Raw genomic sequence first — 112068 nt, forward strand, 5'->3', positions numbered from 1 at the left:
TCTTGCCCTTCCTGGGCGTTTCCTCCCTATAGACTTTTAATGCCGCACCCTCGGGTGCGGCTTTTTTTTGATCTGATCAGCGATCAGTCAGGCCGACCACGCATCTGCGCACAAGGTGGCGATCACGCGGGACAGCGCCTTTTGCGTCCTGGCGTAGGTCGCGTTGGGGGCCAGCGTCGTCTCGTCCAGATAGAGTTTGCGGCTCAGCTCGATCTGGATGGCCTCGTAGCCCTCGTCCGGCCGTCCCCAGCGCTGGGTCGACCAGCCGCCGGCGTAGGGATGGTTCTGCGCCACGCGCCAGCCCAAGCCCTCGAACAACTCGCGCAGCCGTCGGCTGAGCTGCGCACTGCAGGCCGAGCCGTATCGATCGCCCAGCACGACCTCGGCCCCGACGGCGCGCGCCGGCATCGAATGCCAGTCGATCAGCACGGCTCGTCCGTGCGTCGCGCGCGTCGTCTGCATCTGTTCGCCCAAGGCTTGGTGATAGGGGGCGTGGACCCTGGCGATGCGGTGCGTGGCCTCCGCCAGCGTCAGCCGGCGCGCATAGAGCGGCGTGCCGTCGCCGGCCAATCGGGGAATCACGCCATAACCGGCGGCCGTCTTGGCCCCCACCGGCCCCTCCAGATCCGCGATCAGGGCCGGGTCCAGCTCGGACGGATCGCGGTTCAGATCGACATAGGCCCGGCCGATCCGGCCTTCGATCAGCGCGGCCCCCCTGCGCGGTCCCTCTGCGACCAAACTCCCGACCAAAGCGTCCTCGGCGCTCTTCAGGCTGGCGCGCGACAGGCCCGGCGCGGCGCCCATGTCGTCGGGATACAGGTCGCCGGAGTGGGGCGAGGCGAACACCAACGCCGTCGCGGGCGCGTCCGCCGCCGGGGCGGTGATCGAAAAGCTGTCGCCGCCGTCGGTCATGCTCCCGCTTAGCGCGTTTCGCTGTGGAAGGAAGTCGGCTGATCGGCGAATTTCATCGGCGGTTTACCGTTCCGGCTCTAGGTTTGCGGTCTGTTTCAAGGGTGTTTCTCGAATGGCGCGTATTCTCCTGGCCGAAGACGACGGTTCGTTGCGCGGATTTCTGACGCGCGCGCTGGAGCGGGCAGGCCACCAGGTCATCGACTGCGAGAACGGCGACGACGCGATCGACGCGTTGGAACACGGTCCCTACGACCTGCTGCTGACCGACATCGTCATGCCGGGCGCCGACGGGATCGAGGTCGCCCGCGTCGCCGCCGCTCGCCAACCCGGTCTGCGCATCATGTTTATCACCGGCTTCGCCGCCGTGGCCCTGACCGCCGCCCAGGCCACGCCGGACGCCAAGGTGTTGTCCAAGCCCGTCCACCTGCGCGATCTGGTCAATGAGGTCGAGCGGATGGTCGCCGCCTGAACACTAACGACGGCTGGGCCGAGCAGCGTTTGGCGAGAAATCGCATTCTTGCCGCTAAATCGGCTTGATGCCGACCGGCCTCGCCGCTATACGACCGCTCTTCCCGCTCCGAAGACGTTTTTCGGAGCCCTACGGCGGATGCGTAGCTCAGCGGGAGAGCACCTCGTTGACATCGAGGGGGTCACAGGTTCAATCCCTGTCGCGTCCACCATTTCCTTTTCTTTTCAGATCAGTCGCCATCAGTCCTGGCTGGTGTTCGCGCGCTAGAGCAGCCGTGCCTGATCCGACGTCCGGACGGCCGTGTCCGTCATCAGGCCGCGGCGGCGAAGCTCGGTCGCGGCGGTGAAGGCGATGTCAATGTCGCGTCCCGACGCCAGGATTTGAAGCCGATCGGCATCCACCGCGCTCCACGGCTTGCCGCGTTCAGGCCCGGCGGGCACGCGGGGCAGCAGCCCCGGTTCGCGGCTCCACGTCAGTAGCTGCTCGACGGTCGTCTGGTTCAGCATGTCGCGCAGATGATGGGCGGTGACATAGGCGTCTGGCAGGGCGCGATGCGCCGGCAGGCCCAACTCATGCACCAATCCCTCGGGCCGGCGCAGATAGCGCAGCATCTGGTTGGAGAAGCGCGGCAGGTCGGGCCACAGCCGCAGGGCGCATTTCCAGGTGCAGATCCACCTTGCGCCGCCTGACAGGGCAGGGGTGCAGTACCGCTGCTCGAAGCTGGCCCGGTGAGCCGCCAAGGCGATCACGCCCGCCTCGGGACGAAGGATGAGCGGGGCGACGGCCTTCCAATAGCCGGCGTCTTGAACCCACTCGTCCAGAATGTGGTGGATCGCCATGGTGTCGGGCGAAATCGGCCGACCGGGATTTACGAAACGGGCGCCACGCGTCGCATCCAGACGCCATGGGCCGGCCCCGTCACGCACCACGTCCTGCCAGCCGATCTCGCAGACGTCCTGAGGGCCGGATCCGGCCGTCTCCAGATCGATGACGCGGATGCGTTGGGGGGATGGCGTGAAGTCGGTCAGGGCGTCCTCGGCGTGGCTTTCACACCTGACAACGCCTGGGGCGCCGGATTCGGTCCGGCGCCTGGAAAGACCGCCGACGGCGCGTCGTCAGTTCGGCAAGTGCACCGACCCGTGCGGCATGACGGTCATCACGGCCCACAGACCGACCAGCACCACGGGCGAGGCGATCAGCGCCCGCCGACAGCGATGCGCCAGATAAAGAGCCTCGCCGATCACGATCGACACCAGCATTCGCGTTTCCCCCGAAACGATAAGCGACACTTCTATGACGTCGCCGACAGACGTGTCCCTCAATGAGACGAAATCCATTTCGTCGTAGCCGCTTCGCCGGCCGCGTGGTCGCTGGACGTGCGACCAGGAATGCGCAATCTCGCGGCATGGGATCTGTCGCGCGCCTGTTCCGTCTGCATTTGTCGCTATGGCTCGGGCTGCTGGTCATGGCGGCCGTCGCGGCGCTGGCGCCGGCCAGCGTCGGATGGCCGATGCGACTGGCGGCCGGCTGGGACGCGGGCGTGGCGACCTTTCTCGTTGCCACCTTTGTGCGGATCTTCCGCGCGCGTTCTCAGGAGGCGATGCGGCGTCGCGCGGCGGAACTGGATCAGCCGGGCGTTATGGTCCTGCCGCTCAGCATGGCGGCGGCCGTGGCCAGCGTCGTGGTCCTCGTCCTCGCCATGGTGGCCAGCGACGGCAAGCCGACCGTCGGGCAGGCGGTCTTTTCAGTGTGCACCGTCGGCCTGTCGTGGCTGTACGTGCACATCATCTTCGCCCTGCATTACGCCCACGGCTTCTACGCCCCAAGTGACGACGGCAAGGGCGATCAGGGCGGGCTGATCTTTCCGGGTGAGGATGACGCGGACTACTGGGATTTTCTACACTTCGCCCTGATCATCGGCGTGGCGAACCAGACGGCCGACGTGCAGATCTCTAGCCGCAAGCTGCGCGGTCTGGCGACGTTTCACAGCCTGATCGCCTGGTTCTTCAACGCCGTTATCCTGGCGCTGACGGTCAATCTGGCCGCCACGCTGCTTTAGGCACGCGGAGCCGTTCGGTCAGAGATCGACCGGGCGACCGGATTCTTCTTCTTCAAGCGTGACGGCGACATCGGCGTTGGCCGACAGGCGCACCTTGTCGCCCTCGACGCCGGCGACGAAACCGTTCTCGATATAGTGGTGGTGATCGGCGTGGGCGCCGGTGTTCTCGCGGCGCGTCAGCTTGATCCGGTCGCTCTCCACCCGGTCCACGACGCCGACGTGCACGCCGTCGGCTCCGATGACTTCCATGCCTTCCTTGATCTCGCTCATCGCTGTTTTTCCTCGCTGAACATCGTCTCGATAGCGGAGCGCCGCCGACCGACATTTCGTTCCCGAGGCGCTGGGACGGCGAGCATGCTTGTTCGCGGCCCCGCCGACTGGCAAGGCTTTGGGACAGTGTTCAGCACAAGCCGGCTGAGGAGCGCGAGCGACAGGGATGCCGTTGACTTGATCGAACAGTATGGATGGTCCGAGGTCTGGGCGACGGCATTTGCGCCGCATGCCCATGCCGGTCACACGCCGGGCCGCGTCATCCTCCAGCATCGCAACGGCTATCTGGTCGTCACGGATGCGGGCGAGCTTCAGGCCAAGGCGTCCGGCCGACTGCGGCACGAAGCCCAGGAGACTGGGCCCCCTGCGGTGGGCGACTGGGTGGCTCTGTCGCCGAACCCTCAGGACGGCGCCGCCACCATCCACGCCGTCCTGCCTCGCCGCACGGCCTTCGTGCGGCGGGCGGCCGACAGCGTGCGTCGAACCCAGATCCTGGCGGCCAATATCGACGTGGCCTTTGTCGTCACCTCGATGAATGCGGATCTGAATCCGCGCCGGATACAGCGTTTCCTGGCTGCCGCGATGGACAGCGGAGCGCGGCCTGTTCTCGTTCTGACGAAGTCGGATCTCAGCGCCGACCCCCAAGCCGAGCTCGCTCAGGTGGCGGCGCTGGAGGCGCAGACACTGGTCTTGACCGTCTCGGCGCGCGAAGGCGTTGGCCTGGAGGCGCTGCGTCTTCAGGTGAAGCCGGGCGAGACCTGTGTCCTGATCGGCTCGTCGGGTGTCGGCAAGTCCACCCTGGTCAACGCCTTCCTGAACGAGGATCGGATGGCGACCCAGGCGATCCGCGCATCCGACGACCAGGGACGGCATACAACCAGCCATCGCCAGGTGATCCCGCTGCCCGGCGGCGGTCTCATCATCGACACGCCCGGCATCCGCGAAGTGGGCCTGATCGACGCCGAAGAGGGTGTGGAAGCGGTCTTCGACGATATCGAACACCTGATGCAGGAGTGCCGCTTCACCAACTGCGGCCATGTGAGCGAGCCGGGATGCGCTGTCCAGGCGGCCCTGGCGGACGGCACGCTGGAGGGACCGCGCTGGGCGCATTTCCAGAAGCTGAAGTCGGAACTGGCGGCCGCAGGGGACAAGGCGGAACGGATCGCCAAGGCTGCGGAACGCCGGCGGCTGGGCGGCTTGCAGAAGGTCTATCGCGCGACGAAGCGCAACGATCGGGGCGGGGCCGATCGATAGCGTCGATGGCGCAACCGAATTTCGACGTGTTGCGGGGCCAAACGGGCTAGGTGAAGTCCTTAGACTTAAGAAAGATCACCATGTCCGCATTCACCATCGTCACCACCAGCGCCGTTCAGGGCAGCGAGGCCGCAGAGGTCAACACGCTGACCGACGACTTTTCCGACGCCAGCGAGGCGGTGGGCTATGCACGGCGCATGGCCGACGAGATGATCGACATGGCCGATCAGCTGCTGCTGGATTTCGATTACAGCAACGTCGGCGTCTATGAGGGCGACCTGCTGGACGAAGACGTCACCCCGGATCACCCCGCCCTGATCGGCGTCTGGGTGCTGGATGAAGAAGGCTCGGCCTTCGTGCCGGCCGAAGAGTTCCGCCAAGGATCGACCGAAGTCGAGAACTGATCGGCGGCTATCGCGGCGGGAGGTTCGGATCGAGCCGCCTGCCGCATCGGTCATCGGACGAGAGACGGGCACCGACTGGCGACTTCTGCGGATCGAAATGTGGGGGAGGATGGCCGTCCCTCCGAACACCTTGCGGTGCTCGGAGGCGACGATGGTGGAGCTTAGCGGAGTCGAACCGCTGACCTCTTGCATGCCATGCAAGCGCTCTACCAACTGAGCTAAAGCCCCGGACCTGTCGGTCTGGATCGCCCGGTTCATCTTTCGATGGCCCCCGGCGAGGCGGCGGAAACTAGGTCAGGCTTTTTCTGCGATCAAGCCCGTTTCGAGATTTATTTTCACCGCGTTCCCAAGGGTGAAAATACGCAGGTTTTTCAAACCGAAAGATGTGAAAGGCCTGCTGTCCCGCCGCGTCTCCCTAACGGGAAATGCGGCGGGTGCAACAAGAATCTGAGCCAGATCGCGAGAAGCCCACAGCAAGTCGGGCCTCAAGTCGCGCGAAGCGCGATAGACCCAAGAAATTAGTCGTCGTCGCGCGACGGCTTGGCGATCTCGTCGTCGATCGAGTCGTCGTCTTCGTCTTCGATGAACGGCACGGAGTCGTCATCGTCGTCGGCCAGCAGATCGTCGTCGCCGTCGGTCGAGCCCATGCCGGCTTCTTCCGAGGCGTCAGCCGGGGAGTCCTCGTCCTCGTCGTCCGGCGTGAGGATCGGCTCGTGGCCTTCCTCGTCGATTTCCGGCGTCTTGACGTCGTCTTCCTCGTCCTCGTCGCCGTCGACCTTCTTGTCCTTGACCTGATCTTCCGTGTCCTCATCGTCGGACGGATAGCCGGGACGGGCGCGGCGGCTGCGCAGCTTCATCGCCTCTTCGGGATCGAAGTCGGTTCCGCATTTGGGGCAGTGTGCGGGGCGACGGTTCAGGTCGTAAAACTTCGCCTGGCAGTTGGGGCAGACCTGTTTGGCGCCCAGTTCGGGATTGGCCACGTTTGGATGCTTTCAACGGGTTGAATTCGGGGCGGTCCCTTGCCACCCCTTTGACCCGCTGTCAAAAGCTGTCTTTCGCGCCGCCCGCGCGGCCCTTCGCACAATACAGCCTGAAGCGGGTGATCATGCCGTCCCAACTGACTTCGCGCCGCGCATCCGCCCTGACCGGAAAGGTCCGCGCGCCGGGCGACAAGTCGATGTCTCACCGATCAATGATCCTGGGCGGAATGGCGTCGGGCGTGACCGAGGTCGAAGGTCTCCTGGAAGGCGACGACGTCCTGGCCACCGCCCGCGCGGTCGAAGCCTTCGGCGCCAAGGTCGAGCGGACCGGCGACGGCAGATGGCGGGTCGAGGGGGCGGGGGGCTTTAAGACGCCGGCTTCGGTGATCGACTGCGGCAACGCCGGAACCGGGGTGCGCCTGCTGATGGGCGCGGCGGCCGGCTATCCGCTGACGGCGACCTTCGATGGCGACGGCTCGCTGAGAAAGCGGCCGATGAAGCGGGTCACGGGACCCTTGGCGGACATGGGTGCGGCATTCGACTGGCAGGCGGCCGAGGATCGGCTCCCGGTGGCCCTGACTGGCGGCGCGCTGAAGGCCATCGACTATGTGCAGACGGTGGCCTCGGCCCAGGTGAAGTCGGCCATCCTACTGGCGGGTCTGAACGCCGAGGGCGTCACCTCGGTGGTCGAGCCGGAAAAGAGCCGCGACCATACCGAGCGCATGCTGCGGGCCTTTGGCGCCGAGGTGGGCGTCGAGGAGAGGGGCGAGGGCTGGAAGGTGACTCTGAAGGGCGGTCAGGCCCTGACCGGGACCTTCGTCGCCGTGCCGGGCGATCCGTCCTCTGCCGCCTTCCCCCTGGCGGCCGGTCTGATCGTTCCGGGGTCGGAGGTCACGGTCGAGGGCGTGATGCTGAACCCGCTTCGCACCGGCCTGTTCGACACCTGGATCGAGATGGGCGCCGACCTGACCATCACCAACCGGCGTGAGGCCGGGGGCGAAGAGGTCGGCGACATCACCGCCCGTCACTCGTCCCTGAAGGGCGTGGTCGTGCCCGAGGATCGCGCCGCCTCGATGATCGACGAATATCCGATCCTGGCGGCGACGGCGGCCTTTGCGGACGGCGTCACCGTCATGCGCGGTGTGGGTGAAATGCGGGTCAAGGAAAGCGACCGGATTTCGCTGATGGTCGAGGGCCTGCGCGCCTGCGGCGTTCAGGTCGAGGAGGAGCCGGAAGGCTTCATCGTCACCGGCGCCGGCCAGGGCAGGTCGGTGCGTGGCGGTGGCCTGGTCCACACCGCCCACGACCACCGCATCGCCATGAGCCATCTGGTCCTGGGCCTGGCCGCCGAACAGCCGGTCTCGGTCGACGAGCCTGGGATGATCGCCACCAGCTTCCCCGGCTTCGTCGAGATGATGAACGGCCTGGGCGGGCGTATCGCGTGAAGCCCGTGCGCGACGTTGTCGGTCGAGGCATCGCGGTCCTCGGTTTTCTGACCTGTCTGGGCGGAGCCGGCTGGACGGCTTGGATCGTCTGGCAAGGGGTGACGACAGGCCGGGTCTCGGGCAAGCATGGCGCCGTGCATCTCAGGGCCGAGGGCGACGCCTTCTTCTATTCGACCGTGGCGCTGAGCGGCGTCGCCTGTTTGGTTTGGCTGGGTTTGGCGGCCTTCGCGGTCGTGGTTCTGGCGCGTTGGAAGGCATGGTCGTGAACCGGCCGGGGCCGTCGGGCTGGATCAAGCCGATCCTGACGCTGGCGATCGCGATTCTGATCGGCTGGTTCTGCGTGATCGGAGCCCGAGAGATCGTCCAAAGCCTGGATGCCGGGGTGCTGAACAACCGAAAGGGGCCAGACGTTCTGTTGGCGGACCGACCCCTGCTGTTTTGGAGTGTGGTCTGCTTCTATGTGGCGTCGGTTGCGGCCGGGGCGGGCCTGGCGGTCCTGCTGGCCGGCCTTGCAATTCGTGATTTGGTCGGACGCCGAGACTGAGGCCTGCGGCTGGATTGGTCGGGCGATCCTCGCTATCAGGTTCGGCCTCCCGTGCGTTTGGGATCGAGATTGAAATGCGCCACGCGCTGCGGAGACCTGCTTGACCCTGATCATCGCCGTCGACGGACCGGCCGCCTCTGGCAAGGGGACCATCGCCGCGCGTCTGGCCCAGACCTATGGTCTGCCGCATCTGGATACGGGGCTGCTGTACCGGGCCGTGGGCGCAAAGGTTCTGGCGGACGGCGGATCGCTGGATGACGAAGCCGCAGCGACGCAGGCGGCGCGGGGCCTCGACGCGGCGGGTCTGTCGGACGATCCGCGCCTGACGACAGGTGAGGCGGGCGAGGCCGCCAGCCGTGTCGCCAGCTTCGCCGGCGTGCGAGCGGCTCTGCTGGAACTGCAGCAGGCGTTCGCGGCCCAGGCGGGCGGCGCGGTTCTCGACGGACGCGACATCGGCACGGTGATTGCGCCGAACGCTCAGGCCAAATTGTTCGTCACCGCGACGCCCGAGGTGCGGGCCACGCGCCGCTGGAAGCAGCTGACGGCGCGCGGTTCGGACATCGCCTTTGACGCCATGCTGGCCGACATCCAGCGCCGCGACGAGCGCGACGCCGGGCGCGGGGCGGCCCCGATGGTCCAGGCCGACGACGCGGTCTTGCTGGATACGACCGATCTGGGTATAGAGGCCGCCTTCGATGCGGCCCGCCGTATCGTCGAGGCGGCGCGCGCGAAACACGGTCTCTGACCCATTTCGCAAATCCAACGCTCCCACCCTCGGCCTCCGCGGGCGTTTTGATCGTTCTGAACGTTCTCGCATCCCGACGACCTGATTCCACCTTTTCCCATCGCCCCGCGCGCCGCCTTTCGCTGCGTCAGGGGTCCACCTCGCGCGGGATCGTCCTTCGGTTACGCGCCACAGCCCCACTGGAAACACCAGAGCTTCATGTCTGATACTCTCAACCCCACGCGCGACGACTTCTCGGCGCTGCTCGACGAACAACTGTCGGGTCGCGACTTTGGCGAAGGCCAAGTCGTCCACGGCCGCGTCGTCGGCATCGAAAAAGACATCGTCATCATCGACGTTGGTCTGAAGACCGAAGGCCGCATCGCCATGCGCGAATTCGGCCAAGGCGACGACGGCGCCCTGCCCAAGGTCGGCGACAACGTCGAGGTTTACCTGGAGCGCGTCGAGAACGCCCTGGGCGAAGCCGTCATCAGCCGCGACAAGGCCCGTCGCGAAGAAGCCTGGACCCGTCTGGAAGTCGTGTTCGCCGAAGGCCAGCCGGTCAACGGCGCCATCGTCGGTCGCGTCAAGGGCGGCTTCACCGTCGACCTGGGCGGCGCCTCGGCCTTCCTGCCCGGTTCGCAAGTCGACATTCGTCCGGTCCGCGACGTCGGCCCGCTGATGGGCAAGGAACAGCCCTTCGCCATCCTGAAGATGGACCGTCCGCGCGGCAACATCGTCGTGTCGCGTCGCGCCATCCTGGAAGAAGCCCGCGCCGAACAGCGCACGGAACTGGTCGGTCAGCTGGCCGAGGGTGAAGTCCGCGAAGGCGTCGTCAAGAACATCACCGACTACGGCGCGTTCGTCGACCTGGGCGGCATCGACGGCCTGCTGCACGTCACCGACATGTCGTGGAAGCGCGTTTCGCACCCGAGCCAGGTTCTGGCCGTCGGCGACACCGTCAAGGTCCAGATCGTCAAGATCAACCCGGACACCCAGCGTATCTCGCTGGGCATGAAGCAACTGCAGTCGGACCCCTGGGACGGCGTGGAAGCCAAGTATCCGGTCGGCGCCAAGTACACGGGCCGCATCACCAACATCACCGACTACGGCGCCTTCGTGGAGCTGGAAGCCGGTGTCGAGGGCCTGGTGCACGTCTCGGAAATGTCCTGGACCAAGAAGAACGTCCACCCCGGCAAGATCGTCTCGACCTCGCAGGAAGTCGACGTCGTGGTTCTGGATGTCGACGCCTCCAAGCGCCGCATCTCGCTGGGCCTGAAGCAGGCTCAGGACAATCCGTGGGACGCCTTCGTCGCCAACAACCCGATCGGTTCGACCGTCGAGGGCGAAGTCAAGAACGCCACCGAGTTCGGCCTGTTCATCGGCCTGGACAACGACATCGACGGCATGGTGCACCTGTCCGACCTCGACTGGTCGGTGTCGGGTGAAGAGGCCATCCAGCGCTACCGCAAGGGCGAGATGGTCAAGGCCAAGGTCCTGGACGTCGACGTCGAGAAGGAACGCGTCTCGCTGGGCATCAAGCAGCTGGGCGGCGATCCTATCGGCGAGGGCGACACCTATCGCCGCGGCCAGCAGATCACCGTCACCGTGACGGCGATCGAGTCGGGCGGCATCGAGGTCAAGTTCGGTGAAGACGACGCGCCGGTCACGGCCTTCGTTCGCAAGTCGGACCTGTCGCGCGACCGCAACGAGCAACGTCCGGAACGCTTCGCCGTCGGCGACCGCGTCGACGCCATGATCACCGCCGTGGACAAGGCCTCGCGCCGCGTCTCCGTGTCGATCAAGGCGCTGGAAATGAAGGACGAGCAGGAAGCCATCGAACAGTTCGGATCGTCCGATTCGGGCGCTTCGCTGGGCGACATCCTGGGCGCCGCGCTGAAGAACGCCGGCACCAAGGAGTAAGGCTCAAGCCGAAGGGCGCATCGCGTCCTTCGGTCGCCTCGCTCAATCAGCAGAGCGCCGCGCGCTCTGCGATAGCGAAAAGAATGAGGGCGGCGGGAGCAATCCCGTCGCCCTTTTCTCTGTCTGGCACACTGCTGTGTGCACTTCCGGACATTTTTCTTGAGAATGGCGCGCATCATTGTCGGATAAGGGCTTTTTACAGAGCCTGTCGAAGGTTAGGGTGTGGGCTCTGGATCGACGGCGGGCGAAACAGCCCGTCATTCCGAGCTCGCGGGGGCGCAGATGATCAAGTCCGAACTGATCGAGAAGCTTGCAGCGGAAAATACCCACCTGACCCACGCCGAGGTCGAGCGGCTGGTCAATGTGATCCTCAACACCATGACCTCGGCCCTGTCCGAAGGCGGCCGGGTCGAGTTGCGCGGTTTCGGCGCCCTGTCTGTGCGGTCGCGCCCGGCGCGCGCGGGTCGCAATCCGCGTACTGGCGAAACCGTCGAAGTGCCTGCCAAGGCTGTCCCCTTCTTCAAGAGCGGCAAGGAGCTGCGCGAGCGGCTGAACGCCTCGGGCGACGCCTGATCTAACTTTCTCAAGGAAATCTCATGAGCCTGCTGTCGGAGTTTCGCGAGTTCGCGGTCAAGGGCAATGTCGTGGACCTGGCGGTCGGCGTGATCATCGGCGCCGCCTTCAACGGCATCGTCAAAAGCCTGGTCGATCAGGTGGTGATGCCGCCCATCGGCCTGATCACCGGCGGCATCGATTTCTCGGAATTGGAATGGGTGCTGAGGGCTGAGAACCCGGCGACCGAGGCCGTCGAGAAGGTGGCGATCCAATACGGCGCCTTCCTGAACACCGTGATCCAGTTCCTGATCGTCGCCTGGGTCGTCTTCCTTGTGGTCAAGGGCATCAACGCCCTGCGTCGTCAGGAAGCCGCCAAGCCCGATCCGGCGCCCGCCGCGCCGACGGCGACCGAAGCGCTGCTGGCCGAGATCCGCGACGAGCTGAAGGCCCGCCCCAACGCCTGATCAGGCCTTGGACACGCGCCCGCCCAAGGTGGGGCGCGTGACTGCGGCGTCAGCCAAGGGTTTGGGCATCGGCGGCGTGCGCGAACAGATGCCGTAGTCGCCGTCGAACGGTGTCGGCGCCCAGGCGGCCGCCAGCGCAGGATCGTCGATGATGGCGTGGCAGTGTCCCCAGCCGCCTTCGCGCCGCGCCGTCTTCGCCAGATCGCCCAACTGCGCCAGCAAGCGCGGCGTCACCACCTGCAGCCGCACCTTGGTGGCCCCCAGCGCGCGGGCGTTGTCGATTAGCGCCTGGGTCAGAAGCCCAATCGCCTCGGGCGCCGTCTCCAGCGCAATCAGATCGAGAATATCCAGATAGGGCGGCTCGATCAGGCTGGTCTTGGTCATCTGCGCCATGGCCATCCCGACGATGCGGCTGTCTTTGACGCAGGTTAGCATGACCGGCGGCAGGGTCAGGTCGGGGTCCGCCAACCGCCAGCGGAGGATTTCCGGGCTGCGATCCGCCAGCAGACGCTCTTCTTGCGACAGCCGACGCCAGAAGTCCGCATAGGGCGAGGCGTCCGACAAATCGCGCAGCACCGTCACTCCAGCCGGCAGCACCAGCGGCGTCTGGCCAAACACGCGCCCGTTCATCAGCCGCTCGCCCAGATGCGCGGCGGTCTCGGCGGAGGTGCGGCCCAGCAGCAGGCGCAAAACACGACCCTGGGCGCAGGCCAGACGATCGGTGATCCACGACAGCTTCAACCCGTGTGTTTGGGCCGGCCAGGGCTTCATGTCGAATAGGCCGTAAAGCGGCGCCGAGCGTGCATTGGCGTTGAAGGTGTAGCGGGCGAACAGGCCTGGCTGTTTCAAAAAGGTGCGGATCAGCGGCCGGCTGGCGCCCTTCTGGCTGGGCGGCACGATGATCGAAAAGCCGGTGGCGCCGAAGTGGTCCTGGGCGCCGTAGCGAAACCGCTGGATGAAGTTGCCCAGCATGGCGACGGCGTTGTCGTTCTCGTCGGCGACCACCCAGCCGGCCGGCGCGCCCAGCGCCAAACGCGCCGGATTGGCCTCGAGCCAGCGCCATCCGGCCGGCGACCGCTCGGGCCAGCCAACCTGACGATGCAGCCGGTTCAGCGCCTCATGGTCTGGAGCGGCGATCGGTCTGACAGACATCTGGCGCGCCTTCTCATTATGAAACCGTGTGCGTTCCTGCCGGAGCAGAGTAGCAGGAAGGGCGCCATCGGGCGTCACCCAGGGTTGTTTTTCGCTTTCCTCGCGCGTCGCTCGGGCGCCCCGCGACAGCCTTAACACTTGTTCGGATTCGCCCGCTGTGCTGGGTATGCGCCTTTCGCGCGCCCGATAAGCGGCGCGGCAGTTGGGAGTGAGCCGTTGAGGACGGATTTGGGGAAGGCGCGACTTACACGACGCGTGAAGACGATTAGGGGGACGCGCGCATGAACATCGTCGTCGCCCTTGGACTGATCATCACCTTCGCCACGGGCGTGCCGGTGCTGATGCAGATCCTCAAAAACCACCCGCGCGGACTGATCATCCTGTTCTTCGCAGAGATGTGGGAGCGTTTCTCCTACTACGGCATGCGCGGCATCCTGATCTTCTTCCTGACGCAACATTTCCTGTTCGACGACGCCATGGCGGGGTCGACCTACGGCTCCTACACCTCGCTGGTCTATCTGCTGCCCCTGCTGGGCGGCATCATGGCCGACCGCTTCATCGGCACGCGCAAGGCCGTCGCCTTCGGCGCCCTGCTCCTGGTCGCCGGTCACGGCATGATGGCTTTCGAGGGCCGTCCCGCGACCGAAACCCTGACCTACGCCGGTCAGACCTATCAGATCGACGCCGAAGGCCGCGGCGCGGCGCGTGAAGTGTCGATCGTCGTCAACGGCCAGAAATACGCCTTTGAGGCGGCCGAGAACGGCCTGGCGATCGAGAACCTGCCCGCCGCCTCGCCGCTGCCGGCCGTGCTGCCGACCGGCGAATACAAGATCGACGCGACCCGCGACATGGCGGGCGTGAACGTCTTCTATCTGGCGGTGTCCTTCATCATCATGGGCGTCGGCTTCCTGAAGCCCAACATCTCGACCATCGTCGGACAGCTCTATCCGCAAGGTGACCCGCGGCGGGATTCCGGCTTCACCCTCTACTACTACGGCATCAACCTCGGCGCCTTCTGGGCGGCGGTGCTATGCGGCCTTTTGGGTCAGACCGTCGGCTGGTGGGCAGGCTTTGGCCTGGCCGGCGTCGGCATGGCGCTGGGCTGGGTGGTCTTCGTGCTGGGCAAACCCCTGCTGCAAGGCAAGGGCGAGCCTCCGGCCGAAGCCAATCTGAGCAAGCCCATGCTGGGTCCGATCAACCGCGAATGGTCGATCTATCTGCTCAGCATCCTGGGCGTCGGCGTCGTCTGGTTCATGGTTCAGCGAAACGCCCTGGTGGGTTGGGTCCTGGGCGCCGCCACCGTCGCGTCGCTGCTGTTCATCCTCTACGTCATCGTCAAGGTTTGCGAGAACAAGGCGCAGCGTGAGCGGATGATGCTGGCCCTGGTGCTGATCTTCGGGTCGGTCGTCTTCTTCACCCTGTTCGAACAGGCAGGCACCTCGCTGAACCTGTTCGCCGACCGTAACGTCGATCTCAGCATCACCCCGCAGGCGTTCCAGCTTCTGGGCGTCACCGTCGGCACCCCGGCCCAGATCGCCGCCGCCGGTCTCAGCACGTCGGGTCCCTGGATCGACGCCACCATCACGGCGGCCCAGACCCAGTCGTTCAATGCGGGCTTCATCCTGATCTTCGCACCGATCATGGCCGCGCTCTGGTCCTTCCTGGGCAAGCGCAACCTGGACCCCAACCCCACGCTGAAGTTCGGCCTCGGTCTGCTTCAGGTCGGACTGGGCTTCATGATCGTGGTGTGGGGCGCCGGCATGGCCAACTCGGCTTTCCAGATGCCGCTGCTCCTGCTGGGTCTGCTCTATCTGTTCCACACGACCGGCGAGCTGTTCCTGTCGCCGGTGGGCCTGTCGGAAATCACAAAACTGTCCGTCGCCAAGGTGGTCAGCTTCATGATGGCCGTCTGGTTCCTGGCCAGCTCCATCGCCCAATATGTCGGCGGTTGGATCGCCGGCCTGGCGGGTACGGAGACGGTCGGCGGCCAGGTGCTGAACCCGGGCCTTGCGCTGCAGACCTCGCTTGAAGTGTTCAAGCTGCTGGGCCTGTGGGGCATGGGTATCGGCGTGGCCTTCATTGTCATCAGCCACTTCATCAAGGGCTGGTCGCACGGCGCCAATGACGGGGACAACCACCCTGGCCCTGCCCTGAACGATCGCGGTCAGGAAGACGGCAACGTCGCCCGTCCTGCGGCCTCGACGCCTAGCCACTGATCGACGCCTGATCATGGAAAAGCCCCGGCGGAGCGATCCGCCGGGGCTTTTTGCTGCGTGAAGCGCGACCTCAGAAGGTCTTGCGGACCCGCAACGAGACGAAGGTGCGCGGGTCGATAGAGCGCTCCTCGACGAAGGCCACGGTGCGCGGATTGCGGGTGGCGTAGACCGTGCGCTGCTGGGTGAAGTCGTCCCACAGGTTCAGCTGGGCGCGCAGCGACAGGGTCGGGCTGGGCTTGTATTCGACGAAGGCCTCCAGATAGTCCGCGCCGCGCCAGGCGAAGGTCTGGTCCGGATCATAGGTCGCCTGGCCCAGACGCGGCAGCCAGTTGATCCCCCACTGGGTCTTCCACGAGGTGATGTCCTGCTGGAAGCCGACATTGGCCTGGCTGGGACGCACGCCCGAGATGCGGCGGTCCTCGCCCGTGGTCGGGTCGATGACGTTGCTCTTGTTCCAGTCGTTCCGGAAGGTGAAGCGGGCGCCCGAAATCCCGACCTTGTCCAGCGGCACCACGACATTCAGCGACAGCTGATCCAGCGTCCCGTCGCCGATGTTGCCGGTCGCCGAAAGGCCGCCGGGCAGGGGCAGGCGGTCGATCACGTCGATGATGCGGTCGTGGCGATAGCCGATCGAGACCACGCCCTCGCCCCAGAAGCGGCGCTCATAGGACAGCTCGGAAATCCAGCGCTGCTCCGGCTCCAGATCGACGTTGCCGCCGAACACCGTGCCATCGCTCAGCTCAGCCGAGGCGGCGAAGTCGCCGAAGTCCAGTTGACCCAGTTCGCGCTCGAAGCGGAAACGCAGCTGATTGTCGGCCATCGGCGTCCAGGTCGCGAGCAGGCGCGGCTTGGCGAAGAAGAAGCTCTTTTCCTGGTCCGCATCGCCCGACTGGCTGATGGTGGAGGCCTCAAGGCGCACGCCGCCTTCCAGCGTCAGCTTCGGATTGATCCGCCAGGTCGCCTTGCTGAAAGCCTCGCCGCGCGTTTCCTCGACCTTGACCGAGGCGCTGGGCAGGGGAACGCCGACGCCGCCGATGGTGAAGGCCTGGTTCACATCCAGCATATTGTAGGCGATCTCGGCGCCGGCCTCGATTGTCAGGGCGGGCGAGCGTTCGTGACGTACCAGGGCGCGCAGGATGGATTCCGACGAGTCGCCGTTGGATTTGAACTGCTGCTCTGGCGCCGCCGTCCCGTTCAGCGTCTCGTTGCTGCCCGAGACGCTGTCAAAGCTCGAGAACTCGTGGATCAGACGAGTCTCTAGTGTCCAGCGCGGGTTCAGGGTGCGGGTCCAGGTCAGGCCCAACTCACCGGAATCGCCGTCTTCGGCATAGTCGCTGCGGCGCAGGGAGGTTGGCGACGAAAGCTCGGTCCAGTTCTGATAGTCGTTCAGACCATAGCGGGCGGTGCCTTCCAGCTTTCCGCCGAACAACGGGCCGGTGTAGTTGCCGCGAATACCTTGGCCGCCGCCCCAGCCGTCGTTCTCGTACCGCTCGTCGCGGATGACATCGCCGGCGGCGTTGCGACGGACCGACCGGCCGACGCCGTTGGAATCGCTGGATCCCATTCCGTCCGACAGGGTCACGCCCCAGCTGCGATCGCCCTTGTTCTGCGTGAACTGATAGGAGCCGCCATAGATGTCATGGCCGCCTTCGAACAGCATGGCGTTCCAGGTCAGGATCGACTGGCGGCTGTCGGACGTCTTCAGGATGACGTTCACGACGACGGAATAGCCCTGCATGTCGATGCCCGGCGCACCGCCCCGGATCAGTTCGATGCGCTCGACCTGATTGGCCAGGGTCCGACCCAAGACGTTCGAACCCGAATCGTTCTTTGAGGCGGGGCGGTTGTTGTTGATCAGCACATTGCCGACCGCCCCTTCGAAACCGCGCGCGCCCGATCCATTGTCGATGGAGAAGCCGGGGACCCGGTTGACCATGTCGAGCGCCGTATTGGGGCGCTGGGCGGCGAAGAAGTCCGGCGTGAAGACCAGCACGCCGCGCTGGCTGGCGTCGGCCAGGGGCGCCTGGTTGGTCGGGCCGGTCGGCACGGGGGCCTCGGCGACTTGGGGCTTGTCGCCGGCGAATGCGGCGCCGGCGGTGAAAAGCAGGGCGGTGCTGGCCAGCAGCAGGGTCTTTGTCATCGGTCTTCCCCTCGGGTGTTGGCGAGAGGTGTGCCGATCCGGCGCATTCATCTCCAGTTACAAGGCCGCAAGGTGGATTAAATCGACGACATCATTACAGCGATTTCATTACACCAATGACAGTAATGAAGTTTACAGCGGTGTAATGATCAGGCGCTCATCTTTTCTAGTGCTTTTACTTGCCGCGATGGCGCTTACGACCGCGCCTGCTCTCGCGCAAGACGCGCCCTCGGACGCCGTCGAGGATATCGTCGTCACCGCCCGCCGGATCGAGGCGCCGATGTGGGAGGTGCGGCGCGGCGACAGCGTCCTGATCCTGGTCGGATCGATCGACGGTTTGCCCAGAAAGATGGAGTGGCGCACCGACGCTCTCATCTCGGCGGTTGATCGTGCGGACCGCGTTCTGTTTCCCGTCGAGGGGCGGGCCTCGCTGGCCGATGTGGGCCGGCTGATATGGCGATTTCGGACGCTGACCCGTTTGCCGAACGGGCGCACCAGCGCCGACTATCTGTCCCCGGACCTTGAGACCCGGGTCGAAAACCTGAGAGGCGAAGGCCCGACCCGCGACAGCATGCTGATCCTGTCGGGCGATCTGATGGAACTGGGCGGTTACAGTAGCGGAGGGCGTCCGGTGTCCGGCCTGGTTCGTCAGGCGACGCGCGCCAATCGCACGCCCGCTGAACCCGTCGGCATCTTCAGGGGTGACGAGCTGATCGAAAAGGTTCTGACGACGCCGCCGGAACGCTACCTCGACTGCATCGACGCTGCGGCGACGGCGGCGGAGGCCGGGGTCGAGGCGGGCGCGCAACGTGCGGAGAACTGGCGTCTTCGCCGGATTCCGGCGGTATTAGACTCGCCCCTGGAAAAGGCGGCCACGGCCTGTTCCTACTGGTCGGTGATGGCCCAAGCGGACGATCTGCGTCGGATATGGAATAGGGCGGTGGACAAGGCGCTGGCCGAGGCCGGGGTCACCGTCGCTATCGCGCCCTTGCGGCTATTGGCCGAGCCGAACGGCGTATTGGATCGGTTGGAGGCGGAGGGGCTGGAACCGATCGGTCCCGAATGGCGCCCCTCCGCCCCCGCTCAATCGGCGCGCTAGAGCTTACTTGCGTTCCGGAACGGCGTCGCGGGCGGCTTCGCCGATGTTGTCGGCGGCGTTGCCGACGCTCTCGGCCGCGCCGGCGATGGCGTTGTCCTTCACCGCGTCGCTGCGGTTCATGTTCATCAGGAAGTAGCCGATCACCAGCACGGCCAGCAGGCCGACGATCAGGGCGACGATGGCGCCCATGCCGCTGCCGCGACGCTCGACGACCGTGGTGGGCGCCGCGCTGGTTTCAGTGATGCGTTCAACCCGGCCATCGGGATGTTGGACTTCGCGTTCGGTAGGCATGGTGTTTCCTCTCCAGTGTGGCGGGGAAACACGCTTCGTGACGATACGGTTCCGCTCGCTTAGACGGCGGTGCCGCCGACCGTCAGGCCGCCGATCTTGAGGCTGGGTTGGCCGATGCCGACGGGCACGCCTTGTCCGGCCTTGCCGCAGACGCCGACGCCCGGATCGAAGGCGAAGTCGTCGCCGACCATCTGGATCTTGGTCAGGGCCGTCGCCCCGTCGCCGATCAGGGTCGCGCCGCGGACGGGTGCGGTGATCACCCCGTCCTCGATCAGATAGGCCTCATTGCACTGGAACACGAACTTGCCGTTGGTGATATCCACCTGGCCGCCCGAGAAGTTGGCGGCGTAGAGGCCGCGCTTCGTATTGGCGATCATGTCGGCCTTGGAATCCTTGCCGCCCTCCATGAAGGTGTTGGTCATGCGCGGCATCGGCATATGGGCAAAGGACTGGCGCCGGCCGTTGCCGGTCGCGGCCACGCCCAGCTGCCGCGCTGACAGCCGGTCGTGCATCAGCCCGACCATGATCCCGTCCTCGATCAGCACGGTGCGCGAGGTGGGCGTGCCCTCGTCGTCAACCGACAGGGAGCCGCGCCGTCCGGCGATCGAGCCATCGTCCACCACGGTGACGCCGGGGGCGGCGACGCGCTGGCCCATCATGCCGTTGAAGACAGACGAGCCCTTACGGTGGAAGTCGCCCTCGAAGCCGTGGCCGATGGCCTCGTGCAGCAGGACGCCGGGCCAGCCGGCGCCCAGGACCACGTCCATCTCGCCCGCCGGACAGTCGACGGCGTCCAGATTGACGAGGGCCTGACGCAGGGCCTCGTCCACCTGGGCCTGCCAGCGTTCGGGCGCGATCCAGGCCTCGAAGCCTGCCCGGCCGCCGGCGCCGGACGAGGCGCTCTCGCGCTTGCCGTTCTGTTCGACGGTGACGGAGACGTTCAGCCGGACGAGGGGGCGAACATCGCGCACTGCTCGTTCGTCGGCGCGCAGGATTTCGATGGCGCGACGTTCGCCGATCAGGGAGGCGGACACCTGAACTACGCGCGGATCACGGGCGCGCGCCCAGGCGTCGATCTCGGCCAGCAAGGCGATCTTGTCGGAGAAGGCGGGCGAGGCGAGGGGATCGACCTCGCCATACAGTTTCTGATTGGTGGCGCGGGGCCCTTCGGCGACCCGGGCCTCATGCCCTTGTTTGGCCAGAGCCGCGCTGTCGGCGGCGCGACGCAGGGCGGCGGCCGAGATCTCGTTGGCGTGGGCGTAACCGGCCGTCTCGCCTGCTACGACCCGCAGGCCGAAGCCCTCGGTCGCGTCATAGGCGGCGGACTTCAGCCGACCGTCGTCGAACACCAGGCTCTCGCTCTCGGACCGCTCCAGGAACAGTTCGCCGTCGTCGGCGCCGGCCAGGGCCGTTTTCAGGATTGACAGGGCTTCATCAGTATCGACGCCGGCGGCGTCGAGGATGGGCGGCGGGGAGGCGTGAACGGTCATGGCCTGTAGGTAGGGGCTGAAGGCCGTTTCGTCACCTGCCCCGGCGCGCGAAACCGCCGATCAGTCCAGCGGTTGGGGCCGCGTCACCACCGGACCGTCGGGATCGCTGCTCGACGGACGTGCAGCGGTCGGGGCGGGCGTCGGGGCCGTCGGCACGATCACCAGCGGCTCGGTCGTGACGGTCGGAGCCGGCGTGGACGGCGCCGGGGTGGCCGTCGTCGGCGCACGCGTCGTCGGTTGAGTCGTTGCGGCCGGCGCCTGGGGCTGGGCCGGAGTCTGCGTGCGGGGCGTGGCCGTCGTCGCGCGCGGCGTCGTCGTTGCCGGCGTGGAAGCGGCAGGCGTGGGGGGCGTCGTTGTGGTCGTCGCGGCGGGCGCGGGCTGTTGGGTCGCGACGACGGGTGCGGCGTCGGCAGGAATCGTATCGGCCGGCGGGGCGGTCAGAGGCGCACCGGCGGTGACGGCAGGCGTGGACGTCGCCGGCGTCGAGGCGGGACGCATCGCGAACCACAAGCCCCCTCCGGCGACCAGCAGGGCGACCACCCCGACCCCGACATAGAGCGGCAGGCGGGAGGTCTTGGCGGGGGCACGGGCGAAGCTGGGCGTGATCGGCGCAGCGGCCGGCGCGATGGCGGGTCTGGCCGCGACCGCTGGGGCGGCGGCGACGGGTTCGGCCGCGACCGGCTTCGGCGTAGGGGCCGGCGTCGTCTCGAGCGCGGGCAGGGGCCGCACGGTCAGATCGGGTTGAGCGGCCGGCGCCGGCTGCGGCTTGGGCTGCGGCGGCGTTGGAGCCTGAGGTTGAGGCTGGGCCTGGGCCGGGCGCGCCGTCGGGATCAGCGAACCGCCCAGAATGCTTGCCCCCTGCGGACGGGGCGCGGTACGCGGCGCCGGATTGGCGGGCGTTGTCTGACCCTTGGCCGGCGCGACGCCGGAGGCCAGGCTCTGGGTGTGGATCGAGGCCTGCTGCTGTTGCGGCGTGGGCTTGCGCGGCGGCGGATTGGGAATCCGGTCCAGCGGATTGGGCGCGACCGGCACCGGCCCGACGTGGAAAGTCGTCGCGGGCATGCGCCCCCAGGTCACCGGCTTGCGGGCGAAGGGCTGGGGCGGGGTCTTCTGGTCGTCGGACATGGTCTTCTCAATCGCTGGCGATCTGGCCCGTTTCGTGACGGATCAGTTCTTGAGCCGGTAGCCGGTCTTGAACATCCACATGACGATGCCCAGGCAGACGGCAAAGAAGCCCAGGGTGGCGGCGACGCTGACGCCGATGGCCACATCGCCTTGACCATAAAAGGCCCAGCGGAAGCCCGAGATCAGATAGACCACAGGGTTGAACAGCGTCACCGTGCGCCAGCCGTCCGGCAGCATGTCGATGGAATAGAAGGCGCCGCCTAGGAAGGTCAGGGGCGTCACGACCAGCATCGGGATCATCTGAAGCTGCTCGAACCCATTGGCCCAGACCCCGATGATGAAGCCGAACAGGCTGAAGGTCACCGAAATCAGGATCAGGAAGGCCATCATCCAGACTGGATGCAGGATCTGCAGCGGCACGAAGAAGGCCGCCGTCGCCAGAATGATCAGGCCCAGCACCGCCGACTTGGTCGCCGCCGCGCCGACATAGGCCAGCACGATCTCCAGCGACGACACCGGCGCCGACAGGATCTCGTAGATCGTCCCCGTGAACTTGGGGAAGTAGATGCCGAACGAGGCGTTGAAGATCGATTGGGTGAACAGGCTGAGCATGATCAGGCCCGGCACGATGAAGGCGCCGTAGGGCACGCCGTCCACCTGCTGCATCCGGCTGCCGATCGCGCCGCCGAAGACGACGAAATACAGGGCCGTGGTGATCACCGGCGTGACCACGCTCTGCCATAGGGTGCGCAGCGCACGCGCCATTTCGAAGCGATAGATGGCCCAGACGCCGTATCCGTTGAAGGTCATGCCGCGGCTCCGTTCTGGTGGACCAGGCTGACGAAGATGTCTTCCAGCGAGCTCTGGCGGGTGTTCAAGTCCTTGAAGCCGATGTTCAGCGCCTCAAGCCGGCGGATCAGCGACGGCACGCCCGTATCGTCGGCGTTGGCGTCGAAACTGTATTCCAGCTCGCCGCCCTCGTTCTTCAGCGTCAGGTCCCAGTCGGACAGGTCGGCGGGCAGGGCGCCCAACGGCTCGATCAGGTTCAGCGTCAGGGTCTTCTTGCCCAGCTTCTTCATCAGGGCCGACTTCTCCTCGACCAGGATCAGCTCACCCTTCAGGATCACGCCCACCCGGTCGGCCATCTCCTCTGCCTCTTCGATGTAGTGCGTGGTCAGGATGATGGTCACGCCGCGCTCGCGCAGCTTCCTGACCATCGCCCACATGTCGCGGCGCAGCTCGACGTCGACCCCGGCGGTCGGCTCGTCCAGGAACAGGATGTCCGGCTCGTGGCTCAGGGCCTTGGCGATCATCACCCGCCGCTTCATTCCGCCCGACAGGGTCATGATCTTGGCGTCGCGCTTGTCCCACAGCGACAGGTCCTTCAGCACGCTCTCGATGAAGGCGGGGTTCGGCGCCTTGCCGAACAGGCCCCGACTGAAGGTGACGGTGGCCAGCACGGTCTCGAAGGCGTCGGTGGTCAGCTCCTGCGGCACCAGACCGATCTTGGTGCGGGCGGCGCGGAAATCGGACTGGATGTCATGGCCGTCGGCGACCACGGTCCCGGTCGTGGGGGTGACGATGCCGCAGACGATGGAAATCAGCGTGGTCTTGCCTGCGCCGTTTGGACCCAGCAGGGCGAAAATCTCGCCCTTGTCGATCGTCAGGTCGATGCGCTTCAGCGCCTGATGCCCCGACTTGTAGGTCTTGGTCAGGCCGTCGATCTCGATTACGGGCATGGGCTTTCCTTTCCGGCGCGCGCGGCGGCGCGGGCCGGGTGTGGCGGCAATATGGCGTGCCTTACGCCTGACTCAAGTGGCGGCGCCGCTCAATAGACGCCAAGTCGTTGTTAACCCGATTGTCGCACGGTGCCGGCCTGAGTTGAGTTTTGGCAGGAGCTTTCGTGCCGTCCCTGTCCGCCGCCCACCACGCCGCTCTGACGGCGATCGTCGAGGCCTGTCCCGACGCATCGCTGGGGATGCTGGGCGCAGCTGTGGCGGCGCTGAAGGGCGACAAGGCGGCCGAACTGGCGAACATCGTCGCCGCAGAGGCGCGCGATCGCGCCCGTCGCGGCACGGCCTTCGCTCCACTGCTGCCGCTGTTTCAGCCGCGCGCCGACGGCGTGCCGGCCTTGACCTTTCCGCCTCCGGTTCTGAAACGGGTCTGGCGCGAGGCGGTGCGGGGCGAGGAGGATTTCCTGCCCCTGCTTGACGGCGCCGTGGCCGTGGACGGGGAATGGACCCTGGCCGCCGATCGGCTGTGCGCAAAGGCGGCCGCCGTGCTGCGCGACCGGCCGCGCGACGTCTGGCCTGAGTTTCAGCGTCCCGCCGACGACCAGCCGCCATCCACTCCGGTCGAACTGGCCGGCTGTTTCGACCTGACGCCTCTGGCCCGCAGCGCCCTGCCGCGCCTGCCCGTCTGGCTGGAACGCCCCGACGACAACCAGCTGGCGGGGCTGAGGCTGCTGATCCAGGACTGTCTGGCGATGTCGCCGGACGGCGGGCGGCGCATGATCGACATCCTGTTCGCCCATGTGGCGGACGCCGAGCGGATGCTGCGAGTCGTGACGCGGACCAGCCGCCTCGCCGACCGTGAAATCACCCTCAGCCATTCCGATATGGGCGTCTTCGTCGAGCGGCTGCTGACTTCCGTTCAGGCGCGGGTGCAGAAGATCGCCGCCGTGGTCCGATCGTCGCTGGGCGAGACCGCGATGCTGGGCGTGGTGGACGACGTCAACTGGTGCGCCGGCGTGTTGGCCGAGATGGACCTCAGCCTGCAGGTGCGGCCCGGCTCAAGCTGGGGCAAGGCGGCGCGGATGGCGCGGGTCCAGGTGTCGGGCCAGCTTTCGGGTCTGATGAAGTCCGCCTCCAGCGCCGTCCACGCCGCCCTGCCGATGAAGCGTCAGGTCATCACCGGCCGCATGACGCGTATGTCGCCCTGGCTGGAGGCGCCGGCCGATGGCGAACCGATCGAGGCGGCGGCGGCCTTGCTGGCGGCGGTGACGGCCCTGCGCGGCGCGGCCGTCACCTTCGGCTGTGAAGCCGATCGCTCGGGATTGAAGGCCGACCTGACCGACTACCTCTCCACCTGGTCCGACGAGGCGCTGAACAGTCTGTCGGACGGCGACGCCGAAAATCCCGACCATGTGCTGCGTCTGATCGGGGTCGCGGCGCGGTTCCTGACCGTGATCGAGGCGCTGGAGGCGGCGCGCGCGGTCAGGCGACGCGCGGCCTCGGCGGAAATGGCGCGGCTGGGTTGAAACGACGCCTCGCCCGACGTTCGCGGATGGGTTAGACGGCGAGGATGATCGTCTTCTGGACAATGATGGGACTGGCGGCGGCCCTGGCCGCCCTGCTGGTGCTGACCGGCGCGCGACGCGGCGCCGATCCGGCGGCCGGGGCCGAAACCCAGGCCGGCTCGCGCGAGATCGAGGAACTGGATCGGTTGAAGGCGCGCGGCCTGCTGGACGAGGCGGCCTATGCGGGGGCGCGCGCCGAGGCGGGGCGGCGGCTTCTGGCCGTTTCGGCGACCACGACCCCGGTGGCTGGCGCCCGCGATCGGTTCTGGGTGCTGGGCGGGATCGGCGTGACCGTCGCGGCTGCTCTTGGCCTCTATGTTTTCACCGGCTCGCCCGGCCTGCCGGATCAGGCCTATGAACGGCGGGTGGATGACTGGGCGGCCAATCTGGATCGGCTGGAGCCGGCTCAGTTGGCGGCGGTGACCGCGCGGGTCGTTCAGGAGCGGCCCAAGGATCGGCAGGCGCTGGCCATGCTGGGCGCGGCCCGCTTCGCCGCCGGCGATCCGCTGGGCGCCGCCTCCGCCTTTCGCCGTCTGATCGCCCTGGACCCTCGTGACGCCCAGGCCTGGGCGCGGCTGGGCGAAAGCCTGGTCGTCGCCAATGACAACCAGATCGGCGGCGACGCCGAGGCCGCCTTCCGCGAGGCCTTGAAACTGGACCCCGATCAACTCGGCGCGCGGTTCTTCCTGGGTGAGGCGGCGCTGCGGCGCGGCGACGCCGCCGGGGCGCGCACCCTGTGGACGCCTCTGATCGCCGCGCTCGACCCGGCCGATCCGCGCCGTCTGGATCTGGAACGCCGACTGCCGAAGGGCGGCGCGCAATGACGCGTTGGTCCTGCGCGACGACGGCGGTATATGCCGCCGGTCCGTCCCTGGAATCCGGAATGTCCGTCGCATGAGCTGGCTGCCCAAATCGCCGAAGGCGCGTCGCCGCCTGTGGGTCGTCGCCGCCGTGGCGCCGATCCTGGCGCTGGCGGTCGGCCTGTCGCTGTGGGCGATGCAGGACAGCGTGACCTTCTTCTATTCGCCGTCCGAGGCCACCGCCGACAAGGCGCCGGAGGGCCGCAACATCCGCCTGGGCGGTCTGGTCGAAGCCGGAAGCGTGCGAAAGACCGGCGACGGCGTGGTCGCCTTCGTCGTCACCGACAACGCCGCCACGACCCGCGTCGTCTATCACGGCGACCTGCCCGACCTGTTCCGCGAAGGGCAGGGGATCGTGGCGCAAGGGGCCTTCGGCGCCGACCGCACCTTCCACGCCAGCCAGGTTCTGGCCAAGCACGACGAGAATTATATGCCGCGCGAGGTCGCCGACCGTCTGAAGGAAAAGGGCGAGTGGCGGCCTGAGACGGCGCCGGCCGCGACCAAGTCCGTCCCCCTATGATCGCCGAGCTTGGGGCCTTCGCCTTGGCGCTGGCGCTGGCGCTGTCGATTCTGCAGACGGGGCTTTCGGCGGCCGGACGCGCGCGGCGCAGCCCGGTCCTGGCCGGGGCCGCCCAGGGCGCGGCTCTGGCGGCTGCGGCGGCGGTCGCGCTCAGTTTCGCAGCCCTGATCTACGCCTTCGTCGTCTCCGACTTTTCGGTCTCCAACGTCGCGGCCAACAGCCACACCGACAAGCCGATGCTCTACAAGGTCGCCGGCGCCTGGGGCAGCCACGAGGGGTCGCTTCTGCTTTGGTGCCTGGTGCTGACGGTGTTCGGCGGGGCGCTGGCGCGGGCACGCGGCCTGCCGTTCGGGCTGAAGGCCTCGGCCGTGGCGGTGCAGGGCGCGCTGGGGTCGCTGTTCCTGGCCTTCGCCGTCTTCACCTCCAGCCCCTTCACCCGCCTGGACCCCGCGCCGTTACAGGGCGCGTCGCTGAACCCGCTGCTGCAGGACCCGGCCCTGGCCGTGCATCCGCCGCTGCTCTACGCCGGCTACGTCGGATTTTCGGTCTGCTTTTCCCTGGCCGTCGCGGCGTTGGTCGAGGGACGGGCGCAGACCGCCTTCTGGCCCGCCTGGGGGCGCTGGGTCCGACCTTGGGCGCTGGCCAGCTGGGCCTTCCTGACCGTCGGCATCACCCTGGGTTCTTTCTGGGCCTATTATGAGCTGGGCTGGGGCGGCTGGTGGTTCTGGGACCCGGTCGAGAACGCCTCCTTCATGCCCTGGCTTGCGGGCGCGGCCCTGTTGCATAGCGCGGTCGTGACCGAGCGACGCGGCGCGCTGGCCGGCTGGACCGTGTTTCTGGCCCTGCTGGCCTTCACCTTCTCCACGCTGGGCGCCTTTTTGGTGCGCTCGGGCGTGCTGACATCCGTCCATGCCTTCGCCGTCGATCCCCAGCGCGGGCTGATGCTGCTGGCCATTCTCGGGATCACAGCCGGCGCCGCCTTCGCCCTGTTCGCCTGGCGCGCGCCCCAGCTGAAGGGCGGCGGTCTGTTCGCGCCGGTCAGCCGCGAGGGGGCGCTGGTCCTGAACAATCTGTTCCTGACGGCGGCGGCCGCGACCGTCTTGCTGGGCACCCTCTATCCGCTGATCCTGGAAGCGGCGTCCGGCGCGACCATCTCGGTCGGCCCGCCCTATTTCGCCGCCACCTTCACCCCGCTGATGATGGTCGCCTTCCTGATCCTGCCAACCGGGCCGCTGCTGGCCTGGAAGCGGGGAGACCTGCCCGGCGCGATGCAGCGTCTGGCGGTCGCGGGGGGTCTGGCGATCGTCGGCGCGCTTGCGGCCTACGCCCTATGGGAGCCGAAGAAGGCCTTCGCCGCCGCCGGCATCGGCCTGGGCGCCTGGCTGATCCTGGGATCGCTGTCCGAGGTCGCGGAGCGCACGCGCCTGTTCCGCGCCTCGATGGCCGAGACGCTGCGCCGACTGAAAGGGCTGCCGCTGGGCGCCTGGGGCATGACCCTGGCGCATCTGGGTCTGGGCGTCTTCATCCTTGGGGCGGTGGTCGAGACGGGCTTCAAGGCCGAGGCCGCCCGCGCCGTCTCGTTGGGCCAGAGCGTGTCCGCCGGACCCTGGACCGTCACCCTGGACGACGTGCGCGTCGTCGAGGGACCAAACTATCTGGCCGAGCAGGGCCGACTGACCGTGCGCGCCACGAACGATCAGGGCCGCGCCAGCACCGTGACCGCCGAGCGCCGCTTCTTCCCCGCGGGTGGCCAGACCACGACCGAGGTCGGGCTCGATTTCCGGGGCCTAGACGACGTCTATGTCGTGATCGGCGAACGCGCGGGCAGTCCCGAACAGCCGGCCTGGGTCGTGCGTCTGTACTGGAACCCTTGGGCGCGACTGATCTTCCTGGGACCGATGATCATGGCGCTGGGCGGGGTGTTGTCGTTGCTGGATCGTCGACTCAGGCTCGGGATCGGCGCGCGCCGACGCAAGACCGCATGAAGCGCCTGGCGATCCTGCTGGCCGCGCCGCTCGTGGCGCTGATGCTGACGGCGGCCGAGCCGCCCGCCGCACCCGACCGTCCCCTGGCCGATGCGACCCAGGAGGCCCGCGCCCAGGCCCTGTTCAAGGATGTGCGCTGCGTCGTCTGCCAGCACGAGGCCATCGCCGACAGCCCGGCGGGCGTCGCCGGCGACATGCGCCGCCTGATCCGCGAGGAGATTGCGGCCGGCGCCTCGGATCAGGCCGTGCGCGACGATCTGGTGCGGCGCTTCGGCGACTATGTGCTGTTCACCCCGCCGGTCAGGGCGGGGACCTGGCTGCTGTGGTTCGGCCCGTTCGCCCTGTTGCTGCTGGCCGCCGCCGTTCTGGCCCTGCGCGCACGCCGTCGTCCGGTTGAGACCGTCCCCCTGACGCCCGAAGAAGAACGCCGACTGGACGAAGTTCTACGAAATGAGAAGCTTCGCCGCGATCCTGACGCAACCTCGCCTCACGACGGGCGCTAGTCGAGATCAACGATCGGCGGTCGGGATTGGCGCAAAGCCGGTTCGGCCTATATCAATCGCGAAACCGGCGCCCGTCTGGCGCTGGACAAGAGGATCGCAAGGACCACGATGCTGAAGCGCAAGGAGTTCATTCTCGGGGCCGCGGCCGGCCTGACCCTGGCGGCGGCGGCGACCGCCGGCGGCGTCATCAACTGGCCCGGCGCGCACGCGGAACCGCAGGCTGTCAACCGGATCACCCCGGTCCCGGCCAACGGCGACGCCTTCACGCCTCCGCCGGGCGCGCCGAGCAGCTTCGCGACCATCTTCGACCAGGTCTCGCCCGCCGTCGTTCAGATCGACGTTACGGTCAAGGTGGACCAGCCCCAGGGCGGCGCCTTCCAGATCCCCGGGCTGCCGTTCCAGTTCGTGCCGCCGCAAGGCCGTGGCGGTCAGGGCAATGACGAGCCGCAGACGACTCAAGGCGCCGGTTCGGGCTTCTTCATCTCGCAGGACGGCTTCATCGTCACCAATAACCACGTCGTCGCCGACGCGACCGAGATCAAGGTCAAGATGTCGGACGGTCGCGAGCTGCCGGCCCGCCTGATCGGTCGCGATCCCGGCACCGACCTGGCGGTGATCAAGGTCGAGGGCAACGACTTCAAATACGTCAGCTTCGAAGAGACGGCAGAGCCGCGCGTAGGCGACTGGGTCATCGCCATCGGCAACCCCTTCGGCCTGGGCGGCACCGCCACGGCGGGCATTGTCTCGGCCAAGGCCCGCGACATCGATCCGTCGGGCTACAACGACTACATCCAGATCGACGCCGCCATCAACCGGGGCAACTCGGGCGGCCCGACGTTCGACATCCACGGCCGCGTCATCGGTGTGAACTCGGCCATCTATTCGCCCACGGGCGGCTCGGTCGGCATCGGCTTCGCCATTCCGGCGGACACCGCCAAGACGATCACCGAACGCCTGATGCGCGGTCAGTCGATCGAGCGCGGCTATGTGGGCCTGGGTCTTCGCACCCTCAGCCCCGACGGTTGGGAAGCACTGGGCCAGCCCAAGGACTTCAAGGGCGCTCTGATCGAAAGCGTGACCGAGGAGGGCCCGGCCTCGCGCGCCGGCGTCCAGGTCGGAGACCTTCTGGTCGGCGTGAACGGCCAGGCGGTGGCGAACAGCCAAGAAGCCACCCGTCGGGTCGGCGCGGCCAAGCCGGGCGACACCATTCGCCTGGAAGTGATTCGTGACGGTCGTCGCCAGACCCTGAACGTGCGCTCAGGCACCCGTCCTTCGGAAGAGGAGCTCGCTGCGTCGGAAGAGGGCGGAAGCGCCAATCCGGGGCAGAGCCAGCCTGGTCAGGGCGACACGATCGAAGGGCTCGCCGTCACCGCGATCACGCCGGCCGCGCGTTCGCGCTTCAGCCTGCCGGCCAGCGTCAACGGCGTCGTGATCACCAACGTCGAACAGGGTTCGGCTGCGGCGCGCCTCGGCTTCCAGCCGGGCTTCGTCATCACCCGCGCCAATGATCGCAACATCACGTCCGCCGCCGATCTGCGCGCAGCGGTGGCGGCGGCCAAACAGGCGGGTCGTCCCAGCATCCTCCTGTTCGTGCGTACGCCGCAGGGCACCAGCCCGGTGCCGTTGAAGTTCGCCGCCGGCGAATGATCGGCATTCTGACCAAGCCTTAACTCGTCAATCGCCGCCGATGCGCTACCATCGGCGGCGATTTTGATTCCGGGAGGGGTTTCGATGCGGATTCTGGTGGTCGAGGATGACGCCGAGGCGGCGACCGCCATGGTGCGGGGCCTGTCCGAAGCCGGACATGAGGTCACCCACGCCGTGGACGGCGCCTTTGGCCTGCTGGAGTCGCAAAAGGGCGGCTACGACGTCTATGTGGTGGACCGGATGATGCCGCGTCTGGACGGCGTCGGCATGGTCGAGACGGTGCGCAAGGGCGGCGATCAGACGCCGGTCCTGTTCTTATCGGCCCTGGGCGAGGTTGAGGACCGCGTCACGGGCCTGAAGGCCGGCGCCGACGACTATCTGGTCAAGCCCTACGCCTTCGCCGAACTGATCGCGCGGGTCGAGGCGTTGGCGCGTCGTCGCGAGACCGGCGGCGTCCAGACTGTTCTCAAAGTCGGCGACCTGGAAATGAACCTGATCGGCCGCACCGTGCATCGCGGCACGACCGAGATCGATCTTCAGCCGCGCGAGTTCCAATTGCTCGAGTTCCTGATGCGCCACGCCGGCCAGTCGGTGACCCGCACCATGCTGCTGGAAAAGGTCTGGGAATACCATTTCGACCCCCAGACCAACGTCATCGACGTCCACATCAGCCGCCTGCGCTCCAAGATCGATAAGGGCTTCGACCGCGCCATGCTGCAGACCGTGCGCGGGGCGGGGTATCGGTTGGAGGCGTGACTTGAGATCCTCCCCCGCAATGCGGGGGAGGGGGACCGCCGGCACGGCGGTGGAGGGGGCGACCCCAGACACCGGCGCTGAAGCCGCCCCCTCCACCACTTCGTGGTCCCCCTCCCCCGTGAACGGGGGAGGATTTTAGGGTGCGCCTTCCCTCCCTCCTTCGCCGCACGCCCTTCCGGTTGACGCTGCTGTTCCTGGCGCTGTTCGTGGCGGCGGCGGGGGCGATCCTGGCCTATGTCTATTTCGCCTCGGCGTCGGAGGCTCAAGGCCGGGCCAAGGCGGATGTGGAGATCGAGCTGGGCGCCCTGACGGCGATCCACCGCACGCGCGGCATCGACGCCCTGAACCAGGCCTTGGTCGAACGCTCCATCCGGGGCGGGCCGTATCTGTATCTGCTGACCGACAAGGCCGGCAAGACGATCACCGGCAACATCACCGAATCCCCGATCGACATCGACCTCAGCCTGCCGGCCGGCGCCAGCGACTGGGAGACCTTCCGCCTGACCGACACGGACGCCCAGGGCAAGGTCCAGCGGCGTCGCTCCATCGGGGTGATCACCACCCTGGCCGGCGGCGAACATCTGTTCGTCGGTCAGGACATCGGCGACATCGAAGCCTATCTGGCGCGTCTGACCCAGGCCCTGTGGGGCGCCATGGCTCTGGTCATGCTGCTGGGCCTGGCGGGCGGTCTCTACATCAGCCGGCGGGTCGAAAACGCCATGGCCGGGCTGAACCGGGTCGTTCAGTCGGTGCAGGAAGGCGATCTGAAGGTCCGTGCGCCCGTGCGACACACCGGCGATGAACTGGACGAGCTGGGCCAGGGGCTGAACACCATGCTGGATCGGCTGGAGGCGTCCATGGCCTCGATCCGCCACGCCGGCGACGCCATCGCCCACGACCTGCGCTCGCCCCTGACGCGGATGCGGGCCAAGCTGGAGGTGGCCCTGATCGACGCCGAAGCCGGCAAGATCGACGGGGTCGACGCCTTGGGCATCGCCCTGGACGAGGCGGACCATCTGCTGAAGACGTTCAACACCGTCCTGGCCATCGCGCGGCTGCAGGCGGGCGGGGCGCCGGATCCCAAGGTCATGGACGCCGCCGACCTCGCCGCCGACATGTCCGAGCTTTACGAACCGGCGGCCGAGGACAAGGACATCGACTTCTCGTCCGAGGTCGAAAAGGGACTGATGATCGAGGGCAACCAGCCCTTTTTGGCCCAGGCCCTGGCCAACCTCATCGACAACGCCATCAAATACACCCCCGCCGGAGGGGCGGTTAAGCTGCGCGCGCGCCGCCGCTCGTCGGGCGAGATCGAATATTCCGTCACCGACACCGGACCGGGCGTACCAGAAGAGGACCGCGAGCGGGTGGTCCAGCGGTTCGTGCGCCTGGACAACAGCCGCACCGAACCCGGATCGGGCCTGGGGCTTTCGTTGGTCACCGCCGTCGCCGAGGCGCACGGCGGTCGGGTAGTGCTGGACGAAGGTCCAGGCGCCTACGGCGACTTCGGACCGGGGTTGCGGGTGGCGCTGGTGCTGCCGCCGGCCTCGACCGGGATGAGCGGATGATGTGATGGCCCATCCACAATCCTCGATCCCGTTGGCTGACAGCCTCACGCCTGCCGGTCCGGTCACGAACATCGCCGCCGCCGACCGCCTGCACGAAACCCTGATTCAAGCCGCCGACGCCGACGGCTGGCGCGATGCTCTGGACGCCGCCTGGCCCGCCCTGGCGCCCGTCGCCGGCGCCTCGGCCTATCTCGCCGGTCTGATGCGCCGTCGCCCCGCCCATCTGCGAAGCCTGCTGGAAGCCGATCCGGTCGAGGCGCTGGAGCGGATCATTCGCGATACGGACGCGTTGGACGCCGAACCGGATGCGGTGCGCGCCCCGCTGCGCGTGCTGAAGGCCGACCTGCACCTGCTGACCGCCTTGGCCGATCTGGGCGGGGTGTGGGATCTGGACCAGGTCACCGACGCCCTGTCCCGGTTCGCCGACGCCTCTTGCCGCGCCGCCCTGCGCGCCGTCGCCGCCGAACAGAGGACGCGCGGCCGGCTGATCTCGCCGCCCGGCGATCCGCGCGGCCCCATTCCCGGCCTGTTCGGCCTGGCCATGGGCAAACATGGCGCCAACGAACTGAACTATTCGTCCGACATCGACATCTCCCTCTTCTTCGAGCCGCGCCTGATGGTCCTGGCCCTGCGCGACGGCGAGGAAATGCAGGACTTCGCCAATCGCGTCGGCAAGGGGATCGCCACCCTGCTGACCGAGCGGACGGGCGACGGCTATGTTTTCCGCGTCGATCTGCGGCTGCGGCCGGACCCGTCCTCGACCCCGCCGGTCGTCGCCGGGCCGATGGCCTTGGCCTACTATGAGAGCGTGGGCCAGAACTGGGAGCGGGCGGCCTTCATCAAGGCGCGGCCGGTGCTGGGCGACATGCGCGCGGCGGGCCGGTTCCTGAAGGCCATGATCCCTTTCATCTGGCGGCGCAGCCTGGATTACGCGGCCGTCCTCGACATCCAGTCGATCAAGAAACAGATCCACGTCCACAAGACGGGCGAGGGACTGCAGGCCGCCGGGGCCAATCTGAAGCTGGGTCGCGGCGGCATCCGCGAGATCGAATTCTACGCCCAGACCCAGCAGCTGATCCTGGGCGGCCGCGATCCGGCTTTGCGCAAGCCCCGCACGCTGGAGGCGCTGAAGGCCCTGGCCGACGCGCGTCATGTGCCCCTGGCGGTCTGCGAGGAATTGTCGGCCGCCTATGTCGCGCTGCGCGGGCTGGAGCACCGCGTGCAGATGCTCGACGACGAGCAGACCCACCGCCTGCCCGAGGACGCCGAGCGCCGCGCCGCCGTCGCCGCCCTGGCCGGTTCGAACGACCTGGCCGCCTTCGACGGCCAGGTCGAGGCCCTGCTGGCGCGGGTCAACGCCCGCTATGGTGAACTGTTCGAGGGCGGCGAAGATCTGGACTCCAGCTACGGCAGCCTGGTCTTCACCGGGGTCGAGAACGATCCCGAGACGCTGGAGACCCTGCGTCGCATGGGCTTTTCCGAGGCGTCGTCGGTCGCTGACACAATCCGCAGCTGGCACCACGGCCGCATCCCGGCGACGCGCACGGCGCGGGGGCGCGAACTGTTCACCCGCCTGGCTCCGCGCCTGCTGGAGGCCCTGGCCCGATCCGGTGCGCCGGACGAGGCGTTCCGGCGTTTCGCCGTCTTCTTCTCCGGCCTGGCGGCGGGCGTGCAGGTCCAGGCCCTGTTCCTGAACCAGCCCAAACTGTTCGAGATGGTGTTGGGCGTCATGGCCTTCGCACCGCGTCTCGCCCGGACGCTTGGCCGGCAACCGGCGGCGCTGGACGGCGTGCTGGACGCCCGCTTCCTGGTCGATCTGTCCGAAGACACCGGCTTGACCGAACAGATGCTGCGCGAGGCGGGCGAGACCGAAGATTTCGAAGGGGCCATGAACGCCGTGCGCCGCCTGCACCGCGAGCAGATGTTTCGTATAGGCATCCACGCCTTGACCGGCCGGGCTGGGGCCGAGGCGGCGGGCCGCGCCTACGCCGCCCTTGCCGACGCCGCCATGCGCACCCTGTCGCCGGCGGCGCTGGCCGAGGCCGAACGGCTGGGCGGCGCCTTTCCCGGCGCGGTGGCCGTGGTCGCCCTGGGCAAGGCCGGCTCGCGCGAGATGACCGCCGGATCGGATCTCGATCTGATGACCCTGTACGAGGCGCCGGCCGAGGCGATGTCCGAGATCAAGGGTTGGACCGCCGACGTCTTCTACGCCCGCTTCACCCAGCGGCTGATTGCGGCCCTGTCGGCGCATACGGCGGAGGGCGGACTTTATGAGGTGGACATGCGCCTGCGCCCCACCGGCTCCAAGGGCCCGGTTTCGGTGCGGCTGAAGGCGTTTGACGCCTATTACGCCAAGGAGGCCGAGACCTGGGAGTTCATGGTTCTGACCCGCGCCCGCGTGGTCTGGGCCAGCGATCCCAAGTTCGGCGCCCAGGTTTCGGCCGCCATCGAGGCGGCCCTGCGTCGCCCGCGTCCCGGCGTCGATGTCGCCGCAGATGTCCGAAAGATGCGTAGCCTGATGGATCGCGAGCGTCGCCCGCACGGCTTCTGGGACTTGAAGCTCTCGCCGGGCGGGCAGGTGGACGCCGAGTTCGCCGCCCAATTTCGCCAGCTTCAGGCCGCCGCCATCGGCGAGCCCTTGACCCTGTCGACGCTTGAGGCCCTGCACGACGACCCGGTCCTGGCCGAGGCCTGGCGCGTGCAGCAGCGGCTGGCCCATCTTCTGGCCGCCGCCTTCGAGGGGCGGGTCGATCCGGAGGGCGAGCCCAGCGTCTTCCAGCTGCGCCTGGCCGAGGCCGCCGGCGCGCCGGACTTCGCCACGCTGAAGACCGAGCTGACCGACTTGCGCGCGCGAGCGCGAAAGGCCTTCGAGCGGGCGGTTCCAGCAGGCCGCGACGGAGAATCCGCAACGCCGCGTTCAATCTCCTGACAGGGCAATGTCAAAGGGCGCCAAACGCGCCCGTGGAGATGATCGAGATGAAAAAGACCTTTCTGACCGGCTTGGGCGTCATCGCTCTGGCCGCCGCCGCCGGCGCCGCGACTGCACAGGTTCCCCCGGCCCCCGCCGCCGCGCCCGCGCCGCATCATTCGCGCGGGGATCCGAACCGCCAGATCACCCGCGCCGAGTTCGTTGATGCGCGCATCGCGCGCCTGACCGCGCTCGATACGAACCGCGACGGCGTGGTCAGCCCCGAAGAGCGCGCCGCCGCCATGCAGGCCCGTCGCGCCGAACGCGCGGGCGACCGGTTCGCCAAGCTGGACGCGAACGGCGACGGTTCCATCAGCCGGGCCGAGTTCGACGCTGGCCATGCCGCCCGCCCGGATCGCGGTCCGCGCGCAGAGCGCGCCGGTCATCGTGAGGGCCGTCGCGGCGGCGCGCATCACGCCATGCGCGGACAAGGACGCGAACGCGGGCCAGTGGTGATCGCCGAAGCCTCCGCCAAGCTGGGCGAGCGGTTCGACAAGATGGACGCCAACCGCGACGGCGTGATCTCCGCCGACGAGCGCCGGGCGGCCATGTCCGCTCAACGCGCGGATCGCCAGGAACGCCGCGCGGCCCGCCAGGCGCAACAACCCGCTTCCCCCGTTCCGGCTTCGGAGTAAGACGGTGTCGGGGTCGGCCGTCGTGAACGCACCGGTCCCTTTCGTCAGTAGCGGAAGAGGCAGGTTTGGTCGCGATCGTCGACCCCGACGAGGATCTGGTGCGACGCGTTGGGCAGGGCGACCCGGCGGCGGCGCAGACGCTCGTCTCGCGCAAGCTGCCGCGCATCCTGTCGCTGGCCCAGCGCATGTTGGGCGACGCCGTCGAGGCCGAGGACGTGGCCCAGGAGACGATGCTCAAGGCCTGGCGTCAGGCGCCCAAATGGATGCCCGGCAAGGCCCGGTTCGACACCTGGCTGCACCGGGTCGCGCTGAACCTCTGTTACGATCGGCTGAGGCGTCGGCGCGAAATCCCGACCGACACGCCGCCGGATCGTCCCGACGAAGGCCCGGCGCCGGATCGCGGTCTGCTGGCGGCCGAGACGGGCGCACGGGTCACGGCGGCCCTGAAACGGCTGCCGGACCGACAGCGCGAGGCCATCGTCCTGTGCCATTATCAGGAGCTGTCGAATATCGATGCGGCGGCCCTGATGGAGATCAGCGTCGAGGCGCTGGAGAGTTTGTTGTCGCGCGGTCGTCGCGCATTGCGTCTGGCCCTTTCGGACATCGGTCCGGGGTCGATTAAAGGAGACGGACGATGAAGGCGGAACGGTTGCACGAACTGGCGGACGCCTATGGCGCCGACCTGCGTCGGTGGCCCGCGTCCGAGCGCGCCTTCGCCGAAAGCCTGATCGCCGCCGATCCGTCGCTGAAGGCGGTGCTGGATCAGGCGGCCGCGCTGGACGCGCTGCTCGACGCCGCGCCCGAACCTATCCCGTCCGCCGCCCTGACCGCGCGCATCCTTGCGGCTGCGCCCCGGGCGAAAGGCCGTCTGGGCAAGGCGATCTGGTATCTGGGCGCCGGTTGGGCCGCCGCGGCCTGTGCGGGCGTGGTCGCCGGCGTCGGCCTGACCACCCATCTGACCGCCGACGCGCGCGCCGATGCGGTGCTTTATCAATCCTCGCTGACGGGCGTGGATGACACGGAACTGTTGGGATGACGTCCAAGAGCCTGAAGATCGCCTTGGCCGTCTCGGTGGCCCTGAACCTTTTCGCCGTGGCGGGCGGTGTCACCTATGTCGTCAATCGCGACCGGATCGAACGCCGGATCGAGGACCAACGCCGTCCGGGGCGCGAGGGACCGCTGGCCGAGGTGCTGGCCGATCTGGATCCGGCCGTACGCCAGCGCGTGCGCACCTCGCTGCGAGAATCGGCCCTGGCGGCGCGTCCTGATTTCGAGGCGGCCCGCGCCGCCCGGCGCGAGGCCATCGACATCGCCGGTCAGCCGACCCTGGACGCGGCCCGGGTCGAAAGCCTGCTGGAACAGTCCAGAGCCGCCGAGATGCGGGGCCGCACGCGTCTGGAAAACGGCGCGGTCGCCGTGCTGGCGACGCTGACGCCCGAGGAGCGCAAGGCCTTGGCCCCGATCCTTCAGCGTAAGGGCGCCGCCCGTCGCGCCGTCGCGCACGGGCCGGATCACCGTCAGCCGGACGACCGCGCGCCCCGCTGACGGCGCTTCAGCGCTTAGCCTTTTCTGGACGCGCGGAAGGCGGCGACGGCGTTCACCGCCGAGCGCACCGACGCCTCGATGGCGGCCCAGTCGCTCGACTTCACGGCGTCATCGGTCACCAGTTTGGAGCCCATACCCGCCGCGACGATGCCCGCGCCGAACCATTTGGCGATCGACGCCTCGTCCGGATCGACGCCGCCCGTCGGCATGATCTTGACCCAGGGCATCGGGCCCTTGACCGCCTTGACGAAGTCCGGGCCGCCGACCGACGAGCCGGGGAACAGTTTGACGATGTCGCAGCCCAGCTCGTGCGCCTCGCCGATGTCGGTCACCGACCCGCAGCCGGGGAAATAGGCGACCATGCGCCGATTGCAGACCTTGGCCACGTCGGGGATCAGGCATGGGCTGACCACGAACCGCGCGCCCCGGTTCAGATAAAGCGAGGCTGTCCCCGCATCGACGATCGAGCCGATGCCCAAGACCACGTTCGGATCCGTCTTGATCAGTTCGCGATTGATCTCACCGAACAGGTCACAGGCGAAGTCGCCGCGATTGGTGAACTCGACCACCGGCGCCCCGCCGCGCGCGCAGGCGCGGATGACGTTCAGGCTGACCTCGGCGTCGGGATGATAGAAGACCGGGCACACGCCCTGGGTCTGAAGCGCCTGAAGCACGCTGACGCGATCATGGGCCATGGACGGGTTCCTCTGCGATAGGTTCGCGTTCGACCTCCGCTGTCGCGAACGCAAGGTCAAGTCAAACCGCGTTAGCGCGGGCGTTCTCTTGACGGCGTGTGGCGAAAGGCGGACCGTCGTTCGCTCATTCCCCTCTTGGAGCAGCAGGATGTTCGCCGCCCTCGCCGTCGTCGTCCTTCTGACCGTTCAGGACCCGCCGCCCGCCGCCGACATGGACGGCGCCTGGTCCGTCGATCTGGCGACCGATCCGGCCCAGCCCTACCGCCAGCCCATGAACCTCACGCTCCAGCCCGACGGCGTCGTGACGGGCGACTTCTACAACAGCCGGATCGAGGCGGGCCGATGGAAGCGCCAGCACGGCCGGCTGTGCGTCTCGTTCCGAACGACCGACGGCGCAGGCCCCTATCACACGGCGGCCTGTCTTGCGGGCGATCATGTCGAGGGTCAGACCTGGGCCGAACACCGCAACTTCGTCTTCATCTGGCGCGCCGACCGCCCCTCTTGAAGCCTCGCCGCTCAAGCCCATCTGTCAGGGGGGGAGCGGGGGATTTCATACGAATTAGACAATTAGACTCACTTTTTCGACGCTGGGTCTGATTGCTGCTCAGCGTCGATGGGCCAGGTCGGCCAGCCGCCTGACCAAGGCGCTCTCGGCATTGAAAAGCGGATCCAGAACCGTGAAATGGTTCAGGTCGGGCAGGGGCTCGAACCGTGTCTTCGCCCCGGCGTAGCCCCAACGCGTGGCCATGTCGCGGCTTTGATCCACGAAGGCCTCGCTTTCCGCACCGCCGAAAACGCAGTCCAGAACCGCGCCGGCCGGCGCCGGCCAGCGGATCGGCGACAGGGCCTGGGCCTCGGCCCTATTCAGGTCCAGGGCGATGTTGAGCGAGGTGGGGATCAGCGGCTCCAGATCGAACACGCCCGAGATGGCGACCGCCGCCGAGGCCCGCCCGTCAGCCAGCAGGCAGGCCGCCATATGGCCGCCTGCCGAATGGCCGCTGACGACCGGCGCATCGCCGGTCCGGTCGCGGATCAGGTCGACCGCCGCCCGCGCCTGATCGACGATCCGGCCCAGCCGCACGCTGGGCGCCAGGTCATAGGTCGGGATGGCGACGCTGACTCCGTGGGCCAGCAGGGGTGGAGCCACGAAGCTGAACCAGCCCGCATCCAGCGCCTGCCAGTAGCCGCCGTGCAGGAAGACCAAGACCGGCGCGCCGTCCCCGGCGTCGAACCAGTCGATCCGCTCGCGCTCGCCTGGGCCGTATTTCAGGACCTGGGGCGGATGGGCGGCGCGGGCGGTCTCCGATCCCGTCTTCCAGCACGCCATCACGGCGGGATGGTCGGGGACCAGGGCGCGGTTGTTGTATTGCGCCTCCAGCACGGCGTCTGTGTCTTGCGGCTTACCCGTCACGTCTTCGTCCGCTAGAAGCGCCCTCGAACCAAAGGACTGATCCGCCATGATGACCGCCATCTTCGTCTTCATCAAATGCGAGCTGGGCTACGCCAACGACGTGGCGGCCGATATCGTGGACAATGTCGAGAACGTCTCGGAGGTCTATTCCACCTCGGGTCAGCACGACCTGCTGGCCAAGTTCAACCTGCCGCGCGACGCCGACATCGGCACCTTCGTGACGAAACAGGTCCAGACGCGGCCGCACGTGCGCGACACCTTCACCGTCATCACCTTCTCGCCCTTCCTGCCGAGCAAAGGCTAGGGCGCGGCCTTTCGCCTGACCTTGTCCTTGCGATCCTCGGCCTCGTCGTCGTCGCCGACCTTTTCCTCGACCGTGGCCGACAGGCGCTGGAAGACGCCCAGGCCCACCAGCACCAGCACCGAGGCGATCAGCAGGGCGGTGGGATAAAGCAACTGCGCCACGTCCTCGCGCGCCGTCTTGAACACCACGACCAGCGCTTCGAGGAACAGGGCGATGACGATGGTCGACAGGAACTTGGTCAGGCTGCGCCGGGCCTCGGCGGCGCTGCGCTTTTCGTTGCCGCGCCGCACCTCGTCCTCGAAGATGTATTTGGCCACGTCGAAGACGGCGATGGCGACGATGACATAGCCCAGCACGTCCAGAACCGCGTCGGCGCCGGACTTGTCGGGCGAGCCGATGCCGTGCAGCGCATCCTTCACCCCGAACCCGATCAGGGCCATGGCCGCCAGCAACAGCAGCAGGCTGGCGAAGGCGAACACCGCCCGGGTCAGATAGGTCATGGAAATCCCTCCGCGAGGCCACAGCAACGCGCCAACCGCCAAGCTGTTGCCTGACGGGCAAAGGGTGACGCTGGCGCCGGGGACGGCTAAACGAGGGGCATAGGGAGACACGACATGACGCGATCCAACGCGCCCGCCTACATGACCGGTTTCGGCAATCATTTCGCGACCGAGGCCGCGCCCGGCGCCCTGCCGGTGGGCCGAAACTCGCCGCAGAAGACGCCGATGGGCCTGTATGCCGAACAGCTGTCCGGCACCGCCTTCACCGCGCCGCGCGCCGAGAACCGGCGCAGCTGGCTCTATCGTCTGCGTCCGTCGGCCCAGCATGGGCCGTACACCCCCTTCGATCAGGGGCGGGTCCGCTCCGGTCCGTTCGACGAGACGCCGCCCAATCCCAACCGGATGCGATGGGACCCGCTGCCGATGCCGCAGGCTGCGACCGACTGGGTCGAGGGGCTGACGACCTATGGCGGCAACGGCGAGCCGGACGGCGGGGCCGGGGCGGGTATTCACCTGTATGTCGCCAACCGATCGATGACCGACCGGGTCTTCTATGACGCCGACGGCGAACTGCTGATCGTGCCTCAAGAAGGCGACCATCGCTTCGTCACCGAGTTCGGCGTCATCGAGGCCCAGCCGGGTCACATCGTCCTGATCCCGCGTGGCGTGCGGTTCCGTGTCGAGGTGGACGGGCCGGTGCGCGGCTATGTCTGCGAGAACTACGGCAGTCCGTTCCGCCTGCCGGATCTCGGACCTATCGGCTCGAACGGCCTGGCCAATCCGCGCGACTTCGAGACGCCGGTTGCGGCCTATGAGGACGTGGATCGCCCGACCGAGTGCGTCCAGAAATACGGCGGCCGCCTGTGGGCCACGACCTTCGATCACAGCCCGCTGGACGTCGTCGCCTGGCACGGCAATCTGGCGCCCTGCCGCTATGACACGGCGCGGTTCAACACGATCAACACCGTCAGCTACGACCACCCCGATCCATCGATCTTCACCGTCCTGACCAGTCCGTCCGACACGCCCGGCACGGCCAATATCGACTTCGTCATCTTCCCGCCGCGCTGGATGGTGGCCGAGGACACCTTCCGCCCGCCGTGGTTCCATCGCAACGTGATGAGCGAGTTCATGGGTCTGGTGACCGGCGCCTATGACGCCAAGGCGGGCGGATTCGCGCCAGGCGGCGCATCGCTGCACAACCGCATGAGCGGCCACGGCCCCGATCAGGCCAGCTATGACGGCGCGATCAAGGCTGAACTCAAGCCCCACAAGATCGAAAACACCCTGGCCTTCATGTTCGAGACGCGCATGCCGATCCGCGTCACGAAATGGGCGTCGGAATCACCGCAGATGCAGCTCGACTACGACGACGTCTGGTCAGGCTTCACCAAAGGACAGATCTCATGATCCGCATTTCCCTCATCGCCGCCGTCGCGCTTCTGGCCGCCGCCTGCTCGCCCCAGACCACGGGCGCGGCGTCGGATGCGCCGATGCAGAGCGCCGACGCCGCGTCCTGCGCCACGCGCGGCGGCACGATGAAACAGGTCGGGCGGATGCAATCCTGGCAGTGCGTCATCAGCTATGCCGACGCCGGCAAGCGCTGCACCGACGGCGATCAGTGCCAGGGCGACTGCCGCATCGAGGGCAACAGCGGCGTGACGCCGGGGACGGCGGCGACCGGTGTCTGCCAGGCGACCAGCGACCGTTTCGGCTGCAATACGACGGTCAAGGACGGCAAGGCCGGCCCGACCCTGTGCATCGACTGAGGTCGCAGGCACGAAAAAGCCCCCGTCGCGAACGACGGGGGCTGATCCATCCGTAAACGGATTTAGTCGGTCGCCAGACCTTAGTGGGTCGAAGGCGTGTTGGCCGTCGTCGCGCCGCCATCAGCGTTGCCGGCTTGCTGCTCGACCATGTCGGCCTTGCGGTCGGCGTTCTTCTCGACCTGATCGGCCTGGGCGTTCAGGGCGTCGGCCTGAGCGGCGGTCGGAGCGGTCGCGGCTTGCGATTCCAGTTGGTCGGCGCGGGCTTCGCCCGTCGCTTCGATGGCGTCGGCTTGCTTTTCAGCGGCCTTGTCGGCGGCGCTTTCACCGCAGGCGGCGACGCCGGCCAGCATGAAGACCGAAGCGGCGGCGATGGCGAACTTTTTCATTTGAGGTTCCTCTCCTAGGTGGAAACTCTCAAACGCTACGGTGACGGTTCGGTTCACGCCGCCGTGAGATTTTCGTGATCGTCGTCGCGTCAGCCCTCCGACTGGGCGAAGGCGACCCGCGCAGCGCCCAGCAGGGCGGCGTGTTTATGCATGATCACCTTGGTCGGAATGTCCTGCATATACTCCTTGAACCGGCCCTTTCGCTCGAACCGCTGACGGAAGGGACTGGCCTTGATGAAGGGCAGGATGCGCGGAACGATGCCGCCGGCGATATAGACGCCGCCGCGCGCGCCGGTGGTCAGGGCGATGTCGCCGGCGACCGCGCCCAAGATGGCGCAAAAGCGGGCCAGGGTCGCGCCGCACGGGCTGTTCGGATCGGCCAGGGCCGTTGCAGTGATCTGAGCCGGATCGTCGATGTGGGTCTCGCGTCCGTCGATCTCGGCCAGGGCCCGGTGCATGTTCAGCAGGCCCGGCCCACAGATCAGGCGCTCGATCGACACCCGGTCATAGCGGCGACGCAGGATGCGCAGGATTTCGTCCTCGACCGGATCGCCGGGGGGGAAGCAGGCGTGCCCGCCCTCGGACGGCATGGCCATTTCCTTGCCGGCCGCATCCCGCACCAGGGCCGAGACCCCGAAGCCGGTGCCAGGGCCGAGCACCGCGACGGTGCAGTGCGGATCGCCGTCGACCGGGCCGCCCAGGCTTTCCAACTGATCTTCCGGCACGATGGGCGCGCCCCAGGCCAGGGCCTCGAAGTCGTTGATCAGCTTGACGGGCTTCAGGCCCAGGGTCTGAAGCTCCGCCTCCGACACCTGCCAGGGCGAGTTGGTCAGGTCGATGGCGCCGTCCGTGACCGGGCCGGCGACGGCGATCACGCCGCCCGTCGGCTTGACCTCGCAGCCGTCGATGAAGGCGGCGACGCCTTCGAGGAAGGTCGGATAGGTCTCGGCCGGGAAGCTCTCGTGGTGGTCTAGCACGGGCTTGCCGTCCACCATTCGGGCTACGGCGAACCGGGCGTTCGTGCCGCCGACATCGCCGACGAGAAGGGTCTTGTCATTCATTGGGGCGTTTCCTGCGCTCGGTTCGGTGGATCAGGCGTCCACAGTCCGATCGACGAAGTTGGGATTGGGCGGGGTGTCGTCGTTGCCGCGCGAACCGGTCGGCAGGGCGAAACAGACCGTCGCCCCCTGTTCGGCCGTCGTGACCACATGGCGGAAGGCGCCGAACAGTTCACGGCCATAGCCCCAGGACGAACCCTCGGCGTTGGCGGCGGACCGGGCGGCCAGCGGACGGGCGGTCAGGTCGGGAACGCCGACGGTGGTCAGAACGCCAGCTTCGGCGTCCAGGCGGATGATGTCGCCGTCCTGAACATGGGCCAGCGGACCGCCGGCCAGGGCCTCCGGGCTGACGTGGATGGCGGCGGGCGTCTTGCCGCTGGCGCCCGACATGCGGCCGTCGGTGACGAAGGCGACCTTGAACCCCTTGTCCTGAATGACCGACAGGGCCGGCGACAGGCTGTGCAGTTCCGGCATGCCGTTCGCCTTGGGTCCCTGGAAGCGCAGGACCACGACGACGTCGCGGAACAGCTTGCCGTCTCGGAAGGCCTGGAGCGCATCTTCCTGGGTTTCGAACACGGCGGCGGGCGCCTCGACGATGCGGTTCTCGGGTTTGACGGCGGAGATCTTGATGACCGCACGACCCAGGTCACCCTGAACCAGACGCAACCCCCCCTCCTTGTCGAAGGGATTGGACGCCGGGCGCAGGATATCGAGATCAAGACTTTCCTGGACCCCATCGCGCCAGACCAGCTCGCCGTCCACCATCGACGGTTCCTGGAAATAGGCCTGGATGCCCTGACCCATGATGGTCGTGACGTCGGTGTGGATATTGCCCGCCATCGCCAGCTCACGCGCGATGAAGGCGACGCCGCCGGCGGCCTGGAAGGCGTTCACATCCGCCGAGCCGTTGGGATAGACCCGCGCCAACAGCGGCGTGACCGACGACAGCTCGTCCATGTCGGTCCAGTCGATCAGAACCCCCGCCGACCGCGCCATGGCGACCAGGTGGATGGCGTGATTGGTCGAGCCGCCGGTGGCCAGCAGGGCCACGATCATGTTGACGATGGACTTCTCGTCGATGACGTCGGCCATGCGGCACTCGCCGCTGCGGGCCAGTTCGACCGCCCGTTTCGCCGCCGCCGCCGTCAGGGCGTCGCGCAAGCCGGTGTCGGGATGGACGAAGGCGGTGGAGGGCATGTGCAGTCCGCCCAGCTCCATCATCATCTGATTGGAGTTGGCGGTGCCGTAGAAGGTGCAGGTGCCGGGCGAGTGATAGCTGCCGATCTCACTTTCCAGCAGGGTCTGACGATCGACCTTGTTCTGCGCATATTCGGCCCGGACCCGGGCCTTTTCCGCGTTCGGAATGCCCGATGGCATCGGGCCTGCGGGTGCGAAGACGACCGGCAGATGGCCGAAGGCCAGGGCGCCCATGAACAGGCCCGGAACGATCTTGTCGCACACGCCCAGCATCAGACCGGCGTCGAAGGCGTCGTGGGTCAGGGCGATGCCCGCCGACATGGCGATCAGGTCGCGGCTGAACAGCGACAGCTCCATGCCGGGACGACCCTGGGTGACGCCATCGCACATGGCGGGCGTGCCGCCCGCGACCTGGGCCGTGGCGCCGACCTCGCGCACGGCCTTGCGCACCACGTCGGGAAAGCGTTCGAACGGCTGGTGGGCCGACAGCATGTCGTTATAGGCGGTGACGATGCCCAGGTTGGGCTTGGACCCGTCCATCGCCGTCAGCTTGTCGGCGATGGTCTGGCCCGCAAAGGCGTGGGCCCAGTTGGCGCAGCTCAGCTTGGCGCGGCCGGCGCCGCTGTCGCGCGCCGCGTCCATGCGACGGATGTAGTCGGCGCGGGTCTCGCGGCTTTTTTCGACGATGCGGGCGGTGACCGCGGCGACCGTAGGATGAAGCGCCATTTCAGCCTTCCTCCGTCCACAAAACTTCAAGGGGAACGCCGGCGGCGATCAGGGCGGCGATGGGCTGAATCTTTGGATCGCCCTGAGCCTGTTCTTCGAAGACGCGACGCTTGGCGGCGCCCTTCAGGCCCAGGATCACCCGGCCCGCCGACATCAGATAGGGCAGATTGATCGACAGCCGTTCGATCGTCGGCGCCATGCCGTCGCGCCCATGCGGCACGCCCAGCACCGTGGGCTTCAGCGTCGGCGTCAGCAAGGTCTTCAGCGTCGGGCTTTCGGGGAACATGGAGCAGATATGGCCGTCCTCACCCATGCCTAGCAGCACCGCATCGAACCGCCCGCCGGCATCGGCCAGGGCCTTGGCCGCCACGATGGCCGCACGGTCCACGGTGACCTCGGGCGTATAGAGCGGGATAAAGCGCGCCGTCGCCGCCTTGTCCTGAAGAAGCACGTAGCGAATGAGCCGGGCGTTCGATTCAGGCGATGTCTCGGGCACATACCGCTCGTCCACCAGGGTCACGGCGATTTTCGACCAGTCCAAATCTGTCGCCGCCAGGCGGCGATAGACGGGCGCGGGCGTCGAACCGCCCGGACCGGCGAACAGGGCCTGGCCATGGTCGCGGACGGCCGCGCCAAGAGTTTCGGCCAGACGCGCCGAGATGGCTTCGGCCCAGGCCTCGACGGAGGCGAAGGCTTCGATGGTTGGGGTCTCAGACATCGGTCGTATTCCAGTCGCGGCCGGTGCGGGCCATCAGCATGTCCGCGCTGTCGGGACCCCAGGTTCCGGCGACGTAGTCGTCGGGCTTCAGACCGGATTCGGCCCAGGCCTCAGACACCTCGTCCACCCATTTCCAGGCCTGCTCGGCCTCGTCGCGGCGCACGAACAGCGTCGAGTCTCCGGCCATCGCATCCAGAAGCAGACGCTCATAGGCGATGCGGCGGCGCGGCGGGGCGGCGGACTTGCCGTCCACCCCCCACGACAGGCTCATCTTGATCGGCTGCAACTGCATGCGCTGATCCAGGCCGGGCCGCTTGTTCATCACCGTCAGAGAGATGTCTTCCTCGGGCTGCAACTCGATGATCATGCGGTTGGCCTGAACCTCGCCACGGTCGTCGCGATCGAAGATCGAGTGGGGCACCGGCTTGAACTGGATGACGATCTCGGTGCGCTTCTCGGGCAGGCGCTTTCCGGTCCGCATGAAGAAGGGCACGCCGGCCCAGCGCCAGTTGTCGATGTCGGCGCGAACGGCGACGAAGGTTTCGGTGTCCGACGGCTGACCGCGCTCCTCGTCATAGCCCTTGGCCGCCTTGCCCTCCGAGACGCCCGCCACATACTGACCCCGCACGGTCACGCGCTCGACCTCGTCCACCGTGACGGGACGCAGGGACCGCAGCACCTTGACCTTCTCGTTGCGCACCGAGTCGGGGTCCAGGTCGCTGGGCGTCTCCATCGCCACCAAGCACAGCAACTGCAGCATGTGGTTCTGCAGCATGTCGCGCAAGGCGCCGTATTCATCATAGTAGGGCCAGCGATCGCCGACCCCCACCGTCTCGCCGATCGTGATCTGCACGTGGTCGATGGACAGGTTGTTCCACAACGGTTCGAAGATCGTGTTGCCGAACCGCAGGGCGATCAGGTTCTGGACCGTCTCCTTGCCCAGATAGTGGTCGATGCGGAAGACCTGGTTCTCGCTGAAGGCGTGGGCCACGGCGTCGTCGATTTCGAGGAAGGACTTCAGGTCGCGCCCAACCGGCTTTTCCAGCACGATGCGGCAGTTCTTTTCCGCTAGACCCGCCGCCTTCATCGCCGTGACGATGCGGGCATAGAGCGAGGGGGATACGGCCAGGAAGGAGGTGACCTCGCCGTCGCCGACCTTGTCCTTCAGCGGCTTGAGGCTTTCGGGCGAGGTGGCGTCGACCGCCAGATAGTCCAGGCGGGCCTTCATCCGCGACCAGCTGGCTTCGTCCCAGACCTTGTCCGCCTCGGCGCGCGCCTTCACCGCCTCGTGCACCTTGGCGATATAGTCGTCGGCGCTCTCTTCGGAACGCGCGGCGCCGATGATCTTCAGACCGTCGGGCAGCAGGCCGTCGTGTTCGAGGAAATAGAGCGACGGCAGAAGCATGCGCATCGCCAGATCGCCGCCGCCGCCAAACAGAATGAGAGCCGCCATGTCTTGTCCCTCGATGATCCCATTTGTCGGGACGCACGCCTTTACGGTCTAGCCGCTGTCTTTGGCCGCTTCCGCTCGCGAGGCCAACACGTCCAGCACGTCCTGAAACACCATGTTACGGGCATGGAGAAGAACGAGCAGGTGGTAGATCAAATCCGCAGCCTCGCTGGCGAGTTCCTCGTCCGGGCCGGCGACGCCGGCCAGAGCGGTCTCCACGCCCTCCTCACCAACCTTCTGGGCGATGCGTTTGGGCCCCTGTGCAATCAGTCGGGCGGTCCAGCTTTCGGACGGGTCGGCCGCGGCCCGTTCGGCGATGGTTCGCTCCAGCCGGGCGATCCGACCCAAGCCCGGCGCGTCGGCCTCGCCGAAACAGCTCGTCCGGTTCAGGTGGCAGGCGTTTCCGACCGGCCTGACGCCCAGCACGATGGCGTCGGCGTCGCAGTCGGCCGTGATGGAGACGACGTAAAGCCGGTCGCCCGAGGTCTCGCCCTTCCTCCAACGCCCCCCGCGCGAGCGCGAGAAGAAGGTGGCCTCGCCGGATGCGATCGTCTCGTCCAGCGCAGCGCGATCCATATAGGCCAGGGTCAGGACCTGCAGCGTGGCGGCGTCCTGCACCACGACGGGGACCAATCCGGCGCCCTTGGCAAAGTCGATGGTGTTCGGGTCGATCACAGTCTCATCTCCAGGCCTTCGTCGGCCAGGTATTGTTTCAGGTCCGGAATGGCGATGGCGCCGGTGTGGAAGACGCTGGCGGCCAGGGCGCCGGAGACGTCGGCCTGCTCGAACACAGCCTTGAAATGCTCGGCCGCGCCGGCGCCGCCCGAGGCGATCAGGGGAATGGTCAGACGTGCCCGCGCGGCGGACAGTTGCTCGATGTCATAGCCGCGCCGAACGCCGTCCTGATCGATGCAGTTCAGCACGATCTCTCCGGCGCCCAGGCTCTGCGCCTCGTCCAGCCAGTCCAAGGTGCGTTTGCCGGCATGACGGCGTGCATCGGGGTCGCCGGTATATTTGTGGACCACCCAATCGCCGTCTTCGAACCGGCTATCGACGCCGACGACGACGCATTGGCTGCCCAGCCGCGCCGCCATGTCCGCGATCAGTTCGGGCCGTTCCAAGGCCGGGGAGTTGATCGAGACCTTGTCCGCTCCGTGGTCCAGACAGCGCGCCGCCTGATCCACGCTGCGAATGCCGCCGGCGACGCAGAACGGAATGTCCAGCAGTCGGGCGATGTCCTTGATCCAACCGTAGTCCAGCGTCCGCCCCTCGGGACTGGCGGTGATGTCGTAGAAAACGAGTTCGTCGGCGCCCGCATCGCGATAGCGGGCGGCCAGCACCGCCGCGTCGCCCATGTCCGTATGGCCGACGAATTTCACGCCCTTGACCACCCGGCCGTCCTTCACGTCCAGGCAGGGAATGATCCGCCGCGCCGTCACGAGCGTTTGGCCGCCGCGATCGCCTCGGGCAGGGTGAAGCAGTTCTCGTAGAGCGCGCGTCCGACGATGGCCCCGTGACAGCCCAGCGCCTTGACCGCAGCGATATCGTCCAGCGAGGAAACGCCGCCTGAGGCCTGCAACACCAAATCCGGCCGACGGCTGCGGATTTCGGCCAGCAGATCCAGGTTCGGCCCGGTCAGGGCGCCGTCGCGACCGACATCGGTCACCAGCAGGTGTTTGGCCGTCCCCTTGGGATACCGATCCAGCGCCTCCCAAAGCGTCATGCCCGAGGACTGGGTCCAGCCCTTGAGCGCCGGGACCGGCACGCCGTCCTCGATCTTGACGTCCAGGGCCAGGGTGATGCGCTCGACGCCGAAGGTTTCCAGCCAGTTGGCCACCGTCTCAGGTTGGGTCACCGCCAAGGAGCCTACGACGACGCGCGACACGCCGGCGTCCAGTAGCTTTTTCACATCGTCGGCGCTGCGCACGCCGCCGCCCGACTGGACCTTGACGTCGATGGCCTGGGCCAGTTCGCCGATCAGGGCGTGCTGGCGCGCCTCGCCCGCCTCGGCTCCGTCCAGATCGACGATGTGAATCCACTCCGCGCCCTCGGCCGCGAAGGTCGTCAGGCGGGCGGCTGGCTGCTGGTCGTAATGCGTCACCTGGGCGAAATCGCCGTGCATCAGGCGCACGCAGACGCCGTCCTTTAGGTCGATGGCGGGGTAGATCAGCATGACAGGCCCAGGAAGTTCTTGAGGATGGTCGCCCCGGCCTCGGCCGAGCGTTCGGGGTGGAACTGGCAGCCCCAGCGGTTGGCGGATCGAACCACAGCCGGAACGACGCCGCCATAGTCGGCGCGCGCCAGGGTCGCCGGTCCGTGGGGACAGACGAAGCCGTGGACGAAATAGGCATAGGCGCCGTCGGCGACGCCCTCCAGCAAGGGATCGTCGCGGTCGCGCGTCAACCGGCTCCAGCCCATGTGCGGCACCGGCAGATCGCCCGCAGGTCTCAGCCGGGTCACCGCGCCGGGAATGAGACCCAGCAGATCGACGCCGTCACCTTCGTCGCTCGATCCGAACAGCAGTTGCTGACCCAGGCAGACACCCAGCAGGGGGCGCGGGAAGGCGCGGATCGGCGCGATCAGACCCAGGTCCGACAGGCGCTTCATGGCGTATCCGGCCGCGCCTACGCCGGGCAGGATGACCCGTTCAGCCTCGGCGATCACCGTCGGATCGTCGGTCAGGCGCACGATCGCGCCCAGCCGCTCCAGCGCGAACTGGACCGAGGCGACATTGCCGGCGCCGTAGGCGATGACGGCGACCTCGGTCACAACACGCCCTTGGTCGACGGCACGGCGTCGCCCTCGACGCGGATGGCTTGGCGCAGGGCGCGGCCGAACGCCTTATAGACGGCTTCGGTCTTGTGGTGGTCGTCCTGGCCGGTGACCGAGATGTGGACGGCAGCGCCCATGGCCTCGGCCAATGAACGGAAGACGTGCGCCGTCAGGTCGGTGCGGTAGTCGCCGATGAATGGCGTCTCGAACGCTCCCTCGAACAGTGGATAGGGGCGGCCGGACAGGTCGATGGAGACCGTCGCATTGGCCTCGTCCATCGGCAGGACGAAGCCGTAGCGGGCGATGCCCTTGCGCTCGCCCAACGCCTGTTTCAACGCCTGACCAAGAGCGATGGCGCTGTCCTCGATCGTGTGGTGCGGATCGGTGTGCAGGTCGCCTTCGCATTGCAGACGCAGGGAGAAGCCGCCGTGGGCCGCGATCTGCTCCAACATGTGATCGAAGAATCCGACGCCGGTCTCGATCTTCACCGGACCGGGCGCATCCAGATCGACGGCGCAGACGATGCGGGTTTCCTTGGTGTCGCGCACGGCCTGACCGACGCGTGCCGGGCGGCGCTTGGCGGGCGTCAGGCCGAAGGCGGCGAGCAGCCGGTCGTTGACCTCGGACTTGATCGAGATCGGCAGGCGCAGACGCTCGCCGGACAGATCGGCCTCGACGCCGTAGGCTTTCAGACCAGCCAGGGCGGCGGCAAGCTCCTCTGGGCGAGCCATTATGATGGGACCGACGCCCGGTTCGACCGGCATCTGGCGACCCAGTTCGCGCACGACCCGTTCGCGCTCGCGCCGGACCGAGGCGATCCGCTCGGCGGTCTCGATCATCCGCGACGGATCGAGCGCCTGAATCGCCAGCCGCACCAGCGGTTCGGGCAGGGCGTAGGGTTCCAGCACCGACGCCAGACGCGCCAGGGTCTGGGCTTGGGCGATCGCCGCGCCGACGCGGGCGCCGGCTAAGCCATAGGCCAGGGACAGGCTGCGCAGCACGATCAGGTTCGGCTGATCGGCGACGACGGTCACGGCCGAGGCGCTGTCGGAGAACTCGATCAGTCCCTCGTCCACCACCAGCAGGGCGGGGGCGACGCGGGCGGCCATCTCGCCGACGGCTTCGGGCGAGCCCAGGGCGCGGATGACGACGATACTTTTCTCTGGGGCCGTTTCGCCCTTGGCCGGATAGATGGCGCCGAGACTGTCATAGGGTTCGGCCTTCGGGGCCTCGACCGATCCCCCGTCGCGAGCGGCGAGGCGCCAGGCCAGTTCCAACCCGTGGGTTAGGCCGCGCACCGGCAGCACCTGTTCGGCAGGTACGCCATAGACGCCGGCCATGCGAGCGGCGAGGGCTGAGGCGTCGTCGGGATAGCGATCCAGACCTTCGCCGCCGGAAACCAGCGGCGGATAAGGGGCAGGCAGGGTCATCCTTCGGCCCTCAGGTCGGCGGCGCGGGCGTGGGCTTCCAGGCCCTCCATCCGGGCCAGACGGGCGGCGATGGGCGCAAGCTGACGGGCGCCGGCCTCGGTCACCAGCTGGACCGACATGGTGGTCATGAAGCTGGCGGTGGTGACGCCGCCCAGGGTGCGGGCGCCGCCGTCGGTCGGCAGGACGTGGCTGGGACCAGCGGCGTAGTCACCCAGCGTCTCGGCGGCGAACCGGCCGACGAACACGGCCCCGGCGGCGTTGATCGAGTCGACCAGCGGCTCGGGATCGTCGATCTGGATCGCCAGGTGTTCGGGACCATAGAGGTTGGCGACTTCTGCGGCCGCGTCGAGGTCGCGCACCAGGATGGCGCGGGCTTCGTTCAGAGAGGCGCGGGCGATGGCTTCGCGGGGCAGGGTTGCGACCTGCACCTCCACCTCGCTCAGGATGTAGTCGATGGTGGCGCGGCTGGTGGAGACCAGCAGAACCTGCGCATCCGCATCATGCTCGGCCTGGCTGAGCAGGTCGGCGGCGGCGATCTCGGGCGCGGCGTCGCGATCGACGATGACCATCAACTCCGACGGGCCGGCCGGCATGTCGACGGCGGGACCGCCTGGCAGGGCGGAGGCCTGCTTCTTGGCCTCGGCCACATAGGCGTTGCCGGGTCCGAACAGCTTGTCACAGGCCGGAATGACCCCGTCTTCCAACTCGACGCCGAAGGTCAGGGCGGCGATGGCCTGGGCACCGCCCATCAGCCAGATGGCGTCCAGCTCCGCCTCTGCGGCGGCCAGGATCATGGCGGGGTGGATGCCGCCCTCCTTGTTCGGCGGCGTGACGGCGACGCGCTGGCCCACGCCCGCGACGCCGGCTGGAATGGCCAGCATCAGCAGCGACGAAAACAGCGGCGCGGTGCCGCCGGGAATATAGAGGCCGGCCGAGGCGATGGGGCGCCAAGCCAGTTTCGAGCGCACGCCAGGCGTCGTCTCGACGAAGGGGGTGTCCTCGGGCCGGGTCGCCTGGTGGAAGACGCGCACATTGTCGGCCGCCATGCGCAGGGCGCGCACGTCGCCGGGCGGCAGGGCGTTGCGCGCCTCGGCGACGGCCTCGGGCGTGATGGCGATGCGACGGGGCGGCGCCTTGTCCAGCTTCAGGCACCAGTCGGTTACGGCCGCGCCGCCGCGCTGGCGCACGTCGTCCAGGATGGTGCGCACGACCTCGGTCACGTCGCCGGCGGTGCGTTGTGCCGGGCGGGCGAGGGCGGCCGTCTTGCCGGCGGCGTCGAGGGAAGACCAGTCGATGCGTTTCATCACATCATCTTCTCGATCGGCAGGACCAGAATGGCCGAGGCGCCGGCGGCCTTCAGCTTCTCGAGCGTCTCCCAGAAGACGGCCTCCTGACAGACGGCGTGGACGGCGACCGCATCGTCGCGACCCATCAGGGGCATGACAGTGGGCGAGCCGGCGCCGGGCAGGATGGCGGTGATCTCGTCCAAGGCCGAGCGTGGGGCGTTCAGCATGACATATTTGGCGCCTTGCGAGGACACCACGCCCGCCATCCGCTCGATGACGCTGTCCAACAGCTGCTGCAAGGCGGGCTCGGGCGCCACGGGCGACTGGATCAGCACGGCCTGGCTTTCCAGAACCGTATCCTTGGCCCCCAGGCCGTTGGCCTCCAGCGTCGCGCCGGTCGAAACCAGGTCGCAGATGGCGGCGGCCAGTTTCAGCCGGGGCGCGACCTCGACGGCGCCGCGCATCACCACGATGTCGGCCTTGACCCCGCGTTCGTCGAGGAAGCGGCGCAGAATTTTGGGATAGGAGGTGGCGATGCGCAGACCGTCCAGCGAGGCCGGACCGTCATAGGCCAGGGTTGGAGGCGTGGCGATCTTGAGCGTGCAGCGACCGAAGCCCAGCGGCATGACGATCGAGGCGTTCGGCCCGCCGTTGCGACCTTCCTCCAGCACGTTCTCGCCGACGATGCCCAGGTCGCAGACGCCGTCCGCCACGAAGGTGGGGATGTCGTCGTCGCGGACGCGCAGCAGGTCGATCGGATAGTTCTCGACCCGGTACAGCAAGTCGTTGTGACCCTTGACCCATTTCAGGCCCGCGTCGCGGATCAGGTCGAGGCTGCGGTCGGCCAGACGGCCGGATTTCTGGACGGCGATGCGAAGCCGGCCCTGCACGGTGCTCATATTCGGATACTCAGTTCTTGTTTTTCAGGCGGTCCAGGGCAAGGCGATAGCCCTGGTGCGGCATGTCTTTCAGATAGCGGGCGACGCGGACGACGGTGGTGGGGCTGGCATGGGCCTCTGCGGCGATCTCGCGATAGGATTTGCCGCCGGCGTCGAGCAGGCGCGCGACCTGCCAGCGCTCGGAGAAGGCGCGCAGTTCCGCAGGCGTGCAAAGATCGGCCAGAAAGGCGTCGATCTCGGCGCGCGTCTTCATCGACAGCAGGGCGTCATGCAGGTCGTCACAGGCGGGCGGGGTCGTCATGCGCGTTCCACTATGCTGTAACGATGGAACGGTCAAGGGGGGAGGAGACAGATCGTGCGTGGCGCACTATCTGCGTCGTCATGACCAAGGTTCTCATCATCGGCGCGGGACACGCTGGCGGCTCCGTCGCGGCGTTCCTGCGGCAGTATGGGCATGAAGGCCCCATCGTGCTGGCGGGCGAGGAGGATGCGCCTCCGTATCAGCGGCCGCCCTTATCCAAGGCCTGGTTGAAGGGAGAGGCGGATCTGGAGGCGCTGCTGCTGCGGCCTCTGAGCTTCTACGCCGAGCAGACCATCGACTTCCGACCCTCGAGGGTCGCCGTGGCGGTGGACCCTGCCGCGAAGACGGTAGCCTTCCACGACGGGTCGTCCGAGGCCTACGACATCCTTTTGCTGGCGACCGGATCGACGGCGCGCAAACTGCCGGTTCCGGGCGGGGATCATCCCGATCTGCTGGAACTGCGCACGATGAAGGACGCCGAGCGACTGAAGGCGGTCCTCGGGCCCGGCAAGCGTCTGGCGGTGGTCGGCGGCGGCTATGTGGGGCTGGAGGCGGCGGCGTCGGCGCGCGCCCTGGGCGCTGAGGCGGTGGTGATCGAGCGCGCGCCGCGCGTGCTGGCGCGGGTGGCGTCCGAGACCCTGTCGGCCTTCTTCACGGCGCAGCACCGGGCGCACGGCGTCGAAATCCTGACCGACGCTGAGGTAGTCGCTGTGGCCCGCGACGGCGTGACCCTGGCCGACGGATCGGTGGTGCGGGCGGATGCAGTGTTGGTGGGGGTCGGCGCCCTGGCGTGCGACGCCCTGGCGCGGTCGGCCGGCCTGACCTGCGACGACGGCGTGGTGGTGGACGCTGAGGCACGCACCAGCGACCCGGCGATCTTCGCCATCGGCGACATGACGCGAAGGCCCATTCCGGTCCACGGCGGCGTGTATCACCGGCTGGAAAGCGTCCCCAATGCCCTGGAGCAGGCCAAACAGGCGGCCGCCGCCATCGTCGGACGGGCCGGACCGACGCCGGAAGTGCCCTGGTTCTGGTCGGACCAGTATGACGTCAAGCTTCAGATCGCCGGCCTGCCGTTCGAGGCCGACCGACAGGTGGTGCGCGGCGATCCGACGGCGTCGGGCTTTGCAGTCTTCCATCTGAACGGCGACCGCATCGTCTGCGTCGAGGCCGTCAACGCTCCGCCCGAGTTCATGGCCGGCAAGCAGTTGATCGCCAAGGCGACGCCTGTGGACGTGGACAAGCTGGCCGATCCGGCGGTGTCGATGAAGGCGGTGGCCATCGGATAAGGCGTCGCCGCAGTGCAACAAAACTGTTGCGCTTTACGTTCGTGACCGTTCAAGCTGCGACTTCAACGCGGCGGGGGCGGATGACGAGAGCTTTCGACGAAATGAATGGCGGCGGATCGGGTGCGATCCGCGACAGCTACAAGACGCTGGCGGCGTGGCTGGAAAACGCGCCGGCCGATCTGCTGCAGGCGCGCTCGCGCCAGGCGGAGCTGTTCTTCCGTCGCATGGGCGTGACCTTCGCCGTCTATGGCGACGAGGAATCCAACGAGCGGTTGATCCCCTTCGATGTCGTGCCGCGCATCATCGGCGCGGACGAATGGGGCGGTCTGGAAAAGGGGCTGAAGCAGCGGGTCACCGCCATCAACGCCTTCCTGAAAGACATCTATGGGCCGCAGGACTGCATCAAGGCGGGCATCGTCCCGGCCGATCTGATCCTGACCAATCCGCACTATCGGCCGGAGATGCAGGGGCGCCGCCCGCCGGGCGATGTCTGGTGCCACATCTCGGGCGTGGATCTGGTGCGCACGGGCGAGGACGGCTTCTACGTTCTGGAAGACAACTGCCGCACGCCGTCGGGCGTCTCCTATATGCTGGAGAACCGCGAGATGATGATGCGGCTGTTCCCCGACCTGTTCGCGGAACACGCCGTGCGTCCCGTCGAGATCTACACCGACATGCTGCTGCGCTCGTTGCAGGCCTCGGCGCCGGCAGGGGCAGGGGCGGACCCGACCATCGTCGTGCTGACGCCCGGCCCCTTCAACTCGGCCTACTATGAGCACAGCTTCCTGGCCGACAAGCTGGGTGTCGAGCTGGTCCAGGGCACGGACCTGTTCGTCAATGACGACACGGTCTTCATGCGCACGACCGAGGGGCCCAAGCGCGTCGATGTTATCTATCGCCGCATCGATGACGACTTCCTCGATCCCCTGACCTTCATGCCCAACTCCACCATCGGGGTGCCGGGGTTGATGTCGGCCTATTTCGCTGGACGGGTGACCCTGGCCAATGCGGTCGGGACGGGCGTGGCCGACGACAAGGCCGTCTATACCTACATGCCCGAGATCATCCGCTTCTTCACGGGCGAGGACGCCATCCTGCAGAACGTGCCGACCTGGCGCTGTCGCGAGCCGGACGCCCTGAAGGAAGTGTTGGATAAGCTGCCGGAACTGGTGGTCAAGGAAGTCGGCGGATCGGGCGGCTACGGCATGCTGGTCGGGCCGACCTCGACCAAGGCCGAGATCGAGGATTTTCGCGCCAAGCTGATCGCCGATCCCGACGACTTCATCGCCCAGCCAACGCTGAGCCTGTCGACGGCCCCGACGCTGAACGGCGGCGCCCTGTCGCCCCGCCACGTCGACCTCAGGCCGTTCGTCCTGTCCAGCCCGGCCGGGGTGCGCGTCGCGCCCGGCGGCCTGACGCGGGTGGCGCTGAAGGAAGGGTCGCTGGTGGTGAACTCCAGCCAGGGCGGCGGAACTAAGGACACCTGGGTGCTGGACAACTGATGCTTTCACGCACCGCAGACAGCCTCTATTGGACCGGCCGCTATATGGAGCGGGCGGACTTTCTTGCCCGCATTCTGGAGGCGGCGATCCGTCTCGCCGCCCTGCCGGCGAAAGATCAGGCCGCCGTCACCGCCTGGGCGGGGGCCATCGCCTCGTCGGGGGTCAAGGCCGGCTTTGACGCGACCGGCCGGACCGTGTCGGAAAAGTCCGTGCGGGAATATCTGGCCTTCGGCTTCGACAATCCGACCTCGATCAAGGCCTGCATCACCAAGGCGCGGACCAATGCGCGCTCGGTGCGCACCGCCCTGACCATCGAACTGTGGGAGGCGATCAACGGCGCCTGGAACGGTCTGAACGAACTGGGCGAACCGACCAAGCGCGACGACTTCACCAACTTCCTCGACTTCGTGAAATCGACGTCCCTGGCGGTCGAAGGCGCCTCGTCGCGGACCATGCTGCGCAACGACGCCTACTGGTTCCTGCGACTGGGCATGGCGATCGAGCGGGCCGACAACACCGCGCGCCTGCTGGACGTAAAATATCATCTGCTGCTGCCGCCCGGCGAACGGGTGGGCGGGCAACTGGACTACTTCCAGTGGACGACCCTTCTGCGCGAGGTTTCGGCATTGACCGCCTATCGCTGGGTTTACCGCGAAAGCGTGCGGCCTTGGCTGGTGGCGGACCTGCTGGTGCTGAACCGCCAGATGCCGCGCTCGCTGGCCTCATGTCAGGGCATGATCGTCAGCTATCTGGAGAAGCTGGCGACCGACTACGGTCGGCGCGGCCCCGCGCAACGGCTGGCCTCCAACCGCCTCAGCCAATTCAACGAGGCCAAGATCGAGGACATCTTCCAGTCCGGCCTGCACGAATACATCCAGGGCTTCCTGAACGAAAACAACGCCTTGGCCGCGGCCGTCCACGAACAGTATCTGGTCTGACCATGCGGATCCGGATCGATCACTCCACCCGCTACGCCTACGCCCGGCCCGCGCGGTTCATCGTCCAGATGCTACGCCTGACGCCCAAGTCGTGTGAGAGCCAGCAGGTCCGCGACTGGCGGATCGAAACCGATGTGGACGCCCGGCTGCGGCGCAGCGAGGACGCGTTCGGCAACATCGTTCACAGCCTCTACACCGAGCGGCCGACCGACGCCCTGACCATCCGCGTCACCGGCGAGGTCTCGACCGTAGAGACGGGCGGCGTCGTGAAAGGGCAGGCCGAACGCCTGTCGCCCATCGTCTATCTGCGCGACACCCCGATGACCAAGGCCGACGCCGGTATCGTCGATTTCGCCCGCTCTATTCCTGAGGGCGCGACGCTGGGCCGGATGCATCAGTTGATGGGCGCGCTGAAGGATACGGTGGCGTTCGAGGTCGGCTCGACCTCCGCCTCCCACACCGCCGCCGAAGCGTTCGCCCAGAAGCGCGGCGTCTGTCAGGACCATTCGCAGATCTTCATCTCGGCCGCGCGCCTGCTGGGCGTGCCGGCTCGCTATGTCTCGGGCCACCTCAGCCGTCAGGACGGACGCCACGATCAGGACGCCGCCCACGCCTGGGCCGAGGCCTGGGTCGAGAATCTGGGCTGGGTCGGGTTCGATCCGGCCAACGGTATCTGCCCGACCGAACACTATGTCCGGGTCGCGGTCGGCCTGGACGCGCGCGGCGCCACCCCGATCCGGGGCACGAGCTATGGCGGCGGCCAGGAGCAACTGACCGTCGCCTTGAATGTGCGGCCGGTGCAACAGAGCCAGCAACAACTGCAATCCAGTGGATGGCCCCGATAGGCATGACGCGCGAATCTGTTAGCGTCTGGGGATTCGCAACGCGGGGAGCGAATAGAGCGAAGTGACCTATTGCGTAGGCATGCTGGTGGACGACGGGTTGGCGATGATCGCCGACACGCGCACCAATGCGGGCGTGGACAACATCTCGTCCTATCGCAAACTGCACATCTACAAGTCGCCGGGCGAGCGCATCCTGGCGGTCGCGACGGCGGGCAATCTGTCGGTCACCCAGACGGCGCTGGCCATGGTTGCAGCCGGGGTCAAACTGCCGGACTCCACCGAGCTTGAAACGCTCCAGACCGCCCCGACCCTGTTCCGCGCCGCCCAGCTGCTGGGTCATGCGATGGCCAGCGTGCGGGCCAGCATCAATACACCGCCGACGCCGACCGCCGATGGGCTGAACGTCACCGCCTCCATGCTGTTGGGCGGTCAGATCGCTGGCGGAAAGATGGGGCTGTATCTGATCTACGGGCAGGGCAACTTCATCGAGTGCGGGCCCGATACGCCCTATCTGCAGATCGGCGAGCTGAAATACGGCAAGCCCATTCTGGATCGCGCCCTTCACAGCTCCACCTCCCTGTCCGAGGCGGTGAAGCTGGGACTGATTTCGTTCGACTCGACCATCCGCTCGAACATCGCCGTCGGCCCGCCGCTGGACCTGATCGTCATGCCGCGCGACCGGCTGACGGGCACGGCGCGGCGCATCGAGGCGGACGATCCCTATTTCCGCGATCTGGGTCGGCGCTGGTCCGAAGCCCTGGCCGCCGCCCACCGCGCCATGCCCGATCCGACCTGGTTGGATATCGACACGTCGGCGCCTCAGAGGAGCATCAGCGCCGTCGGCTAATTAAGATTGCGATTTGTTCGCAATTGTCTTGTGCCTTCCTGTGGAGCTGGTTATTGCGAGCGCATCGCAAAATCAGACCAAAAGGTCGCAAGACTATGTCCGAATCCCGCGCCGCCGCGCTCCGCTCGCTTCTGTTCGCCTCCAGCGCCGCCGGCATGCTGGTCGCCGCCCCCGCCATCGCCGCTGACGTGACCGCAGAGGACGGCGTGGTCGTCACGGCCGACCAGTCCCAGCCCGCCAATCTGGGCACGATCGACGTCAACGGTCAGTTCAAGAAGCCGGCCCCCGTCAGCCCCGAGTTCGTCGCGCCGCTGGTGGACACGCCGCGCGCCGTGACGGTCATCCCCCAGGCCATCATCGAACAGACCTCGGCCTCTTCCTTGCAGGACCTGCTGTCCAACTCCCCCGGCATCACTTTCGGGGCAGGCGAGGGCGGTCAGCCGCTGGCCGATCGTCCTTTCATCCGGGGTCAGTCGTCGGGCAACAACATCTTCGTGGACGGCATTCGTGACACGGGCGGCCAGCAACGCGAGGTCTTCAACCTGGAGCAGGTTGAGGTCATCAAGGGGCCGGACGCTGTTTATTCGGGACGCGGTTCGGGCGGCGGCAGCATCAATCTGGCCTCCAAATCGCCCAAGCTGAACGCCTTCACCAATGTCAGCGCGGGCGCGGGCACCGACGGCTATCTGCGCGGCACGGTCGACGCGAACCTGTCGCTGGGCGAGACCGCCGCCCTGCGCATCAACCTGATGGGCGCCCAGGGCGACGTGCCTGGCCGCGACGCCGTGGACTACGGCAAATGGGGTGCGGCCATCAGCCTGGGCGCCGGTCTGGGCACGCCGTCGTCTATGGTCTTCAGCTACTACCACCTGACGAGCGACCAGATGCCCGACTACGGCATTCCGTTGTTCACCAAGATCCAGTCGCGCACGACCGACAGCGGCGTTCTAGATGTGCCCTATGACAGCTTCTATGGGCTGAAGGCGCGCGACTACCTGACCAATGAGGTGGATACCTTCACCTTCAAGGCCGAGCATCGCCTCAACGATTTCGCCACGATCCGCAACGTGAGCCGCTATTCGCAGACGCTGAACGACTACATCGTCACCAACCCCGGCGACGGCGGCTATGTCGGACGGGCAGCGGACGGCACCTACTGGATGAAGCGGGGCACCAAGACCCGTTGGAACCCGGTCACCACCCTGGCCAATGTGACCGATGTCTTCGGCCAGTTCGCCACCGGCTCGATCAAGCACAGCTATGACGTCGGCGTGGAGCTGTCGCGCGAGCACAACAAGAACGCCTCCTATTCGACCTACACCACTTCGGGCTCGGCCTGTCCGACTGGTCTGACGACCGTCACCGGGTCGTATCCGACCGCCGCTGGGGCGCTGGGCGCCGGCGACTGCACCCCGGTCTACAATCCCAATTCCGACGACGCCTGGACCGGCGTGATCAATCGCGGCCCGACCAGTTCGAACACGACCGAGGCCATCGGCGTCTATGCCAACGACAGCATCACCCTGACCGAGCGACTGATCCTGAACCTGGGCGTTCGCTGGGACCAGTATTCGGTCAAGGGCGTGAACGCGGCGGCGACCCAGTCAGCCGGGGTCTGGACGACGACGGGCTATACGGCCGTTCCGGAACAGACCTGGGAGTTCACCAACTATCAGGTCGGTCTGGTGTTCAAGCCGACCCAGAACAGCAGCGTCTATGCGTCCTGGTCCACCTCCTCGACGCCGCCGACCATTTCGGCGGGCGACCAGAACGCCTCTGGCGGCACGGGCACGGTTGATGGCGTCGCCAACACCGTTCTGGATCCGGAAGACACCGAAAGCTTCGAGGTCGGCGCCAAGGCCAATGTCTTGAACGACCGTCTCGCCCTGTCGGCGGCCGCCTTCCATCTGACCCGCAAGAACGCCCTGATCCTGGTTGAGCCCAACGTCTTTCGTCAGGAAGGCGAGGTCGAGGTCAACGGCTTTGAACTGGGCGTGTCGGGCAGCATCACGCCGAAGTGGACCGTGTTCGGCGGCTATACCTACATGGACTCCGAACTGACCAAGGCGGCCGTGGTCGTGTCGGGCACACCGCCGGTCGCAACCGTCAATCCGCTGCAAGGCCTGCCGCTGGCCAACACGCCCAAGCACAGCGCCAGCCTGTTCACCACCTATCGCGTCCTGCCCCGGCTGACGGTCGGCGGCGGCGTCTACTACACGTCCAAATCTCTGGGCGGGAACCAGGGCGGCGCGGGCGGCGGGAACAACCGCATCTATGCGCCCGTATGGACTCGCGTGGACGCCTTCGCCGCCTATGATCTGACGGATCGCGCGACGCTTCAGCTGAACGTCAAGAATGCGACGGACGAGGAATACATCATGCGCACCAACGGCGTTCACCACGCCGACGTGGCCGCAGGTCGCCAGGCCATCCTGGCCTTGAACCTGCGCTTCTAACGGCCGTTTCCCCGGCCTAGTCTGACGGTCCCGCGATCCCCCGCGGGGCCGTTTCGTCTTTCAGCGAGAACGCCCGTGCTGCTGCAGATTCCGGAAGTCTTCTCCAAGGCCGAGGTCAAGGCTCTGCGGGCGCGGCTGGACGCCGGGCCGTGGGCGGACGGCAACGCCACCTCGGGCCATCAATCGGCGACGGCGAAGAAGAACCTTCAACTGCCCGAAGACTCGGACGTGGCGAAGGAGGTCTCGGCCCTGGTAGTCCAGGCGCTGAACGCCAATCCGATGTTTGTGGCGGCGGCTCTGCCGCACACGATCTTTCCGCCCCTGTTCAACCGCTACGAAGGCGGGGATGAGTTCGGCCTACATGTCGACAACGCCATCCGCCAGTCCCGAAACGGCGAGGCGATCCGTATCCGCAGCGACCTCTCGGCGACCTTGTTTCTGTCCGAACCCGACGATTATGACGGCGGCGAACTGATCATCGAGGAGATGTACGGGTCGCAGGCGATCAAGCTGCCGGCTGGCGATCTGGTGCTCTATCCGTCCAAGAGCCTGCATCGGGTCACGCCGGTGACACGCGGCGCGCGGGTGTCCTCCTTCATGTGGATGCAGAGCCTGATCCGCGATGACGCCGATCGCGAGACCCTGTTCCGTCTGGACATCGCCACCCAGCGCGTGGCGTCCGAGAAGGGGCCGAAGGATCAGGCGGTGATCGAACTGACCGGCGTCTATCACAATCTGCTGCGGCGCTGGACCGAGGTCTGACGCCCGCCTCACCACAGCGCCGCTAAATGCTATTGCAACCCGTTCGCAACAATGGCACAGCGAGCCCGTGACCGAACTCGCCACACAGCGTCAGGCCGAAACCGCAGCCAAGGGCTCCAAACCCAAGGCGGCGCTGAACGGCGCACGGTCGTTCTGGCTGAAGCAGCTTCACAGCTGGCACTGGATTTCGGCGGCGGTCAGCCTGGTCGGCATGATCCTGTTCGCGGTCACCGGCATCACCCTGAACCATGCGGCCTCAATCCCCGGCGATCCGGTCACGGTCGAACAGACCGCGACCTTGCCGGCGCCCCTGCTGCAGCGGCTGGGCAGCTTCCCGCAGGAGACGACCGATCCTGTCCCTGACGCTGTCGCACGCTGGGCGTCCGAGGCGCTCAAGGTCGAGATTGCCGACAAGCCGACCGAGACCACGGCGGAAGAGGTCTATGTCGCCTTGGCCATGCCCGGCGGCGACGGCTGGGTCACCATCGACCGTTCGACCGGCGAGACCCTGCACGAGAAGACGACGCGCGGCTGGATCGCCTACCTCAACGACCTGCACAAGGGCCGCAACGCCGGCCTGGTCTGGTTTTGGTTCATCGACGTCTTCGCGGCGGCCTGCGTCATCTTCGCCCTGACGGGGCTGGGTCTGATGTTCCTGCACGCCAAAGGTCGGCCCTCGACTTGGCCGCTGGCGGCTCTGGGCCTGCTGATCCCCGTCGTCATCGCCCTGATCTTCATTCACTGACGAGTTTTCCGATGCGCCTTCTTCCCGTCGTCATCACCACCGTAGGCCTAGCCGCCGCCGCTGCGCCCGCCATGGCCGCCGACCTGACGGTGTCGGTCGAGATTCCGCGCCTGAACACCGCCTCCTATCATCGCCCCTATGTCGCGGTGTGGATCGAAAAGCCGGATCAGTCGGCCGAACGCACCTTGGCCGTCTGGTATCAGCAGACTCGCAATAACGAGGGGGACGGCAAGGACTGGCTGAAGGATTTGCGCACCTGGTGGCGCAAGGGCGGTCGCGCCATGAGCCTGCCGGCCGACGGCGTATCCGGGGCCACGCGCGCGCCGGGCCGCCAGACCGTCACCGTACCCGCCGCCCGTCTGCGCAACCTTCAGCCCGGCCAGTACAACATTGTCGTCGAGGCGGCCCGCGAACTGGGCGGGCGCGAGGTCGTGCGCGTACCCTTCCGCTGGGGCGCGGCCAACACCGGCGCCGGAACCGGCTCCACCGAACTGGGCGCCGTGCGCGTCGCCGTCTCTCGCTAAGGATCATGACCATGAAGAAGACGATCGCCCTGCTGACGCTGGCCGCAGCGCTGGCCGCCCCCATGGCCGCCCAGGCCCACCGCGCCTGGCTGGCGCCCACCGCCACGACCCTGTCGGGCACGGACGCCTGGGTCGGGTTCGACGCGGGCATGTCGAACCAGGTGTTCAACCCCGATCACGCCGCCATGCGCCTGACCGGCCTGACCATCACCGCGCCGGACGGCTCGGCGGTCCAGCCCGAAAACGCCATGCAGGGCCGTTATCGCTCGACCTTCGACGCCCATCTGACCCAGAACGGCACCTACAAGATCGCCAACGTCATGGGCGGCGTCATGGCCAGCTACACCCTGAACGGTGAACAGAAGCGCTGGCGCGGCGCGGCCTCGGACTACCCGGCGGGCCTGCCGGAGGGCGCGACCAATGTTCAGGCGACCCGCACCGCCAGCCGGATCGAGACCTTCGTCACCCTGAACAACCCCACCGACACCGTCTTCAAGACGATCGGCGAGGGGCTTGAGCTGGTTCCCGTCACCCACCCGAACGATCTGGTCGTCGGCGAACCCGCCACCTTCAAACTGCTGAACAACGGCCAACCGGCGGCGGACATCGACGTCACCGTGGCCCGCGGCGGCCTGCGCTATCGCGACAACCCCGAAGAATCGACGGTCAAGACCAACGCCGAGGGCGCCTTCACCATCACTTGGCCGGAAGCGGGCATGTATTGGCTGAACGCGTCGGTCCGCACCGAAGGCCAGGGTGAAACGCTGGGTTCCAACGCCAGCTATGTGGCGGCGATGGAAGTCCTGCCCTAAGCGAAGGGCCATGTCCGACATTCCCCCCTCGCGCGGTTCCCGCGCCGCCCCGCCCACGGTCAATATCGGCGACGCCGCCCCTCTCGGCGACCGCGCCGACAACCGCGTCCTCGTGCCGGCGATCGAAGGCGCGCCGCCCCGTCCCCCCAGCGACCTGATCCGTTCGCTGGGCGGCCAGACCATGGGCACGACCTGGAGCGCGCGCGTCATCGCCCCGCCAGGCGTGGGCGAGGCCGAGATCCGGTCTGCGATCGAAGAGGAACTGGCCACCGTCGTCGGTCTGTTCAGCCCGTGGGAGCCGTCCAGCGAGATCAGCCGCTTCAACACCGCGCCCGCCGGCGTCTGGGCGGTGTCCCAGCCGTTCTGGGATCTGCTGGATGCGGCGATGACCCTAGGCGACGAGACCAACGGCGCGGTCGATCCGACCCTGGGCGCCTTGGTCGATCTGTGGGGGTTCGGCCCGCCTGGACCGCGGTCGGCCTTGTTGCCCGTCCCGTCCGAGGACGAGGTCGCCGCGGCTGCGGCCGTGTCGGGCTGGCAAAAGCTGCGGCTGAACGGCGATGCGCGCGCGGTGATGCAGATGGGCGGGATGAGGCTGGACTTCTCCGGCATCGCCAAGGGTCATGCGGTGGATCGCGTGTCCGACCGACTGATGGCCATGGGCGCGACCTCGCACCTGATCGAGATCGGCGGCGAGTTGAAGGGGCGCGGCGTCAAGCCGGACGCCCAGCCGTGGTGGGTCGAGATCGAGCGGGTCGAGGGCTCGCCCGCGCCCCACACCGTGGCGGCGTTGTTCGATTTGGCCGTGGCGACCAGCGGCGACTATCGCCGCGCGTTCCGCCATGAGGGGCGCCTTTATCCCCACACCATCGACGGATCGACCGGCCGGCCGGTCAGCAACAATCTGAGCTCGGTCACCGTCCTGCACCCCTCGGCCATGATGGCCGACGCCTACGCCACGGCCCTGACCGTCATGGGGCCGTTCGACGGACCGGACTACGCCGAGGCCGTCGGCCTGATGGCCCATTTCGTCGAACGCACCGAGCGCGGTCCGGTCGAGCGGATGTCGCCGGCCTTCGCCGCCCTGATGGACGACGACGGAGATCGTCCGGGGTGACAGCCGATCCGCAGCGCTGGCTGTGGGCGGTCGGGGCCTTGGCGCTTTGGCTGGCCCTGATCGCCGTCATCGTCTGGCGTGAACGCAGGGCCAGGGCGGCGGCGCGTGCGCGATCTGACGCCCTCGCCGGAGCAGGCGAGGGACGGCCGCTGCTGATCGCCTTCGCCAGCCAGACGGGCTTCGCCGAGGAACTGGCGTGGATGACGGCGCGGTCATTAGGCGATGGCGGCGTGGGCGCCCGGGTGCTGTCCTTCGCCGATCTGGATGTGCAGACCCTGAAGACGGCGGACCGCGCATTGCTGATCGTCTCGACGACCGGCGAGGGCGATCCGCCCGACAGCGCGGCCCGGTTCGTGCGCAAAGTCATGGGCGAGACGACCGACCTGTCCGGCCTTCGCTTCGGCCTGCTGGCGCTCGGCGACCGCAGCTATGATCAGTTCTGCGGCTTCGGTCATGCGGTGGACGGCTGGCTGAGACGCGCGGGCGCCGAACCCCTCTTCGACATGGTCGAGGTCGACAACGGCGAGGCCGGCGCCCTTCGCCACTGGCAGCACCAACTGAACCAGATCACGGGCAGCGTCACGGCCCCCGACTGGACTCCGCCCGCCTACGATCCCTGGCGGCTGGTCGAACGCACCCTGGTCAATCCGGGCAGTCCCGGCGGCGAGGCCCATCATCTGGCGTTCGAGGCCGTAGGCGCGACGCCCGACTGGTTGGCCGGCGACATCGCCGAGGTCGGCCTGCCTGAGCGTGACGGCGTCACGCCGGGCTCGCGCGAATATTCCATCGCCTCCCTGCCGTCGGACGGCCGCGTCGAGTTTCTGATCCGCCTGATGCGCCATCCCGACGGCGCCCCGGGCCTGGCGTCGGGATGGCTGACGCAGGATCTGGCGCTGGGCGATCAGATCGGAATGCGCCTGCGCACCAACCGCAGCTTCCACGGCCCGGCGGACGAGACGCCGATGATCCTGATCGGCAACGGCACGGGCATCGCCGGCCTGCGCGCGCATTTGAAGGCGCGCACCGACGCGGGCGGGGCCTGGCTTCTGTTCGGAGAACGCACCCAGGCGCAAGACGCCTTCTTCGACGCGGAGTTGCAGGCTTGGCTGGCGTCGGGCGTGCTGCGGCGGCTGGATCGGAGCTTCTCGCGCGACGAAGGCGACGGCCGATATGTGCAGGCCCTGGTCGCGGCGGCGGCGGATGATGTGCGCGACTGGGTCGCGCGCGGCGCGGCGGTCTATGTCTGCGGCAGTCTGGAAGGCATGTCGCAAGGCGTGCATGCGGCGCTGGAAAGCGCTCTGGGCGCGGACGTGGTGCTGACCCTGCTGGAAGACGGCCGCTACCGCCGCGACGTATACTGAACCCCGTCCTTGCCGATGGGGCTACTGGCCTAGTCGCCCCAACAGTTCCGCCGCGAAGGTCGACAGGGTGTCGTCGCGCGCGCCCATGACGATGATCCGGTCGCCCGGCTTGGCGATCTCGACGATCCGGTCGCCGCAGTCGGCGCGCGTCGCCAGCGCCTCGGCCTGACGGCCGGCAGCGCGGACGCCGGAGGCGATGTCTTCCGATCCCACGCTGCGGTCGGTGGTGCCGCCGTAATAGACCGGCTCGGGCATCAGCAGCACGTCGTCCTCGCGCATCAGGCCGGCGAAACCGTCGATAAACTCCGACTTCATCAGCTTCAGCGGGCCGAACCCATGCGGCTGGAACAGGATCAGCAGCCGGCCGTCGAAGGCGTGCAGGGTCTTCAGCGTGGCCGCGATCTTGTCCGGGTTATGGGCGAAGTCGTCGATGACGGTGATGTCGCCGGCCGTCCCGACCACCTCCATCCGGCGACGGATGCCGGCAAAGGTCTCCAGCGCCTTGACCGCCTCGGCCGTCGGCACGCCCAGCGCCCGGGTCGCACCCAGCGCCGCCAGGGCGTTGGCGACATTGTGCGCGCCGGGCACGTTCAGGACCACGTCGTGTTCGCTCCAGCCCTCGATCAGCCGGAACCGCATGCCCGTCGCCAGGGGCTGAAGATCATGGGCGGACAGGTCGGCCTTCTCTTCGCCCAGGCCGAAGGTGATCGCTTTTCCAGCCGGCAAGGTCTGGGCCAGGGCCGCCGTCTCGGGATTGTCCAGGTTCAACACGGCCGTCGTCGCCCGCGCGGTGAAGCCGCCGAACAGGTCGCGCAGCTCCTCCATCGACTTGTGGTCCAGCGAGATGTTGGACACCACCGCCACCGTCGGATCGTAGCGGGCGATCGAGCCGTCGCTTTCATCCACCTCCGACACGAACACGTCGGGCCCGCCGATCAGGGCGCTGGCGAACGGATGGTCGGCGTCGGCGAAGTTCTTCATCACCGCACCGTTCATGACGGTCGGCTCGCGGCCCGTCTGATGCAGGATCCAGGCGACCATGCCGGTGATGGTGGACTTGCCGCTGGTGCCCGCAACCCCGACCGAGGTCGGGGCGGCGTTGAAGAGTTCGCTGAGCAGTTCGGGCCGGGTCTTGATGGTTGCGCCGGCGCGCTTGGCCGCGCCGATGTCGGGCACCGTCTCCTCGATGGCGCCGGTGGCGATGACGGTCTGATCCGCGCGGGTCACGCCCGATCCGTCCTGGGGGTGCAGGGTCACGCCGTGGGCGCGCAACCAGTCGAACTTCTCGGGCGTGCGGCCCTGGTCCAGCGCCCGGTCCGACCCTTCGATCACGGCGCCGCGCGCCTGGACGATCATGGCCAGGGGCAGCATGCCCGACCCGCCGATGCCGCAGAAGAAATAGGAGGCGTCTTGGTTCATGCCCCCTTAGAACAGGGGATCGGGCCGGTCCGCCAGTAGGGGATCGCAAAAACGACGAAGAAGACGGACGTGACCACCAACAGTTTCAAGATTGGCGTCGTCTGCGCCAGTTCGCGCTTCTCGAAAGAGCGCGCCGAGGCGGTCGAGGCCTGGATGGCGCACAACCATCCCGACCGCGATGTCGCCGTCGTCTTCCACCCCGCCTGTTTTTTGAAACACGGTCATTTCGCCGGCGACGACCGGGCGCGCGCCGACGCCTTCGTGGAGTTCGCCAACGACCCCCGCATCGACGCCATCTGGTTCGCGCGCGGCGGATACGGCTCCTGTCGCATCGCCGATGCGGTGATCCCGCGCCTGGACGCCGTCGCCCGCAAGAAGCGCTATATGGGCTATTCCGACGCCGGCAGCCTGCTGGCCGGGATGTACAAGGCGAGATTCCAGCATCTGGCGCACGGACCGATGGCCTCGGATTCGGTGCGCGACGACGCGACCGCGCGCGGCGCCCTGTCCTGGCTGACCACGGGACGCACCGACTGGATCGAGCCGTCGCTAGCGGCCGATCCGCGCCCGGCCGTGGCCTTCAACCTGACCATCCTGAACGAACTGACCGGCACGCCGCTTGAGCCCGATCTGTCCGACCACGTCCTGATGTTGGAGGAGGTGTCCGAGGCCGCCTACCGGATCGACCGGATGATGTTTCACTTGACCAGCCAAGCCAGCATCCGTCGCGTGGCCGGAATTCGCCTGGGACGGGTCTCGGACGTTACGCCAAACGATCCCGATTTTGGTCAGACTCCGGAGGAAATCGTTCGATACTGGTGCCTGCGTTCGGGCATACCCTTTCTGGGAAGCGCCGATATCGGGCATGACGCCGCCAACAAGGTCGTCCCCTTCGGTCGCCCTTAAGGCGAACGACGCGCGACGAAAAGGACACAGTCTCGCCTCTATTCGCTAAGGCGAGGCCGCCCGCCTCTCGACAGAACGCCGGTCCTGACCTCAGATGCCGGTCCGCGAGGCGTTAGGACTTCGTTAGCCAAGGCGTTGGGGGACGCTGAGGTTTGCGCCTTCTGCGATGCGGCGGTTCGTTCGGATATCGGGGGATACCCGGACGAGCCGCCTGATCGTCCTTCAGCCCAACGCGCCCAGATATCTCTCCCATGCCGCCCGTCCAGTGACGGTCAGGACGACGCGGGTGCGAGGCTTGCGGCCCAGAAAACCCCGTCGCAGTTCAATATAGCCTGCGGTTTCCAGTCGGCTCAGGTGACTGGACAGGCTGTTGTTCGGGGCGGCCAAAGCGAGGGCGAGCTCGGTGAAGTCGGCGGCTTCGGCGGTCGAGAGATAGGCCATCACCCCTGTTCTTAATCGATGGGAAAAGGCGGGATCGACGCTGGGCTCGGCCGTCACCTGCGCGTCTCGCGCATCAGGATCATCGCAGGAGCGAAGGCCAGAAGTATCAGACTGGCGCACATGACAACCAAGGCGGCCAAAGACGCTGTGCCGACCCACGCCAAGGCAGCGGCTGCGCCAAAACTTCCGATCGCAACGGCGATGAGCCACCTCCGGTCGCTGGCGATGGCGGTGGTCCACCACGCTGCGCCCCATAGGATCAACACGACCGGCCAAATGACCTGGGCGATCTTCGTCGCATCCGGCGCGGCTTCGTTTCGCGTGACCAGGTGGAAAACGACAAAGGTGGCGACCAGCGCGATGAAGCTGCCCGACCATGTCGCTGTGGCCGATCGGCTAAGGCGGACTCGGTTTGGACCCAAGGTTCTCCAGATCGTCCACGCGACGGTGGCGAAAAAGATCAGGTGCGAACTGATAATTCCCCACGATCCCACGAAATTAGAGATCGGTCCTGTTACGGGTGTTCCGGATTGAGGCGGTCCTTCGATCAGGAAGGCCGTCAGGATGGCCAACAGTGCAAAGCCATAGGCGCCCCCGAATACGGCGATCAAGAGCAGGAAAGGGGCGGGCTGCCCGCGTCCCGCTACCGCCAATCGTTTCAGGTAGGCCAGGTCGGCTTCGTCCCTTGATGAAGAAGAATGGGTCATTCTTGGCTCTCCTGCGATATGACTACTTTAAAATACAAACTTGTCGAGTCAAGCAGGGTTTTGCGCTCATTCGATTCGCTTGTGGGGGCCGCAGGGCTTAAGGATCGCGGGTGCGTTTCGACGAGAGATTCATCGATGAACTGAAGGCCCGCCTTCGGCCGTCCGACGTGATCGGGCGGACGGTGAAGCTGAAACGTCAGGGCCGCGAATATGTCGGTCTGTCGCCCTTCTCGAAGGAGAAGTCGCCGTCCTTCTTCGTCAATGACGACAAGGGCTTCTTCCACGACTTCTCGTCCGGCAAGCATGGCGACATCATCTCCTTCCTGCAGGAGACCGAGCGGCTCAGTTTCGTCGAGGCGGTGCAGCGCCTGGCCGGCGAGGCGGGGATGCAGCTTCCCGCCGAAGACCCCAAGGAGGCCGAGCGCGAGCAGAAGCGGGCGGGTCTGTCGGACTGGATGGACCTGGCCCAGAAATGGTTCGCCGCAAACCTGCGCCGCACGCCGGGCAAGGCGGCGCGGGAATATCTGGACAAGCGCGGCCTGCCCGAGGATCAGTGGGAGCGGTTCGGGCTGGGCTATGCGCCCAACGACCGCGAGGGGCTGAAGCAGGCGTTGGTCCAGCGCGGCGCCAAGCCCGCCGAACTGGTCGAGGCTGGGCTCCTGATCTCGCCCGAAAGCGGCGGCCAGCCCTATGACCGGTTCCGCGACCGGCTGATGTTCCCGATCCTGGATGCGCGCGGCCGGATCGTCAGCTTCGGCGGTCGGGCCATGAACCCCGACGACCGGGCCAAATATCTGAACGGCCCGGAAAGCCCGCTGTTTCACAAGGGCGCGACCCTCTACGGCCTGCCTGAGGCGCGGCGGATACTGGGCGCGGAATCCAAGAATGACCAGGCCATCATCGTGGTCGAGGGGTATATGGACGTCATCGCCTGCCAGCGCGCGGGCCTGCCGGCCGTGGCGCCGATGGGCACGGCTCTGACCGAGGAGCAGATGGAACGGCTGTGGCGGGTGTCGCACGAGCCGATCCTGTGCTTCGACGGCGATGCGGCGGGGCTGCGCGCCGCCTATCGCGCCATCGAACGGTCGCTGCCGCTGCTGAAACCAGGGCGCTCATTCCGGTTCGCGCTGCTGGGCGCCGGGCAGGATCCTGACGACATTTTACGCGACAAGGGCGCGCCCGCGCTGCGTCAGGCCCTGGCCGAAACCCATGGGTTCGCCGAGGTGCTGTTCCGCCGCGAACAGGATCTGGAGCCGCTGGACACGCCGGAACGCAAGGCCGGCTTCAAGGCGCGGCTGAGGAACACCGCCTCGGCCATCCAGGACAAGGATCTGGCCGAACAATACCGCCGCGACCTGTTCGACCGTTTCGACGCCCTGTTCCCGCGCAGCCCTCAACGCGCGCCTTGGACGCCGGGGCAGGGCAAACGCGGTTTCGGCCCGCCGCCCAAACTGGGCCAGACGGCCGAGGGCGCCCAGGCGATGCAGTCGCTGTTTCGCGCCATCGAGCCCGTGCCGGCCGCCCTGGCCCACGGCGCCATCGACGACCCCGAACGGATGGACGACCATCTGGAAGAGATCGCCGCCCACGGATTCGGCGACAAGGGGCTGGATGGACTGGCGCAGGAGCTGGTTCGCCTGCGTCTGTCGGGACATAGCCTTGACTCCGCCGCCCTGCGACGCCATCTGGCGCAATCGGGTCATGATGCCTTAGTGCGCGAGGTCGAGAAGGCGGCGGCAAAGTCCGGCGCGCCATTCCTGGCCGCAAATGCGCCCCTCGCCGAGGCAAGGGTCCGATGGTCGCAGGCGTTCGACGCTTCGACGCGGGTCGCCGCGTTGGAGGACGCCTTGGCCCATGCACGTGATGTGCCTGGGCAGGATGAGGCGTTCCGCCGGCTGAAGGCCGAGCGGGATGCGCTTCGCCGTGCGATCAAAGCCGGGACGATTTGGGAAGACAGCGCGGGCACGTAACCTTACGGCACGCCAAGCATTGTATTTTTCGCCGGGGCGGACTGATCACCCTCTCGGCCGGAGACAGACTGACTATGAACGCACAGACCGAGACGCAGGACACCGAGGTTTCGACCGATGGGCCCCTGCTCGATCTGACGGACGCCGGCGTCAAGAAGTTCATCAAGCAAGCTAAGGCGCGCGGCTATGTGACGATGGAGGAGCTGAACAAGGTCCTGCCATCCGAAGAAGTTACGCCCGACGCCATTGAAGACACCTTGGCGATGCTGTCCGAAATGGGCGTCAACGTCGTGGAGGCCGAGGAGGACGCGCAGGAGCAGCAGTCCACCGACGTCGCCGCCGCCGCCGGCACCGCCGTGGCCGAAACGCCCGCCAAGTCGGCCTATGACCGCACCGACGACCCCGTGCGCATGTACCTGCGCGAGATGGGTTCGGTCGAACTGCTGAGCCGCGAGGGCGAAATCGCCATCGCCAAGCGGATCGAGGCCGGCCGCGACGCCATGATCTCGGGTCTGTGCGAAAGCGCCCTGACCTTCGAGGCCATCATGGTCTGGCGCGACGAGCTGGAAAACAACCGCATCCTGCTGCGCGAGGTCATCGACCTGGACGCCACCTATGGCGTTCTGAACCCTTCGTCCCTGCCGGGCGCCGCCCAGCCTGAAGGCGAAGAGGAAGAAGAGGCCGAGGACAAGCCGGCCGCCGAAGACAAGCCTGAGTCCGACGACGACGATGACGACGACTTCGACGATGGCGGCGGCATGTCGATTTCGGCGCTGGAAGCCGAGCTGCGCGACGGGGTGATGGACGTCCTTAACGCCATCGCTGCGGACTTCGGCGCCTTCCGCGCCCTGCAGGACAAGCTGGTTCAGACCCGCCTGAAGGGCGAGGTGCTGAGCGCCAAGGATGAAAAGGCCTATCAGGCGCTGACGACGTCCATCTCGGACCGTCTGAAGACGATGAAGCTGAACAACAACCGCATCGAGGCGCTGGTCGAGCAGCTCTATGCGATCAACAAGCGCCTGATCGGTCTGGAAGGCCGTCTGCTGCGCCTGGCCGACAGCTACGGCATTTCGCGGCCTGAGTTCCTCAAGGCCTATTTCGGCTCGGAGCTGGACCCCACCTGGACCGACCGGATCAAGGACCAGGGCGTGCGCTGGACCAAGTTCAGCGAGAACGAAGCCAGCCAGATCGCGACCATCCGTTCCGACGTCGCCGCCGTGGCGCTGGAAGCCGGCCTGCCGATCGACGACTATCGCCGCATTGTCCAGACGGTGCAGAAGGGCGAACGCGAAGCCCGTCAGGCCAAGAAGGAAATGGTCGAGGCCAACCTGCGCCTCGTGATCTCCATCGCCAAGAAATACACCAACCGCGGCCTGCAGTTCCTGGACCTGATCCAGGAGGGCAACATCGGCCTGATGAAGGCGGTCGACAAGTTCGAGTACCGCCGCGGCTACAAGTTCTCGACCTACGCCACCTGGTGGATCCGTCAGGCGATCACCCGCTCGATCGCCGACCAGGCGCGCACCATCCGCATCCCGGTGCACATGATCGAGACGATCAACAAGATCGTCCGCACCAGCCGCCAGATGTTGCACGAGATCGGCCGCGAGCCGACGCCGGAAGAGCTGGCCGAAAAGCTGGCCATGCCGCTGGAGAAGGTGCGCAAGGTCCTGAAGATCGCCAAGGAGCCGATCTCGCTGGAAACCCCGATCGGGGACGAGGAAGACAGCCACCTGGGCGACTTCATCGAGGACAAGAACGCCGTCTTGCCGATCGACGCCGCCATTCAGTCGAACCTGCGTGAGACCACCACCCGCGTTCTGGCGTCGCTGACGCCGCGTGAAGAGCGGGTGCTCCGAATGCGCTTCGGCATCGGCATGAACACCGACCACACGCTGGAAGAAGTCGGACAGCAGTTCTCGGTGACCCGCGAACGCATCCGTCAGATCGAGGCCAAGGCGCTGCGCAAGCTGAAGCACCCGTCGCGGTCGCGCAAACTGCGGTCCTTCCTGGACAGCTGATACGATCAAGGGCGGCCCCGACGGGCCGCCCTTTTTCTTGGCAGGCGACATGGCCCGAAAGCACGTCAATCTCGGCACGGCGCCGGCCAAGTCCGACCTGCCGCAAAAGTTCTGCGCCGCCTGCGGTCTGCCGTTCGCCTGGCGCAAGAAGTGGGCGCGGGACTGGGATCAGGTGCGGTTCTGTTCGGATCGCTGCCGGGCCAAGGGTGCGTCCGAAGAGCGCCGATAGACGGCTCTCCGCCTCGTGACCACGGCGGCGTCGGGAATCAGCTAAGCGTCGCGACCATGCCTTCCGTGTCGCGTATCTCTCCCGTTCTCATCGGCCTCGGCGTCCTGCTGATCCTCAGCGGCTGCGTGCGGCGGCCGCCCGAGCCGTTGCGGCCCCCATCGCCCTATCCGTCGCGCACCGAGGCGCCGCTGGTCGGGGGGCTGGTGGAGCGGATGATCGACGGCGGGACCCAAGCCCTGGTCGTGCGCGAAGGCGGCGATCTGGGCCGGTGTCTGGCCGAGTTGAACGCTGCGCGGGTGCGGTTCAGTCCCGTGCCGGATCGCCAGAACACCGCGACCTGCGGCCTGAGCAAGGGCGGGGTGCTGGGCGCCGACCTGGGGACGGTGGCGCGCATGGCGCCGGGCGATGTGGAGATGACATGTCAGACGGCGCTGGCGCTCAGCATCTGGCGTCGTCAGTCGCTGGAGCCGGCGGCGCGCGAAATCCTGGGCTCGGACGTCGTGCAGATCGACCACATGGGGGCCTACGCCTGTCGCAATGTGAACAACGGCGTGGGCTCGAACCGCATCAGCGCCCATTCCCAGGCGGCGGCGCTGGACTTCGCCGGGGTGCGGCTGAGGGACGGGCGGCGCATCACCGTGACCAAGGACTGGAACGGCGACACGCCCGAAGCGCGCTTCCTGAAGCGTATCCGCGACGACGCCTGCCGCATCTTCGGCACGACGCTCAGCCCCGACTACAACGCCGTCCATTACGACCACCTGCACCTCGAGGCGACCGACACGCGCTTCTGTCGCTGAGGCAACGCTTTGGCGCGGGGCGGATTACGCCCCTATGCGCGGTGAACTGAAGACCTATCAGGCCAAGCGCCGGTTCGGAGAAACGCCCGAGCCGAAGGGCGCGAAGGGCAAGCGCGCGAAGGGCGGCTTCCGCTATCTGATCCAGCGCCATGCGGCGACGCGGCTGCACTATGATTTCCGTATCGAGGCGGACGGGGTGCTGAAGTCCTGGGCCGTGACCAAGGCGCCGTCGCGCGACACGGCGGTCAAGCGTCTGGCGGTCGAGGTCGAGGATCATCCGCTGGACTACGGATCGTTCGAGGGGACGATTCCCGACGGCAACTACGGCGCCGGAACGGTGCAGATGTGGGATGTCGGCACCTGGGAGCCGCAGGAGCCGGACCTGGAGGCCGCCTGGGCCAAGGGTCAGATCAAGATGATCCTTCACGGCGAACGGCTGAAGGGCAAATGGGCGCTGATCCGGTTGAAGAGCGACCGGGGCAAGCCGTCCAAGAGAAACAACTGGCTGCTGCTGAAGGAGAAGGACGACTTCGCCGTGGCGGGAGAGGGCGATGCGCTCGCCGAAATCGACGCCTCGGTGACGACGGGCCGGTCGCTGGCCGAGATCGCGGATGGAACGACGGAATGGACGGCGTCCAAGCCGACGGGGCGTAAAGGCCCGGCCAAGCCAAAGCCGTCTAAGGCGGCGCTAAAGGCCAAGAAGCCGCCGGCCTTCGTGCCGATCCAGCTGTGTAAGGTGACCGACCATCCACCGGGCGGGACGGGCTGGGCGCACGAGATCAAGTTCGACGGCTATCGCATCCAGATCGGGGTCGGCGGCGGTCGGGCGGTCTTGCGGACGCGCAAGGGTCTGGACTGGAGCGACAAGTTTTCGGATCTGGCGGCGGATGCGGCGACCTGGCCCGACGCCGTGATCGACGGCGAGCTGTGCGCTCTGGACGACGATCACATGCCGGACTTCGGCGCGTTGCAGGCGGCCATCTCGGACGAGAAGACGGAAGGCCTGGTGTATTTCGCCTTCGATCTGTTGTTCGAGGGGGCGGAGGATCTGCGTAAACTGCCGCTGTCGCATCGCAAGGCGCGGCTGCAGGCCTATGTGGACCGGATCGGAAAGGCCGCCGCAGGTCGGCTGCGCTACGTCGAGCATTTCGCCTCGACCGGCCAGGCGGTGCTGGAGAGCGCCTGTCGCATGGATCTGGAAGGCGTGATCTCCAAGAAACTGGACGCCCCCTATCATGCCGGGCGGTCATCGACCTGGCTGAAGTCCAAATGCCGGGGTCGCGATGAAGTCGTGATCGGCGGCTGGTCGTCCGAGGACGGCACGCGGTTCCGCTCTCTGCTGGTGGGGGTCAGGGAAAAGGGCGGTCTTCGCTATCTGGGAAGGGTGGGGACCGGCTATGGCGAGGCCGTGACGAAGACGCTTGTTCCGGCGTTAAAGGGCGTGGCTGCGGAGAAATCGCCCTTCGCCGGGGCGGGCGCGCCAAAGGCGGCCAAGGACATCCATTGGGTCAAGCCGGTGCTGGTCGCCGAGGTCGAGCACGGCGGCTATACCGAATCCGGATCGCTGCGGCAGGCGGCGTTCAAAGGGTTGCGCGAAGACAAGACGGCCGCAGAGGTCACCGAGGCGCCGCAACCGCCCACCGACATGGGCGACGCGAAGAAGACCACGACGACGGTGCGACCAGCCGGAAAGCCCGGCAAGGTGGTCGTGGCGGGCGTGACCCTCTCCAGCCCCGATAAGGTGTTGTGGCCCGCCGTCGGCGACCGGCCGGCGATCACCAAGGCCGATCTGGCGCGCTACTACGAGGCGGCGGCTGAGCGGATTCTGCCCCATGTGGCGGACCGGCCGACCTCGATTATCCGGGCGCCCGAGGGGATCGGCGGCGAGACCTTCTTCCAGCGTCATGCCATGGCGGGGTCAAACCCGCGACTGAAGCTGATCGACGTCAAGGCCCGCAACCCTTACGTCGCCGCCGTCGATGTCGGCGGCCTGGTCGCCATCGCCCAGTCGGGCGGGCTGGAACTGCACCCCTGGGGCTGTGCGCCCGGCCAGCCGGAAGTCCCTGAGCAAATCACCTTCGACCTGGATCCCGACGAGGGGCTGAACTTCGCCGACGTCATCGCCGCGTCCAAGGTCGTGAAAGCGAAGATCGAGGCGCTAGGTCTGGCCGCCTTCGTCAAGACGACCGGGGGCAAGGGGCTGCACGTCGTGGTGCCGATCAAGACCGACGCCCGCTCGCGTGTGACCTGGGATCAGAACAAGGCCTTCGCCAAGGCGGTGGCGGAGGCCATACGCGTCGAGGCGCCGGACCGGTTCACCACGACCCTGGCCAAGAAGGCGCGGGGCGGAAAGATCTTCATCGACTATCTGCGCAACGGGCGCATGGCGACGGCGGTCGCGCCCTGGTCGCCGCGCGCACGGCCGGGCGCCGGGATCGCCTTCCCGCTGTCGTGGGGTCAGGTGAAGGCGGGGCTGGACCCGGCGGCGTTCAACCTATGGACCTATGAGGCGCTGCTGAAGAAGCCGGATCCGTGGGCGGATTTTCGGGCGTCTGCGGTCAGTTTGAAATCGGCGCTGAAAAAGATGGGCGTCTAGGCTGCTGTCTTCTTCTTTGCCGCAGCCTTCCTGGGCGTCGCCTTCTTTGCCGGGGCCTTCTTGGCGGCTGGCTTCTTCGTCCCCGTCGCCGACCCTTTCAGGCTGTTCCGCAATGCGGCCATCAGGTCGATGACATTGGTGTCGTCGGGTTCGGCGACATCGACCACGCCCGTGCCGCCCTTTGACTTGGCCTTGATCATCGCGCGCAAGGCGTCGTCGTAGCCGTCCTTGAAGTCGGTCGGGTCGAAGTCCGCCTCCTTCTGCCCGATGATGCGCGCGGCGATCTCGACCATGTCGGGATCGGCCTTCACTGTCGGAATGTCGTCGAAGTATTCGTCGGAATCGCGCACCTCGTCATGGGCGCGCAGGGTGTAGGCGATCAGCCCCTTGCCCCGGACCTCCAGCGCCAGCTGACGCTCCTTGCCGCGCAGGACCAGCTGGCCCAGCGCCACCTTGCCCTGTTTCTCCATGGCGTCGCGGATGACGGCGAAGGCCTCGACGCCCGCGCCTTTCTCGGGAACCACGAAGAAGGGATCGTCCCAGTACAGCCGGTCGATGTCGTCCTCATCTACGAACTTGTCGATCGAGATGGTCTTGGTGCTCTCCAGCTTCACCTTGTCGAAGTCGGCGTCGTCGAACAGCACGTATTCGTCCTTGGACACCTCATAGCCGCGCACCAGATCGCTGCGCTCGACGGGCCCGGCGTCCGGGTCGGTCGGCACCATGCGGATGCGATTGTTGGTGTCAGGATTGATCAGGTGAAACCGCACGTCGTTCGTGCTTGTCGTCGCCGTGTAGAGGGCCACCGGACAGGTGACCAGCGACAGCTTCAGATGTCCTTGCCAGGTGGGGCGGGCGGCCATGTCGGTTCTCCTCGATCCGTGACAATGCGTCAGGGCGATTTGCGTTCGAACAGGGCCGCCGCCTGGGCATCAGGCCTTACCTTCGAAGGCGACGCTGAAACCGCCCCACATCATGCGCTTGCCGTCGAAGGGCATGTCCATATTCGCAAAGTCGGGGTCGTCCTGCATCTTGCCGAAACAGGCGTCGGCGGTGGCGCGGTCGGGCCAGGTCACCCAGGAGAAGACGACGACCTCGCCCTCTTGCAGCTTCACCGCCATGGGAAAGCTGGTTAGTTTGCCGTCCGGCACGTCCTCGCCCCAGGTCTCGACCTGGGACAAGGCGCCGTATTTCTGAAACAGGGGCCAGGAGGCCTCGGCGGACTTGATGTAGCGCGCCTTGTCCTCGGTTTTCACGGGGGTCAAAAAGCCGGTCACATAGGTCATCGGTCGTCTCTTCTTTCTGGATTCAAACGTCGGCGACGGCGCGGTCCAGCGCCGCGATGTCGATCTTGATCATGCCCATCATGGCCTGCATGGCGGCCTTGGCGCGCGCGGGGTTCGGATCTGTGGTCAGTTCCATCAGGCGACGAGGCGTGATCTGCCACGACAGGCCCCAGCGGTCCTTCAACCAGCCGCAGGCGTTCTCGCTGCCGCCGTCGGCGAGCAGGGCGTCCCACAGCCGGTCCGTCTCGGCCTGATCCTCGGTCATCACCATGAAGGAGACGGCCTCGGTGAAGCGAAAGTTCGGTCCGCCGTTCAGCGCCAGATACTGGCGACCCGCCAGCAAGAACTGCACCGTCAGCACCGATCCTTCAGGGCCAGAGGGCGTATCGACCGGCGAGCGGTTGACGGCGGTGATGCGGCTGTCGGGCAGCAGGCTGACATAGAAGGCGGTCGCGGCCTCGGCGTCGCCGTCGAACCACAAGCAGGGAATGATCTTGTCGCTCATGCCGCGTCGCCCTCCGCCAACGCCGCCAGTTGATCGGCGACGGCGCCCCATCCCTGTTCGAAGCCCATGGCCTTGTGGGTTTCGGCGGCCTTTTCGTCCCAATGCCGGGCGGTGGCGGTGTAGCGGGTTCCACCGGCCTCGGGCTCGAAGGTGTCAATGCGCACGAAGTTCATGTCGCCGGCCTGCGGAACCCAGCCCTCGGTGAAGGCGCCGGTCGAGACCAGTTTGCGCCCCGGAACCACCTCCAGAAACACGCCGGAATAGGGATGCCGCTCGCCCTCAGGCGAAGCCATTTCGACATTGGCCCGCCCGCCGACGCGCAGGTCCCAATCCACGACCGGCGTGGTCCAGGGGCGAGGGCAGAACCACTCGCCGGTGCGCTCGGTGTAGATCTTCCACACCGTCTCCGGCGAGGCCTTGATCAGACGGCTGATGCTCAGTTCACGACTGTCGGCCATCACGACACCATGGCGTTGGCGGCGAAGGCTTCGGGACCGGCGGCGACGGCGGCCGGGTCCATCCACATCACCTCCCAGATGTGGCCGTCCGGATCGGCATAGCTGCGGCCGTACATGAAGCCGTAATCCTGGGACGCGTTCGGATCGCTCTCGCCGCCAGCGGCCTCCGCTTGGGCTACGACGGCGTCGACCGCCTCGCGGCTGTCCCGGGACAGGCACAACAGAACCTGGGCCGAGGCATGGGCGTCGGGGATCGCCCGGTCGGTGAAGGTGCGCCATTTGTCGTGGGTAAGCAGCATGACGTGGATCACGTCCGACACCACCATACAGGCGGCCGTGTCGTCGCTGAACATCGGGTTCCTGGTCGCGCCGACGGCCTCATAGAAGGCGATCGATCGGGGCAGGTCGGCGACCGGCAGGTTGATGAAAATCAGCTGAGCCACGGCGTTTCCTCTCCTTGTTATTTGCGAAACCTGACTCCGATGATTACGATAGTCAACTATGAAGTTAGAAAAGATAACCGATAGGGCTGGTCGCCGATATCACGACGCCTGCGGCGCCGCACACGGGCTGGACCTGATCGGCGAGCGCTGGGCCTTGCTGGTGATCCGCGAACTGATGATGGGCCCGCGTCGGTTCGGTGATCTGCGAAAGGATCTGCACGGCATTTCCGCGAACGTGCTGACCCAGCGGCTGGAGGGGCTGGAGGCTTCGGGCATCGTGACCCGCCGCAAACTGCCGCCGCCCGCCTCGGTTCAGGTCTATGAGCTGACGCCTTGGGGATACGAGATCAAGCCGGTCTTCATGGTGCTGGGCGGCTGGGCCGCGCGCTCGCCTCGCCACGACCCGACACTGCCGATCAGCGCGGTGTCGATCATGCAGTCGTTCGAGACGATGTTCGATCCGGCCCTGGCCGGAGACGCAGCGATGACCGTCGGCTTCGTCTTCGGCGACGAACCTTTTGTCGTTCAGATCGAAAAGGGGACGATCACGACCCGTCGCGGCGCCACGGACACCGCCGACGTCGTCCTGACGACCCAACCGCCGCTGGTCGCGGCCTGCGTCTACGGCAAGGTCCCGCCCGCCGCCTTCGAGGCCGACGGCCTGATGACCCTGACCGGCGACCGGGCCGTGTTCGACCGCTTCGCGGGCTTCTTCAACCTGCCGGAGAAGGCGCCGGTCTGAAGCTTCAGGCCAGCATGTCCAGCAGCGTGCCGGTCATGTCGTCCGCGGTGCGCAGAACGGCGGCGTTGGCGTTGAAGGCGGTCTTGGCCTGGATCCGCTCCACGGTTTCCTCGGCGAGATTGTCCAACGGCGCGGTGGCGGTGCGACGCGCGCTGTTGTCGAACCGGTTCTGCGCGGTCGTCATTCCGGCGGCGGCTATGGAAAGCGCTTGCATGGCGAAGCTCCGGACGCGGTGGGTTCGATCGCCAGACTGCGTCTTTCAGGTCAACGTCGCCTGAAGGAACAGGGTGAACGGCGTTTTCCGCCCCGCTTGCGCCCTTATTGATGTATAGAGCGCCATCATTCGCCCGGCCTGAGGTCTGACCTCGGCCGGGCGCGGTCGTTTCGGCGACCGCCCTTGTCCGTTGTCCCAGGTTTCCTATGCCCTTTCCCGCCGTCCATCCCGCGCTCGACCGCGCCCTGATCAACAAGGGCTATGCCGAACCCACTCCGGTTCAGGCCGCCGTCCTGGAGGCGGAGCATGCGGATCGCGACCTGCTGGTCTCGGCCCAGACGGGTTCGGGCAAGACCGTGGCCTTTGGTCTGGCCGCTGCGCCGACCCTGCTGGGCGACAAGCCGATCTTCGGCCCCGGCGGCGCGCCGCTCTGCCTGGCCATCGCGCCCACGCGGGAACTGGCCATGCAGGTCGCGGCTGAGCTGCAATGGCTGTACGCCGACTCCGGCGCCAAGATCGCCACCTGCGTCGGCGGCATGGATGCGCGCCGTGAAGCCCGCGCGCTCGGCTTCGGCGTCCACATCGTCGTCGGCACGCCCGGCCGCCTGAAGGACCACATCGATCGGGGCAATCTGGACCTGTCCGAGCTAAAGGTCGCCGTCCTCGATGAGGCCGACGAGATGCTGGACATGGGCTTCCGCGAGGACCTTGAGCACATCCTGGACCAGGCGCCGGCCGAACGTCGCACCCTGCTGTTCTCGGCGACCATCGCGCGTGAGATCGCGACCCTGGCCAAACGCTATCAGAAGGACGCGGTCCGCATCGACGCGACCGACAAGACGCGCCAGCACGCCGACATCGAATACCGCGCCTATCGCATTGCGCCGAACGAGATCGAGCACGCGGTGGTCAACACCCTGCGCTGGTTCGAGGCGCCGCGCGCCATGGTCTTCTGCTCGACGCGCGACAGCGTGCGTCACCTGCAATCCTCTCTGCTGGAGCGCGGCTTCTCGACCGTCAGCCTGTCGGGCGAGATGGGTCAGCGCGAGCGGACCGACGCGCTTCAGTCGCTGCGTGACGGCCGCGCCCGCGTCTGTGTCGCCACCGACGTCGCCGCGCGCGGTCTGGACCTGCCGGACCTGGGTCTGGTCATCCATGCCGAACTGCCGATGAACCGCGCCGGCCTGCTGCACCGTTCGGGCCGGACGGGCCGGGCGGGCAAGAAGGGCATCTCGGTCATGCTGGTCCCGCACTCGCGCCGTCGCAAGGCCGAGCGGCTGATGGACGAGGCCGGCGTCGACGCCGTCTGGACCGGCGCCCCGACCTTCGACGAAATCCGCAAGGCCGACGAAGGCCGTCTGCTGTCGCCCGAGTTCTTCGAGGCCGACGTCTCCGACGAGGACATGGTCGTCGCCAAGCGGATGATCGCCGAGCGTACGCCCGACGAGATCGCCGCCGCCCTGGTGCGCCTCCTGCGCAAGGAACAGCCGGCGCCGGAAGAACTGTCCGATCCGGGTTCGGACCGCGGTCCTGCCAAGCGCGAACGCACCGTGCGCAACGACGACGGCACGGCGGCTCAACCCTGGCCGGGCGACCGCCTGGGCGCCGATGATGTGGTCTGGTTCCGTCTGGACGTGGGCCGCAACAAGAACGCCGACCCCAAGTGGCTGATACCGCTGATCTGCCGCATCGGCGGCATTTCCAAGCCTCAGATCGGCGCCATCCGCACCTTCCCCGAAGAGACGCGGTTCGAGGTCGCCAAGACCCACGAGAAAGCCTTCCGCGAAGCCGTCGCCGCCTCCAAGGACGAGGTGAAGATCACGCCGTCGGAAGCCCCGACGCCCGGCTCGATGAAGGCCAGCCGCTTCGCCGGCAAGCCGCGCGAGGATGGCGACCGCCCCTTCAAGAAGACCCCCTACAAGCGCGCCGACGGCGGCGAGGGCGACGCCCGCCCGCCGTTCAAGAAGAAGCCCTGGGCCCCCCATTCCGGCAAGTCGGGGGCTGACAGCGGCGCCAATCCGCGCTCGAACGCCTCGGGCGACAAGCCCTATGCCAAGAAGCCCTTCAAGGCCAAGCCGGGCTTCAAGAAGGACGGCTTCAAAGGCAAGCCCAAGGGCTGATCATGCCGGCACTTGCCTGATCGTGGGCGGAGGCGCACCCTCCGCCCATGAGCACGCCGTCCGCACCTGAGGGCCGTTACGCCTCGTTCGAGGCCTTCTATCCCTATTACATCCACGAGCATTCCAACCGGACGTGTCGGCGCATCCACGTCGTCGGCACCTTTCTGGTGATCTCGGCCTTCGTCGCCTTCGTGGCGACGCGGAACGCCTGGTGGCTGCTGGCCATGCCGCTGCTGGGCTACGGCTTCGCCTGGGTCGGGCATTTCTTCTTCGAAAAGAACCGGCCCGCGACGTTCAAATATCCGCTGTGGAGCCTGATGGGCGACTTTCGCCTGTTCTTCGAGACAGTGACGGGCAAGCGCCGCTTCTGAAAGACCGCATTTCAAGCTGCACGGTTCGGCGAAACGGAATAGTCTCCCCCTGCGGCGTTGCGCCGCTGCTGGAGGGAGCATCATGAAATCCATCGCCGTCATCGCCGCTGCGTCCGTGCTGCTCGCCCCTGGCGTCAGCCTGGCGCAGAAGAGCGGGGCCAAGCCCGACTTCACCCTGGACCCCAACTACGGCTCGGTGCGGCTGGAGACCGGCTTCACGCCCGATCCCTGGACCAAGTCCATCCTGGCGGGCGGTTCGATCGCCGCCTCGGCGGCGCAGTCGGGCTGCGAGGGCAAGGTCAGCGCCGCGCCCGATCTGCAACTGAACTTCGAAGCCGGCGATCTGGACCTGACCATCAAGGCGGTCGCCAGCGAGGACACGACGCTGCTGGTCAACAGCCCCGGCGGCCGCTGGTACTGCGACGACGACAGCGGCGGCGACCTAGACCCGATGGTGACAATCTCCAATCCCGAGAGCGGTCGCTACGACATCTGGCTGGGCACCTATAACGACAACATGGTCCAGTCGACGCTGCAGATCAGCGAACTGGGCGGCACGGACACGACGGCGGGCGCGGCGCCCAACATCGATCTTGAGCCCAACTACGGCACGGCCAATCTCCGCGGCGGCTTCACGCCCGACCCCTGGACCAAGTCGATCCTGGCCGGCGGTTCGTCGCCCGCCTCGGCCGCCAAGTCGGGCTGCGAAGGTTCGGTCAGTTCAGCCCCGGACATCCAGATTTTCTTCGAGCCGGGCGACGCCGATCTGACCTTCCGCGTTCGCGCGGACGAGGACACGACCCTGCTGATCAATACGCCCAACGGCCGCTTCTACTGCGACGACGACGGCGCGGGCGGCGTCGATCCGAAGGTGACGATCACCAATCCGCAGAGCGGCCGCTACGACATCTGGGTCGGCACCTATAACGGCTCGATGGTCCAGTCGACGCTGGAAGTGTCCGAATTGGACTGATTGGCGCAAGGCTTCAGACACGAAAACGCCGGCTGACCTTCGCGGTCAGCCGGCGTTTTTCATGATCGGCCGGATCAGTTGGAAGCGGTGGTCCAGGCCGGGGGGCAGCCGTCGAAATCGCCGGCGTCCACGATGGTCAGGGTACGCATGTTCAGGCGCTGCGCCTGGTTCATCGAGCCGCGACCGTTGCCGGTATAGAGGTCGATCTTCTGGCCCTTGATCGCGCCGCCGGTGTCGGAGGCGTACCAGTAGCCGTCGTGGATCGAACCGTCGGCCAGGCGCATGCCGACCGTTTCGCGGATGAACAGCTTGGTGCGGCGCGGTATCACGCGGGGATCGACCGCGACGGTGCGCATAGCGATCGGACGGCAACCCAGCGAATCGTTGCCCGTCGCGCCGCCGCCGCCTGCGTGATAGAGGCGCGCCGAGGCGCGCCAATCCGGATCGGAGGCCATCAGCTCGGCCTGTTCGGCGTTCAGGGCGGTCTCGACTTCATCGGAACCGACGATGGCGGCAGGGGTTTCAGTCCTGACTTGATCCGCCGCTACGACGTCATTGTAGGGGACAGGCCCGCTCGTCACAGACGATACGGCAGCCCAAAGCATGGCGATAGCAGCGGAGGCGCCGATCATGAGTTTCGCTCAGGAGACACCGGCTCCCAACGCCGCCGGCGCTGGCCTTGTCGCGTTAACCTGTGGCGAGAAAGTGGCGGAACCCGCCTTGGCCCCGTCTGTTACGATTTGTTTCTAGGTTAATGCCCTGTTTTGCATGACTTATTTATCCCCAGTCTGAGCGCTTGGGGACGACGCCCCGGGCTTCAAAACTTGAAGTTGAGGCCCGCCTGAAGCACCGGCAGGACCTTGTAATCATCGGCCTCGGCCTGAATCTCACGCTCTTCCTGATCCAGACGCGAACGGAAGGTAGGGTCGTTCGACAGCGTCCCGCCGCGAGCGCCCAGATCCACTTGCGGCGCATCGCCAAAGGCCGCGCCGGCCAGAATGCGGAAGCCGAGCCTTCCGCCGCGCGTAAAGGTGTTGTCATAGCCCAGGCCGACGAAGGGCGCGGTGCTCTCCAGGTCGATGCGGCCGGTCAATGTCCCGACCTGGGCCGGGGTGAAGGTCGCGCCGCCGACATTGACGTTTCCGGTGGGCGTCGCATCCAGATCGACCTTGCGATCGCCGAAATAGGCCCCGCCCGAGATCAGAAAGCCGTTGCGGAACGGATGCAGGTCCACAAAGGCGCCCGGCGACTTGAAGTCGATCTTGGCGTCGTAATCGATGCCCTTGTAGGTCTGGTCCCGATCCCATTTCAGCACGTCATAGCCGCCGCGCAGCACCACGACCGGGCTGAGCGCGAACTGGGCCTGAAGGCCCGCGCCCGGCGTGCCGACCTGGGCGCCGACGGCGAACCGGCCGTCAGCCTGCGCCAGGGCCGATGTGGCGGGCAGGGCGGCCGCGATGACGGCGGCGATCAGCGGGGTCTTCATGGCGTGCAGGTCCGAAACGGCAGGGTTCTCTTAACCTTGCCGGCCAGCTCTGAAGATTGGGTTACGCCACCCAGTCGCCGGGCGCCGTGTCGCGCCTCGCCTCGGCATCGCGCACAGCCTCTACCGCTCGATCCAGCACCTCCAGGCCGGCGCCGGGCTTGATCGCCTCGACCGTCAGAATGCGACGGAACGCCCTCGCGCCGGGCCGGCCGTGCATCAGGCCCAGCATATGCCTCGCCATCGCAGGCAGGGCGACGCCTTCGTCCAGACGCGCGGCCATATAGGGCCGATAGCGCTCCAGCGCGGCGAAGGCGTCGGTGTCCTGGACCGGCTCGCCATACAGGCGACGATCCGCCTGACCCAGAATGGCCGGCTCGTGATACGCGGCGCGACCCAGCATGACCCCGTCCAGCTTGACGCCGTCGATCTCGGCCAGATGCGCCTCGACCGCGTCCATTGAGGCGATGCCTCCATTGATCGAGATGTTCAGATGCGGCCGCTCGCGCTTCAGCCGGCGCACCAGATCATAGTCCAGCGGCGGCACGTCGCGGTTCTCCTTGGGCGACAACCCCTTCAGCCAGGCCTTGCGCGCATGGACGACGAAGACCTCGATCCCGACGGCGGCGCAGGCGTCCGCCGTGGCGAACAGGCTGACGGCCGGGTCCTGATCATCCACGCCGATGCGGCATTTGACGGTGGCGGGCACGCTGACGGCCCCCTTGATCGCCGCCATACAGTCGGCCACCAACTCCGGCTCGCGCATCAGGCAGGCCCCGAACCGACCCGACTGCACCCGGTCCGACGGGCAGCCGACGTTCAGATTGATCTCGTCATAGCCGAACGCCTCACCGACCTTGGCGGCCTCGGCCAGCTGCGCCGGGTCCGATCCGCCCAGTTGCAAGGCCACCGGATGCTCCAGAGCATCAAACCCCAGCAGCCGCTCGCGATCCCCGTGCAACACCGCCGGCGCCGTCACCATCTCGGTATAGAGCAGCGCCTTGGTCGTCAGCGCCCTGTGGAACGCCCGGCAATGCCGATCGGTCCAGTCCATCATCGGGGCGATGGACAGCGTGCGGGAGGCGTTCAGGGACATGGGGGTGCGGCTTGACCGGCGATGCAAAGGCGACTGCGGGTGCCCATACGCCATTTACGCGCCGCCGTGAAATCAGAGCTCCCAATGCACAGGTGTAGCCGGAGAGGCGTCCCGTGCCGGATCACACGGGACGCTTTGGTCACGCTTAGCGGCGGGCGCGCAGTTCCAGTTCGCCAATGCGGCGGCTCATGTAGGCCGTGTCGTCGGACGAGGGGCTGGTGCGGCTATAGGCGGCGTCCAGGCGTGCGAGGTCGCCGGCCTCGACGCGGATGTCGGCGGCCTCGGTGCGGCTGACGGCGCCCGAGCGTTCGGCGGCGGTCAGGGCGGTTTCCAGGTTCGCCAGACGGGTGCGGGCGGGCAGGTTGGCGGACGGCGTCTGTCCGGCTGGGCCGTCGCCGACCCGCAGGTCCAGGGCGTCCAGACGCGCGTCCAGATCGGCGCGTTCGCTGGCGCTGATCGATCCATCGGCGCTGTAGCGGCTCTCCAGCTGGATCAGGGCCTGATAGTCGGACTTCAGGCGCGTCGCCTCTGTGCGGGTGATGCGGCGCGCGGTCACGGCGGCGTTGACGCGGGTGTCGAACTCCGCGCGGCCTTGGGCGACGGTGTCCATGTCGGCATAGCCCGAGGCGCCGGCTTCCAGCGTCTGGGTAAGGGCGGTGTAGCGGGCGTTCAGATCCGCGCGTTCCTGGGCCGAGATGCCGCCGACGGCGTATTGGTTCTCCAGATCAACCAGGGCCGCGTAGTCCGCGCGCAGGCGCGTGGCGGCCGAGGCGGAGACGCCGCCGGCGCGCACGCTGGCGTCCACGCGGGTGGAGAACTGGCTCTGGCCGTCACGCAACGGACGGCCGCCGCGCAGCCAGGCCTGATCCATTGCCGACAGGCCCAGACGATCGCCGAACAGGGCGCCCACGACCGCGCCCAGCCGATCCTGTGTCGTCGAGGGGTATTGCGTCTGGGCGACTGCAGCGCCGCCCGCGAGGGTCAGGGCGGTGGTGGCGATCAGGGCGAGGCGGACGTTGCGCATGGGAAGGTTTCTTGTCGGTTGATGTCAGCCGACAAAACGATGGTCGTCCGGCTTGGTTGCCTGCCTGCGCCTCAGTCGCGGATGAAGTGCGGCACGAAGCGCGAGGTGTTCCTGGTGATGCGGCCCGTGTCCTCGCGCAGGCTGATGCCCGCCGGTTCGGTTCCCACCAGCCACGACCCGACGATCACATGATTGCCGTCGAACAGGGGCGGATCGCACAGCGCCTGGCGGATGTAGCGCCCCTCGCCATAGCCGCCGTCCACCACCTCTGCGGCGCTGACGCCCCGGTCGATCAGTTCGACATTGTCGCCCTCGCGCGAGAACAACGGCTTGCGCACATAGGATGAGCCCAGCGCCGCCTCGGCCGGATCGCCCTCGAAATAGGATTCCAGCAGGTTGGGGTGGCCCGCATGCCGCTCCCACAACAGCGGCAGGATGGCCTTGTTGGACAGGATGCTCTTCCACGCCGGCTCCAGCACGGTCACGTCCGCCGTCGGCAGCGGGGCGGCGTAGTCGTCGCGCAGCATCTGCTCCCACGGATAGAGCTTGAACATCGCCTGGATGATCCAGTTCTCGTGGTCCACGAACCGGCCGTCGGCGTTCAGCCCGATCTGGTCGATGGCGACGAACTGGGGCTCCAGCCCGGCCTGTTGGGCCAGGTCTTCCAGGAAGCGCACGGTCTGGCGATCCTCGACGAAATCGGCGTCCGAGGCGAAATGCACGAAGCCGCCGTTCGGGAAGATGGCGCGGAAGCGATCGACCAGCTTCTCATGCAGGCTGTTGAACTGATCCGCATCGGCGGGCAGGGCGCCGGCCTTGATCTGGTCCTCCAGCCACAGCCATTGAAACACCGCCGTCTCATAGATGCTGGTCGGGGTGTCGGCGTTGTATTCATACAGCTTGGCCGGACCCGTCCCGTCCCCCGAGCCGGCATAGGCGAAGTCGAACCGGCCATAGAGGGACGGGTCGCCCCGCTTCCAGCTGTCGGCCACATAGTCCCGCATGGTCTCGGGAATATCGAGCTGTTCCATCAGCCGCTCGGACTGAACCGCCTCGTTGACCAGCTCCAGGCACAGGCCGTGCAGTTCCTCGGTCGGCGCCTCGATCCCGTCCTCGATCTCGGCCAGCGAAAAGGCATAGGCCGCCGTCTCGTCCCAATAGGGTTTGCCGTCGGTGTGGCGCCAGGTGAAGCCGAGTTCCTCGGCCTTGGCGTCCCAGTCGGTGCGGGGATCGAAGCGCAGACGCTCCATGGATCAGGCCGGGTCTTTGTCGGGCGTGGATTGGCCGATGCGCGGCGTGACCACCGTCACCTCCGGCTGGCTCAGGCGCGCCAGGACGTCGTCGGCCGAGGAATGGCCGGGCAGAATGCCGGCCTCGCGCAGCTTGGCGTCCAGGTCCGCGCCGGTGCGACGATCCTCCAGCGCTTGGCTGGCGTTCAGCTTCTCTTCCTGGATCGCCTGGCGCTGTTTGATGCGTTGCAGACTGTCCGCCGCCGAGCCGATGCGCGACTGGGCGCCGGCCGAGTTCAGGGCGACCGACGTCTGGGCCTTCTGGACGGAATCGTTGACCTTGACGATGTCGATCTCGCGACGAAGCGTCTCGATCTTCTGGTCTGTCGAGGCGATGGCCGTGCGCAGGCGCGTCTCGGCCGTCTTCATGTCCTCGATCAGCGGGCCGCGGCTGGTGATCTCGGCCTCCAGCTCGGCGATGCGGCCGGCGACTTCGCGCGCCAGATCAGTCTTGCCCTGACCCAGGGCTGTGCGGGCCGAACTTTCGTATTTGGCGACCTGGTCGCGGAAGCTGGCCATCTCGTTTTCGGCCATGCGGCGGCGCGCCACCAGGCCGGCCAGGTCATCGCGGGCCTTGCCCTGGGCGTTGTCGGCGTCGCGGATTTCCTGGTCGAGGATCTTCAGCGCATTGGCGTCGACGACGCCCTGGGCCGCATCGTGGGCCGTGCCGCGGAACAGGGCGGACAGTTTTCTGAGCATGGACATGGTCGGTCTTCCGGGATCAGGCGGCGTCGGCGCCGAAGGTTTCACGCAGTTCGGTGGCGTCGATCGCATTCTCGGCCAGGGTGCGCAGTTCGATCAGGATGGTCTGAAGCGTCGTCTTGCAAGAGAGTTCGCCCATCAGCTCATACACGTCTTCGCCACCGACATTGGTGATGGCGAAGTTGGACAGGGGCACCACGCGCTGGGCCTTCAGCAGGAACTCGTTGAAGGCATGGCGGTCCTTCTGCTCCGACACCGGCCACAGCAGGACCGAGCAGACGATCTGGGCGCCGCCGACGCTCAGATAGACCGGCAGATCGCCGTATTCGTGCATGGTCGCCAGCAGCACCGGCTCGGCGCCCTCGACCACGCGCAGGGTCATTTCGCCGTCACGCAGCAGGGTTGAGCCGTCCAGCGCCGCCTTGATGGCGGGCACGGTCCAGGGGGTCTCGATCACGGCGTCCATTTGATGGTCGTCTCCAGGGGTGATGGAATCGGAAGTGGGGCGGCGCGGGCGCCCCGCAAGCTGCGGCCCGCGCGTGGAATCGGTGACGATGGCGCGCACGGCCGCCTTGACGTCGTCGCGGGCGGCGGCCGGCACCCAAAGCTCCAGCTTGACCAGGCCCGCCTCACGACGCGCCTGTCGCCACGCACGGATGCGGTCATTGGCGGCGGAAGAGGGCGATGTGTCATTCGGCATATCGTTACATGAAACGCGTAACATGAACGCTTGACTTGACGCAAGATCGGACGGAATGTCGCGCCATGAACCGCCTCATTCGGTCGCATCGCTTCTGTTCGCTCGCCGTCGGCGCGCATCGGGCCTAGATAGTCGCCCATGTTCAAGAAGCTTTTCGGTTCGTCGGAGAAGGTCGCGCCCGCCAATCGGCTGGCGACCGTGCGCAACATCACCGTCGGCCGCACCGTGTCGCTGGACGCGCTGGCCTGGCGCAGGCTGGGCGACGAGACCCATTTCACCCTGGATCGCGACGTGCTGGACATCTCGGCGCAGGGGGTGGTCAGCCTGGACAGCGGCCAGTTCGTCCATCGCTTCTACACCGACGACCACGTCATGCTTCAGGCCATGAGCGACGACGAGGCGGGCCTGGAAACCTACGACTTCAGCCTGTTCGTGCCCTGGACCTCGGCCTATCCGCCGGGCGAGCGCGAACGCCGCATCTGGCGCGACCGACTGTCGGCGCCGGTCTTTCACGGCGCGGCCGAGGAGTTGCCCGACTATCCGCGCTTCTGGTTCGCCGAGAGCGACGCCATTCAGCCGCCCGTCACCCTGTGGGAGACGATCTGGGACGACCGCGCCGCGACCACGCCCTATGCCAAGATCTTCCAGACCTGCATGTTGTATGCGCGCGAGCTGGGCGGCGGGCGCGAGCTGATGCTGGCGCTTGAGCAGCAGCCCGAGGGCGGCGACACCACGCACGAAATCATGATCGGCATTCCGTTGGAAATGGCCGAGTTCCGCGCCTGAGCGCGCAATCCGAGGGGGCAAGACCGATGTTCGACTGGTTCATTTTTCAGCAGGGGGCGATCGCCTTCCTGATCGCCTTCGCCATGGCGGGCGCCTTCACCCTGGCCTTCAAACTGATCTACCAGTGGGTCACGCCCTATCACGAACACACGCTGATCCGTGAGGGGAACACGGCCGCCGCCATCGCTCTGGGGGGCGCCCTGATCGGTTATGTCCTGCCTCTGGCCTCGGCCCTGTCGCACACCGTCAGCCTGATGGAGTTCGCAGCCTGGGCCCTTCTGGCCGGCGTGATCCAGATCGTCGTCTTCGTCGCCATCAGCCGAATGGCCTTCCGCAACCTGGTCGTCCGCATCGAGGCGGGCGAGATCGCCGCGGCCGTCTATCTGGCCTCCATCTCCATCTGCGTCGGCCTGCTCAACGCCGCCTGCATGACGTCGTGAACCCATGACCGACCCCAAAGACCTTCCCAAGACAGACACCATGCGCCGGCTGAAGCGCTCGCGCGTCCTGCACGTCAGCAGCCTGATGGCGACCGCCAGCTTCTCGCTGGCCGCCTGCGGCTCGCCCCAGCGCGTCCCGGCGCCCGAGCCCGAGCCGACCCTGGCCTATCAGTCGCTGGACGAGTGCAAGGCCGCCAACGACATTCCCGACAATGAATGCGACGCCGCCTTGGCCAAGGCTCAGCAGGAGGCCGCAAAGACCGCGCCGCGCTACGCCACCCGCGAGGAGTGCGAGGGTCAGTGGGGACCGTCGCAGTGCCAGCCGAACAACAACGGCGGCTCCTTCTTCACTCCGCTGTTGACCGGCTTCATCGTCGGCCAGATGCTGAACGGCGGCGGCTATCGCGGCGGCGGACCGCTGTATCGCGACCGCGAGGGGCGGCTGTCCAACGGCTACGGCGGCGGCTACGCCTACCGCGACTATCGCACCGGCAAGACCCTGACCAATGCGCGCGAACATGGCGACGTCGCCCGTCAGGCCCCGACGCGGGTGCAGAGCCGAACCACCGTCGTCTCGCGCGGCGGCTTCGGCGGCGGCGGCCGAGGCTACGGCGGCTGATACAGTTCTGGCGCCAAGCGCCGGTCTTCCCCTAATAGGGATCGCTCTCACGCTTCACGACAGACCGGACCGCCCTGCCTCATGACCGCATCGCCGCCCCCGCACGGAGGCCTGGACGTCGAAAGCTGGGGCGACCCTGAGGATCCGATCGTCCTGCTGATCGACGCGCCCGAACGTCTGTCCGGCGACTGGCGCCGGTCGGTGCGGGCGCTGGTCGAGGCCGGCCGCCACGTCATGCTGGCTGCCGACTTCGACGAGGCGGACGACAGCTCCGCCGCCCTGCGTCGACTGCTGACCGAGCTTTCCTCTCGCCCGGCCATCGTCTGTTCCGACACGACGCTGGCGGCCGTCGTCCCTGCGCTCGCCGTCACCGGCCCGGCCCTGGCCAGCTGTCTGGTGGTCGTCGCCGAAGGGCAGGGGGCTGTCTCGCCCGAGCTTGAGACACAGTTGGCCGGCATTCCGCGCCAGACGATCGCGCGCGCCGAGGCGCCGGACGCGGTCGAGGCCGAGAACGCCGCCCTCCTGGGCTTCCTCGAACGCCACGCCCCGCGCGACGCCCTGCATTATCAGGCCGGCTCCGACCCGCGCACCCTGCGCGACGCCCTGGGCTGTTTCGCCACTGGGGTCACGGTGGTCACGACCCTGGACGAGGCCGGACAGCCCGTCGGCCTGACCGCCAACTCCTTCTCCTCGGTGTCGCTGGACCCGCCGCTGATCCTGTTTTGCCTGGCCCGCTCGTCCACCAATGTCGACCGCTTCCGCCAGGCCGAACATTTCGCCATCAACGTCCTGCATATCGGCCAGCAGCCGACCTCCGGCGTCTTCGCCCGGTCCCAGGCCGACCGGTTCCAGGACGTGGCGTGGGAGGCATGGGACACCGGCGCGCCCATCCTCTCGGGCGCCCTGGCCAGCTTCGAATGCGGAACCGAGCAGATCGTCGAGGCCGGCGATCACCTGGTCATCATCGGCCGCGTCAGGCGCGCCCGGTTCGAGCCGCGCCGCGATCCGCTGCTCTATTTCCGGGGCAAGTATCGGCGGCTGCACTTTTCCTGACCGGCCGGGATCGCTATCTCTCGCCCGAAATAGAGGAAGCCGCACCATGTCCGCGACCACGTCCGCCGATCCCGTCGTCATCGTCTCCTACGCCCGCACCCCGATGGGCGGTTTCCAGGGCGCGCTGTCCGACGCCAAGTCCACTGACCTGGGCGCCGTCGCGGTCAAGGCGGCGCTGGACCGCGCGGGCCTCGATCCGCAAAAGGTCGAGCAGATCATCATGGGCTGCGTCCTGCCTGCGGGCCTCGGCCAGGCGCCGGCGCGTCAGGCGGGCATGGGCGCAGGCCTGCCCGTCTCGACCGAGGCGACCACCATCAACAAGATGTGCGGCTCGGGCATGCAGGCGGCCATGATGGCGCACGATGCGCTGGCCGCTGGTTCGGCCGACGTGATCGTGGCGGGCGGCATGGAGTCCATGACCAACGCCCCGTATCTGATGCAAAAGCACCGGGGCGGCGCGCGCATCGGCCACGACGTCATTTCTGACAGCATGTATCTGGACGGGCTGGAGGACGCTTACACCCCCGGCAAGCTGATGGGCCAGTTCGCTGAGGACACGGCCAAGGACTATCAGTTCACCCGCGAACAGCAGGACGCCTACGCCATCGAAAGCGCCGGCCGGGCCAAGCGCGCCCAGGACTCAGGCGCCTTCGACGCCGAAATCGCCTCGGTCGAGGTCAAGACCCGCAAGGGTCCCGTCACCGTCGACCGCGACGAACAGCCGACCCGGTCCGACCCGTCCAAGATCCCCAATCTGAAGCCCGCCTTCGGCAAGGACGGCACCATCACCGCGGCTTCCGCCGCCTCGATCTCGGACGGCGCCGCCGCCCTGGTCATGATGCGCCGGTCTACGGCTGAAACCCTGGGCCTGACGCCGATCGCCCGCGTGGTCAGCCAGGCCGCCCACGCTCACGAGCCGCACCTGTTCACCACCGCCCCGGTCTTCGCCCTGCAAAAGGCGCTGAAGAAGGCCGGCTGGAGCGCCGACGATGTGGATCTGTGGGAGGTCAACGAGGCCTTCGCCATCGTGCCGATGATCGCCATGCAGGAACTCGGCATCCCCCACGACAAGATCAACGTCAACGGCGGCGCCTGCGCCCTGGGCCACCCGCTTGGGGCTTCAGGAGCACGCGTCCTGACCACCCTGCTGTCCGCCCTGAAGGCCCACGGCAAGACCCGCGGCATGGCCGCCCTGTGCATCGGCGGCGGCGAAGCGACGGCGATGGGCGTGGAGTTGGTTTAGAATCTCGAGCGCTTTAAGCCTGCGCCCGTCATGGGGAGGCGGACATCGTGAACTATGCGGCATGCGGACACTGTCTTCGTCATAAGACATTATCGGCGATGGTGTCCTGTCGCCTCTTAGCAATGATCCTTGAGGTCAGATGACCTCTCGCATGCTGTTTCGTAACGCTATCGACGCGATGGAAGCTGGCTTCGAAAAATTGGAGGTCCAGGTTCCACCCCCTCGCGTGGTCAGGCACGGAGGGGGTGTTACGCTGCGTTACGTCGAGCAGACTATACAGCAGGCTATACTGCTAAAGCTGGCTCGCCAAATCAGCGGCTTAAACGCTTGCGATATACTGTTAGCCAGTGGCTATGTTCAGGAGCAAGGCGTCATCCAACGCACATTGGATGAGTTAGACGAGGACATCTTGTTCCTATGTTTTGGGGCCCAGGATGGCACCGTCAAACTCCACCGCAAATATCTAAAGAGCTTTTGGCAGGAGGAGTTTGAGGAAGGGGTGGCACCAATAGATAGTACCAAAGGTCGTTATCATATCGCGCGCGGTGACATTCGTGACTGGCTAGGTCGAAGACTTGGCACGCCGGAAGACGACCCCAGCATGAAGGCGCTCCGTGTAGTTCAGCAGACCTATTCGGGCTACGTCCATGCAGCTTCTCCTCACATCATGGATATGTGCGGCGGCCCTCAACGGCGTTTCCACCTTCGCGGCATGAATGGCACTCCTCGCATAACAGAGCACGTCCAAGATTTCTGGAACTACGTCTATCGAGGCTTGCTGTCGGTTAATACCGTCGCCCTCATCTTTGGAGACGCAAAAGCGTCAGCCGCACTGCGAGTCGCGCTAACAAATTTCGAAGAGGCGTCAGGTTCAACCTTCATGGCCGATGCCGCCAAAGAGTAGCGACAACAGACGCTTTAGTAAGTTTAGCGCGATTCGGTAATCGTTGCTAAGCCGCGAACGCCGCCCGGATCGGCTGCACGGTCTGATCCGGGCGTTTGACCGGCAGGTCGAAGCTGACGACCGTGCCGACGCCTGGCTGGCTTTCCATGCTCAGCTGGCCGCCGTGCATTTCGATCAGGGACTTGGTCAGGGCTAGGCCCAAGCCGGTGCCCTGAGTGGTCTTGGAATGCTGGCCCTCGACCTGTTCGAACGGGCGGGCGAGGCGGACCAGGTCTTCGGGCGCGATGCCGATGCCGGTGTCGGCGCAGGCGACGCGGACGCGGTCCTCGCCCTGCGCGCCAATGAAGGGTTTCAGCGACACGACGATGGAGCCGCCCTCGGGCGTGAACTTCACGGCGTTGGAGATCAGGTTCAGCATCACCTGTTTGACGCCGCGCTGATCGGCCTCGATGTCGGGCAGGTCGCCGGCCTCGACCGCGATCTTCAGGCCCGCTTCCTGCACCTTGCCGCGCATCAGCCGCACCGCGTCCTCGCACACCTCGCGCAAGGACACCGGCTCATAGTGCAGGGTCATCTTGCCGGCCTCGATCTTGGCCATGTCCAAGACGTCATTGATCAGGCTGAGCAGGTGCTGGCCCGACTTCAGGATGTCGCCGGCGTATCCCTTGTATTTCTCGTTCAGCGGCCCGAACAGCTCGCTGGCCATGATCTCTGAGAAGCCGTTGATGGCGTTCAACGGCGTGCGCAGTTCGTGGCTCATATTGGCCAGGAACTCGGACTTGGCCTGGTTGGCGGCCTCGGCCCGGGTCATGGCGACCTCGTATTTGCGCGCCAGCAGCGACAGCTTTTCCTGGCTGGATTCCAGCTGGTCGACGGTGGCCCGCAGATCGTCGGCGGCGCGGCGGCGCTCGGCCTCCTGGCGTTTGATGGCGGTGATGTCGGCGGCGGTGACAACCGACCCGCCCTCGGAAGTGAACCGCTCGGACAGTTGCAGCCAGCGCCCGTCGTTCAGCTCGACCTCACGCAGGCCCGCACGACCGCTGGCCGGGCGATGCTCGGCCTTGATGGCCAGGCCGGCGATCCGGTTCAGCTCGTCCTTCATCGCGCCGCGCCGCACCACCCCGTGGTCGAAGCCGAAGGCGTCCTCGAACGCCTGGTTCCACAGGATCAGCCGCCCCTGACGATCGAACAGGACGAAGGCCTCGGAGATGCTCTCCACCCCGTCGCGCAGCCGGCTTTCGGCGGCCTGGGCGGCGGCCTTGGCGCGGCGGGCCTCGGTGATGTCTAGCGCGACGCCCAGGATTGCGGAAAAGCCCATGTCGCCGCGCTCGCCGCGCGCCTGGCCCCGCGCGTCGATCCAACGCGCCCGCCCGTCCGGTCCCGCCACCGGGAAGGTGATCTCAAAGGCGCCATAGGCCGCCGCCTGGCGCAGGGCGTGGCGGAAATCTTCCTGAAAGCGCGGATGGACGCGGCCGATCACATCCTCGGCGTCGGTCACACCGCCGCGCGAGAAGCCCAGCAGCGCGGCCATATAGTCCGACAGCGACACCTCGCCCTTGGCCAGATCCCACTCCCACACCCCGCACCGCGCGGCTTCGACGGCGATGCGGAACCGCTTTTCGGTGGCCACCCGTTCGCGGTGCTGGCGCGTCTGGCGCAGGCCATAGAGGACCAACAGGACCACGACCCCGACCCCCAGCAGCAGCGGCGCGAGCACCACCCAGGCGTCGTCGAAGACGGAGGCGGTCGTCCCTTGCGAGATCGCGACCACATAGGGGCCGCCCGCGACGGTTCGAGCGGCGGCGGCGAGGCCGGCCTGGCCCCCCAGCGCCACGGCGCGCGGGTCGGCCTGATCGACCAGGGCCGAGGCATCAACGCCGATCAGGGTGCGGATGGGTTGGCCGATCTCGGCGGCGCGCGCCGAGGCCAGCACCACGCCGCCCGCCGACACGATCCGCGTCTCGCCGCCTTTCGGCAGGACCGGGGCGATCCTCGCCTCCAGCCTCAGACCGTCGGCATTGGCCTGGCCGGCGACGACCGATCCTTCGCCCTTGGCGGCCTGCACCGTCTCGCCGGGACCGACCAGGGTGAAGGCGACCTTGGGCGCAGCGGCCTGCGCGGCCTCGACGACCTCTATGGGGGCGCGTTTGGCGACAATGGCGGTGCGGCCGGCGGCCAGACCTGCTTCGGCCGACTGGATCAGCGCCGCGGTCTGGCTGGCGACCAACTCGGCGCTCAGCTTCAGATTTTCGGCTTCCAGGCGGCTGATTTCGCGGGTCGGCCGGCTGAACTCGCGCGACGCCATCAGGGCATAGGCGGCCGCGATCAGCGCCAGGACCAGGACGGCGATCCGCAACCAGGCGGGCGCGCCGGCGGCGCGGTCGGAGGCGCGACGCCCCGACCGATTTTCCCGCCGCTCCTCGTCCCGCAAGCCCCGACCCTCCGACAAACACTTCGTTGCGGGAATCTAGGCTGCGTCGCGGATTCGTGTCGAGGCTCGGCGCGCGCTTTTAACGGGTTTTTAAGCGGCGGCGGGCGCCGTCAGGCGGTCCGGCGCGGGCTCCAGCACACGCGTCACATCCTGCAGGGTGTCGCGCGCCTGTCGGGCCAGGGTCAGGACGGCCGGCGGCGCATCGTCCGGCGTCTCGGCGACCAGATCGACCAGATCCTGGGCGATGCGCATCAACTGCGGCGCAGCGGCGATCAGGCGGGCCTGAAACTCGATATGCTGCGGGTCGCGATCATACTCGGCCCCCGGCACGCGCCAACCGCCCCAGTCCGCCCGATCGGTGACGACGACCGGATAGGTGCCGGGGTGGGGATGATGCAGGCAATCCTCGGGCAGCTGCCATTTGTTGCGCGCGCGCAGCAGCCGCCACTCGCCAGGCCCCTGATCCGAGGCCGGATCATCGGTCGCCAGCAGCAGTTCGTTGGCGGTGAACTCGCGCCCCAGCCCGACGTCATAGGTGACGCGCACGGGCTCTTCGAACCCCTTGGCCCAGACGGGCTGGACCTGTTCGATAAAGGCCCAGGCGCCGACGCACTCGACCCAGACCTTTTGACCCTTCTGGAACTGTGCGCGCGCCATGCCATCCTCCGATATTCGAAGGAACAGCATGAACGACGATCCTTGACGCCCGGTGTCGGGGCGCGGTTACGCAGGTCTTAACGCGAGATGCTTTCCAGCGTCTCGCCGGCGTATTTCTCCTTCACGCGCGTCGACAGGTCGCCCAGCGACACGACGCCGACCACGCGGCCATGCTTGTCCACGACCGGGGCGCGACGGATCTGCTTGGAGCCCATCAGGTCCAGCACGATCTTAAGGTCATCGGTGTCCAGCACTGTTTGCGGATCACGAGTGATGAACTCGACCACCGCCGCCGACGGGGCCGCGCCGGTCGCCAGGGCGCGCACGACGATGTCGCGGTCGGTGATCGTGCCGATCAGCTGATCGCCGTCCGCCACGGGCACGAAGCCGAAGTCGCCCTTGGCCATGCGGCTGGCCACATCCTGGATGGTGTCGGCGGGGCGGGCCAGATGCACGTCCTTGGTCATCACGTCGCGGATCTTCATGGCGGGTTTCCTTTGTTTGAAGCGTTGCGCTGAAAACCCGCCGCGAGCGTGGCGGTTCCGGTCAGGGCGTCCGCATCGGGGGTAGGCCCTGGGCCGCCCGCACCAGCTGAACGAACTCGGCCCGGTCGCCATACGGGTCTTCGCCCCTTGCCCCCTGCGCCTGATCGATGATGCGGTCCCAGCCATAGTCGGCCGTCATCCACGGATCGCCGCGCAGCTTCTGCCCGAATCCGGCGACGGCGATGGCCCAGCGCGTGGCCTCGGGCGGCTGGGCGCTGACCGGCCCGCCCGCGCGATTGGTCAGCGGCTGCTGGATCAGGTCCGAGCGGCTCTGGCCCGTCTGCTTGTAGCGCACCTGGATGAAGCCGATCTCGCCGTTCGGATCGCCGCCGCCGACCCCGATACGGTTATCGGGATAGCGCCGATCGGGGATCTGCGTCGGGCCGCCGACGGGGGTGATCTCATACAGGGCCGTGACGTTGGCGCCGGATCCGACCTCGCCCGCATCGACCTGGTCGTTGTTGAAGTCTTCTTCGTTCAACAGGCGGGTCTCATAGCCGATCAGCCGCCATTCGGCGACGCGGGCGGGATTGAACTCGACCTGGATCTTGACGTCGTCGGCGATGGGGAAGGCGCCCTTGTCGAAGGCCGGACCGAACAGCCGACGCGCATCCCTCAGGTCCCCGACATAGGCCGCGACCCCATTGCCCGCCTGGGCGATGGTCTGCATCCGCGCGTCCTGATAGTTGCCGCGCCCGAAGCCATAGACCGACAGATAGATGCCCGTCCCGCGCTTATCGGCGACATAGTCCTCCAGCCGCTTGTCGTCGGTCACCCCGACGTTGAAGTCGCCGTCGGTGAACATCAGTATCCGGTTGACCTTGTCGCGGGCGAAGTTCGCCTGGGCCTGGTCATAGGCGTTGGTCATGCCGGTCGCGCCGGCCGTGCCGCCTGAGGCCTTCAGGCTGGCGACCGCGCAGCGCATCTTCAGCTTTTCGTCGCCCTTCGTGGGCTGCAAGGTCGTGCCGGCGCCTTCCGCGTAATAGGTGACGGCCAGAGTGTCCTGCGGCCTCAGCCGGTCGATGGCCAGGTTCATCGCCTTCTTGGCCAGGTCCAGCTTGTCGGGACTGCGCATCGAGCCGGAGACGTCGACCAGGAGGGTCAGGTTCAGCGGACGCTGCTCGCCCGTCGGCAGCTCATACCCCTGCAGGCCGATGTGCACGATCTGACGCCCCTCAGCCCAGGGCGAGGCCGCGACCGCCGTGGTGATGGCGAAGGGCCGGGTCTGGCTGGTCGGACGGGCATAGTCATAGTCGAACGCGTTGATCAGCTCCTCGACCCGCACCGCATCCTTGGGCGGCGCACGACCCTCGTCGATGAAGCGCTTCACGTTCGAATAGGACGCCGTGTCCACGTCGATGGAGAAGGTCGACACCGGCTGATCGCTGGTGCGCTTCACCGGATTGGGCGTCGCGTCAGGGTAGCGTTCGGTCTCGACGCGCGGCGGCGCCGGGGTGATCGGCGAAACCCGAACCCCGGTTACGCCCACGCTGCCTGTCATCGCAGCGGGCGGCGGAGGGACGTATGAAGCAGGCGGTGGTGGCGGGGGAGGAGGGGGAGGAGGAGGCGGCGCGATCGGCGCGTGCGTCGTCGCCGTGCGACCTTGGACGCGAGATCCCGTCACGACGAGATCCTGCATCTCGGTTTCCGTTTCCAGCTCGAAGCCCAGCGGCCGGCACGCCGCCGGCGTCGGTTCGCCATCCAGCGGCTTGGCCAGGGCGACGGTCGGCAAGGCGACGGGCGGCGCGGCGAACGAGAGGCTCAGAACGGACAGCGCCGCCATCCTGACGATGCGTGACATGGCTTCCTCAGGTTGTTGTCTTGACGCCAGTCGCGGGCCGTCATGGGGCGAAACTGTGGCGCCAAATACTCCTCGACGCACGATGATCTTTCAGCGTGTCTTTCGTGTCCTCTCGCAATCGCCGACCAGGACCTCCACAATAGACGCCAAGCTTGGGGGAATGCGATGGCTGAGGCGACGGCGGGACTGGATCTGGGCGCGGCGGCCGCTCTGCTGGCCGCGGGCGTGCTCGCCGTGCCGGTGTTCAAGCGCATCGGCCTGGGATCGGTTCTGGGCTATCTGGCGGCGGGCCTCGCCATCGGTCCCTTCGGCCTGAAGCTGTTTCGCGAGCCCGAGACCATCCTGCACGTCGCCGAGTTCGGCGTGGTCATCTTCCTGTTCATCATCGGGCTGGAGATGCGGCCCAAACGGCTTTGGGGACTGCGCAAGGAAATTTTCGGTCTCGGCGCGGCCCAGGTGCTGTTCTGCGGGCTGATCCTGACCCTCACCGCCATGCTGGCCGGCTTCTCCGCGCCCGTCGCCTTCGTCGGCGCCATGGGCTTTGTGCTGTCGTCCACCGCTGTCATCATGCAGATGCTGGAAGAGCGCGGCGAAATCGCGGGCGGGCCGGGCCAGCGCGCGGTGTCGATCCTGCTGCTGGAAGACCTGGCTATCGTGCCGCTCCTGGCCATCGTCGCCGTCCTGGCCTCGCTGACCGGCCGCGCGGCCGAACACGTCCCGCCCCTGTGGCAGACCGTCGGCTTCGCGGTCGCGGCGGTCGGCGGGGTGCTGCTGGCCGGCAAATATCTGGTCAATCCGGTCTTCCGTCTCCTGGCCCAGTACGGCGGACGCGAGGTCATGACGGCGGCGGCCCTGCTGGTGGTGGTTGGCGCCGCCTGGGCCATGTCCCTGGGCGGCCTGTCCATGGCCATGGGCGCCTTCCTGGCCGGGGTCCTGCTGTCGGAATCCACCTTCCGTCACCAGCTGGAGGCCGACGTCGAGCCGTTCCGCGCCATCCTCTTGGGCCTGTTCTTCCTCAGCGTCGGCATGTCGCTGGACGTGTCGGTGGTGGTCGCCGACTGGCGTCTGGTGCTGGGCGGCGTCGTGGCCTTCATGCTGGTCAAGGGCGTCGGCATCTATGCCGTCGCGCGCCTGTTCAAGGCTTCGCACCATGAGGCGGTCGAGCGTGCGGGCCTGTTCGCGCAAGGCGGCGAGTTCGCCTTCGTCCTGTACGGCGCCGCCGTCGCCGCCGGCCTGTTCGACGCCCGCATCGGGGCGATGATGTCGGCGGTGGTCATCCTGTCGATGGCCCTGACGCCCCTGACCTCGCTGCTGATCGCGCGCCTGTCGCCCAAGCCGGTCCAGGACGCCGAAAGCGCCGAGGGCGTCGATTTCGCCAAGGACCTGCGCGGCCAGGTGCTGATCATCGGCTTCGGCCGTTTCGCCCAGGTCGTGTCCCAACCCCTGCTGGCCCGCGACGTGGACGTGTCGATCATCGAGAACGACGTGGAGATGATCCAGGCCGCCTCCCAGTTCGGGTTCAAGGTCTACTACGGCGACGGCACCCAGCTGCACACCCTACGCGCGTCAGGCGCGGAGGAGGCCGAGATGGTCCTGGTCTGCGTCGACAAGCCCGAGGCGGCCGACCGCATCGTCGAACTGGTCAAGTCGGAGTTTCCGACCACCCGGATCATGGCCCGCGCCTTCGACCGAGGGCATTCGATGCGCCTGATCCAGGCCGGGGTGGACTACCAGATCCGCGAGACCTTCGAGTCGGCGCTCAAGTTCGGCGAGCGCGCCCTGGTCGAACTGGGGCTGGACGAGCATGAGGCGGCCGAGACCATCGGCGACGTGCGCCGTCGCGACGAGGCCCGCCTAGACCTGCAGCTGACCGGCGGGCTCAAGGCCGGCCGCCAACTGATGCGCGGCAATATGCCGACGCCCCAGCCCGCCCCCTACATCAAGCCCCGTCGCGAAGGCCGTCTGCTGAACGAGGACGAGGCGGGCCCGGCCGCACCGGACACTCGGCGCGAGCCCGCCGACACCTGATCCCTACTGGCTGGCGCCCTTCTCCAGACGCGCGCCGGCCAGTTGCGCCTTGGCCTGAAGATAGGGCGTCGCGGACACCAGCTGCGAGATGGCGTTGAAGCGCTCGGTCGTCAGGCCGGACGCCTCGACCGCCGCCGTCAGTCTGGCGCTCTGTTCGGGCGTCGCCTGGTTATTCTGCACCTCGGCCGTGACGGCGCGGATCTGCGTCATGGCGGTGACGAAGCGGTTCAGTTCGTCATCGGTCACGGCGGCGGCCGGCGTGCCGGGCGCTGGCGGCGTGGCGTTGACCACCCGAATGCGCGCGGCCAAGGTCGGATCGGCGGCGACGGCGTTGGACAGGGTGTTGAAACGCGTCACTTCCAGCCCCGAATCCTGAACTGCGGCGGCCATCTGCGCCTGCTGTTCCGGCGTCGGTTGGGCGCCGTTCAGCGTGTCGCTGACGGCTCTCACCTTGGCCATGGCGTCGTCGAACTTCTTCAGCTCGTCATCGGTGAAGGTGGTCGACCCGGCCATCGGCGAGGCCGTCTGCGTCTGCGATGTGGTTGATGCGTCTTGGGCGTGAGCGGTCGCGGCGGTCGCGAGAAGGGCGACGGAAGCAAGAAGGGCGATGCGGGGCGTGCGCATGGGAATGTCCTTTCGGTCTGGCGTCCACTTGAAGGGCCGTCCGACGACGGCGACGACGCAATCACGTCATCGCTCCCCAGGGCGTGGAGCCTGAAACAGACGAAAGGGGAGCCTTCATAACCTAGGCGCCGATGCGCCTCGCACCACCCCGTGGACGCTGGAGGCGCGATCAAGGATGCGTTAGACGGGCGTGATCCTTGTTGAGGTTTGTCCATGAAACGTCTCGCCATCGCCGCCCTGGCCCTCGTCGCGGTCGCCGCGCCGGCTGTCACCGTCACCGCCTGGGGCAACACCGGCCACCGCCTGATCGGCGTGGCGGCGATGCGGGCCCTGCCGGACGATCTGCCGGCCTTCCTGCGCACCCCGGCCGCCATCGCCGACGTGGGCGAACTGGCGCGCGAGCCCGACCGCTGGAAGGGCGCCGGCCAGCCGCACGACCGCGAGCGCGACACCGCCCACTTCGTCGATCTGGACGACCAGGGTCGCGTCTACGACCAGCGCGGCATGAGCCTCAACGACCTGCCGCGCCTGAAGTCCGAATATGACGCCGCCCTGACCAAGGCCGGTCTGGACGTCAACGACGCCGGCTATCTGCCCTACGCCATGATGGACGCCTGGCAGCAGCTGGGTCGCGACTTCGCCTATTGGCGCGTGCTGAACGCCGCCGAGAAGCGCGAGACCAATATGGAGCGTCAGGCCTGGTATCGCGCCGACCGCATTCGCCGCGAGGCCCTGATCCTGCGCGACATCGGCGTGATGGGCCACTACGTCGGCGACGGCTCGCAACCGCATCACACCAGCATCCACTACAACGGCTGGGGCGACTTCCCGAACCCGGAAGGCTTCACCAATTCGCGCCAGACCCACGCTGTGTTCGAGGGCGAGTTCACCAACCGCGTCGCCCGCCTGGACGCCGTTGAGGCCGCCATGCCTGCCGCCAAACTGGACGGGTTCGACGTCAAGGCGCGCACCGTCTCCTATCTGACCACGACGCTCGGCACGGTGATCCCCTTCTATCGCCTGGAAAAGGCCGGCGGCTTCCGTGACGCCGACCCGCGCGGCGCGGCCTTCGTCAACGAACGTCTGGCGGCGGGCGCCGGCGAACTTCGCGACTTCATCGTCTCCGCCTGGACCGCCTCGGGCAGCGCCTCCATCGGCTGGCCGGCCGTCAAGGTCGCCGAGGTCGAGGCCGGAACCGCCGACCCCTGGATCGCCATGGTGGGCGAGGACTGATTTCGTTGTCTGAGCTGACACCTCCCGCTGTCATCCTCGACAAGTCGCAGATGGCCGAGAACATCGGCGCCGTGGCGCGGGTGATGGCCAACTTCGGCCTGTCGGACCTGCGTCTGGTCAGCCCCCGCGACGGCTGGCCCCAGGAGCGGGCCTGGGCCACGGCCTCGGGCGCCGACTGGGTCTTGGACGGGGTGCGGGTGTTCGACACGGTCGCCGAGGCCATCGCCGACCTCAACACCGTCTTCGCAACCACCGCCCGCCCGCGCGAGACGCGCCAGCCCGTGCGCACGCCGCGCGAGGCCAGCCGCGTCCTCTATGACGACACGGCCTCGGGCCTGAAGACGGGCCTCTTATTCGGCGGTGAACGCGCCGGGCTGGAGACGACCGACATCGCCCTGTGCGCCGGCATCGTCACCATTCCGATCGACCCGAAGCACCACTCGCTGAACCTGGCCCAGGCCGTGGCGATCAACGCCTATGAGTGGCGCACCCTGATCCTGGACGCCCCGCCGCCGCGGTTCCGCGACAGCGAACCGCCGGCGTCGAACGACCTGCTGGTCGGCATGTACGAACATCTGGAGGAAGAGCTGGAAAACGGCGGCTTCTTCTACCCGCCCGAGAAGAAGCGCTCGATGAGCCAGAACCTGCGCGTCATGCTGGGCCGCGCCGCCTTCTCCGAGCAAGAGGTCGCCACCATGCGCGGCGCCATCCACGCCCTGTCGCGCGGCCGCGGCCGGGTCCTTGCCAAGCTGGCGGCCGAACGGGCGGCGAAGGCGAAGACGGACACGCCTGAGTGAAACTCTGGCTGATCTATCCGCTGGCGGCCCTGGCGGAGATCGGCGGCTGTTTCGCCTTCTGGGCCTGGCTGAAGCTGGATCGTTCACCCCTGTGGCTGGCGCCCGGCGTCGCCTGCTTGATCGCCTTCGCCTGGCTCCTAACCCTGGTCCCCAGCGACGCGGCGGGCCGCGCCTTCGCGGCCTACGGCGGCGTCTATATCTGCGCCTCCCTCATCTGGATGGCGCTGGTCGAGAAGACCCCGCCAGATCGCTGGGACATCCTGGGCGGCCTTGTCTGCCTGGTTGGCGCCGGGCTCATCCTGTTCGGCCCGAGGGGCTAGCCTGCTTCGGCTTGGCTTGGCCGGCCTGATCCTCTATTCTGGCACCAGCCATCAGGTCGCCCCGTGCGGCCAGGCCGGCGCGCCGATTTTGGTTTGCGAATCCGGTCCGACGCCCGTCGATAACCTGGCGTCACGACGAAACTTCCGTTCGCTAGGAGGCCGCCGTGGCGCGCAAACTGACACTCGATTTCCTCAAGACCGAGGCCGCATCCGGCTCGGCGCTGGCGCTGGCCGCCATCGCCGCCGTGGCGATCGCCAACTCGCCCTGGTCGGCCGATTATTTCGCTTGGCTGAAGAGCTACCACGTCTTGCAGATCGGCCCGATCCGGCTGGAGGAGACGATCTCCGACTGGATCAAGGAAGGTTTGATGGCGATCTTCTTCCTCGTCGTGGGGCTGGAGATCAAATACGAGATCGTACGCGGCGAACTCAGCGATCCGAAGAAGCTGGCGACGCCAGTGCTGGCGGCGCTCGGCGGCATGGCGGGGCCGGCGGCGGTCTATCTGCTGCTGTCCGGCGCCATCGGGGCGCCCCATGCGGGCTGGCCCATTCCGCTGGCGACCGACATCGCCTTTGCGCTGGCCATCTTCGGCTTCGTCGGCAAGGGCTTGCCCTCGTCATTGCGGGTCTTCCTGCTGACGCTCGCCATCGTCGACGACCTGGGCGCCATCGCCCTGATCGCCGTGCTGTTCAGCGAGGGCGCGAATTGGACGCCGCTGTTCTGGGCGCTGGGCGCCCTAGCGGTTGGCGCGGTCGCGGCGCACCGCATCCGCATCCCCGCGCCCTTCTGGGTGCTGGGGTTCGCCCTGGTCTGGTATCTGACCGTGCTGTCGGGCCTCAGCACCTCCCTGACCGCCGTGGCCTTCGCCATGATCGTGCCGATCAAGGGGCGCGCCGAAGACGGTCAAAGCCCGCTGAAGGAGGCGATGCACGATCTGCATCCGTGGAACGCCTTTTTGGTCCTGCCGCTGTTCGCCTTCGCAAAGGCGGGCGTCTCCTTCGCCGGCCTGTCGATGGAGCAGGCGTTCGCGCCCCTCGTTATCGCCATCGCCCTGGGCCTGTTCTTCGGCAAGCAGATCGGCGTCCTGGGCGCCGCCTGGCTGGCCTCGGCGCTGAGGATCGGCGCGCGGCCGACGGGCGCCAGCTGGCTGCAAGTCTATGGCGTCTCCCTGCTGTGCGGGGTTGGCTTCACCATGAGCCTGTTCATCGGCGTCCTGGCCTTCCCTGGCGCGGTCGATTCGCCCGAGCAGGTCGAGGTCAAACTGGGCGTTATCGGCGGCTCGATCCTGTCGGCGATCGCGGCGGCCCTGGTGCTGGGTTTCGCCGGTCGGGCCCGCCAGGTGGATCCCGCCGCCCTGCACCCTGAGGTCGAGCCTCTGGGACCGAAAGACGGGCAAAAACTGACCTAGCGTCAGGGTTTTCTGTCGCTTCCCTGACACACAAAGGCGAATCCGCGGCGAAAAATCGTCGCGGCGAACAACGCTCGCTTGTCGGTCGGCCCGAACCGCGCTTAGCCTGTCCCTAACGAATGATCCCCCACGTAGGGGACGTCGAGGGAACAGGAAACGCTGCGATCGCCACTGGCGTCGCGGCTTCAGCCGGGAGGACGCCTATGCGCCGCAATCTTCAACTCAGGACCACTGTGTCCGCCGCCGTCATGGGCGCCGCTGTCATGGGATTCGCCGGCGTCGCCGCCGCGCAGGAAGCCCCGGCGACCGTCGACGACATCATCGTCACCGCCCAGAAGCGTGAGCAGAGCCTGCAGGATGTGCCGATCGTGGTCACGACCCTGTCGCAGGAACTGCTGGACGGCGCGGGCGTGCAGGACATCAAGGATCTGCAGATCCTGACGCCGGGCATGACCGTCACCTCGACCCAGTCGGAAGCCTCGACCACCGTGCGCATCCGCGGCGCCGGCACCGTCGGCGACAACCCCGGCCTGGAAAGCTCGGTCGGCGTGGTGATTGACGGCGTCTATCGCTCGCGCAACTCGGTCGGCTTCGGCGACCTGGGCGAACTGAGCCGCATCGAGGTGCTGAAGGGCCCCCAAGGCACCCTGTTCGGCAAGAACACCTCGGCCGGCGTCATCAACATCATCACCGAACGCCCTTCGTTCGACCCGTCGATCTCGGGCGAACTGACCGGTGGCAACTTCGGCGCTATCGGCGGTTCGGTTTCCGTCACGGGCGGCCTGACCGACCAGGTCGCCGGTCGCCTGTTCGTCGCTCACCGCGAGCGTGACGGCTTCTACGACGTCAACAACGGCGATGGCCCCAACACCCGCAAGGACGACCAGAACCAGGACTACTGGACCACGCGCGGCCAGCTGCTGATCCTGCCCAGCGACGACGTCTCGGTGCGCCTGATCGCCGACTACACCAAGCGCGAGGAATACTGCTGCGTCGCCGTGCAGACGCGCGTCGGCCCGACCCAGGCCTTCATCGCCGCCCTGACGGCGCCGAACGGCCCTGGCCAGCGTCCGCCGGTCGCCGGCTTCGGCACGGTGCCCTTCTCGCGTCTGGCCTATTCCAACCGCGAGACGCCGCAAGAGATCGAGGACATGGGCCTGTCGGCGGAAGCGACCATCGACTTCCCCAGCATCAACGCCACCCTGACGTCCCAGACCTCGTGGCGCGACTGGTCGTTCCAGCAGGGGATGGACCTGGACTACACCGGCGCCGACATCCTGTACCGCGCCAACGACGGGTCCAACGGCTACGGCGTCGACAATCTGACGCAAGAGTTCCGCCTGGCCGGCACCTCGGACAAGCTGGACTGGCTGGTCGGTCTGTTCGCCACCAAGGAAGGCGTCTATCGCGACGACAGCTATGTCTATGGCTCGGACTACAACGCCTTCGCCTCCCTGCTGCTGACGGCCTCGCTGCCGGCGGCCGTGGGCGGCCCCAGCCCGTCGCGCCTGGGCTGCTTCACCAATCCGAACGGCTTCCTGGTCGGCACCGCCGGCGCCGCTGCGGGTCAGCCGCTGTGCGTCATCGGCGCCGTGCCGCCTAGCGCCGCCGCCCCGACCTTCGGCGTCGGCAAGGCCTACGAAGACCACTATTCCCAGAAGTCGGAATCGGTCGCCGTCTTCACCAACAACACCTACCGGGTGACCGAGGCCTTCGATATCAACCTGGGTCTGCGCTACACCTACGACAGCAAGCGTCTGTTCGGGATCCAGGACAATCTGGGCACCAACGGCGCGGCCTGCGGCGGCGCCTTGGCCAACCAGAACCCGGCCAACCGCACCGTCTCGCCGATCCCCGGCACCGCCAACATAGCGACGCCGGCCGCCGCGCTTGGCCTGCTGTGCCTGCCCTGGTCCAACCCGCTGTATGACGGTCGCCGGATCCAGGAGAAGTTCAGCGACACCGACCTGTCGGGCACGATCAAGGCGTCCTACCGCTTTAACCCGTCCATCATGGTCTATGGATCGTATGCGCGAGGCTACAAGGGCGCGGGCTACAATATGGACCGGGTGCAGACGGGCGTGACGCCTGACGCCTCGCTGTTCTTCAAGGCCGAGACGGTCGACAGCTATGAAGCGGGCGTCAAGACGACCCTGTTCGACCGCACCATGCTGCTGAACGTCACCTACTTCGACCAGAAGTTCGAGAACTTCCAGCTGAACACCTTCCTGGGCACCGCCTTCGTGGTGGAATCGATCCCGGAACTGACCTCGCGCGGCGTCGACGCCGACATGGTCTGGTTCACCCCGGTCGAGGGCCTGAGCTTCCAGGGCGGCGTCACCTACACCGACGCCAAATACGGCCAGTTCGGCGCCGGCGACCTGTCCAGCCCGGGCCGCTTCCCGCAGCTGTCGCTGCTGCCGGGCGCGCGTGCCTCCTTCGCTCCGGAATGGTCGCTGACCGGCGCCTTGGCGTTCGATCGCGAACTGGGCGGCGGCCTGCGCGGCGGCTTCAACCTGTCGGCCAAGTATTCGACCGAATACAACACCGGCTCGGACCTGCTGCCGTACAAGAACCAGGACGCCTTCACCGTCGTCAACGGCCGGGTCTCGATCGGTTCGGCGGATGAGCGCTGGACGCTGGAGGTCTGGGGCCAGAACCTGCTGGAAGAAGAATACACCCAGGTCGGCTTCGCCGCGCCGCTGCAGGGTACGGCCTTCACCAACACCACGACGCCGCAAGCCAACGGCACCTATTATAATCAGGCGACCGACACGGCGAC

Annotated in this window: 113 protein-coding genes and 2 tRNA genes (1 of these 115 running past the window's edge); 65 read left to right on the forward strand and 50 right to left on the reverse strand. The window is 67.3% G+C overall.

Annotated elements, in window-relative coordinates; translation table 11 throughout:
- Positions 1–87: 87 nt before the first annotated feature.
- Complete coding sequence (locus PFY01_RS04450) at positions 88–912, reverse strand: N-formylglutamate amidohydrolase (protein WP_271042575.1); 825 nt, start codon at positions 910–912, stop codon at positions 88–90.
- A 112-nt stretch (positions 913–1024) separates the two neighbouring features.
- Between PFY01_RS04450 and cpdR the strand changes: the two genes are divergently transcribed.
- A complete protein-coding gene (gene cpdR, locus PFY01_RS04455; protein WP_017506825.1) occupies positions 1025–1381 on the forward strand; it encodes a cell cycle two-component system response regulator CpdR in 357 nt (118 codons plus the stop codon).
- A 136-nt stretch (positions 1382–1517) separates the two neighbouring features.
- Positions 1518–1592 (forward strand) — tRNA-Val (locus tag PFY01_RS04460).
- A gap of 52 nt (positions 1593–1644) precedes the next feature.
- Here the strand turns inward: PFY01_RS04460 and PFY01_RS04465 are convergent.
- Positions 1645–2307, reverse strand: a complete 663-nt coding sequence (locus tag PFY01_RS04465) for a DNA polymerase III subunit epsilon (protein ID WP_271042576.1) — start codon at positions 2305–2307, stop codon at positions 1645–1647.
- A gap of 189 nt (positions 2308–2496) precedes the next feature.
- Entirely contained in the window at positions 2497–2640 is a 144-nt protein-coding gene (locus PFY01_RS04470; RefSeq protein WP_153925618.1) for a hypothetical protein, read from the reverse strand.
- Positions 2641–2786: 146 nt separating this feature from the next.
- Between PFY01_RS04470 and PFY01_RS04475 the strand changes: the two genes are divergently transcribed.
- A complete protein-coding gene (locus PFY01_RS04475) occupies positions 2787–3440 on the forward strand; it encodes a DUF1345 domain-containing protein (RefSeq protein WP_271042577.1) in 654 nt (217 codons plus the stop codon).
- Between the two features lie 18 nt (positions 3441–3458).
- On the opposite strand, the gene PFY01_RS04480 is transcribed toward PFY01_RS04475, so the two are convergent.
- The gene (locus PFY01_RS04480; protein WP_055805252.1) at positions 3459–3710 is read right to left on the reverse strand and encodes a DUF2171 domain-containing protein; all 252 of its coding nucleotides are present in this window, start codon (positions 3708–3710) and stop codon (positions 3459–3461) included.
- Positions 3711–3887: 177 nt separating this feature from the next.
- On the opposite strand from PFY01_RS04480, the gene rsgA reads away from it, so the two are divergent.
- On the forward strand, positions 3888–4964 hold the full coding sequence (gene rsgA / locus PFY01_RS04485; protein WP_271042578.1) for a ribosome small subunit-dependent GTPase A: 1077 nt from the start codon (positions 3888–3890) through the stop codon (positions 4962–4964).
- Between the two features lie 80 nt (positions 4965–5044).
- Positions 5045–5368 (forward strand): hypothetical protein, encoded by a 324-nt coding sequence (locus PFY01_RS04490; RefSeq protein ID WP_055803275.1) that lies wholly within the window; start codon positions 5045–5047, stop codon positions 5366–5368.
- A 152-nt stretch (positions 5369–5520) separates the two neighbouring features.
- On the opposite strand, the gene PFY01_RS04495 is transcribed toward PFY01_RS04490, so the two are convergent.
- Positions 5521–5596 (reverse strand) — tRNA-Ala (locus PFY01_RS04495).
- Between the two features lie 290 nt (positions 5597–5886).
- Entirely contained in the window at positions 5887–6348 is a 462-nt protein-coding gene (locus PFY01_RS04500) for a TIGR02300 family protein (protein ID WP_055752793.1), read from the reverse strand.
- A gap of 122 nt (positions 6349–6470) precedes the next feature.
- Between PFY01_RS04500 and aroA the strand changes: the two genes are divergently transcribed.
- From aroA to mscL, 7 genes are all read left to right on the forward strand, one after another.
- Complete coding sequence (gene aroA / locus PFY01_RS04505; protein WP_420197061.1) at positions 6471–7793, forward strand: 3-phosphoshikimate 1-carboxyvinyltransferase; 1323 nt, start codon at positions 6471–6473, stop codon at positions 7791–7793.
- 5 nt (positions 7794–7798) lie between these two features.
- Positions 7799–8059, forward strand: a complete 261-nt coding sequence (locus PFY01_RS04510) for a hypothetical protein (RefSeq protein ID WP_271042580.1) — start codon at positions 7799–7801, stop codon at positions 8057–8059.
- Positions 8056–8337 carry a hypothetical protein gene (locus PFY01_RS04515; RefSeq protein WP_271042581.1) on the forward strand — a complete coding sequence of 94 codons (282 nt, stop codon included), beginning with the start codon at positions 8056–8058 and terminating at the stop codon, positions 8335–8337. Before PFY01_RS04510 ends, PFY01_RS04515 begins: the two co-directional genes overlap by 4 nt.
- A gap of 100 nt (positions 8338–8437) precedes the next feature.
- The gene (gene cmk / locus PFY01_RS04520; RefSeq protein WP_165115386.1) at positions 8438–9082 is read left to right on the forward strand and encodes a (d)CMP kinase; all 645 of its coding nucleotides are present in this window, start codon (positions 8438–8440) and stop codon (positions 9080–9082) included.
- 198 nt (positions 9083–9280) lie between these two features.
- The gene (gene rpsA / locus PFY01_RS04525) at positions 9281–10984 is read left to right on the forward strand and encodes a 30S ribosomal protein S1 (protein WP_066552585.1); all 1704 of its coding nucleotides are present in this window, start codon (positions 9281–9283) and stop codon (positions 10982–10984) included.
- Between the two features lie 282 nt (positions 10985–11266).
- Positions 11267–11557: an integration host factor subunit beta gene (locus PFY01_RS04530; protein WP_039244165.1), complete on the forward strand. Its 291-nt coding sequence runs from the start codon at positions 11267–11269 to the stop codon at positions 11555–11557.
- A gap of 23 nt (positions 11558–11580) precedes the next feature.
- Positions 11581–12003, forward strand: coding sequence for a large-conductance mechanosensitive channel protein MscL (gene mscL, locus PFY01_RS04535; RefSeq protein WP_066624021.1), 423 nt, complete (start codon positions 11581–11583; stop codon positions 12001–12003).
- On the opposite strand, the gene PFY01_RS04540 is transcribed toward mscL, so the two are convergent.
- Positions 12004–13155: an N-acetyltransferase gene (locus PFY01_RS04540; protein WP_271042582.1), complete on the reverse strand. Its 1152-nt coding sequence runs from the start codon at positions 13153–13155 to the stop codon at positions 12004–12006.
- 281 nt (positions 13156–13436) lie between these two features.
- On the opposite strand from PFY01_RS04540, the gene PFY01_RS04545 reads away from it, so the two are divergent.
- Positions 13437–15371: a peptide MFS transporter gene (locus tag PFY01_RS04545; RefSeq protein WP_066624011.1), complete on the forward strand. Its 1935-nt coding sequence runs from the start codon at positions 13437–13439 to the stop codon at positions 15369–15371.
- Between the two features lie 70 nt (positions 15372–15441).
- Here PFY01_RS04545 and PFY01_RS04550 read toward each other — a convergent pair whose 3' ends face one another.
- Positions 15442–17511, reverse strand: a complete 2070-nt coding sequence (locus tag PFY01_RS04550) for a TonB-dependent receptor plug domain-containing protein (protein WP_271042583.1) — start codon at positions 17509–17511, stop codon at positions 15442–15444.
- Between the two features lie 187 nt (positions 17512–17698).
- On the opposite strand from PFY01_RS04550, the gene PFY01_RS04555 reads away from it, so the two are divergent.
- A complete protein-coding gene (locus PFY01_RS04555; protein WP_271042584.1) occupies positions 17699–18610 on the forward strand; it encodes a TraB/GumN family protein in 912 nt (303 codons plus the stop codon).
- Positions 18611–18613: 3 nt separating this feature from the next.
- Here the strand turns inward: PFY01_RS04555 and PFY01_RS04560 are convergent, their stop codons facing one another.
- Genes PFY01_RS04560 through PFY01_RS04580 form a run of 5 tightly spaced genes read right to left on the reverse strand, consistent with a single transcriptional unit; the run spans position 18614 to position 23255 of the window.
- Positions 18614–18901: a hypothetical protein gene (locus tag PFY01_RS04560; protein WP_045809440.1), complete on the reverse strand. Its 288-nt coding sequence runs from the start codon at positions 18899–18901 to the stop codon at positions 18614–18616.
- A gap of 59 nt (positions 18902–18960) precedes the next feature.
- Complete coding sequence (gene tldD / locus PFY01_RS04565; protein ID WP_271042585.1) at positions 18961–20391, reverse strand: metalloprotease TldD; 1431 nt, start codon at positions 20389–20391, stop codon at positions 18961–18963.
- A gap of 60 nt (positions 20392–20451) precedes the next feature.
- Positions 20452–21516 carry a hypothetical protein gene (locus PFY01_RS04570; protein ID WP_271042586.1) on the reverse strand — a complete coding sequence of 355 codons (1065 nt, stop codon included), beginning with the start codon at positions 21514–21516 and terminating at the stop codon, positions 20452–20454.
- Positions 21517–21558: 42 nt separating this feature from the next.
- Complete coding sequence (locus PFY01_RS04575) at positions 21559–22326, reverse strand: ABC transporter permease (RefSeq protein WP_039244173.1); 768 nt, start codon at positions 22324–22326, stop codon at positions 21559–21561.
- On the reverse strand, positions 22323–23255 hold the full coding sequence (locus tag PFY01_RS04580) for an ABC transporter ATP-binding protein (RefSeq protein WP_271042587.1): 933 nt from the start codon (positions 23253–23255) through the stop codon (positions 22323–22325). Before PFY01_RS04580 ends, PFY01_RS04575 begins: the two co-directional genes overlap by 4 nt.
- Positions 23256–23419: 164 nt before the next feature.
- On the opposite strand from PFY01_RS04580, the gene PFY01_RS04585 reads away from it, so the two are divergent.
- From PFY01_RS04585 to PFY01_RS04645, 13 genes are all read left to right on the forward strand, one after another.
- A complete protein-coding gene (locus PFY01_RS04585; RefSeq protein WP_271042588.1) occupies positions 23420–24775 on the forward strand; it encodes a hypothetical protein in 1356 nt (451 codons plus the stop codon).
- 44 nt (positions 24776–24819) lie between these two features.
- Positions 24820–25638 (forward strand): c-type cytochrome biogenesis protein CcmI, encoded by an 819-nt coding sequence (ccmI, locus tag PFY01_RS04590; RefSeq protein WP_271042589.1) that lies wholly within the window; start codon positions 24820–24822, stop codon positions 25636–25638.
- Between the two features lie 70 nt (positions 25639–25708).
- Positions 25709–26194, forward strand: a complete 486-nt coding sequence (ccmE, locus tag PFY01_RS04595; protein ID WP_271042590.1) for a cytochrome c maturation protein CcmE — start codon at positions 25709–25711, stop codon at positions 26192–26194.
- Positions 26191–28179 (forward strand): heme lyase CcmF/NrfE family subunit, encoded by a 1989-nt coding sequence (locus PFY01_RS04600; protein WP_271042591.1) that lies wholly within the window; start codon positions 26191–26193, stop codon positions 28177–28179. The genes ccmE and PFY01_RS04600 overlap by 4 nt, the downstream gene beginning before the upstream one ends.
- Positions 28176–28682 carry a cytochrome c-type biogenesis protein gene (locus PFY01_RS04605; protein WP_271042592.1) on the forward strand — a complete coding sequence of 169 codons (507 nt, stop codon included), beginning with the start codon at positions 28176–28178 and terminating at the stop codon, positions 28680–28682. Before PFY01_RS04600 ends, PFY01_RS04605 begins: the two co-directional genes overlap by 4 nt.
- Positions 28683–28790: 108 nt before the next feature.
- Positions 28791–30329, forward strand: a complete 1539-nt coding sequence (locus tag PFY01_RS04610) for a Do family serine endopeptidase (protein WP_271042593.1) — start codon at positions 28791–28793, stop codon at positions 30327–30329.
- Positions 30330–30413: 84 nt separating this feature from the next.
- Complete coding sequence (locus PFY01_RS04615; protein WP_017504381.1) at positions 30414–31085, forward strand: response regulator transcription factor; 672 nt, start codon at positions 30414–30416, stop codon at positions 31083–31085.
- A 140-nt stretch (positions 31086–31225) separates the two neighbouring features.
- Complete coding sequence (locus PFY01_RS04620; RefSeq protein ID WP_271042594.1) at positions 31226–32653, forward strand: sensor histidine kinase; 1428 nt, start codon at positions 31226–31228, stop codon at positions 32651–32653.
- A gap of 4 nt (positions 32654–32657) precedes the next feature.
- On the forward strand, positions 32658–35582 hold the full coding sequence (locus PFY01_RS04625; RefSeq protein WP_271042595.1) for a bifunctional [glutamine synthetase] adenylyltransferase/[glutamine synthetase]-adenylyl-L-tyrosine phosphorylase: 2925 nt from the start codon (positions 32658–32660) through the stop codon (positions 35580–35582).
- A 47-nt stretch (positions 35583–35629) separates the two neighbouring features.
- Complete coding sequence (locus tag PFY01_RS04630; RefSeq protein ID WP_271042596.1) at positions 35630–36256, forward strand: EF-hand domain-containing protein; 627 nt, start codon at positions 35630–35632, stop codon at positions 36254–36256.
- Positions 36257–36321: 65 nt separating this feature from the next.
- The gene (locus PFY01_RS04635; RefSeq protein ID WP_271042597.1) at positions 36322–36894 is read left to right on the forward strand and encodes an RNA polymerase sigma factor; all 573 of its coding nucleotides are present in this window, start codon (positions 36322–36324) and stop codon (positions 36892–36894) included.
- Positions 36891–37292 (forward strand): hypothetical protein, encoded by a 402-nt coding sequence (locus tag PFY01_RS04640; RefSeq protein WP_271042598.1) that lies wholly within the window; start codon positions 36891–36893, stop codon positions 37290–37292. The genes PFY01_RS04635 and PFY01_RS04640 overlap by 4 nt, the downstream gene beginning before the upstream one ends.
- The gene (locus PFY01_RS04645) at positions 37289–37801 is read left to right on the forward strand and encodes a periplasmic heavy metal sensor (protein WP_271042599.1); all 513 of its coding nucleotides are present in this window, start codon (positions 37289–37291) and stop codon (positions 37799–37801) included. Before PFY01_RS04640 ends, PFY01_RS04645 begins: the two co-directional genes overlap by 4 nt.
- A gap of 14 nt (positions 37802–37815) precedes the next feature.
- On the opposite strand, the gene PFY01_RS04650 is transcribed toward PFY01_RS04645, so the two are convergent.
- Entirely contained in the window at positions 37816–38496 is a 681-nt protein-coding gene (locus PFY01_RS04650) for a bifunctional 4-hydroxy-2-oxoglutarate aldolase/2-dehydro-3-deoxy-phosphogluconate aldolase (RefSeq protein WP_271042600.1), read from the reverse strand.
- Between the two features lie 148 nt (positions 38497–38644).
- On the opposite strand from PFY01_RS04650, the gene PFY01_RS04655 reads away from it, so the two are divergent.
- The gene (locus PFY01_RS04655) at positions 38645–39001 is read left to right on the forward strand and encodes a hypothetical protein (RefSeq protein ID WP_271042601.1); all 357 of its coding nucleotides are present in this window, start codon (positions 38645–38647) and stop codon (positions 38999–39001) included.
- 99 nt (positions 39002–39100) lie between these two features.
- Here PFY01_RS04655 and PFY01_RS04660 read toward each other — a convergent pair whose 3' ends face one another.
- A complete protein-coding gene (locus PFY01_RS04660; RefSeq protein WP_271042602.1) occupies positions 39101–39967 on the reverse strand; it encodes an alpha/beta hydrolase in 867 nt (288 codons plus the stop codon).
- Here PFY01_RS04660 and PFY01_RS04665 point away from each other — a divergent pair.
- A complete protein-coding gene (locus PFY01_RS04665) occupies positions 39954–40211 on the forward strand; it encodes an Lrp/AsnC ligand binding domain-containing protein (RefSeq protein WP_039244189.1) in 258 nt (85 codons plus the stop codon). The two genes, PFY01_RS04660 and PFY01_RS04665, sit on opposite strands and share 14 nt — an antisense overlap.
- Here PFY01_RS04665 and PFY01_RS04670 read toward each other — a convergent pair.
- Entirely contained in the window at positions 40208–40711 is a 504-nt protein-coding gene (locus PFY01_RS04670; protein WP_045811869.1) for a hypothetical protein, read from the reverse strand. The two genes, PFY01_RS04665 and PFY01_RS04670, sit on opposite strands and share 4 nt — an antisense overlap.
- Positions 40712–40825: 114 nt before the next feature.
- Between PFY01_RS04670 and hmgA the strand changes: the two genes are divergently transcribed.
- Both hmgA and PFY01_RS04680 read left to right on the forward strand, forming a co-directional pair.
- On the forward strand, positions 40826–42121 hold the full coding sequence (gene hmgA / locus PFY01_RS04675) for a homogentisate 1,2-dioxygenase (protein ID WP_271042603.1): 1296 nt from the start codon (positions 40826–40828) through the stop codon (positions 42119–42121).
- Complete coding sequence (locus tag PFY01_RS04680; RefSeq protein WP_271042604.1) at positions 42118–42480, forward strand: hypothetical protein; 363 nt, start codon at positions 42118–42120, stop codon at positions 42478–42480. The genes hmgA and PFY01_RS04680 overlap by 4 nt, the downstream gene beginning before the upstream one ends.
- A gap of 80 nt (positions 42481–42560) precedes the next feature.
- Here PFY01_RS04680 and PFY01_RS04685 read toward each other — a convergent pair whose 3' ends face one another.
- From PFY01_RS04685 to PFY01_RS04745, 13 genes are all read right to left on the reverse strand, one after another.
- On the reverse strand, positions 42561–42866 hold the full coding sequence (locus PFY01_RS04685) for a hypothetical protein (RefSeq protein WP_055752822.1): 306 nt from the start codon (positions 42864–42866) through the stop codon (positions 42561–42563).
- A gap of 89 nt (positions 42867–42955) precedes the next feature.
- On the reverse strand, positions 42956–43927 hold the full coding sequence (gene glk, locus PFY01_RS04690) for a glucokinase (protein ID WP_066623911.1): 972 nt from the start codon (positions 43925–43927) through the stop codon (positions 42956–42958).
- 30 nt (positions 43928–43957) lie between these two features.
- On the reverse strand, positions 43958–45847 hold the full coding sequence (gene edd / locus PFY01_RS04695) for a phosphogluconate dehydratase (protein ID WP_165115444.1): 1890 nt from the start codon (positions 45845–45847) through the stop codon (positions 43958–43960).
- 1 nt (position 45848) lies between these two features.
- Positions 45849–46565, reverse strand: a complete 717-nt coding sequence (gene pgl, locus PFY01_RS04700) for a 6-phosphogluconolactonase (protein WP_271042605.1) — start codon at positions 46563–46565, stop codon at positions 45849–45851.
- A complete protein-coding gene (zwf, locus tag PFY01_RS04705) occupies positions 46558–48018 on the reverse strand; it encodes a glucose-6-phosphate dehydrogenase (protein ID WP_271042606.1) in 1461 nt (486 codons plus the stop codon). Before zwf ends, pgl begins: the two co-directional genes overlap by 8 nt.
- Before the next feature lie 48 nt (positions 48019–48066).
- Positions 48067–48690: a bifunctional phosphoribosyl-AMP cyclohydrolase/phosphoribosyl-ATP diphosphatase HisIE gene (hisIE, locus tag PFY01_RS04710; RefSeq protein WP_066623899.1), complete on the reverse strand. Its 624-nt coding sequence runs from the start codon at positions 48688–48690 to the stop codon at positions 48067–48069.
- Positions 48687–49454, reverse strand: a complete 768-nt coding sequence (gene hisF, locus PFY01_RS04715) for an imidazole glycerol phosphate synthase subunit HisF (protein WP_271042607.1) — start codon at positions 49452–49454, stop codon at positions 48687–48689. Before hisF ends, hisIE begins: the two co-directional genes overlap by 4 nt.
- The gene (gene hisA, locus PFY01_RS04720) at positions 49451–50188 is read right to left on the reverse strand and encodes a 1-(5-phosphoribosyl)-5-[(5-phosphoribosylamino)methylideneamino]imidazole-4-carboxamide isomerase (RefSeq protein ID WP_271042608.1); all 738 of its coding nucleotides are present in this window, start codon (positions 50186–50188) and stop codon (positions 49451–49453) included. Before hisA ends, hisF begins: the two co-directional genes overlap by 4 nt.
- On the reverse strand, positions 50182–50784 hold the full coding sequence (gene hisH / locus PFY01_RS04725; protein ID WP_271042609.1) for an imidazole glycerol phosphate synthase subunit HisH: 603 nt from the start codon (positions 50782–50784) through the stop codon (positions 50182–50184). The genes hisA and hisH overlap by 7 nt, the downstream gene beginning before the upstream one ends.
- The gene (hisB, locus tag PFY01_RS04730) at positions 50781–52217 is read right to left on the reverse strand and encodes an imidazoleglycerol-phosphate dehydratase HisB (RefSeq protein ID WP_271042610.1); all 1437 of its coding nucleotides are present in this window, start codon (positions 52215–52217) and stop codon (positions 50781–50783) included. Before hisB ends, hisH begins: the two co-directional genes overlap by 4 nt.
- Positions 52214–53521, reverse strand: a complete 1308-nt coding sequence (gene hisD / locus PFY01_RS04735) for a histidinol dehydrogenase (protein WP_271042611.1) — start codon at positions 53519–53521, stop codon at positions 52214–52216. The genes hisB and hisD overlap by 4 nt, the downstream gene beginning before the upstream one ends.
- Positions 53521–54402 carry an ATP phosphoribosyltransferase gene (gene hisG, locus PFY01_RS04740; RefSeq protein ID WP_055752833.1) on the reverse strand — a complete coding sequence of 294 codons (882 nt, stop codon included), beginning with the start codon at positions 54400–54402 and terminating at the stop codon, positions 53521–53523. The genes hisD and hisG overlap by 1 nt, the downstream gene beginning before the upstream one ends.
- 10 nt (positions 54403–54412) lie before the next feature.
- Positions 54413–54703, reverse strand: coding sequence for a YerC/YecD family TrpR-related protein (locus PFY01_RS04745; RefSeq protein ID WP_066552527.1), 291 nt, complete (start codon positions 54701–54703; stop codon positions 54413–54415).
- 80 nt (positions 54704–54783) lie between these two features.
- Between PFY01_RS04745 and PFY01_RS04750 the strand changes: the two genes are divergently transcribed.
- The 12 genes from PFY01_RS04750 (at position 54784) to PFY01_RS04805 (ending at position 67901) form a co-directional block, all read left to right on the forward strand.
- On the forward strand, positions 54784–55992 hold the full coding sequence (locus PFY01_RS04750) for an NAD(P)/FAD-dependent oxidoreductase (protein ID WP_271042612.1): 1209 nt from the start codon (positions 54784–54786) through the stop codon (positions 55990–55992).
- 80 nt (positions 55993–56072) lie between these two features.
- The gene (locus PFY01_RS04755; RefSeq protein ID WP_017504409.1) at positions 56073–57494 is read left to right on the forward strand and encodes a circularly permuted type 2 ATP-grasp protein; all 1422 of its coding nucleotides are present in this window, start codon (positions 56073–56075) and stop codon (positions 57492–57494) included.
- Complete coding sequence (locus tag PFY01_RS04760) at positions 57494–58432, forward strand: alpha-E domain-containing protein (RefSeq protein ID WP_039244207.1); 939 nt, start codon at positions 57494–57496, stop codon at positions 58430–58432. The genes PFY01_RS04755 and PFY01_RS04760 overlap by 1 nt, the downstream gene beginning before the upstream one ends.
- A gap of 2 nt (positions 58433–58434) precedes the next feature.
- Positions 58435–59277 carry a transglutaminase family protein gene (locus PFY01_RS04765; RefSeq protein ID WP_205682638.1) on the forward strand — a complete coding sequence of 281 codons (843 nt, stop codon included), beginning with the start codon at positions 58435–58437 and terminating at the stop codon, positions 59275–59277.
- Between the two features lie 61 nt (positions 59278–59338).
- The gene (locus PFY01_RS04770) at positions 59339–60124 is read left to right on the forward strand and encodes a peptidase (protein WP_091748756.1); all 786 of its coding nucleotides are present in this window, start codon (positions 59339–59341) and stop codon (positions 60122–60124) included.
- A gap of 95 nt (positions 60125–60219) precedes the next feature.
- Positions 60220–62580, forward strand: a complete 2361-nt coding sequence (locus tag PFY01_RS04775) for a TonB-dependent receptor (protein WP_271042613.1) — start codon at positions 60220–60222, stop codon at positions 62578–62580.
- Between the two features lie 75 nt (positions 62581–62655).
- A complete protein-coding gene (locus PFY01_RS04780; protein WP_271042614.1) occupies positions 62656–63342 on the forward strand; it encodes a Fe2+-dependent dioxygenase in 687 nt (228 codons plus the stop codon).
- A gap of 67 nt (positions 63343–63409) precedes the next feature.
- Positions 63410–64087: a PepSY-associated TM helix domain-containing protein gene (locus tag PFY01_RS04785; protein WP_420197045.1), complete on the forward strand. Its 678-nt coding sequence runs from the start codon at positions 63410–63412 to the stop codon at positions 64085–64087.
- An 11-nt stretch (positions 64088–64098) separates the two neighbouring features.
- Positions 64099–64611, forward strand: a complete 513-nt coding sequence (locus PFY01_RS04790; RefSeq protein WP_055752840.1) for a DUF2271 domain-containing protein — start codon at positions 64099–64101, stop codon at positions 64609–64611.
- Positions 64612–64622: 11 nt separating this feature from the next.
- Positions 64623–65423, forward strand: coding sequence for a DUF4198 domain-containing protein (locus PFY01_RS04795; RefSeq protein WP_271042615.1), 801 nt, complete (start codon positions 64623–64625; stop codon positions 65421–65423).
- 10 nt (positions 65424–65433) lie between these two features.
- On the forward strand, positions 65434–66540 hold the full coding sequence (locus PFY01_RS04800) for an FAD:protein FMN transferase (RefSeq protein WP_271042616.1): 1107 nt from the start codon (positions 65434–65436) through the stop codon (positions 66538–66540).
- Positions 66537–67901 (forward strand): sulfite reductase subunit alpha, encoded by a 1365-nt coding sequence (locus PFY01_RS04805; protein ID WP_271042617.1) that lies wholly within the window; start codon positions 66537–66539, stop codon positions 67899–67901. The genes PFY01_RS04800 and PFY01_RS04805 overlap by 4 nt, the downstream gene beginning before the upstream one ends.
- A 21-nt stretch (positions 67902–67922) precedes the next feature.
- Here PFY01_RS04805 and PFY01_RS04810 read toward each other — a convergent pair whose 3' ends face one another.
- Positions 67923–69320: a UDP-N-acetylmuramate--L-alanine ligase gene (locus tag PFY01_RS04810; RefSeq protein ID WP_271042618.1), complete on the reverse strand. Its 1398-nt coding sequence runs from the start codon at positions 69318–69320 to the stop codon at positions 67923–67925.
- Positions 69321–69389: 69 nt separating this feature from the next.
- Here PFY01_RS04810 and PFY01_RS04815 point away from each other — a divergent pair, with 69 nt between their 5' ends.
- Complete coding sequence (locus PFY01_RS04815; RefSeq protein WP_271042619.1) at positions 69390–70226, forward strand: LD-carboxypeptidase; 837 nt, start codon at positions 69390–69392, stop codon at positions 70224–70226.
- A gap of 222 nt (positions 70227–70448) precedes the next feature.
- On the opposite strand, the gene PFY01_RS15610 is transcribed toward PFY01_RS04815, so the two are convergent.
- Positions 70449–70667: a transcriptional regulator gene (locus tag PFY01_RS15610; RefSeq protein ID WP_420197046.1), complete on the reverse strand. Its 219-nt coding sequence runs from the start codon at positions 70665–70667 to the stop codon at positions 70449–70451.
- A gap of 53 nt (positions 70668–70720) precedes the next feature.
- Positions 70721–71374 (reverse strand): hypothetical protein, encoded by a 654-nt coding sequence (locus PFY01_RS04825; protein WP_271042620.1) that lies wholly within the window; start codon positions 71372–71374, stop codon positions 70721–70723.
- Between the two features lie 110 nt (positions 71375–71484).
- Between PFY01_RS04825 and dnaG the strand changes: the two genes are divergently transcribed.
- The 5 genes from dnaG to ligD all read left to right on the forward strand — a co-directional run bounded on the left by dnaG (position 71485) and on the right by ligD (position 78990).
- The gene (gene dnaG / locus PFY01_RS04830; RefSeq protein ID WP_055752846.1) at positions 71485–73344 is read left to right on the forward strand and encodes a DNA primase; all 1860 of its coding nucleotides are present in this window, start codon (positions 71485–71487) and stop codon (positions 73342–73344) included.
- A 74-nt stretch (positions 73345–73418) separates the two neighbouring features.
- The gene (gene rpoD, locus PFY01_RS04835) at positions 73419–75365 is read left to right on the forward strand and encodes an RNA polymerase sigma factor RpoD (RefSeq protein ID WP_091748719.1); all 1947 of its coding nucleotides are present in this window, start codon (positions 73419–73421) and stop codon (positions 75363–75365) included.
- A 49-nt stretch (positions 75366–75414) separates the two neighbouring features.
- On the forward strand, positions 75415–75594 hold the full coding sequence (locus PFY01_RS04840; protein WP_055752848.1) for a DUF2256 domain-containing protein: 180 nt from the start codon (positions 75415–75417) through the stop codon (positions 75592–75594).
- A 56-nt stretch (positions 75595–75650) separates the two neighbouring features.
- The gene (locus tag PFY01_RS04845; protein WP_271042621.1) at positions 75651–76394 is read left to right on the forward strand and encodes an extensin family protein; all 744 of its coding nucleotides are present in this window, start codon (positions 75651–75653) and stop codon (positions 76392–76394) included.
- 34 nt (positions 76395–76428) lie between these two features.
- Positions 76429–78990, forward strand: a complete 2562-nt coding sequence (gene ligD, locus PFY01_RS04850; protein WP_271042622.1) for a DNA ligase D — start codon at positions 76429–76431, stop codon at positions 78988–78990.
- On the opposite strand, the gene PFY01_RS04855 is transcribed toward ligD, so the two are convergent.
- From PFY01_RS04855 to PFY01_RS04875, 5 genes are all read right to left on the reverse strand, one after another.
- Entirely contained in the window at positions 78987–79853 is an 867-nt protein-coding gene (locus PFY01_RS04855; RefSeq protein ID WP_271042623.1) for a Ku protein, read from the reverse strand. The two genes, ligD and PFY01_RS04855, sit on opposite strands and share 4 nt — an antisense overlap.
- 69 nt (positions 79854–79922) lie before the next feature.
- Positions 79923–80276, reverse strand: coding sequence for a DUF1428 domain-containing protein (locus PFY01_RS04860; protein ID WP_271042624.1), 354 nt, complete (start codon positions 80274–80276; stop codon positions 79923–79925).
- Positions 80277–80298: 22 nt separating this feature from the next.
- The gene (locus tag PFY01_RS04865; RefSeq protein WP_271042625.1) at positions 80299–80781 is read right to left on the reverse strand and encodes a VOC family protein; all 483 of its coding nucleotides are present in this window, start codon (positions 80779–80781) and stop codon (positions 80299–80301) included.
- A complete protein-coding gene (locus tag PFY01_RS04870; protein ID WP_271042626.1) occupies positions 80778–81239 on the reverse strand; it encodes an SRPBCC family protein in 462 nt (153 codons plus the stop codon). Before PFY01_RS04870 ends, PFY01_RS04865 begins: the two co-directional genes overlap by 4 nt.
- Positions 81239–81682, reverse strand: a complete 444-nt coding sequence (locus PFY01_RS04875; protein WP_271042627.1) for a VOC family protein — start codon at positions 81680–81682, stop codon at positions 81239–81241. The genes PFY01_RS04870 and PFY01_RS04875 overlap by 1 nt, the downstream gene beginning before the upstream one ends.
- Positions 81683–81740: 58 nt before the next feature.
- Here PFY01_RS04875 and PFY01_RS04880 point away from each other — a divergent pair, with 58 nt between their 5' ends.
- Complete coding sequence (locus PFY01_RS04880) at positions 81741–82424, forward strand: winged helix-turn-helix transcriptional regulator (RefSeq protein WP_271042628.1); 684 nt, start codon at positions 81741–81743, stop codon at positions 82422–82424.
- Between the two features lie 4 nt (positions 82425–82428).
- Here PFY01_RS04880 and PFY01_RS04885 read toward each other — a convergent pair whose 3' ends face one another.
- On the reverse strand, positions 82429–82638 hold the full coding sequence (locus PFY01_RS04885) for a flagellar basal body rod C-terminal domain-containing protein (protein ID WP_066623816.1): 210 nt from the start codon (positions 82636–82638) through the stop codon (positions 82429–82431).
- 206 nt (positions 82639–82844) lie between these two features.
- Here PFY01_RS04885 and PFY01_RS04890 point away from each other — a divergent pair, with 206 nt between their 5' ends.
- The 3 genes from PFY01_RS04890 (at position 82845) to PFY01_RS04900 (ending at position 86102) form a co-directional block, all read left to right on the forward strand.
- Positions 82845–84758 (forward strand): DEAD/DEAH box helicase, encoded by a 1914-nt coding sequence (locus tag PFY01_RS04890; protein ID WP_271042629.1) that lies wholly within the window; start codon positions 82845–82847, stop codon positions 84756–84758.
- A gap of 47 nt (positions 84759–84805) precedes the next feature.
- Positions 84806–85129: an Mpo1-like protein gene (locus PFY01_RS04895; RefSeq protein ID WP_026108600.1), complete on the forward strand. Its 324-nt coding sequence runs from the start codon at positions 84806–84808 to the stop codon at positions 85127–85129.
- A gap of 82 nt (positions 85130–85211) precedes the next feature.
- Positions 85212–86102, forward strand: coding sequence for a hypothetical protein (locus tag PFY01_RS04900; protein ID WP_055752859.1), 891 nt, complete (start codon positions 85212–85214; stop codon positions 86100–86102).
- Between the two features lie 74 nt (positions 86103–86176).
- Here PFY01_RS04900 and PFY01_RS04905 read toward each other — a convergent pair whose 3' ends face one another.
- The 7 genes from PFY01_RS04905 to PFY01_RS04935 all read right to left on the reverse strand — a co-directional run bounded on the left by PFY01_RS04905 (position 86177) and on the right by PFY01_RS04935 (position 92396).
- A complete protein-coding gene (locus tag PFY01_RS04905; protein WP_055752860.1) occupies positions 86177–86734 on the reverse strand; it encodes a 3D domain-containing protein in 558 nt (185 codons plus the stop codon).
- A gap of 185 nt (positions 86735–86919) precedes the next feature.
- Positions 86920–87588: a hypothetical protein gene (locus PFY01_RS04910; protein WP_271042630.1), complete on the reverse strand. Its 669-nt coding sequence runs from the start codon at positions 87586–87588 to the stop codon at positions 86920–86922.
- A 61-nt stretch (positions 87589–87649) separates the two neighbouring features.
- The gene (dusA, locus tag PFY01_RS04915; RefSeq protein ID WP_271042631.1) at positions 87650–88681 is read right to left on the reverse strand and encodes a tRNA dihydrouridine(20/20a) synthase DusA; all 1032 of its coding nucleotides are present in this window, start codon (positions 88679–88681) and stop codon (positions 87650–87652) included.
- Positions 88682–88826: 145 nt separating this feature from the next.
- A complete protein-coding gene (locus PFY01_RS04920; protein ID WP_271042632.1) occupies positions 88827–89705 on the reverse strand; it encodes a hypothetical protein in 879 nt (292 codons plus the stop codon).
- Positions 89706–89776: 71 nt separating this feature from the next.
- Complete coding sequence (locus PFY01_RS04925) at positions 89777–90955, reverse strand: glutathionylspermidine synthase family protein (RefSeq protein WP_271042633.1); 1179 nt, start codon at positions 90953–90955, stop codon at positions 89777–89779.
- Positions 90956–90958: 3 nt separating this feature from the next.
- Positions 90959–91699, reverse strand: a complete 741-nt coding sequence (locus PFY01_RS04930; protein WP_271042634.1) for a PspA/IM30 family protein — start codon at positions 91697–91699, stop codon at positions 90959–90961.
- A gap of 16 nt (positions 91700–91715) precedes the next feature.
- Entirely contained in the window at positions 91716–92396 is a 681-nt protein-coding gene (locus tag PFY01_RS04935) for a DUF2170 family protein (RefSeq protein WP_271042635.1), read from the reverse strand.
- Between the two features lie 138 nt (positions 92397–92534).
- On the opposite strand from PFY01_RS04935, the gene PFY01_RS04940 reads away from it, so the two are divergent.
- The 6 genes from PFY01_RS04940 to PFY01_RS04965 all read left to right on the forward strand — a co-directional run bounded on the left by PFY01_RS04940 (position 92535) and on the right by PFY01_RS04965 (position 97441).
- The gene (locus PFY01_RS04940; protein ID WP_271042636.1) at positions 92535–93182 is read left to right on the forward strand and encodes a YjfK family protein; all 648 of its coding nucleotides are present in this window, start codon (positions 92535–92537) and stop codon (positions 93180–93182) included.
- A 26-nt stretch (positions 93183–93208) separates the two neighbouring features.
- The gene (locus PFY01_RS04945; RefSeq protein ID WP_017506364.1) at positions 93209–93622 is read left to right on the forward strand and encodes a DUF350 domain-containing protein; all 414 of its coding nucleotides are present in this window, start codon (positions 93209–93211) and stop codon (positions 93620–93622) included.
- Between the two features lie 4 nt (positions 93623–93626).
- Positions 93627–94241 carry a DUF1190 domain-containing protein gene (locus PFY01_RS04950; protein ID WP_271042637.1) on the forward strand — a complete coding sequence of 205 codons (615 nt, stop codon included), beginning with the start codon at positions 93627–93629 and terminating at the stop codon, positions 94239–94241.
- An 81-nt stretch (positions 94242–94322) separates the two neighbouring features.
- Positions 94323–95294, forward strand: a complete 972-nt coding sequence (locus tag PFY01_RS04955; protein ID WP_271042638.1) for a flavin reductase family protein — start codon at positions 94323–94325, stop codon at positions 95292–95294.
- 46 nt (positions 95295–95340) lie between these two features.
- Positions 95341–96537 carry an acetyl-CoA C-acyltransferase gene (locus PFY01_RS04960; RefSeq protein WP_271042639.1) on the forward strand — a complete coding sequence of 399 codons (1197 nt, stop codon included), beginning with the start codon at positions 95341–95343 and terminating at the stop codon, positions 96535–96537.
- Positions 96538–96688: 151 nt separating this feature from the next.
- Positions 96689–97441, forward strand: a complete 753-nt coding sequence (locus tag PFY01_RS04965; protein WP_271042640.1) for a hypothetical protein — start codon at positions 96689–96691, stop codon at positions 97439–97441.
- Positions 97442–97487: 46 nt separating this feature from the next.
- Here PFY01_RS04965 and PFY01_RS04970 read toward each other — a convergent pair whose 3' ends face one another.
- From PFY01_RS04970 to PFY01_RS04985, 4 genes are all read right to left on the reverse strand, one after another.
- Entirely contained in the window at positions 97488–99872 is a 2385-nt protein-coding gene (locus PFY01_RS04970) for a PAS domain-containing sensor histidine kinase (RefSeq protein WP_271042641.1), read from the reverse strand.
- Between the two features lie 90 nt (positions 99873–99962).
- Complete coding sequence (locus PFY01_RS04975) at positions 99963–100529, reverse strand: hypothetical protein (RefSeq protein ID WP_271042642.1); 567 nt, start codon at positions 100527–100529, stop codon at positions 99963–99965.
- Between the two features lie 77 nt (positions 100530–100606).
- Positions 100607–101014, reverse strand: coding sequence for a CBS domain-containing protein (locus PFY01_RS04980; RefSeq protein WP_205682687.1), 408 nt, complete (start codon positions 101012–101014; stop codon positions 100607–100609).
- A gap of 61 nt (positions 101015–101075) precedes the next feature.
- On the reverse strand, positions 101076–102875 hold the full coding sequence (locus PFY01_RS04985) for a vWA domain-containing protein (RefSeq protein WP_271042643.1): 1800 nt from the start codon (positions 102873–102875) through the stop codon (positions 101076–101078).
- Positions 102876–103040: 165 nt separating this feature from the next.
- On the opposite strand from PFY01_RS04985, the gene PFY01_RS04990 reads away from it, so the two are divergent.
- Positions 103041–104903, forward strand: coding sequence for a monovalent cation:proton antiporter-2 (CPA2) family protein (locus PFY01_RS04990; protein WP_271042644.1), 1863 nt, complete (start codon positions 103041–103043; stop codon positions 104901–104903).
- A 3-nt stretch (positions 104904–104906) separates the two neighbouring features.
- Here PFY01_RS04990 and PFY01_RS04995 read toward each other — a convergent pair whose 3' ends face one another.
- On the reverse strand, positions 104907–105527 hold the full coding sequence (locus tag PFY01_RS04995; protein WP_271042645.1) for a DUF4168 domain-containing protein: 621 nt from the start codon (positions 105525–105527) through the stop codon (positions 104907–104909).
- 213 nt (positions 105528–105740) lie between these two features.
- On the opposite strand from PFY01_RS04995, the gene PFY01_RS05000 reads away from it, so the two are divergent.
- The 5 genes from PFY01_RS05000 to PFY01_RS05020 all read left to right on the forward strand — a co-directional run.
- Positions 105741–106760: a S1/P1 Nuclease gene (locus PFY01_RS05000; RefSeq protein ID WP_271042646.1), complete on the forward strand. Its 1020-nt coding sequence runs from the start codon at positions 105741–105743 to the stop codon at positions 106758–106760.
- Positions 106761–106765: 5 nt separating this feature from the next.
- Positions 106766–107557: an RNA methyltransferase gene (locus tag PFY01_RS05005; RefSeq protein WP_271042647.1), complete on the forward strand. Its 792-nt coding sequence runs from the start codon at positions 106766–106768 to the stop codon at positions 107555–107557.
- The gene (locus PFY01_RS05010) at positions 107554–107877 is read left to right on the forward strand and encodes a YnfA family protein (RefSeq protein WP_055803516.1); all 324 of its coding nucleotides are present in this window, start codon (positions 107554–107556) and stop codon (positions 107875–107877) included. The genes PFY01_RS05005 and PFY01_RS05010 overlap by 4 nt, the downstream gene beginning before the upstream one ends.
- Positions 107878–108041: 164 nt before the next feature.
- Positions 108042–109286, forward strand: a complete 1245-nt coding sequence (gene nhaA, locus PFY01_RS05015; protein WP_271042648.1) for a Na+/H+ antiporter NhaA — start codon at positions 108042–108044, stop codon at positions 109284–109286.
- Positions 109287–109489: 203 nt separating this feature from the next.
- On the forward strand, positions 109490–112068 hold the 5' portion of the coding sequence (locus tag PFY01_RS05020; protein WP_271042649.1) for a TonB-dependent receptor. 61 nt of this gene lie beyond the right edge of the window; only the first 2579 of its 2640 coding nucleotides appear in the window; its start codon is at positions 109490–109492; the stop codon falls past the right edge of the window.

Source organism: Brevundimonas vesicularis (assembly GCF_027886425.1).
Classification (GTDB): domain Bacteria; phylum Pseudomonadota; class Alphaproteobacteria; order Caulobacterales; family Caulobacteraceae; genus Brevundimonas; species Brevundimonas vesicularis_C.

Excerpts from the sequence above, each read along its gene's own strand:
- PFY01_RS04450 (WP_271042575.1), bottom strand. The coding sequence starts at position 912 with ATGACCGACGGCGGCGACAGCTTTTCGATCACCGCCCCGGCGGCGGAC.
- cpdR (WP_017506825.1), top strand. The coding sequence starts at position 1,025 with ATGGCGCGTATTCTCCTGGCCGAAGACGACGGTTCGTTGCGCGGATTT.
- PFY01_RS04470 (WP_153925618.1), bottom strand. The coding sequence starts at position 2,640 with ATGCTGGTGTCGATCGTGATCGGCGAGGCTCTTTATCTGGCGCATCGC.
- PFY01_RS04475 (WP_271042577.1), top strand. The coding sequence starts at position 2,787 with ATGGGATCTGTCGCGCGCCTGTTCCGTCTGCATTTGTCGCTATGGCTC.
- PFY01_RS04480 (WP_055805252.1), bottom strand. The coding sequence starts at position 3,710 with ATGAGCGAGATCAAGGAAGGCATGGAAGTCATCGGAGCCGACGGCGTG.
- PFY01_RS04490 (WP_055803275.1), top strand. The coding sequence starts at position 5,045 with ATGTCCGCATTCACCATCGTCACCACCAGCGCCGTTCAGGGCAGCGAG.
- rpsA (WP_066552585.1), top strand. The coding sequence starts at position 9,281 with ATGTCTGATACTCTCAACCCCACGCGCGACGACTTCTCGGCGCTGCTC.
- PFY01_RS04530 (WP_039244165.1), top strand. The coding sequence starts at position 11,267 with ATGATCAAGTCCGAACTGATCGAGAAGCTTGCAGCGGAAAATACCCAC.
- mscL (WP_066624021.1), top strand. The coding sequence starts at position 11,581 with ATGAGCCTGCTGTCGGAGTTTCGCGAGTTCGCGGTCAAGGGCAATGTC.
- PFY01_RS04540 (WP_271042582.1), bottom strand. The coding sequence starts at position 13,155 with ATGTCTGTCAGACCGATCGCCGCTCCAGACCATGAGGCGCTGAACCGG.
- PFY01_RS04545 (WP_066624011.1), top strand. The coding sequence starts at position 13,437 with ATGAACATCGTCGTCGCCCTTGGACTGATCATCACCTTCGCCACGGGC.
- PFY01_RS04550 (WP_271042583.1), bottom strand. The coding sequence starts at position 17,511 with ATGACAAAGACCCTGCTGCTGGCCAGCACCGCCCTGCTTTTCACCGCC.
- PFY01_RS04555 (WP_271042584.1), top strand. The coding sequence starts at position 17,699 with ATGGCGCTTACGACCGCGCCTGCTCTCGCGCAAGACGCGCCCTCGGAC.
- PFY01_RS04560 (WP_045809440.1), bottom strand. The coding sequence starts at position 18,901 with ATGCCTACCGAACGCGAAGTCCAACATCCCGATGGCCGGGTTGAACGC.
- tldD (WP_271042585.1), bottom strand. The coding sequence starts at position 20,391 with ATGACCGTTCACGCCTCCCCGCCGCCCATCCTCGACGCCGCCGGCGTC.
- PFY01_RS04570 (WP_271042586.1), bottom strand. The coding sequence starts at position 21,516 with ATGTCCGACGACCAGAAGACCCCGCCCCAGCCCTTCGCCCGCAAGCCG.
- PFY01_RS04575 (WP_039244173.1), bottom strand. The coding sequence starts at position 22,326 with ATGACCTTCAACGGATACGGCGTCTGGGCCATCTATCGCTTCGAAATG.
- PFY01_RS04580 (WP_271042587.1), bottom strand. The coding sequence starts at position 23,255 with ATGCCCGTAATCGAGATCGACGGCCTGACCAAGACCTACAAGTCGGGG.
- ccmI (WP_271042589.1), top strand. The coding sequence starts at position 24,820 with ATGATCGTCTTCTGGACAATGATGGGACTGGCGGCGGCCCTGGCCGCC.
- ccmE (WP_271042590.1), top strand. The coding sequence starts at position 25,709 with ATGAGCTGGCTGCCCAAATCGCCGAAGGCGCGTCGCCGCCTGTGGGTC.
- PFY01_RS04600 (WP_271042591.1), top strand. The coding sequence starts at position 26,191 with ATGATCGCCGAGCTTGGGGCCTTCGCCTTGGCGCTGGCGCTGGCGCTG.
- PFY01_RS04605 (WP_271042592.1), top strand. The coding sequence starts at position 28,176 with ATGAAGCGCCTGGCGATCCTGCTGGCCGCGCCGCTCGTGGCGCTGATG.
- PFY01_RS04610 (WP_271042593.1), top strand. The coding sequence starts at position 28,791 with ATGCTGAAGCGCAAGGAGTTCATTCTCGGGGCCGCGGCCGGCCTGACC.
- PFY01_RS04615 (WP_017504381.1), top strand. The coding sequence starts at position 30,414 with ATGCGGATTCTGGTGGTCGAGGATGACGCCGAGGCGGCGACCGCCATG.
- PFY01_RS04625 (WP_271042595.1), top strand. The coding sequence starts at position 32,658 with ATGGCCCATCCACAATCCTCGATCCCGTTGGCTGACAGCCTCACGCCT.
- PFY01_RS04630 (WP_271042596.1), top strand. The coding sequence starts at position 35,630 with ATGAAAAAGACCTTTCTGACCGGCTTGGGCGTCATCGCTCTGGCCGCC.
- PFY01_RS04640 (WP_271042598.1), top strand. The coding sequence starts at position 36,891 with ATGAAGGCGGAACGGTTGCACGAACTGGCGGACGCCTATGGCGCCGAC.
- PFY01_RS04645 (WP_271042599.1), top strand. The coding sequence starts at position 37,289 with ATGACGTCCAAGAGCCTGAAGATCGCCTTGGCCGTCTCGGTGGCCCTG.
- PFY01_RS04650 (WP_271042600.1), bottom strand. The coding sequence starts at position 38,496 with ATGGCCCATGATCGCGTCAGCGTGCTTCAGGCGCTTCAGACCCAGGGC.
- PFY01_RS04655 (WP_271042601.1), top strand. The coding sequence starts at position 38,645 with ATGTTCGCCGCCCTCGCCGTCGTCGTCCTTCTGACCGTTCAGGACCCG.
- PFY01_RS04665 (WP_039244189.1), top strand. The coding sequence starts at position 39,954 with ATGATGACCGCCATCTTCGTCTTCATCAAATGCGAGCTGGGCTACGCC.
- PFY01_RS04660 (WP_271042602.1), bottom strand. The coding sequence starts at position 39,967 with ATGGCGGTCATCATGGCGGATCAGTCCTTTGGTTCGAGGGCGCTTCTA.
- PFY01_RS04670 (WP_045811869.1), bottom strand. The coding sequence starts at position 40,711 with ATGACCTATCTGACCCGGGCGGTGTTCGCCTTCGCCAGCCTGCTGCTG.
- hmgA (WP_271042603.1), top strand. The coding sequence starts at position 40,826 with ATGACGCGATCCAACGCGCCCGCCTACATGACCGGTTTCGGCAATCAT.
- PFY01_RS04680 (WP_271042604.1), top strand. The coding sequence starts at position 42,118 with ATGATCCGCATTTCCCTCATCGCCGCCGTCGCGCTTCTGGCCGCCGCC.
- PFY01_RS04685 (WP_055752822.1), bottom strand. The coding sequence starts at position 42,866 with ATGAAAAAGTTCGCCATCGCCGCCGCTTCGGTCTTCATGCTGGCCGGC.
- glk (WP_066623911.1), bottom strand. The coding sequence starts at position 43,927 with ATGAATGACAAGACCCTTCTCGTCGGCGATGTCGGCGGCACGAACGCC.
- edd (WP_165115444.1), bottom strand. The coding sequence starts at position 45,847 with ATGGCGCTTCATCCTACGGTCGCCGCGGTCACCGCCCGCATCGTCGAA.
- pgl (WP_271042605.1), bottom strand. The coding sequence starts at position 46,565 with ATGTCTGAGACCCCAACCATCGAAGCCTTCGCCTCCGTCGAGGCCTGG.
- zwf (WP_271042606.1), bottom strand. The coding sequence starts at position 48,018 with ATGGCGGCTCTCATTCTGTTTGGCGGCGGCGGCGATCTGGCGATGCGC.
- hisA (WP_271042608.1), bottom strand. The coding sequence starts at position 50,188 with ATGCTGATCTACCCCGCCATCGACCTAAAGGACGGCGTCTGCGTGCGC.
- hisB (WP_271042610.1), bottom strand. The coding sequence starts at position 52,217 with ATGACCCTGCCTGCCCCTTATCCGCCGCTGGTTTCCGGCGGCGAAGGT.
- hisD (WP_271042611.1), bottom strand. The coding sequence starts at position 53,521 with ATGAAACGCATCGACTGGTCTTCCCTCGACGCCGCCGGCAAGACGGCC.
- hisG (WP_055752833.1), bottom strand. The coding sequence starts at position 54,402 with ATGAGCACCGTGCAGGGCCGGCTTCGCATCGCCGTCCAGAAATCCGGC.
- PFY01_RS04745 (WP_066552527.1), bottom strand. The coding sequence starts at position 54,703 with ATGACGACCCCGCCCGCCTGTGACGACCTGCATGACGCCCTGCTGTCG.
- PFY01_RS04750 (WP_271042612.1), top strand. The coding sequence starts at position 54,784 with ATGACCAAGGTTCTCATCATCGGCGCGGGACACGCTGGCGGCTCCGTC.
- PFY01_RS04755 (WP_017504409.1), top strand. The coding sequence starts at position 56,073 with ATGACGAGAGCTTTCGACGAAATGAATGGCGGCGGATCGGGTGCGATC.
- PFY01_RS04760 (WP_039244207.1), top strand. The coding sequence starts at position 57,494 with ATGCTTTCACGCACCGCAGACAGCCTCTATTGGACCGGCCGCTATATG.
- PFY01_RS04765 (WP_205682638.1), top strand. The coding sequence starts at position 58,435 with ATGCGGATCCGGATCGATCACTCCACCCGCTACGCCTACGCCCGGCCC.
- PFY01_RS04775 (WP_271042613.1), top strand. The coding sequence starts at position 60,220 with ATGTCCGAATCCCGCGCCGCCGCGCTCCGCTCGCTTCTGTTCGCCTCC.
- PFY01_RS04790 (WP_055752840.1), top strand. The coding sequence starts at position 64,099 with ATGCGCCTTCTTCCCGTCGTCATCACCACCGTAGGCCTAGCCGCCGCC.
- PFY01_RS04795 (WP_271042615.1), top strand. The coding sequence starts at position 64,623 with ATGAAGAAGACGATCGCCCTGCTGACGCTGGCCGCAGCGCTGGCCGCC.
- PFY01_RS04800 (WP_271042616.1), top strand. The coding sequence starts at position 65,434 with ATGTCCGACATTCCCCCCTCGCGCGGTTCCCGCGCCGCCCCGCCCACG.
- PFY01_RS04810 (WP_271042618.1), bottom strand. The coding sequence starts at position 69,320 with ATGAACCAAGACGCCTCCTATTTCTTCTGCGGCATCGGCGGGTCGGGC.
- PFY01_RS15610 (WP_420197046.1), bottom strand. The coding sequence starts at position 70,667 with ATGGCCTATCTCTCGACCGCCGAAGCCGCCGACTTCACCGAGCTCGCC.
- PFY01_RS04825 (WP_271042620.1), bottom strand. The coding sequence starts at position 71,374 with ATGACCCATTCTTCTTCATCAAGGGACGAAGCCGACCTGGCCTACCTG.
- rpoD (WP_091748719.1), top strand. The coding sequence starts at position 73,419 with ATGAACGCACAGACCGAGACGCAGGACACCGAGGTTTCGACCGATGGG.
- PFY01_RS04840 (WP_055752848.1), top strand. The coding sequence starts at position 75,415 with ATGGCCCGAAAGCACGTCAATCTCGGCACGGCGCCGGCCAAGTCCGAC.
- PFY01_RS04845 (WP_271042621.1), top strand. The coding sequence starts at position 75,651 with ATGCCTTCCGTGTCGCGTATCTCTCCCGTTCTCATCGGCCTCGGCGTC.
- ligD (WP_271042622.1), top strand. The coding sequence starts at position 76,429 with ATGCGCGGTGAACTGAAGACCTATCAGGCCAAGCGCCGGTTCGGAGAA.
- PFY01_RS04855 (WP_271042623.1), bottom strand. The coding sequence starts at position 79,853 with ATGGCCGCCCGCCCCACCTGGCAAGGACATCTGAAGCTGTCGCTGGTC.
- PFY01_RS04860 (WP_271042624.1), bottom strand. The coding sequence starts at position 80,276 with ATGACCTATGTGACCGGCTTTTTGACCCCCGTGAAAACCGAGGACAAG.
- PFY01_RS04865 (WP_271042625.1), bottom strand. The coding sequence starts at position 80,781 with ATGAGCGACAAGATCATTCCCTGCTTGTGGTTCGACGGCGACGCCGAG.
- PFY01_RS04870 (WP_271042626.1), bottom strand. The coding sequence starts at position 81,239 with ATGGCCGACAGTCGTGAACTGAGCATCAGCCGTCTGATCAAGGCCTCG.
- PFY01_RS04880 (WP_271042628.1), top strand. The coding sequence starts at position 81,741 with ATGAAGTTAGAAAAGATAACCGATAGGGCTGGTCGCCGATATCACGAC.
- PFY01_RS04885 (WP_066623816.1), bottom strand. The coding sequence starts at position 82,638 with ATGCAAGCGCTTTCCATAGCCGCCGCCGGAATGACGACCGCGCAGAAC.
- PFY01_RS04890 (WP_271042629.1), top strand. The coding sequence starts at position 82,845 with ATGCCCTTTCCCGCCGTCCATCCCGCGCTCGACCGCGCCCTGATCAAC.
- PFY01_RS04895 (WP_026108600.1), top strand. The coding sequence starts at position 84,806 with ATGAGCACGCCGTCCGCACCTGAGGGCCGTTACGCCTCGTTCGAGGCC.
- PFY01_RS04900 (WP_055752859.1), top strand. The coding sequence starts at position 85,212 with ATGAAATCCATCGCCGTCATCGCCGCTGCGTCCGTGCTGCTCGCCCCT.
- PFY01_RS04905 (WP_055752860.1), bottom strand. The coding sequence starts at position 86,734 with ATGATCGGCGCCTCCGCTGCTATCGCCATGCTTTGGGCTGCCGTATCG.
- PFY01_RS04910 (WP_271042630.1), bottom strand. The coding sequence starts at position 87,588 with ATGAAGACCCCGCTGATCGCCGCCGTCATCGCGGCCGCCCTGCCCGCC.
- dusA (WP_271042631.1), bottom strand. The coding sequence starts at position 88,681 with ATGTCCCTGAACGCCTCCCGCACGCTGTCCATCGCCCCGATGATGGAC.
- PFY01_RS04920 (WP_271042632.1), bottom strand. The coding sequence starts at position 89,705 with ATGCGCAACGTCCGCCTCGCCCTGATCGCCACCACCGCCCTGACCCTC.
- PFY01_RS04925 (WP_271042633.1), bottom strand. The coding sequence starts at position 90,955 with ATGGAGCGTCTGCGCTTCGATCCCCGCACCGACTGGGACGCCAAGGCC.
- PFY01_RS04930 (WP_271042634.1), bottom strand. The coding sequence starts at position 91,699 with ATGTCCATGCTCAGAAAACTGTCCGCCCTGTTCCGCGGCACGGCCCAC.
- PFY01_RS04935 (WP_271042635.1), bottom strand. The coding sequence starts at position 92,396 with ATGCCGAATGACACATCGCCCTCTTCCGCCGCCAATGACCGCATCCGT.
- PFY01_RS04940 (WP_271042636.1), top strand. The coding sequence starts at position 92,535 with ATGTTCAAGAAGCTTTTCGGTTCGTCGGAGAAGGTCGCGCCCGCCAAT.
- PFY01_RS04945 (WP_017506364.1), top strand. The coding sequence starts at position 93,209 with ATGTTCGACTGGTTCATTTTTCAGCAGGGGGCGATCGCCTTCCTGATC.
- PFY01_RS04950 (WP_271042637.1), top strand. The coding sequence starts at position 93,627 with ATGACCGACCCCAAAGACCTTCCCAAGACAGACACCATGCGCCGGCTG.
- PFY01_RS04955 (WP_271042638.1), top strand. The coding sequence starts at position 94,323 with ATGACCGCATCGCCGCCCCCGCACGGAGGCCTGGACGTCGAAAGCTGG.
- PFY01_RS04960 (WP_271042639.1), top strand. The coding sequence starts at position 95,341 with ATGTCCGCGACCACGTCCGCCGATCCCGTCGTCATCGTCTCCTACGCC.
- PFY01_RS04965 (WP_271042640.1), top strand. The coding sequence starts at position 96,689 with ATGCTGTTTCGTAACGCTATCGACGCGATGGAAGCTGGCTTCGAAAAA.
- PFY01_RS04975 (WP_271042642.1), bottom strand. The coding sequence starts at position 100,529 with ATGGCGCGCGCACAGTTCCAGAAGGGTCAAAAGGTCTGGGTCGAGTGC.
- PFY01_RS04980 (WP_205682687.1), bottom strand. The coding sequence starts at position 101,014 with ATGAAGATCCGCGACGTGATGACCAAGGACGTGCATCTGGCCCGCCCC.
- PFY01_RS04985 (WP_271042643.1), bottom strand. The coding sequence starts at position 102,875 with ATGTCACGCATCGTCAGGATGGCGGCGCTGTCCGTTCTGAGCCTCTCG.
- PFY01_RS04990 (WP_271042644.1), top strand. The coding sequence starts at position 103,041 with ATGGCTGAGGCGACGGCGGGACTGGATCTGGGCGCGGCGGCCGCTCTG.
- PFY01_RS04995 (WP_271042645.1), bottom strand. The coding sequence starts at position 105,527 with ATGCGCACGCCCCGCATCGCCCTTCTTGCTTCCGTCGCCCTTCTCGCG.
- PFY01_RS05000 (WP_271042646.1), top strand. The coding sequence starts at position 105,741 with ATGAAACGTCTCGCCATCGCCGCCCTGGCCCTCGTCGCGGTCGCCGCG.